At 40.5% G+C, this 115,343-nt stretch carries 86 protein-coding genes and 1 pseudogene (1 of these 87 cut by a window edge); 57 read left to right on the top strand and 30 right to left on the bottom strand.

The genetic code is table 11. The annotated features are described in order from the left end of the window. The 3 genes from AB5443_RS03150 to AB5443_RS03140 form a co-directional block, all read right to left on the bottom strand. On the bottom strand, positions 1 to 39 hold the 5' end (the start) of the coding sequence (locus tag AB5443_RS03150) for a DedA family protein (protein WP_022136862.1). 597 nt of this gene lie to the left of the window's left edge; 39 of the gene's 636 nt are visible here — the first part of the coding sequence; it begins with the start codon at positions 37 to 39; its stop codon lies beyond the left edge, outside the window. A gap of 95 nt (positions 40 to 134) precedes the next feature. Then, a complete protein-coding gene (locus tag AB5443_RS03145; protein ID WP_022136861.1) occupies positions 135 to 572 on the bottom strand; it encodes a hypothetical protein in 438 nt (145 codons plus the stop codon). A gap of 97 nt (positions 573 to 669) precedes the next feature. Beyond that, positions 670 to 1,491, bottom strand: coding sequence for a GNAT family N-acetyltransferase (locus AB5443_RS03140; RefSeq protein ID WP_022136860.1), 822 nt, complete (start codon positions 1,489 to 1,491; stop codon positions 670 to 672). A gap of 157 nt (positions 1,492 to 1,648) precedes the next feature. Between AB5443_RS03140 and AB5443_RS03135 the strand changes: the two genes are divergently transcribed. The 10 genes from AB5443_RS03135 to AB5443_RS03090 all read left to right on the top strand — a co-directional run bounded on the left by AB5443_RS03135 (position 1,649) and on the right by AB5443_RS03090 (position 12,313). After that, complete coding sequence (locus tag AB5443_RS03135; RefSeq protein WP_307995832.1) at positions 1,649 to 2,908, top strand: carboxypeptidase-like regulatory domain-containing protein; 1,260 nt, start codon at positions 1,649 to 1,651, stop codon at positions 2,906 to 2,908. A gap of 55 nt (positions 2,909 to 2,963) precedes the next feature. Continuing rightward, positions 2,964 to 3,515 carry an RNA polymerase sigma-70 factor gene (locus AB5443_RS03130; RefSeq protein ID WP_022136858.1) on the top strand — a complete coding sequence of 184 codons (552 nt, stop codon included), beginning with the start codon at positions 2,964 to 2,966 and terminating at the stop codon, positions 3,513 to 3,515. After that, a complete protein-coding gene (locus AB5443_RS03125; protein WP_052662093.1) occupies positions 3,515 to 4,366 on the top strand; it encodes a FecR family protein in 852 nt (283 codons plus the stop codon). The genes AB5443_RS03130 and AB5443_RS03125 overlap by 1 nt, the downstream gene beginning before the upstream one ends. A 21-nt stretch (positions 4,367 to 4,387) precedes the next feature. Further along, entirely contained in the window at positions 4,388 to 5,935 is a 1,548-nt protein-coding gene (locus tag AB5443_RS03120) for a carboxypeptidase-like regulatory domain-containing protein (RefSeq protein ID WP_368113237.1), read from the top strand. Positions 5,936 to 5,996: 61 nt separating this feature from the next. Then, entirely contained in the window at positions 5,997 to 6,173 is a 177-nt protein-coding gene (locus AB5443_RS03115) for a DUF4250 domain-containing protein (RefSeq protein WP_368113236.1), read from the top strand. Positions 6,174 to 6,372: 199 nt separating this feature from the next. Further along, complete coding sequence (locus AB5443_RS03110; RefSeq protein ID WP_073348052.1) at positions 6,373 to 6,912, top strand: RNA polymerase sigma factor; 540 nt, start codon at positions 6,373 to 6,375, stop codon at positions 6,910 to 6,912. Positions 6,913 to 6,916: 4 nt separating this feature from the next. Next, on the top strand, positions 6,917 to 7,267 hold the full coding sequence (locus AB5443_RS03105; protein WP_022136853.1) for a hypothetical protein: 351 nt from the start codon (positions 6,917 to 6,919) through the stop codon (positions 7,265 to 7,267). 33 nt (positions 7,268 to 7,300) lie between these two features. Next, the gene (locus AB5443_RS03100) at positions 7,301 to 7,861 is read left to right on the top strand and encodes a hypothetical protein (protein WP_368113235.1); all 561 of its coding nucleotides are present in this window, start codon (positions 7,301 to 7,303) and stop codon (positions 7,859 to 7,861) included. Between the two features lie 54 nt (positions 7,862 to 7,915). Next, positions 7,916 to 10,660, top strand: a complete 2,745-nt coding sequence (locus tag AB5443_RS03095; RefSeq protein WP_368113234.1) for a TonB-dependent receptor — start codon at positions 7,916 to 7,918, stop codon at positions 10,658 to 10,660. Between the two features lie 81 nt (positions 10,661 to 10,741). After that, a complete protein-coding gene (locus AB5443_RS03090; protein WP_195661865.1) occupies positions 10,742 to 12,313 on the top strand; it encodes a ClC family H(+)/Cl(-) exchange transporter in 1,572 nt (523 codons plus the stop codon). A gap of 192 nt (positions 12,314 to 12,505) precedes the next feature. Here AB5443_RS03090 and AB5443_RS03085 read toward each other — a convergent pair whose 3' ends face one another. Then, complete coding sequence (locus tag AB5443_RS03085; RefSeq protein WP_368113233.1) at positions 12,506 to 14,431, bottom strand: LruC domain-containing protein; 1,926 nt, start codon at positions 14,429 to 14,431, stop codon at positions 12,506 to 12,508. A 178-nt stretch (positions 14,432 to 14,609) separates the two neighbouring features. Next, positions 14,610 to 15,443, bottom strand: a complete 834-nt coding sequence (gene nfo / locus AB5443_RS03080; protein ID WP_368113232.1) for a deoxyribonuclease IV — start codon at positions 15,441 to 15,443, stop codon at positions 14,610 to 14,612. 1,155 nt (positions 15,444 to 16,598) lie between these two features. Here nfo and AB5443_RS03075 point away from each other — a divergent pair. The 9 genes from AB5443_RS03075 to AB5443_RS03035 all read left to right on the top strand — a co-directional run bounded on the left by AB5443_RS03075 (position 16,599) and on the right by AB5443_RS03035 (position 24,148). Beyond that, entirely contained in the window at positions 16,599 to 18,845 is a 2,247-nt protein-coding gene (locus tag AB5443_RS03075) for a caspase family protein (protein WP_303005063.1), read from the top strand. A 20-nt stretch (positions 18,846 to 18,865) separates the two neighbouring features. Beyond that, entirely contained in the window at positions 18,866 to 19,552 is a 687-nt protein-coding gene (locus AB5443_RS03070) for an outer membrane beta-barrel protein (protein WP_368113231.1), read from the top strand. A gap of 10 nt (positions 19,553 to 19,562) precedes the next feature. After that, entirely contained in the window at positions 19,563 to 20,588 is a 1,026-nt protein-coding gene (locus tag AB5443_RS03065) for a hypothetical protein (RefSeq protein ID WP_368113230.1), read from the top strand. Continuing rightward, positions 20,585 to 21,061, top strand: coding sequence for a hypothetical protein (locus tag AB5443_RS03060; protein WP_368113229.1), 477 nt, complete (start codon positions 20,585 to 20,587; stop codon positions 21,059 to 21,061). Before AB5443_RS03065 ends, AB5443_RS03060 begins: the two co-directional genes overlap by 4 nt. Before the next feature lie 59 nt (positions 21,062 to 21,120). After that, positions 21,121 to 21,477 (top strand): hypothetical protein, encoded by a 357-nt coding sequence (locus AB5443_RS03055; protein WP_368113228.1) that lies wholly within the window; start codon positions 21,121 to 21,123, stop codon positions 21,475 to 21,477. A 15-nt stretch (positions 21,478 to 21,492) separates the two neighbouring features. Next, positions 21,493 to 22,134: a hypothetical protein gene (locus tag AB5443_RS03050; protein WP_368113227.1), complete on the top strand. Its 642-nt coding sequence runs from the start codon at positions 21,493 to 21,495 to the stop codon at positions 22,132 to 22,134. An 11-nt stretch (positions 22,135 to 22,145) separates the two neighbouring features. After that, positions 22,146 to 23,621, top strand: a complete 1,476-nt coding sequence (locus AB5443_RS03045) for a hypothetical protein (RefSeq protein WP_368113226.1) — start codon at positions 22,146 to 22,148, stop codon at positions 23,619 to 23,621. A 63-nt stretch (positions 23,622 to 23,684) separates the two neighbouring features. Next, positions 23,685 to 23,879, top strand: coding sequence for a transcriptional regulator (locus AB5443_RS03040; protein WP_368113225.1), 195 nt, complete (start codon positions 23,685 to 23,687; stop codon positions 23,877 to 23,879). Continuing rightward, the gene (locus AB5443_RS03035; RefSeq protein ID WP_167963578.1) at positions 23,867 to 24,148 is read left to right on the top strand and encodes a virulence protein; all 282 of its coding nucleotides are present in this window, start codon (positions 23,867 to 23,869) and stop codon (positions 24,146 to 24,148) included. The genes AB5443_RS03040 and AB5443_RS03035 overlap by 13 nt, the downstream gene beginning before the upstream one ends. A gap of 92 nt (positions 24,149 to 24,240) precedes the next feature. On the opposite strand, the gene AB5443_RS03030 is transcribed toward AB5443_RS03035, so the two are convergent. The 15 genes from AB5443_RS03030 to AB5443_RS02960 form a co-directional block, all read right to left on the bottom strand. Next, the gene (locus AB5443_RS03030) at positions 24,241 to 26,859 is read right to left on the bottom strand and encodes a DUF4962 domain-containing protein (protein WP_368113224.1); all 2,619 of its coding nucleotides are present in this window, start codon (positions 26,857 to 26,859) and stop codon (positions 24,241 to 24,243) included. Between the two features lie 2 nt (positions 26,860 to 26,861). Further along, complete coding sequence (locus tag AB5443_RS03025) at positions 26,862 to 28,130, bottom strand: sugar MFS transporter (protein ID WP_195407968.1); 1,269 nt, start codon at positions 28,128 to 28,130, stop codon at positions 26,862 to 26,864. Further along, on the bottom strand, positions 28,127 to 29,098 hold the full coding sequence (locus AB5443_RS03020) for an ROK family protein (RefSeq protein ID WP_368113223.1): 972 nt from the start codon (positions 29,096 to 29,098) through the stop codon (positions 28,127 to 28,129). Before AB5443_RS03020 ends, AB5443_RS03025 begins: the two co-directional genes overlap by 4 nt. 29 nt (positions 29,099 to 29,127) lie before the next feature. Then, positions 29,128 to 30,756: a Tat pathway signal sequence gene (locus AB5443_RS03015; protein WP_368113222.1), complete on the bottom strand. Its 1,629-nt coding sequence runs from the start codon at positions 30,754 to 30,756 to the stop codon at positions 29,128 to 29,130. Between the two features lie 16 nt (positions 30,757 to 30,772). Then, a complete protein-coding gene (locus AB5443_RS03010) occupies positions 30,773 to 32,383 on the bottom strand; it encodes a sulfatase (RefSeq protein WP_277134830.1) in 1,611 nt (536 codons plus the stop codon). 162 nt (positions 32,384 to 32,545) lie between these two features. After that, the gene (gene hepC / locus AB5443_RS03005; RefSeq protein ID WP_368113221.1) at positions 32,546 to 34,546 is read right to left on the bottom strand and encodes a heparin-sulfate lyase HepC; all 2,001 of its coding nucleotides are present in this window, start codon (positions 34,544 to 34,546) and stop codon (positions 32,546 to 32,548) included. A gap of 28 nt (positions 34,547 to 34,574) precedes the next feature. Then, on the bottom strand, positions 34,575 to 35,861 hold the full coding sequence (locus tag AB5443_RS03000; RefSeq protein WP_368113220.1) for a DUF4995 domain-containing protein: 1,287 nt from the start codon (positions 35,859 to 35,861) through the stop codon (positions 34,575 to 34,577). 204 nt (positions 35,862 to 36,065) lie between these two features. Beyond that, a complete protein-coding gene (locus AB5443_RS02995) occupies positions 36,066 to 37,730 on the bottom strand; it encodes a RagB/SusD family nutrient uptake outer membrane protein (RefSeq protein WP_022139622.1) in 1,665 nt (554 codons plus the stop codon). 15 nt (positions 37,731 to 37,745) lie between these two features. Next, positions 37,746 to 40,889: a TonB-dependent receptor gene (locus tag AB5443_RS02990; protein WP_022139621.1), complete on the bottom strand. Its 3,144-nt coding sequence runs from the start codon at positions 40,887 to 40,889 to the stop codon at positions 37,746 to 37,748. 26 nt (positions 40,890 to 40,915) lie between these two features. After that, positions 40,916 to 43,165 carry a surface glycan-binding family protein gene (locus AB5443_RS02985; RefSeq protein WP_195407962.1) on the bottom strand — a complete coding sequence of 750 codons (2,250 nt, stop codon included), beginning with the start codon at positions 43,163 to 43,165 and terminating at the stop codon, positions 40,916 to 40,918. Between the two features lie 25 nt (positions 43,166 to 43,190). Beyond that, complete coding sequence (gene hepC, locus AB5443_RS02980) at positions 43,191 to 45,332, bottom strand: heparin-sulfate lyase HepC (RefSeq protein ID WP_368113219.1); 2,142 nt, start codon at positions 45,330 to 45,332, stop codon at positions 43,191 to 43,193. A gap of 250 nt (positions 45,333 to 45,582) precedes the next feature. Then, positions 45,583 to 47,844 (bottom strand): glycoside hydrolase family 95-like protein, encoded by a 2,262-nt coding sequence (locus AB5443_RS02975; RefSeq protein ID WP_368113218.1) that lies wholly within the window; start codon positions 47,842 to 47,844, stop codon positions 45,583 to 45,585. A 15-nt stretch (positions 47,845 to 47,859) separates the two neighbouring features. After that, positions 47,860 to 49,995 carry a heparin-sulfate lyase HepC gene (hepC, locus tag AB5443_RS02970; RefSeq protein ID WP_368113217.1) on the bottom strand — a complete coding sequence of 712 codons (2,136 nt, stop codon included), beginning with the start codon at positions 49,993 to 49,995 and terminating at the stop codon, positions 47,860 to 47,862. Positions 49,996 to 50,586: 591 nt separating this feature from the next. Next, positions 50,587 to 54,648, bottom strand: coding sequence for a two-component regulator propeller domain-containing protein (locus AB5443_RS02965; protein ID WP_368113216.1), 4,062 nt, complete (start codon positions 54,646 to 54,648; stop codon positions 50,587 to 50,589). Between the two features lie 134 nt (positions 54,649 to 54,782). Then, positions 54,783 to 56,153, bottom strand: coding sequence for a TrpB-like pyridoxal phosphate-dependent enzyme (locus AB5443_RS02960; protein ID WP_368113215.1), 1,371 nt, complete (start codon positions 56,151 to 56,153; stop codon positions 54,783 to 54,785). A 134-nt stretch (positions 56,154 to 56,287) separates the two neighbouring features. Between AB5443_RS02960 and AB5443_RS02955 the strand changes: the two genes are divergently transcribed. Then, positions 56,288 to 58,117 (top strand): TrkH family potassium uptake protein, encoded by a 1,830-nt coding sequence (locus AB5443_RS02955; RefSeq protein ID WP_288360010.1) that lies wholly within the window; start codon positions 56,288 to 56,290, stop codon positions 58,115 to 58,117. A 4-nt stretch (positions 58,118 to 58,121) separates the two neighbouring features. Beyond that, the gene (locus tag AB5443_RS02950) at positions 58,122 to 58,808 is read left to right on the top strand and encodes a TrkA family potassium uptake protein (protein WP_022139612.1); all 687 of its coding nucleotides are present in this window, start codon (positions 58,122 to 58,124) and stop codon (positions 58,806 to 58,808) included. A gap of 143 nt (positions 58,809 to 58,951) precedes the next feature. On the opposite strand, the gene galB is transcribed toward AB5443_RS02950, so the two are convergent. From galB to AB5443_RS02915, 7 genes are all read right to left on the bottom strand, one after another. Continuing rightward, positions 58,952 to 61,399: a beta-galactosidase GalB gene (gene galB, locus AB5443_RS02945; RefSeq protein ID WP_368113214.1), complete on the bottom strand. Its 2,448-nt coding sequence runs from the start codon at positions 61,397 to 61,399 to the stop codon at positions 58,952 to 58,954. A gap of 65 nt (positions 61,400 to 61,464) precedes the next feature. Continuing rightward, complete coding sequence (locus AB5443_RS02940; RefSeq protein ID WP_368113213.1) at positions 61,465 to 62,559, bottom strand: arabinogalactan endo-beta-1,4-galactanase; 1,095 nt, start codon at positions 62,557 to 62,559, stop codon at positions 61,465 to 61,467. An 11-nt stretch (positions 62,560 to 62,570) separates the two neighbouring features. Further along, on the bottom strand, positions 62,571 to 64,322 hold the full coding sequence (locus AB5443_RS02935; protein WP_368113212.1) for a DUF5114 domain-containing protein: 1,752 nt from the start codon (positions 64,320 to 64,322) through the stop codon (positions 62,571 to 62,573). 23 nt (positions 64,323 to 64,345) lie between these two features. Continuing rightward, positions 64,346 to 65,929: a RagB/SusD family nutrient uptake outer membrane protein gene (locus AB5443_RS02930; RefSeq protein WP_368113211.1), complete on the bottom strand. Its 1,584-nt coding sequence runs from the start codon at positions 65,927 to 65,929 to the stop codon at positions 64,346 to 64,348. A 23-nt stretch (positions 65,930 to 65,952) separates the two neighbouring features. Next, positions 65,953 to 68,928, bottom strand: coding sequence for a SusC/RagA family TonB-linked outer membrane protein (locus tag AB5443_RS02925; RefSeq protein ID WP_368113210.1), 2,976 nt, complete (start codon positions 68,926 to 68,928; stop codon positions 65,953 to 65,955). Between the two features lie 305 nt (positions 68,929 to 69,233). Next, positions 69,234 to 71,843, bottom strand: a complete 2,610-nt coding sequence (locus AB5443_RS02920) for a hypothetical protein (RefSeq protein ID WP_368113209.1) — start codon at positions 71,841 to 71,843, stop codon at positions 69,234 to 69,236. 115 nt (positions 71,844 to 71,958) lie between these two features. Next, positions 71,959 to 75,480 (bottom strand): two-component regulator propeller domain-containing protein, encoded by a 3,522-nt coding sequence (locus AB5443_RS02915; RefSeq protein ID WP_368113208.1) that lies wholly within the window; start codon positions 75,478 to 75,480, stop codon positions 71,959 to 71,961. A gap of 114 nt (positions 75,481 to 75,594) precedes the next feature. On the opposite strand from AB5443_RS02915, the gene AB5443_RS02910 reads away from it, so the two are divergent. The 36 genes and pseudogenes from AB5443_RS02910 (at position 75,595) to AB5443_RS02735 (ending at position 111,729) form a co-directional block, all read left to right on the top strand. Then, entirely contained in the window at positions 75,595 to 76,146 is a 552-nt protein-coding gene (locus AB5443_RS02910; protein WP_368113207.1) for a DUF4738 domain-containing protein, read from the top strand. Between the two features lie 123 nt (positions 76,147 to 76,269). Beyond that, on the top strand, positions 76,270 to 77,448 hold the full coding sequence (locus AB5443_RS02905) for a heparin lyase I family protein (protein ID WP_368113206.1): 1,179 nt from the start codon (positions 76,270 to 76,272) through the stop codon (positions 77,446 to 77,448). Positions 77,449 to 77,648: 200 nt separating this feature from the next. Continuing rightward, complete coding sequence (locus tag AB5443_RS02900; RefSeq protein WP_368113205.1) at positions 77,649 to 78,596, top strand: tyrosine-type DNA invertase cluster 3b; 948 nt, start codon at positions 77,649 to 77,651, stop codon at positions 78,594 to 78,596. A 342-nt stretch (positions 78,597 to 78,938) separates the two neighbouring features. Next, a complete protein-coding gene (locus AB5443_RS02895; protein WP_279187417.1) occupies positions 78,939 to 79,517 on the top strand; it encodes a UpxY family transcription antiterminator in 579 nt (192 codons plus the stop codon). Between the two features lie 39 nt (positions 79,518 to 79,556). Beyond that, positions 79,557 to 80,357 (top strand): polysaccharide biosynthesis/export family protein, encoded by an 801-nt coding sequence (locus AB5443_RS02890; protein ID WP_175629952.1) that lies wholly within the window; start codon positions 79,557 to 79,559, stop codon positions 80,355 to 80,357. 4 nt (positions 80,358 to 80,361) lie between these two features. Further along, positions 80,362 to 82,686 carry a GumC family protein gene (locus tag AB5443_RS02885; RefSeq protein WP_368113204.1) on the top strand — a complete coding sequence of 775 codons (2,325 nt, stop codon included), beginning with the start codon at positions 80,362 to 80,364 and terminating at the stop codon, positions 82,684 to 82,686. 5 nt (positions 82,687 to 82,691) lie between these two features. Beyond that, a complete protein-coding gene (locus tag AB5443_RS02880) occupies positions 82,692 to 84,623 on the top strand; it encodes a polysaccharide biosynthesis protein (RefSeq protein WP_368113203.1) in 1,932 nt (643 codons plus the stop codon). 43 nt (positions 84,624 to 84,666) lie between these two features. Continuing rightward, positions 84,667 to 85,758, top strand: a complete 1,092-nt coding sequence (locus AB5443_RS02875; RefSeq protein WP_368113202.1) for a glycosyltransferase family 4 protein — start codon at positions 84,667 to 84,669, stop codon at positions 85,756 to 85,758. 3 nt (positions 85,759 to 85,761) lie between these two features. Further along, entirely contained in the window at positions 85,762 to 86,856 is a 1,095-nt protein-coding gene (locus tag AB5443_RS02870; protein ID WP_368113201.1) for an EpsG family protein, read from the top strand. 1 nt (position 86,857) lies between these two features. Then, positions 86,858 to 87,979, top strand: coding sequence for a glycosyltransferase (locus tag AB5443_RS02865; protein ID WP_368113200.1), 1,122 nt, complete (start codon positions 86,858 to 86,860; stop codon positions 87,977 to 87,979). After that, positions 87,967 to 88,542, top strand: a complete 576-nt coding sequence (locus AB5443_RS02860; protein ID WP_368113199.1) for a serine O-acetyltransferase — start codon at positions 87,967 to 87,969, stop codon at positions 88,540 to 88,542. The genes AB5443_RS02865 and AB5443_RS02860 overlap by 13 nt, the downstream gene beginning before the upstream one ends. Before the next feature lie 2 nt (positions 88,543 to 88,544). Next, positions 88,545 to 89,537: a glycosyltransferase family 2 protein gene (locus AB5443_RS02855; protein WP_368113198.1), complete on the top strand. Its 993-nt coding sequence runs from the start codon at positions 88,545 to 88,547 to the stop codon at positions 89,535 to 89,537. Positions 89,538 to 89,558: 21 nt separating this feature from the next. Beyond that, positions 89,559 to 90,731: a polysaccharide pyruvyl transferase family protein gene (locus tag AB5443_RS02850; RefSeq protein WP_368113197.1), complete on the top strand. Its 1,173-nt coding sequence runs from the start codon at positions 89,559 to 89,561 to the stop codon at positions 90,729 to 90,731. After that, complete coding sequence (locus tag AB5443_RS02845) at positions 90,728 to 92,248, top strand: oligosaccharide flippase family protein (RefSeq protein WP_368113196.1); 1,521 nt, start codon at positions 90,728 to 90,730, stop codon at positions 92,246 to 92,248. Before AB5443_RS02850 ends, AB5443_RS02845 begins: the two co-directional genes overlap by 4 nt. 6 nt (positions 92,249 to 92,254) lie before the next feature. Further along, positions 92,255 to 92,923: a DapH/DapD/GlmU-related protein gene (locus tag AB5443_RS02840; protein WP_368113195.1), complete on the top strand. Its 669-nt coding sequence runs from the start codon at positions 92,255 to 92,257 to the stop codon at positions 92,921 to 92,923. A 7-nt stretch (positions 92,924 to 92,930) separates the two neighbouring features. Then, the gene (locus AB5443_RS02835; RefSeq protein WP_368113194.1) at positions 92,931 to 93,986 is read left to right on the top strand and encodes an acyltransferase; all 1,056 of its coding nucleotides are present in this window, start codon (positions 92,931 to 92,933) and stop codon (positions 93,984 to 93,986) included. An 11-nt stretch (positions 93,987 to 93,997) separates the two neighbouring features. After that, the gene (locus AB5443_RS02830; protein WP_368113193.1) at positions 93,998 to 95,179 is read left to right on the top strand and encodes a Coenzyme F420 hydrogenase/dehydrogenase, beta subunit C-terminal domain; all 1,182 of its coding nucleotides are present in this window, start codon (positions 93,998 to 94,000) and stop codon (positions 95,177 to 95,179) included. After that, a complete protein-coding gene (locus AB5443_RS02825; protein WP_368113192.1) occupies positions 95,166 to 96,149 on the top strand; it encodes a glycosyltransferase family 2 protein in 984 nt (327 codons plus the stop codon). The genes AB5443_RS02830 and AB5443_RS02825 overlap by 14 nt, the downstream gene beginning before the upstream one ends. 6 nt (positions 96,150 to 96,155) lie before the next feature. Beyond that, positions 96,156 to 96,710, top strand: a complete 555-nt coding sequence (locus AB5443_RS02820; protein ID WP_368113191.1) for a serine acetyltransferase — start codon at positions 96,156 to 96,158, stop codon at positions 96,708 to 96,710. A gap of 16 nt (positions 96,711 to 96,726) precedes the next feature. Then, on the top strand, positions 96,727 to 98,298 hold the full coding sequence (locus AB5443_RS02815; RefSeq protein ID WP_368113190.1) for a DUF1919 domain-containing protein: 1,572 nt from the start codon (positions 96,727 to 96,729) through the stop codon (positions 98,296 to 98,298). Between the two features lie 5 nt (positions 98,299 to 98,303). Next, positions 98,304 to 99,473, top strand: a complete 1,170-nt coding sequence (locus AB5443_RS02810; RefSeq protein ID WP_368113189.1) for a Coenzyme F420 hydrogenase/dehydrogenase, beta subunit C-terminal domain — start codon at positions 98,304 to 98,306, stop codon at positions 99,471 to 99,473. 5 nt (positions 99,474 to 99,478) lie between these two features. After that, a complete protein-coding gene (locus AB5443_RS02805; protein ID WP_368113188.1) occupies positions 99,479 to 100,606 on the top strand; it encodes a polysaccharide pyruvyl transferase family protein in 1,128 nt (375 codons plus the stop codon). A 12-nt stretch (positions 100,607 to 100,618) separates the two neighbouring features. Next, positions 100,619 to 101,584, top strand: coding sequence for a glycosyltransferase family 2 protein (locus tag AB5443_RS02800; protein ID WP_368113187.1), 966 nt, complete (start codon positions 100,619 to 100,621; stop codon positions 101,582 to 101,584). A 12-nt stretch (positions 101,585 to 101,596) separates the two neighbouring features. Further along, on the top strand, positions 101,597 to 102,709 hold the full coding sequence (locus AB5443_RS02795) for a glycosyltransferase family 2 protein (protein WP_368113186.1): 1,113 nt from the start codon (positions 101,597 to 101,599) through the stop codon (positions 102,707 to 102,709). A gap of 128 nt (positions 102,710 to 102,837) precedes the next feature. Continuing rightward, positions 102,838 to 103,728, top strand: coding sequence for a glycosyltransferase family 2 protein (locus AB5443_RS02790; protein WP_368113185.1), 891 nt, complete (start codon positions 102,838 to 102,840; stop codon positions 103,726 to 103,728). Next, positions 103,725 to 104,816 carry a glycosyltransferase gene (locus tag AB5443_RS02785; RefSeq protein WP_368119586.1) on the top strand — a complete coding sequence of 364 codons (1,092 nt, stop codon included), beginning with the start codon at positions 103,725 to 103,727 and terminating at the stop codon, positions 104,814 to 104,816. The genes AB5443_RS02790 and AB5443_RS02785 overlap by 4 nt, the downstream gene beginning before the upstream one ends. A 15-nt stretch (positions 104,817 to 104,831) precedes the next feature. Next, positions 104,832 to 105,152, top strand: a pseudogene (locus AB5443_RS02780) (transposase); the annotation flags it as partial. A 90-nt stretch (positions 105,153 to 105,242) separates the two neighbouring features. After that, on the top strand, positions 105,243 to 105,845 hold the full coding sequence (locus AB5443_RS02775) for an acyltransferase family protein (RefSeq protein ID WP_368113183.1): 603 nt from the start codon (positions 105,243 to 105,245) through the stop codon (positions 105,843 to 105,845). A 663-nt stretch (positions 105,846 to 106,508) separates the two neighbouring features. Then, positions 106,509 to 107,498, top strand: coding sequence for a glycosyltransferase family 4 protein (locus tag AB5443_RS02770; RefSeq protein WP_368113182.1), 990 nt, complete (start codon positions 106,509 to 106,511; stop codon positions 107,496 to 107,498). Next, on the top strand, positions 107,488 to 107,883 hold the full coding sequence (locus AB5443_RS02765; RefSeq protein ID WP_368113276.1) for a WbuC family cupin fold metalloprotein: 396 nt from the start codon (positions 107,488 to 107,490) through the stop codon (positions 107,881 to 107,883). Before AB5443_RS02770 ends, AB5443_RS02765 begins: the two co-directional genes overlap by 11 nt. Before the next feature lie 111 nt (positions 107,884 to 107,994). Continuing rightward, a complete protein-coding gene (locus AB5443_RS02760; RefSeq protein ID WP_368113181.1) occupies positions 107,995 to 108,165 on the top strand; it encodes a hypothetical protein in 171 nt (56 codons plus the stop codon). Continuing rightward, the gene (locus AB5443_RS02755; RefSeq protein WP_368113180.1) at positions 108,138 to 108,485 is read left to right on the top strand and encodes an N-acetylmuramoyl-L-alanine amidase; all 348 of its coding nucleotides are present in this window, start codon (positions 108,138 to 108,140) and stop codon (positions 108,483 to 108,485) included. Before AB5443_RS02760 ends, AB5443_RS02755 begins: the two co-directional genes overlap by 28 nt. Before the next feature lie 255 nt (positions 108,486 to 108,740). Then, positions 108,741 to 109,304 (top strand): Crp/Fnr family transcriptional regulator, encoded by a 564-nt coding sequence (locus AB5443_RS02750; RefSeq protein ID WP_044656370.1) that lies wholly within the window; start codon positions 108,741 to 108,743, stop codon positions 109,302 to 109,304. Positions 109,305 to 109,401: 97 nt separating this feature from the next. Continuing rightward, positions 109,402 to 110,574 (top strand): acyltransferase, encoded by a 1,173-nt coding sequence (locus AB5443_RS02745; RefSeq protein ID WP_277135427.1) that lies wholly within the window; start codon positions 109,402 to 109,404, stop codon positions 110,572 to 110,574. 157 nt (positions 110,575 to 110,731) lie between these two features. Next, positions 110,732 to 111,178 carry a PepSY-like domain-containing protein gene (locus tag AB5443_RS02740; protein WP_195407911.1) on the top strand — a complete coding sequence of 149 codons (447 nt, stop codon included), beginning with the start codon at positions 110,732 to 110,734 and terminating at the stop codon, positions 111,176 to 111,178. Positions 111,179 to 111,219: 41 nt separating this feature from the next. Further along, complete coding sequence (locus tag AB5443_RS02735; RefSeq protein ID WP_277135429.1) at positions 111,220 to 111,729, top strand: PepSY-like domain-containing protein; 510 nt, start codon at positions 111,220 to 111,222, stop codon at positions 111,727 to 111,729. Positions 111,730 to 111,837: 108 nt separating this feature from the next. Here AB5443_RS02735 and AB5443_RS02730 read toward each other — a convergent pair whose 3' ends face one another. From AB5443_RS02730 to AB5443_RS02720, 3 genes are all read right to left on the bottom strand, one after another. Next, complete coding sequence (locus tag AB5443_RS02730) at positions 111,838 to 113,046, bottom strand: L-serine ammonia-lyase (protein WP_022139571.1); 1,209 nt, start codon at positions 113,044 to 113,046, stop codon at positions 111,838 to 111,840. A 19-nt stretch (positions 113,047 to 113,065) separates the two neighbouring features. Then, entirely contained in the window at positions 113,066 to 114,118 is a 1,053-nt protein-coding gene (gene corA / locus AB5443_RS02725) for a magnesium/cobalt transporter CorA (RefSeq protein WP_195407910.1), read from the bottom strand. 86 nt (positions 114,119 to 114,204) lie between these two features. Further along, positions 114,205 to 115,343, bottom strand: a 1,139-nt coding sequence (locus AB5443_RS02720) for a Smr/MutS family protein (protein ID WP_368119585.1), incomplete at its 5' end; no start/stop codon positions are given.

Raw genomic sequence — 115,343 nt, 5'->3', positions numbered from 1 at the left:
CTGGTCGATATGGAGTATAAAATCCAGTAAAAAGTCCATTTTATATACTTTGGTTGTTATTAAAAGAAAAAATGAAAACAAAAAGTGAGACATAGAAAAGATGAATCTCTATGTCGGAAAAGTATATAAAATCGCTAAATGAGTATGTGCCCTAATGTATAGATGTGATATCTATCAGAATATTTGATAAAATTAGTGTAATATGAGAAACCTGTCCATTGGTTCTTGGGAAGTTGAATCTTTAAAGAACTTAATATCCGGATAGTGCCGGAAGGGATATTGAACCTGAGTAACTTGGAAAGAGAGAAATGCCGGAAAGAGAATGGATTTAAGACACCGTCACTGTCATTATAGTCTTGTTTTCCTGTATTTTCTTTTGCTTTGATGAGCTTTTTCTCTTTTCCGAGTTGTTTTATACTAGTCTTGGCTTTGGAATAATATGAATTGGTGCAAGTTCGTATGCCGGTGCTACCGGTTTCTAACCGATATGCTTCCTGTTCTTCGTTGGAAATCAGATGGAATCCCCAACTAAGAAACATACCTAATAATATACAGAATATGTACTTCATCATAACGGTCGCAAATGTAGAAACTATTTTTATATGAAATACATATTCACAAGCATAATTAACAATTATATCTGCGGCTCTTGGAAGTTATTCTTTGCTACTATGTTAATTTCTGTTGTTTACAGTGAATGCAGTAGTCATGATGCACTGTTCGCAGTTTTCCACACTTAGGGCAGGTATATTTATGATTTTGCCATATTAAGAAGTTTTCTTCTCCCTTTTCTTTTATGAAAGTAAGATTCATAATCATACTCATGTTATATTTAGTTCGGTATCTGGCATCTAGTGTTTTTAATCGTTTGCAAGGGAAAGTACTACATTCAAAACAATAATACTTTTTCTTATCGCATGAAAGAATGATACAGTTTTGGCAACTTTTCCGAACTTCTCCTGACTGGCTTCTACAACCGGGGCAAGGCTTTTTCGCATTTTGAAAAGCGTGACATAATGCGCAGTCCATTCCACAAGGTGCAATAGAACTGATTCTGGTTGTCCTCTTGAATATCATCGGCGTATAAATTATCCCGTTAGTACATTGTTTCTCATTGGTTTTCTCGAATCCCAAGCTTTGATAAAAACGGATGGCGTACGTGGATGAGTTTACAGACATTTCATCTACCGGACAATCACTGATAGCGAAACAGAATAATTGCTTGCCAATACCTTTGCATTGATACTCTTTTCGGATAAAGAATAAAGAAAGATGTTTTCCTTCATGCTTTGTTCCCATGATACCGACTAGGTTTTTATCTTCAAAAGCCCCGTAGATAACCAGTTCATTCATTAGTTGCTCGCTAAAGATAAAACTTTTAAAAGATTTCACTCCTTCTTCATTAAAGTCCTCTGCTCCACATTGTATGTAGACATTCAGGGCTAATGATGCTGCCTGTTCGTATTCAGTCTTGCTTAATTTACGTATCATGGCGATAATTCTTATCATTAATTTGCCGGGAATTTACAATTAATTCCCGGATATTGTATGGGAGTCTGATTTTTTTTGTAAAAACCATAGGGTATTTCTCGTCTGAACGCTCTTATATATAGAAACGCAAATTATTTACCTTTAAAAAAGAACCGATATGAGGAATTTAGAAAAGTACTTGGTTGGATGGCTGGCAGTATGTTTGATGCTTTGCAACTCTCCTGTATGGGCGCAGGGAGATGCCGGAGATTATCTTACCATCGTTGGTCAAGTGAAGGATAAGCAAAATAAAAAAGCTCTGGAGAATGTGAATGTATCCGTATATGGAAGTAATATCGGTACAGTGACGAATGCAGAAGGAGAATTTGCTTTGAAGATCAAAAAGACGGAAGCGCCGCGCGAACTGGAAATTTCTCATATCGGCTATGCCAATAGTCATATCTCTATAGAGAAAGAAGCTCCTGCTAAATTGACGGTATGGATGACACCCCATGCCAACCTGTTGAATGAAGTCGTAGTGTATGCCAGTGATCCTCGCCTGATTGTGGAGAAAGCTATCAGTAAGATTCCGCAGAATTACAGTGATAAACGTGATATGCTTACAGGATTCTACCGGGAAACTGTGCAGAAAGGACGGCGCTATATCGGTATATCGGAAGCTGTGCTTGATGTTTCAAAGACTGCATATACCAATAGGAATATCAATTATGATAAAGTACGCGTAATGAAAGGACGTCGTCTGCTTAGCCAGAAGGCAAGTGATACGCTGGCTGTAAAAGTAGTAGGAGGCCCTAACCTGAGTGTAACGCTGGATGTGGTGAAAAACAATGAAGCATTGCTCGATTTTGAGGAATTGAACAACTATGAGTTTTGGATGGCGGAATCCGTTCTTATAGATAATCGTATGCAGTACGTCATTAATTTCCGTCCGAAAGTGATTCTAATGTATGCTTTATTGTATGGCAAGCTGTATATCGACCGTGAACGACTGTCATTCACCCGTGTCGAAATGAGCCTGGATATGCAGAATAAGTCGAAGGCAACCACAGCCATTCTTTATAAGAAACCTCTCGGATTAAGATTTAAGCCGCAGGAACTCTCTTATCTGATTACCTATAAAAATGTAGACGGAAGAACTTACCTGAACTATATCCGTAACACGATCCGTTTTAAATGCGATTGGAAACGAAAACTCTTTTCCACAAGTTATGCGATAACTTCGGAAATGGTGGTGACCGATAGAAAAGAAGGTTCATCGGAGACTATACCGAACAAGGAAGCTTTCAGCCTGAACCAAATATTCTACGATAAAGTGGATGAATACTGGAGCGAAGGCTTTTGGGGGAATTATAATATAATCGAACCTACGGAATCTTTGGAACACGCAGTAGATAAATTGAAAAAGCAAGCTGACTAGAATGAAATAGGGATAGTTTTCTTATATTTGAGGTCAATCATAAAGAGAAGCAAGTATGCTGAATGAACTGCTCATATTAAAAAAGATAAAGGAAGGTGACATAAAAGCGTTTGAAGACCTCTTCCGCTCTTATTATTTCCCTCTTTGTTGCTATGCGGCAGGTATCACCGGGCAAATGGCAGTGGCGGAAGAAATAGTCGAAGAACTCTTTTACGTGCTTTGGAAGGAAAAGGAACACTTGCAGATTTTCCAGTCCGTCAAAAGCTATCTGTACAGGGCGACGCGTAATCAGGCCCTTCAGTATTGTGAACATGAGGAAGTGCGAAGCCGCTATCGCGAAGCGGTATTAGCTGCTTCCAGTCCGGAGCAGTCAACAGATCCTCATCAGCAAATGGAATATGAGGAATTACAGAAAATCATAAATAATATCCTTGAAAAATTGCCTGCCCGCAGGCGGCAGATTTTTGAAATGCATCGTATGGAAGGACGGAAGTATATGGATATAGCCGCGCAGCTTTCCCTCTCGGTCAAAACAGTGGAAGCCGAAATGACCAAAGCCCTTCGGACGTTGAGAAAAGAAGTTGAAAATTATATTCACATGGAGTGATGAAAACAGATATTTATAAAATAAAGACAGATAAAGCCTGGAACCGGTTGTACGACCGGTTGGACAAAGACCATTTACTTGCGAAAGTTGATGAAGGTCATCATATGCGTAAACTTTCGCCGTGGATGCGTCATGGAGCAGTTGCCGCAGTATTGATTGGCATTGTTTGTGGGGCGTTATATTGGGTGTCGGGTTTCAAAGAACCTGTACCGGATCTGCTCACGCAGGAAAATCAAAGTGCCTTTATATTGGCAACCACCCTTGAAGACGGTTCCGTTGTGCTTTTGGGCGGAGAAACTTCGTTATTGTATCCGGAACATTTTGTTGCGGATAAACGGGAAGTAAGTCTGGAAGGAAATGCTTTCTTTGATATAGCGAAGAAGCAGGGGCAACCTTTTTGGATAAATACTGAACAAGCCAAAATCGAAGTTTTGGGAACGGCTTTCAGTGTGCAAAGTGATGGGAATGCTCCCTTCCGTTTGTCCGTGCAGAGAGGCACAGTGAGAGTCTCTCTTAAAAAAGGGAATCGGGAATGTTATGTGAAAGCCGGTGAAACGGTAACTGTACAATCACAGAAACTGATAGTACAACGTACTGATGAAGAAGCCGAAGACTGGAGTCGCTTCTTTAAGCATATACGTTTTAAGGACGAACCTTTGTCCAATATTCTGAAAGTAATGAATTTGAGTACGGACAGTTTGCAGATTCAGGTTGATTCACCGGCATTGGCAGAGCGCAAATTGACTGTTGAATTCTCAGATGAATCTCCGGAAATGGTTGCCAACCTGATAGCCGGTGCACTCAATTTAAAATGTATCCGGCAGGGAAATATTTATAATCTGTCGGAATAACGCTCTTTAAAATTCAAAAAAATGAAACCGGCTTATTACTATCTCCCCATTCTGTTTATGCTCTTTTTCGGATTTGATACGATGAGAGCAGATGGAGGAGATGTGTTGCAGCAAATAGTCCGGTTGCCTAAAACGAAAGCAACGGTATATTCACTGTTGGGGGATGTTTCCCGACAATCAGGATATATGTTTATTTATGATAGCAGAGTCGTAGACAATGACGCAATAGTGAGAGTAAAAGAAGGAAAGCGTACTATCCGCCAGGCTGTCTACGATATAATAGGAGATACTGACCTTGAATTTAAGGTTATCGGTACTCATATTCTGATAACTTCCCCTTCCATCAGAAATCTCCGAATATCACAAGATTCTCTTCCGCTTCAACAAACCGTGAATTTAATCATTGCCGGCACTTTACTGGACAAGGAAACGGGAGTACCCATACCTTCCGCTACTGTCGGAGTCCGCGGAACATCCGTAGGTAGTATCACCAATCAGGACGGAGAATTCAAACTGTCCTTGCCGGATTCTTTAAGGCAAGCACCGGTTGCTTTTTCACATATAGGTTATATTTCACAGGATATAGAACTCTCTGCGCTACTAGGTCGGCACAATGTACTTAGCCTCGAACCGAAAGTAGTCCCTTTGCAGGAAGTCGTCATCCGTAGAAGTGATCCCAGGAAGCTGCTGCGGGAAATGATAGAACGCAGGGAACGAAATTATTCGCATTCCCCCGTATATCTGACAACTTTCTACCGTGAAGGCGTCCAGCTGAAGAATAAATTCCAGAATCTGTCTGAAGGCGTCTTTAAGGTCTATAAGACATTCTCTTCCTCTTTGCTACCTGATCAGGTGAAGTTATTGAAGATGAGCCGGCTTAGTAATGTAGAAGTGAAGGACAGCCTGCTTGTGAAGGTAAAATCCGGAATCCAGGCTTGCCTGCAAATGGATTTGATTAAAGATATGCCCGCATTTATGATTCCCGATATAGAGAATAACGTATATGTCTATACTTCGGAAGGAATGACATTTCTGGATAACCGCTTTGTGAATATTGTGCATTTTGAGCAAAGGAAAGGCATCACCGAACCTCTATTCTGTGGCGAACTGTATCTTGATTCTGAAACGTGCGCTTTATTGCAAGCCCGTCTGGAAGTTCATCCTAAATATGTAAAAGATGCCGCAGGTATGTTCGTAGAAAGGCGTACGCGCAATATCCGGATGAATCCTCAAAAAGTAGTATATACTATTTCTTATAAACCGTGGCAGGGAACTTATTATATCCATCATATCCGCGGAGACCTTTATTTTAAGGTGAAACATAGGGGGATGCTGTTTGGTAGCCGTGACCTGCATATTTGGTTCGAGATGATTACCTGTAAAGTGGATACGGAACAAGTGACAGCCTTCCCCCGTATTGACAGGCTGTCCACCCGTACTATCTTCTCCGATACGAACTTCAAGTATGACGAGAATTTCTGGAAAGAGTTCAACGTCATTCCTTTGGAAGCTGAAATCAGCAAGCTGATAGAAAAAGTCTCTTTAAAGATAGAAGAAATAGGTGATTGATTTGTTTTGCCATTCAATGAGATTGCTGTAACTTTGCGTCCGGTTTAAAAGATTGTATGTTATGGAATTGCCCAAAGACCCGATGATGCTGTTCAGCGTCGTCAATATGAAATTGAGAGACTGTTATTCTTCGCTTGATGAACTTTGTGAAGATATGGACGTGAATAAGAACGAACTGGTGAATCAGTTGAAAGCCGTAGGTTTTGAATATAGCGCGGAACATAATAAGTTCTGGTAAACGCTTTTTTGTACGTAGCTTATAAATAAACAATTTAAAGCGCTTCCGTGGTCTTTGATGAGGCTATGGGAGCGCTTTCTCCATTCATATATACTCTCTCTTTTCTCCTTTTCACGTTAATAAAAGCAAAAAGCGGAATCCCCTATTTAACTTCCCCACCTTTCTGCGTTCTAATAATCAAAGCTCAGAAAAAGAACAGATGATAAATGAGAATAAAATCCGGGAAGCTTGTACCTCGAATCGCGAACGGGGATTCAAGATGTTGATGGACGCTTTTCAGGAACCGATATATAATTATATCCGTAGACTGGTCGTATCTCATGAAGATGCGGAAGACGTACTTCAGGAAGTATTTATTCGCGTGTTCCGACATTTGGAGCAGTTTCGCAGTGAAAGTTCTTTGAGTACCTGGATTTACCGGATTGCGACCAATGAAAGCCTGCGTCTGCTGAATGGGAGAAAAGAAGAAGGCACCATCGCTTCGGAAGAGATTCAGGAAGAACTGATGAGCAAATTGCAGGCTTCTGATTATATTGATTATGAAAACGGACTGGCAGTGAAGTTTCAGGAAGCCATTTTGAGTCTGCCGGAGAAGCAGCGGCTTGTGTTCAACTTACGCTATTACGATGAACTCGAATACGAAGAGATAGCACGGATACTGGACAGTAAAGTGGATACACTGAAAGTGAACTACCATTATGCAAAAGATAAGATAAAGGAATATATATTAAATAGATAGGACGATGAAAAAGGATTTTGATTTCGACGATATTGGTAAACGGACACCTTACCGCACTCCTGACGGATTTTTCGAGGATGTGCAACGAAAGGTGATGGAACGTGCCGGAGTCAAACAGCAGCGTAAATCTCATATGAAGCTGATTGTTTCTACGGTAATTGCTTTAGCGGCCATGTTGACAGGACTTTTATTTGTTCCGTCTTTGCATCAGACAGATGAGACCAAATCACCTTCGAATGTACTGGCTGCCGACAGGAGCAATGGTACAGATGCGGACAAATGGATTAAGGAATTATCGGATGAGGAGTTGGAAGAGCTCGTCAGCTTCTCTGAAAACGATATATTTTTGAATTAAGTAACTCAATCAATTATTAAAAACGTGAAGATTATGAAGATGAAGTTTATTTATGTAATTTTGGCTGCCCTTTTGATGGGAAGCCAGATGACCCTTTCTGCCCAAAATAAGGACAATAAAGAGAGAAAACAACGTCCTACGCAGGAACAGATGATGCAGATGCAAACCAGTCAGATGGTGAAAACACTGATGCTGGATGATGCAACAGCCGCCAAGTTTACTCCGGTTTACGAGAAATATCTGAAAGAACTGCGTGAATGTCGTATGATGAACCGTAAACCAAGAACTGAAAAGGCGCAGGGTACAGAAATGGAAGCAAAGAAGGAAGGTCAAAGACCGTCCATGACTGATGCGGAAATTGTAACGATGCTGAAAAATCAGTTTGCTCAAAGCCGTAAGATGCTGGATGTCCGTGAAAAGTATTACAATGAATTCAGCAAGATACTGTCCCAGAAGCAGATAATGAAGATTTATCAGCAGGAGAAAAGCAATGCGAATAAATTCAAAAAAGAATTTGACCGTAGAAAAGGACAGAAACCCGGACAAGGACACCATCATCAGGGACAGAAACCTCGTGCTCCGCGTCAAGGCTAAAAACAGAGATTAGGTTTATTTTATTAGAGTTTTATTTTACTAAATCAACACAATTTGAACATAGGCAGTCATAAGTATTCTTTTCAGTACCGTTTGATTAGTTGTTATGTCTTCTTACTGATTAGTTTGGCTGTTTATGCGCAGTCCGGTGGAGAGCGTTTTGCCGGACGTGTTGTTGACTCAGAAACTTATGAGCCGGTACCGTTTGCTACGGTCCGGCTTTTGGCTCTACCGGATAGTGCAATGTTGGCGGGCGGGGCAACCGATGCACAGGGAAAATTCCAGTTAGCCGCCACTGCTCCTAAGAATAAGTCTTTGCTACTTCATGTCTCTTTTATCGGATACACTCCGGTTTATCGCGCTGTTTCACCTGTGGCAAATGGCAATAAGAATGCTTTAGGTGATATTTCTTTAAGCTCAGAAACAATCGCTTTGGATGAAACAGTTGTGGTAGGTCAGGCTCCTATGGCTGTGACCGAAGGAGATACAACCGTTTTTAATGCGTCTGCATATCGCACTCCCGAAGGTTCGATGCTGGAAGATTTAGTGAAACAACTTCCCGGTGGCGAGATTGATGCAGATGGAAAACTGCTGATTCACGGAAAAGAAGTGAAGAAGATACTGGTAGATGGGAAAGAGTTCTTTTCCGATGACCCGAAAGCGGCGCTCAAGAATCTTCCTGTAGAAATGATAGAGAAGCTGAAAGCATACGAACGTCAATCTGACTTGGCACGCCTTACCGGTATTGACGATGGGGAAGAAGAAATGATTCTCGACCTGTCGGTAAAGAAAAATATGAAATTAGGTTGGATGGAGAACTTTATGGGCGGATATGGTAGTAAAGCCCGTTATGAACTAGCCAATACCCTGAACCGCTTTCGGGACAACTCCCAACTGACAATTATCGGAAACCTGAACAATACGAATAATCAAGGCTTTTCCGAGATGCAGAGAGAATCCGCCAGTTCCAGCGGCAATCTGCGCACGCAAAAAGGGCTGACCACTTCCCGTTCCTTGGGTGTGAATGCTACTTATGACTGGCAGCGGGTCAAGTTCCGTTCGAATATCCAGTATGTAGGAACAGATCGTCTGGAAGACAGCTATACAACGGTCGATAATTTTCTTCGTCAAGACAAGTCCATCACTCAGAGCACCGGGCGCAACCGGCTGAGAAATGATAATCTGATAGCGAACGCATCTCTGGAATGGAAAATGGACTCTGTAACTACATTGATTTTCCGTCCCCAATACCGTACGGCAGTCAACGACAGAAGGAATGAAAGTTTTCAGCAAGGGTGGGGGAATGATGTCTTGCTCAATGAAAAAGAATCATCAGGAACGAATCATAACTCTTCCTATAATATGACGATGATGCTGCAACTTAGCCGGAAACTCAGCCGGATGGGAAGAAACGTAGCATTGAAAGTAGATTATGGCACGAATGCTTCTTCAATAGACAGACAGAATCTTTCTACTACACACTATTTTAAGAATAATACGGAAAAAGTCCAAAACCAAAGGATAGAAGACGACGTAGACGGTTACAACTATCGTTTACAGTTAGTCTATGTAGAACCATTACCCTGGTTGCACTTTCTTCAGTTCCGTTATAGCTATCAATATCGGGTGAACAACTCCGATCATTTTGTCTACAACTGGGATAAGGAACTGGAAGAATTTACTCCCGGCTATGATGAAGAAGCAAGCAATCAATTTGAAAATCAGTATAGCAACCACCTGTTTAACCTTGCTGTCCGCACTTCCCGGAAGAAATACAATTATAATATCGGTGCCGACTTCGAACCTCAGAAATCCGTGAGTCATTCCGTTCTGAAAAATGACCCGGAGAACCAGTTGAAAAGGACAGTCTTTAATTTTTCACCTACTGTCAACTTCCGCTATAAGTTCTCCAAACGTACTCGTTTGCAGATTGTATATCGGGGAAAGAGCCGCCAACCCAATATACGCGACCTTCAGCCCGTGACCGACCGTACCAACCCATTGAATATCCGTGTGGGGAATCCTTCTCTGAAGCCTTCTTATATCAATACGTTTACATTGAATTTCAATTCCTATAATACGAAACATCAACGGAATATAGTTGCTACCGCACTGGTAGAAAACACCATTAACAGTGTGACCAATCAAGTGACTTATGACAGCGAAACAGGAGTGCGGACCACTACTCCGCTCAATCTGAACGGTAACTGGCGGGCTTTGGGTTCTTTTTCTCTCAATACTCCTTTCAAAAACCGTAGCTGGATATTCCGCACGTATTCATACCTGCAATACAGAAATCAGAACGGATATAGCACAATAAACAAGGAAGACCCTGTAAAGAGTACTGTAAAGCATCTCACGGCGCGTCAACGCCTGCAATTAACATACCGCACGAAACAAATCGAAATCAGTGCCCGTGCAGAATTGCTTTACAACAATTCCCATAATAATGTGAAAGAGACACGTACCGAAACGTACGACTACCGTTTCGGCACGGAAATGCAATATTACTTCCCGTGGAGGATAGAGCTATTCAGCGACCTTACTTATTTCCAACGTTCCGGCTATGGATACAGTGGCTATGCCCGCGAGAACTTTATGTGGAACTGCCAGTTGTCAAAAGCCTTCCTGAAACGGAAACAATTACTGCTCCGTTTCAAAATATATGATATCCTTCATCAGGACGTTTCGATGATACGTACGATTACTGCCACCGCCATTCGTGATACCGACTACAACGCGCTGGGTTCCTATTTCATGGTGCACGCTATTCTTCGTCTGAATATGATGGGACGATAATTTAAATTCCTGTTTGTTTGAAAACCACAACAGGGTTTTGATTGTTGTTGTCCTACGTGAAAACAATGAAAGCCTTGCCGAATGTTTGATTTTGTCAATAAATTGAAGGATAAGGGCCGTTGGCGAATCTTTAAGTTGAAGTTGATTGATGCGCGGCTTTACTTTGTCAGTATCTTTGTGGGACTGCTGACAGGGCTTATTGCCGTGCCCTACCATTATCTATTACAGTTTTTCTTTAATCTTCGTCACGATTTCTTTGATGCCCATTTGGAGTGGTATTGGTATATTCCCCTTTTTCTGTTGATGTGGGGGATTCTTATATTCGTCTCTTGGATGGTAAAGAAAATGCCTCTCATTACGGGCGGCGGGATTCCGCAGACGCGTGGAGTCATTAACGGACGGGTTGATTATAAACATCCTTTTCGGGAATTGATTGCCAAGTTCGTGGGGGGAATACTCGCATTAAGTACAGGATTATCTTTGGGGCGTGAAGGTCCTTCCGTACAGATAGGCTCGTATGTGGGATACTTGGTATCTAAATGGGGACGGGTACTTAGTGGTGAGCGGAAACAATTATTGGCTGCCGGTGCGGGTGCGGGATTGGCGGCTGCTTTTGCTGCGCCGTTGGCTTCGTCGCTGTTGGTTATCGAATCCATCGAACGGTTCGACGCGCCTAAAACGGCTATTACCACGCTTTTGGCAGGAGTAGTCGCCGGTGGGGTAGCTAGTTGGATTTTTCCCATGAATCCTTATTTTCATATAGATGCCATTGTACCGGGAATGACTTTTTGGGGACAGGTGAAACTGTTTCTTCTATTGGCTGCTGTGGTTTCTATTTTTGGGAAGTTTTTTTCTATCACCACCCTTCAGGTCAAACGTATCTATCCTGCCATTAAACATCCGGAATATGTGAAGATGCTCTATTTGCTTTTTATAGCCTTCCTTATTTCTATGGCAGAATTCAACCTGACCGGTGGGGGGGAACAATTCTTGCTTTCGCAGGCAATGCATCCGGATACACATATTCTCTGGATTGTCGGTATGATGCTATTACACTTGGTTTTTAGCATATTCTCTTTTTCTTCGGGCTTGCCGGGCGGTAATTTTATTCCTACATTGGTGACAGGAGGGCTTCTCGGACAAATCATAGCATTGATTATGGTGCAACAGGGACTTATCGCTCACGAGAATATCAGTTATATCATGTTGATTTGTATGTCCGCCTTTCTGGTGGCGGTAGTCCGTACCCCATTGACAGCTATCGTACTGATAACCGAGATAACAGGACATTTGGAAGTTTTCTATCCTTCTATAGTAGTTGGGGGATTAACTTATTATTTCACGGAAATGCTTCAAATAAAACCTCTCAATGTGACTTTATACGAGGACATGATTCATTCGCCCGCATTCAAAGAAGAAGCACGCTACACATTGTCGGTTGAAGTCATGAGCGGTTCTTATCTGGACGGGAAGATTGTAGACGAACTTCGTCTGCCGGAGCGATGCATAATCATCAATGTCCACCGTGACCGGAAAGACTGGATTCCTAAAGGACAGAAACTAATGCCCGGCGACCAGGTACAAATAGAAATGGATTCGCAAGATATAGAAAAATTGTATGAACCTTTAGTCAGTATGGCGAATATTTATTAAGTATCTATCTGATATCACTTATCTTCCTTTCGGGAGTGGCAGTGAAGGAGACTTGTAAATATTTGTGGGAAGGGAATCTGGATATGCATGGGAAATAAGTAGGATTCTAAAGCTTGGTGATTGTGATATAAAAAAATGGCTGAAAGTGCAAACTACTTTCAGCCATTTTTTATATTGAGAGGATAAGAGTGGTTATTTCTTGTACCAATCCTTATTTGTGTTATTATTCTTTGCCCAGCCTATGAATTTCGGATAAAGTTCACTAATGGCAATACCTTCATTTTCTTTTGTTAGAAGCTTTTCCACATCACTCAGGTTGGCACCTTGCAGGAAAAATGCAAATGGATAGATTTTATCTTTATCGGATACATAGTAAATACCTTTAGCCGGATCCGAGCGATCATCCTCTGTATTGAAATATGTCATATCTGCTTTTGCAGTTGGTGCTTGCATAGGTATATGTATTTCTAAGCGAGTTCCGTTATTGCTAGGACGGAAAATGAAAGCATCTATTGAAGTTTCAGATGTTTTCTGACCTTTTTTATATTCAATGGTTACTTTGTACTGCGTTTTTGAGTTATCTTTCACTTTTTCTGTCAGTATGACAACATTGTTTTCGTGTACGAAATTAGTTAACTTAAACTTTGTATCATTACTTGTCTTGATAGAGTCTGTTATATTCTGATAGCTACCTAAGTCTTTTAAAGTAAATGCCAGTCCGTTGTTCAACATTGCCTGCCAATCGGCTGTATGGGGTTCTAGGGTGAATGATTCCTTTAGAATTTCATTATAAATATTGAATGTTTTTTCATAGGTATAAAGTACAACTACGTCATTCATGTCGTAATCATACGCCTTAGGCCAGTAATCCTCGAATGAATACACACCTGTCTTTTTGATGGTGGTGTTTGATTCCGGATCTACAGTCGGAACATTAGTAATTTTTGGATTTGCTTTTAGGGCAAACAGGACATCAGTGAAATTCTGGTCGTCTTTGTAATCCTCAAAGGTAATGGCAATGTTGCCTTTGCTATCTTTGAACATAGCAGTGCGAACTTTTCCAATACCTTCTGTTGAACAAGCATAATAAGGAAAGTCGAATTTGAAAGCAGAGAAGTACCTGTCCCAAGCATTTGTAGCGAGGACAAAGCCTATTTTATAGCCTTTCGGGAAATACTCTGTTCCTTCCGGGTAATCTTTATCGAAGTATTTCAACTGAACGGATTCTCCCTCGTTAATACCTCTTGGGTATGAATACACTCCGTATCCATTATTCCAACTGGTTTGAGTATTTGGGAATATTGTGTATATAGTTACATCATTTAGATTAGTTGGAACCTTGTCAGCTCTATAGTAATAGTATCCCAATGAACTATTCCAACAAGTCCATCCGGATAATGCGGTTAGTGCTACGGCTGTTTGGTCTTTTTCAATATATAAATCAGCTCCTGTACGGTATGCTTGCGGGCAGACAAAACTAGTAGAATTTTTCAAAACACTATTTATGGTAGTCTTCAGCTCTTTCATTTCTGATTTGCTTAATTTTAAGTCACCATTATATAGGTAGTTTATTTTCCCTGTTTCTGTGTCAAAAGAGCCTAGAGCATTATTCCATCCTAATGATTTAAATCGGTTGGCATTATATTGGGTGTTTTTTTTGCCTTGTGGCTCTGAAGCCCTTGTTTCAATTTGTTCATCAGTTTCGGAAAACTTTAATATTCCATTCTCTACTTTACCTTCTATTACAGGTTTTGTTGCAAATGGCGATGTGGAGACAATATATACTTCTGATACATAGGCAGGAAGGGACATTTTACCACTATACTTGCCTTGTTCATCTGTCCAAGCACCATCCAGTGGCTCGATGTTTTCGTCAATGGTTATAGTGTTGGATTCAGCTTCCTGTGGTTTTATCGGATTCTTGTCATATATATAAAAAGGAACGTGCGAATCGGCGTTCGAATAGTCTGCTTCTACTTGTACTACCTGTTTTGTAGAGAAATCTGATAGATTTGTTTCTTTTTCCGGAGCTTCCTGGTATAAGTCTTTATCACTGTCTACACAACCGCTTATACCCACTGCGATGACCATTGTGCATGCTAACCAAAACTTTTTCATATGCGTTGCTTTTTTGTTTATGCGATTATTAAAATGTTTGTTTTGCAATAAAAATACCCGTAAGCACTTTGAAGTCCAAAGGTTTACGGGTGCAAAAATACATATAATATTCAATATTATAACATAAAGTTGAATATATTTTCGTAAATGTGTTCTATAACTTGTATTTTCCGGTCTTTTACTCGACGCTTCTTAACCAGGCAATCTCTTCCGCCCACTTACTCTCATCCGGAGTTTCGAGTATTAGCGGCATATTGTCGAATCTTGAATCCTGCATTAATCTTTCAAAAAATGCTTTTCCAATCAGTCCTTCGCCGATACTGTCATGGCGGTCTACATGGGTGCCTAATGCTTTCTTTGAGTCATTCAAGTGCATGCCGCGTAGATAGTTGAATCCCACTTCCTTATCGAATTCGTCGAATACCTTATCGTAATCGTTCACTATATCATAACCTGCTGTATATGTATGGCAAGTATCAAGACAAACACCTACCCGGCTTTTGTCGTCCACCCGGTCAATAATATATTTAAGTTGCCAGAATTCGCTTCCCAGATTACTGCCTTGTCCGGCGGTATTCTCGATAACGGCTGTCACTCCTTTCGTCTTTTCCAAAGTGATGTTGATACTTTCTGCTATAAGTGCCAGGCAATCTTCTATTGATATTTTATTGAGAGAACTGCCGGGGTGGAAATTTAGAAGTTTCAATCCGAGTTGTTCGCAACGTTGCATTTCATCCAGAAAAGCGGCACGGCTTTTATTAAGACCTTCTTCTTCGGGGTGTCCCAAATTAATAAGGTAACTGTCATGGGGCAGGATATATTCCGGCTGGAAACCGAACTTCTCACAATTCTCTTTGAAAAGACTGATACTTTCTTCTGTTAACGGTTTGCTTACCCATTGGCGTTGGTTCTTGGTGAATAGTGCAAAAGCATTTGCTCCTATTTCATGTGCATTGGTGGGGGCGTATTCTACGCCACCGGATGCGCTTACGTGTGCTCCGATATACTTCATCTGTTGTTCCTTTTTATTCTTAGTCTGCAAATATAACATTTTTATATGAACTAATGTTTGAATAAGCCATTGAGGTAGGATATTAAAAATCACTTTTTACCTTTCACAAATTTCACAGACTCGTAAGTTGTAGTATGACAGATGTTTACTGTGATTAAAAGTCCTCTTTTTAATCTTTCACATCTTTCACACTGTTCACACTCACAAAGAAAGAAGCCCAGCTAAAACCAAAGCTTTGGTGTTCCGTGATATGTGAGGGTACAAGAAAACGAATATGACTGAGTATCGGATTGAAATAGTCAGCATGATATTGGCCGAATGCAGTTGACCGTTCAGCCAACTGGTGTCGTCTAAGTAGCCAACTGTATTTGACCAAATAGCCAACTCTAGTCGTCCATTAACGAAACTTCAAAATCACCGTATAGAGCCGGCATTATGTAGTATTGAACTATATACTTCATTTGCGGTTGCGGTTAGGACCGTTCTTTGACACCGGTTATTTCGTAATTAAGGTTATTTTTCCTTGAAAGCGCTTCACTGTTTATTCAGTCTTAAAGAAAAGATAGACAACAGAAAAAGAAGTAAGATAATTAAAATAAAGTTTGTCAGTCTTAATTTAACTTTCTATATTTGCAGCATCCAGCTAGCCCCGGAGGGGGTGGCGGGGGATTTTTATTAAGAAAAGGCGTTTACTGAACGTTATCTTCTGCATTCGAATCTCGCAAATTTGTAATCTGTAAGAAGGTACGGCAACGGGAACGTCCACTTAGGATGTCTTATCAAACATTATGCATCGCATGGTGTTCTGTATATCTCATCTTGGCGTGGGCTAGCTGCGTTGCTTATCCTTACAGATGGGCAATGCGAGAGCCTGAATGCGGGATAAGCAAAAGTACAGACTCCCATGCCTTTTTTATTTATTGCCCAATCCGGGGAGGCTATAAGCAGACAAAACAGAAGCATATAAATGAAGCAGTGTATTTTGTTTATAGATTTATTTTCATTAATATCAGGTATGTATCGCTTGTTATATACCTCTAGTCTTAAACCCACTAATCAATTTAATTTTTTAGTTCGCTGAAGTACTGTTAGATACTCATACTAATACGTAATGAAAAGTTTTATTTCAAAGTTTCATTTAATAATAAATTACTAATGAAGAACAATTGTAAGAAGAACTGTAGTGTGATGGCAGTTATGTGCTGTACTTTCATGCTGGTATGTAATGTGGATGCTTACGGTCAGAAGTCTTCATCCGTTAATCCAATCAAGACATCAACTTTGCCCAATGTGGGATGGAGAGATGTGAAATCGGAGATGGAAAAGCCTTTTGATGTAAATGATCCTAATTGGCCTCAACTTGACACAAACGTCAGGTATAAAGATTTGATTTCTGTTTGCCCGAACAGTTTCTGTGTGGTATCAGATTTTAGTAGGAAGTCTAATCGGGGAATGATGACTTTCACTTTGGAAATTAAACTTCAAAAGGGGAGTAGTTTGGTATTTAATGCGGATGAAGCTGTCCGATTGACGTTGGACGGAGCGACTTACAAAGCTTTGCCTTCTTCTAAAATGACTTTGGGAACGGGCAATAGTCTGAAAGGAGAGGTGAATATACCTATTAGAAAGGCGTTAAAGGGACGACGTGCAGCTACTTTATTTGTACAGATTGGTGAGGATTTGCATCGTTTCGAACTCACGGGGAAAAGTATGGTACGCACACAGGAATTGGCATTAGTACCATATAATCCGTTATGGATGGCATCCGAAAAGAAGAAGGATGAGAAACTTGAAACACAGCAGAAGGTGGAAGAAGTGAAAAAGGCTGTAAAAAAAGCGGAAGATGTGACGAAAGATATCAAGGATGACTTGAAGCAAATGCTGGCTACGGCAATTGCGTTATTGCGTGCCAATAATCAGTTGACGGAAAATACCAAGGTAGACGTTAACGCTGAAGTAATGCCGGAGGTGAGAAAAGATGGGGCAGTAGAGTATAATATGAAAGTTCGTTATGATGTACAAGTAGTTTCAGACTTTGTTAAGAAAATGAATATTTCGCAGGCTACAGAAGATTGGCCGGCAGGAAAATATCGTTTAAAGGATTCTCAGGCTGCTCTTCAAACAGCAGGCATAATTAAGACTACTGTTGAGTCAAAATTGGAAGAATATATTGTGCCGGGAACCAAAGTTACAGTGAAGATTATTGGGGGAACAGATGCTGCTCCATTCAGAAATGCTGTTGCATATGATGGTAGTTTCGGTGATATTAAAGATGCGGAATGTTTTGTGAACGGAGCATATAGTTATGTTTCGGTCAACGAGGACAAAGGTATTAATTCCAATGAACAACTCGCTTACTTACGTACATTGGATATTAAAGATTTTATGATACACCATGTCGGTCCTTTCAGGGCGGCAGATATGCGGTATGAGCATTTTGCAGAAATAGCCAAAGAAGTGGGACCTCAATATCGACGTGTTGCTGTAGAAATTACAATACATAATGCCTTTCAGAAGAAATATCCCGAGATTGCTTCTTATCAGGAAAATGTGTATGACCGAAAATCGGATGTAGATACTGATATTCCGGTATCGCAGGTAAAATCGAATGCTGTGGCGGTGATTATTGGTAATACTGATTATCAGGTTGCTACCGGCAAGCAGGGGACAACTAAGGTTGGTCCGGTAAAATATGCTGTTAATGATGCGGCAACAATGCGTGATTATCTGATAAAAACATTGGGACTGGAAGAAAAGAATATATTGTTTAAGACCAATGCCGACAAGAAAGATTTTGATGATATTTTGGGAGTAGATGGGCAGGAAGGTAACTTGGCTAAGTTGGTAACTGCCACAGGAGCGAAGGAGGTTTACTTCTTTTATTCAGGTCACGGATATCCGTTTATGGGGCAACCTTATTTGTTGGGAGTTCGCTCGAATCCAAAAAGTTGTAAAGAACAGGCTACTTCTTTACAGAGTATCTATAAAGTATTGGGAGCATTACCAGTTGATAAAGTGAACGTGATTACCGATGCTTGTTTTTCAGGACAGGAAATAGCTATGGAGGCATCTGCTACGGAATTTGTTCGTCGTCCTAAACCTGACAAGTTAGCGAAATTTGTCATATTGTCGGCTGCGAAAGAAGACCAGTATGCCAATTGGTATAAGGATAAGAAACATGGATTGTTCTCATACGTTCTGTTCAAGGCTATGCAAGATAAGGCTAAATCGGATCTGAATGGTGACGGAATATTGACATTTGACGAATTGTATAAGTATTTGTCAGATGAACAAGCGACGGGTGTACCATATTTGGTGAAAGAACTGGAAGGTGAACAGGTGCGTCAGAACCCTGTATTTCAGGTCAGTGCCCGATCAAAAGATGTATTTGTGGAATATTAAACTAATAAACAAATTTGTGAATGATGAAGACAATAATAAAAACGGTAGGGTTACTGTGTGTTTTATTGGCATGCTCGGTTAATGGTAATGCGCAGTGGCGTTTTGGATTCGAAGGAGGTCCCGGATTTACTTCTGCCTATGAATATGATAATGAAGGACATTTTCTGAATGAAGACAAAACAGGGCGTCTTTTTGGACAGGCGAATTTTATGATGGATTATCTTTTACCTCGTAATTGGACTCCCAATTATCTTGCTTTGTCGTTGCGGGCAGGATTAGGATTTATGTGGGTGGAAGATTGTAGTACTTTTAGTGGTTATGATACTTATACGCAATCTATGGGTGTGGATATTCCTTTAGAGGTGGAGGTGAAGTATCTGTTGACCAATCGTTCGCGTGTATATTTAAATGGTGGTGTTACACCCTATGTGAATGTTTCTTCTAGTGACTCATGGTATAAAAGTCCGATGGATGATCCGGAAGTTTGGGAAGATACCGGTGCCCGGTCATTTATTCTCGGCTATCAGTTTGGAGTCGGAATTGAGTTCGGTAACTGTCGTATCGGATATAAACATTTCTGCATGAGTAAAACGATTGATAAGGCAGGATTGGGAAATAAAGCCAAACCGGTTCATGTTTTGTCGGTGGGATTCTGGTTTGGCGGCAGCCGTTTTTTAAAGAAACATTCTGCTCTGAAAGCCTATTAAGAGAAGAAAAATGAATGTAAAAGGAAAGATATGCCTGATAGCGGGAGTCTTGTTTTGGACTGTGTCCGGTCGTTCTCAAGTTTTTCATGGCACTCCTTCCTCGGATTGGGTCTTGGTGGAAGGTTGTACTTCCATTAAGATTCCCCGGGGGGAACAACTTGATCGTGAAGGACTTCTGAATATGGCACAGCAAGAGGCCATAGAGAAGAAGTTTGGTACTTCCATAGTTTATGGCAATTTTATGAAGTCTTATGAAAGTGAACTTCGGCATTCTGAATTCTATATAGATTTGACTTCCCAGTTTCCTCAAGGAGTTTGGAAAGCTGATCTTATAGAACCGGAATGGAGTTCAGGAGAAGCAGAAATCATAAAAGCAAACCGTCGTGGGGAACTGAAGAAGAAAGTGCCTGCTATAGAATGGACGTGTAAGGTGAAAGGCTATGCACAACCTTTAAAGCAAATTTTGCCACAGTTTGAGTTTCAGGTATTGAATGGAAGGAAACAGGTCATTGTAGAACAAACGGTTCAAAAGGCAGGAGCTAAATTGTCTGTCGGTGTTGATTCGGTATTCCGACAAGGGGATTTGTTCATAACGCGCTTTCGTTGTACTAAGTCTGGACATTTGGTTTTGTTTATGGACAATGGAGAGAATGCGTTCCGAATGCTTCCTTATGCTGCTTTCGATCATCAGGATGATGTCATGTTGGAGCCCAACCGTTGGTACTCGTTTTTTGATTTATCTGCTGTTCCGGTTAAAGAACGAGAGTATGTGGATGAACTTGAACTATTGACAGACAGGGAATATGATGCTATTCGCGTTTATTATCTCTTTTCGGAAACTCCTTTTACAAAAGATTTCTTTTTTACAATGGGAGATGCCGGAAGAAATGATCTTCCTAAAGGATATAGTGAGTTACCTTCGATAACTTCGCGTCAGTTTGCTTTGTGGCTACAACAGAATCGGATTCGGAAACCGGATTTGCAGGTGAGTGTAGTCGACTTGATTGTAGATAACTTAAATAGGAAAGTAGAATGAAGTGCTTTTTATTATTCGTGTTTTGGAGTGTGGCGTATAATTCATATGTGTTAAAAGGTTTGGAAGATAAGGCGTATTTTACAGCCATTCAAAGTGCTACTACTTCTTCTGTACTTTCAGCCCGTCAGAAAGCGTTGATTTTTGCTAAAAATACATTGGCAACGATGGTGAACGGTAAAGTGAAAAATGTAACGAAGGGTTATATTGAGCACAATAGTGAAACGGGAAAGTCTGTTGATGAATTTATGACGGAGACAAGAATGACCGTTGGCATGCTGTTGCAGAATGTTGAGATTGCTGACGAAAATGTTGTTCAGGAAAAAAAGGGGAAATATACGGTATATATAACCTTGAAACTGAAGAAGGATGAAGTATTGCAAGCTCTTTGTAAACGATTGAATGAAAATAAGGAGACGAAAGGCATTTTCCGAAAAGATGTATTTACAGACTTGTGGGATAAAGAAAATAAATAATTTGATATTAAAAAACTATGATTATGTGTAAGAAATATATTAGACTATTATTGTTTGTTTTGGCTTCTATAATTTATGTAGGATGCTCGGAAAAACCGTTCGATTGGAGTGGGGATAGTGAAAGACCTGTTCCGATTCCGGTGGATTTAAGTGTGGAGTTTAATGATGGAATTTTTTGGGCTTCATGTAGAGTGGAACAGCATGAAGATGATTTACCTATCCTGGAAGCCGGTTTCTTTTATGGATATAATGAGAGTGTAACATATCATACTGGAGAACGGGTAAAGTCGGAAGTGGTCGATGGTTGGATGAATGGTGGTCAAGATGGAATAGAGAAAAATTATTGTTATGTTGGTGCGTATATTACTACGTCGCAAGGTACTGTAACGGTAGGTCCCAAATATGTTAAATATTAGAAGAATGACAGAATTATGAAAAAGATTATTGCGTTTTTGTTGACACTATTAGTAATAGTATCAGCAACTGAGCTTCATGCTCAGAATAAAGCATTGGAAAAAGCTTTAAAGAAAGAATTTAAAGCAAAACAGAAAGAGTTGAAACAAGGAAACTGGAAAATTTATGGCTCATCCCGAAGTGCAGACGTGGTGCTGTTGAAACATTTCGACAGACTTTCTACGATGGGAGATGATGCGGTAGAAGTTCTTGGGGTAGCATCAAAGTTCAAATCCAAGAACGTAGGTGTGCAGATGGCATATAATAATGCCGTAATTACTTATGCACAAAAAGCCGGCAGTCATGTAAAGGGGCGCGTCGTTTCAGACATTTCCGGTGACGGGACAGAAGGGACTAGTGAATTTGAACACTTTTATGCTGCTTACGAACGTGAAGTAGAAAAGGAAATAAAAGGTGAGCTGGAACCGAGCTTTACTGTTATCCGTGAAAATGGGGATGGGACATTTGAAATGCAAAGTTATTTTGTTGCCAGTGAAAGTGCGGCAACAAAAGCACGTATACGTGCATATGAAAATGCAATGAAAGAATCTGTGGCTGCACAAAAGTATGCAGGTAAAATAAGTGACTTTATTAAAGAGGGATTTAAGGCACAGGAATAAATAAGTTTGTAATGAAAGGAAAACGGATTTTAGTGGGACTTACTTTATCCATTTATATGATTACAGCAGGTGCTCAACAGGGAAAAAAGCAGTCATTTGAAGAGTATCGTAAAGAAGTCCTAACGCATTATGATATTCATCGAAATAGTGTGCTTGACGAGTATTCGGACTACTTGAAAGGTGTGTGGAAATCATTTCAGAGTTTTAAAGGAGAAATATCTACTGTGGCTCCTAAACCTGAATGGATGCCACAGGTGGACTTTTCTTGGAAATCAGTATCGCCTGTTATTTGGCAGCCTTACGTTGCTCCTGCTGCGGACGCTGTTTCATTGGATGATACAGTTGTTCCACTAAAATCGTTTTCTCATTTGCCTTTGAATAAGAGAAAGGTATACATCTTTTATGATCTGGAAATTGAATTGCCACAATTGGAGAAGGCGGAAGTGTTGGGTTCCTGCTCTCCATCGGATGTTGCTTCTTATTGGAAGCGGTTACAAAAAAAGCATTTTGGATCCGAATGGATGTCTGAAGTGCAATCCGTTACATCTATTTATGGTTTTAATGATTGGTTAAAGATTGATTTTGTGCGGTATTGTGTGAGACAGGATTTTGGTGAGACTACGGTAGAAACACGTATGGCACTTATCCATTTCTTATTAGTTCATTTGGGATATAATGTACGTTTGGGCATTACTGATGCAAAGCAGTTTGTTTTATTGATACCTTTTAATCAAATGGTGTATGGATGTCCGTTTATTAAGATAAATGGTGAAAAGTATTATATCTATTTTGATTTGCAAAAAGGACAGAAAGAAGAGACACCTATTGTTTCGACTTGTGAAATACCGGAGAATATTAATAATGGTAGAGTGGTAGATTTGATATTTAGAAATCCTGTCGCTTTGCCTGTAAATGAAACGAAGGAATTTAGTATCACGGATGGAAGGTTGACTATCGACGGTGCAGTATCTGAAACATTGATGAAAATGTTGTCTGATTATCCTCAAATGTCCGTTGTTTGTTATGCAAAGTCTGTTCTCCAACCGGGATTGCGCAACCGGATTGTCGGACAACTCAAATTGCAGGTAAGTGATATGAATGAACTGGATGCCGTCAATGCTATTTTGAGATTTGTTCAATACGGATTTCGATATGCTACAGATAGGCAACAGTTTGGTTATGAGAAACCTTTCTTTATGGAAGAACTACTTTATTATCCTCAATGTGATTGTGAAGACCGTGCTGTTTTTTATGCTTACTTGCTAAGACATGTACTGGGGCTTGATTGTCATTTAATTAAATATCCCGGGCATGAATGTGTTGCTGTCAAACTATCTCATCCGGTTGGAGGAAGTGGTTATATGTATAAAGGGGCATATTATTCAATTTCAGATCCCACCTATATGGGAGCAACTACCGGTATGTGTATGCCTGATTATTTGCATGAACAGCCGATTGTTGAATGTTGGTTGGGTAATAATCCATAAAATACTTGTTTGTGCAAATTTAAGTACTTATCTTTGTTCTTATAAATTAAATGGTAACTCGTTATGAAAGTAGGAGACAAAGTATTAGTATCACCCGATTTGACTATGCTTGCCGACTGGACGCCGGCAACGGTGATAGAGGTTGAAAACAATCCCTTTATTGGCATTGTCATCTCTGCAAAGACAGATGAGGGAGTTATCTTTTTCGGGCAGGAAGATTTGTTTAAACCACTAAAAGAAGAGGAATGTTTGCAATAAGTTTCGATATGGTCATTTCGAATCTCAAAAAGCATTATGGTGAACCTTACAATAATGCTTATTTTGAAATAAAGGAAGTTTTAAGACGAAATGGCTTTAACTGGGTGCAAGGTAGTACTTATCTAACCGAAAGTGATGATTTGGGAAATGTAATTAAAGCGATCATGGACTTGTCTAAAATAGATTGGTTTAAAAAATCTGTCCGTGATATTAGAGGTTACAAAGTAGAAAACTGGTCTGATTTTACGGATATAGTGAAGAATGCGTAGCCATTGAATTGAAGGAACTTTGAAAAAGGAAAGAATAGGAAAAACAGGAGAGTGATAATAAGCTCTCCTGTTTTCATTTGAATACTATTATCTTATATCTCAAAATCAGGTAAATAGTCCGTCAGAATTTTGCTGACTTGTTTACCTTCCACCTGGTCAGTTACAATCGTCGCACCTTCCTTTTTACCTGCGTCATAATTTAAGGAAACCTTTTCAGCCTTATTGGTGACACTGATAGCGGCCTTTCCTTTATCTGTCAGATTACAAGTGATAACCCAATTGCCTACCTGTACGGTATTGCATTTACGAATCACTTCCATGTCCGAACGGTTGTTCCCGTGTGTGTCCATAACCGTTAAGAAGCGGGCGGTTTTGCAAGGAACAGTTGTAGAGGAGAAATGCCAATGATTAGGATATTTCAGGGCTTTTCCCTGAGCATTCGTCACATTCTTCCAGTTGGTAGGAGCACAGAAGAAAGTATCTACAATAGCTTGTTCTGTCTTGGCTGAACTGAACAGATGAGCAACGGATATACCGCCGGCCTTATTCTTTCCGGTAACTTTTACCTCATCAGGTAGTTCCTGCATTTCCATAGGAAGTTCTACCGTATGCAGAAGATAACTCCATGTCACAGCTTCTTTTCCTTCCAGTTCATCATAGATTACGTACACTCCGGTAGTCCCCAATTGGATGATGTGGCGGCGGAACATGTCTACTTTGTTCTCGTCCCAACCTTTTTCAGGCGTGTACTGAGTGCCGGACAGTTCACCGCGTTTCAGCCATAGGGGAGAAGTCACTTTGCCATAAGCGTTGGAAGCATCTCCGACCATATATGAAATCTTTTCCCCTTCATACCAGCGTGGAATCCATCCGTATCCTTCTGTCCCGATTTTCTGTGTCATTCCGTTGACCAGGATACTATTGTGCGCACGTGTGTTACGATAGGAATACATACAATGATCGTCCGTGAATCCGGTACGGTGTCCGCTGCTGTAGAAGATTGCTTTTCCATCATAGAATGTGTTGAAAGCATTCTGATTGGCAAGCGCATGAGAAGTAGAGCCGTAAGGACTGGAGCGGAATGAAAGCATTGCGTTCTTGGCTATATCTCCCAGAGAAGTATGCATTGTTGCAATTCCCGTTTCGTTGAATACTTTTGCCATGGGAAGTTCTGCCAATGAGTGTTCCTCTTCAGGCAAAGACTTTTTGGTAGTACAGCGATACCAGGTAAGGTCACCGGATTTTCCTAAGAATGTTTTCTTCATAATATCCGGTTCTTTTTCCAATATCGTGCGTGCATAAGCGGCTGCCCAAGGGTTGTTACATTCACGCGCCAATGCGTCTGCGTAACCTACTCGTGTACCATTCGGTTTCATCTTCGTTTCATGTGAGTTACCTTGTCCGGCAGATTTCGAGAAAGGCGGTTGCTGGTAAATAACATAAAGTGCGTTATTATTATACCAAGGGTCGGCAAAAAAATCGAATCCGCTGATACGTGAGTAGAAAGCGGGAACTTCAATTAATGTACGGAGATTGACATGGAAATAAGAATCACCGTTGTGCCATCCACCGTCGGTGTTAAGTCCCGGCAGACGGGATACCCATTCATTGTAGCAATAATCTACCCAGGTAGAAGACATCGGGAGTTCTCCGTACGTAGCAAAGGCCGCCATATTCAGAATACGGAAAGTCATTTGCCAGACATGATTGTCCGCAATACGATTTTCAAGATGGTTGACGTATTCGTGATAGAACTTCTTGCCGTTGTCGCGGATAGTTCCTAAAAGTAGCTTTTTTTCTTCCGGTGTCAGCAGGTTATACCATGCGTCATAAGCCGAAGTACTCATAGACAGGATAGTGGAACGGTTGAAGTCCCCTGCAAAGTATTTACTGTTTTTCCATGAAAGGATTTCGGAAAGGCGTTTGACACCCTCTTTATAATACACCTCATCTTTAGTCAGCAAATAAGCACGTACCATTGCTTCGATATTCGCTTCTTCGCGGTCTACAATCTTCCGGCTTTCACGAATCAGGGCAGAACGATACTGCACAATATTTGTCAGTTTGACAACCTGTGTCGTATCAATCTCTTCTTCCAAATGTTTCAGCGGATGATTCAGGCATTTGTTTGCCTTCGTGATATACGCCTGTGCTTCCGGATTATTCTTATTCCGTTCGATAATGTTATCCCAGTCGTTGGCATCGAGCAGAATACGGGGGTGGTTTTGGGGTAATTTAGTCAATACTTCTTGTAGTGAAGGCGGGTTGAAAGTACGTGTCTGGTCATCTACATAGAAATGATAAACAGGCGACCACTCTTCTTTGCCGTTTTTATCTACATAGGCATGTTGCCAATACCATTTCCCTTTCTCGAACAATTTGAAAGGATTGAAGAAAGCCCACTTCCTTTCGGCAGTAATCACCTCAGACTTAAATTCCGGATCGCGTGCAATACGGATGCGGTAAGTCACTTCCGGTTTGAAGTCCTCTTCTTCTACACCGTCAAGTACGGCACCAAGGTGAGGAAATTTGTCCGGCCACATAAAGCGTGGGGGATTGACTGCAATATGCTGTCCATCCAGTGGGGAAGGCGTTTCGCGGACTTCGTGCATCAGTGTCTGTTGACTTGGATGCATGATGCCCTTTTGCGCATATCCGTTTGCAGACAGCAAGAGAGAGAACAATAGGAGAATATAGGTTCGTTGTTTCATAATCATACTTTTTTAAACAGCTCTTTCAGTTTCACTGTCTTATTGTTGATCAACGGGCGAGCCCAAAAACCGATAAAGGTAATGTATCCTGCAAAAACGAGGATGAACAGCATACCTGTACGAAGGGAAGTAGCATCCGCTATCGTACTGACAATCATCGGGCCGCCTGCTCCGCCTACGATTGCCGAACACAGGATACCGGCAAAGGAACCGTGATGTTGCGATGCTGAGTTCAATGCCAGTGAGAATACGATAGAAAACATCATCGAAATGCTGAACCCGATAGCAGGAAAAGCAATTAATGATACTTCCTTGCTTCCGAACAGCGCAGAGAGCAACAATACAATAGTCAATACTCCGGAGAGTTGTAACAATCGCTTGCTGTCAATCAGTTTCAGTAACACCATACCTACCAGGCATCCGGCAGTCATCAAGCCCCAAAAATAGCTCACTGCCTGTGCGCCGTCAGTTTGAGGATTTACCCCGTGATATTGTTCGAGAAACGTACTCATAAAGATAGAAGTTCCCTGTTCCGTGCTCACATAGCAGAAGATTCCCAGAAAGAACAGCCATACATATTTCTGCTTGAATAATGCCAGATATGAATCTTTTGAACCGCTTTTCTCGTCTTCTTTCAATTCGATTTTCGGGAAGCGGGATACGCTGACAGCAATCAACATGACTAGCAGAATCAAGGCAAACAACCAGTAAAGAGATACCCAGGGCATTTCTCTCGGAGTGACATCGGCCAGCAAATCAATAAAGAAACCTTTTCCGGCCGTATAAGTCACAGGATCGAGTTCCCGAATCAGGTATGTATATACCAATGGGCTCAGGAAGGAAGCGATTCCAAACATGAATTGTGCCAGTTCGGCGACGAATGCGTAGTTTTCCTCTCCGCCTACGGTGCGTTGAAGCGGATTCAATACGGTTTGCAACATAGCCATTCCCAGTCCGATGATAAAAGAAGAAGCCAGTAATATCGGATATGTGTGCATGCAGGCAAAGAGGATAGTTCCGATAAACGGCATCAGGAATCCGCCGAATAGTACGGGCTTTTCACCGAAACGGTCGATCAGCAGTCCGGCAGGGATGGACATGATGGCGTAAGCCAGGAAAAAAGAAGTCGGGATAAATCCCGCCATCGCCAGATCGCTCAGGTTGAAATTGTGAATAATGTCCGGAATGAGTGGTCCCAGGATATTAGTAATAAATGAGATGGTGAACCAGAACGCCATAATCAGCGCCAGCATTCCTAAATTTCTTTTCATAATTTAATTAGATTGGGAGCGGAAAATTGAGTAAATACAAGTGAGGCGGCTCCGATACTTCCGGCTTTGTTGCCTAAGCCGGCAGCCATGATTTCCGTATTCACGGCACAGTCGGAGATGGCATAGCGGTGAGCTTTCTCACTGACTTTCCGGATATAGAAGTCTCCGGCTTCAGAAAGTCCGCCGCCGATTACAACCTTTTGCGGGCTGAAGATATTGATAAATCCGGCAATTCCATGTCCCAGAAAATCACAATGTTCTTCCAGTGATTCGGTGGCAATGCTGTCGCCCTCTTTGTAAAGGCGGACAATCAGTTCTCCGTTGATTTCGTCATTCGGATAAGAGATACCCGCTTCCGCTATTCGCTGGCTGAAACGGCGTACCAAAGCCGAAGTCGAAGCATAATGTTCCAGACAGCCGACAGAACCACAGGCACAAGGTTCACCATTGGCAATTAAAGGCACATGTCCCAATTCCGTTCCCCGATTGGCATAACCATTGAACAGTTTACCGTCGATAACCACTGCGCCACCGATACCCGTTCCTACGGTTAGGAAAACAACATGAGTGGCGCCCTGACCGGCTCCGTACATGGTTTCGCCCAATCCCATCAGATTGGCATCATTTCCCAATAAAGCAGGGATTCCGGTTTCTGTTTCAATGCGGTCTGCCAAATGCAGATTCTCCCATCCTTTGATGTTTTCCGCTCCACCCAAAACGATGCGGTTCGTACAATCCACGATACCCGGTGTCCCGATTCCTATACCGTCAATCTTGAACTCTTGCTTTGATGCAAAAGCTTTCACTTCATTGATGGCGGCAACCAACTGCCCGATGACAGCTTCGGCTGATACATCGGCTTTCGACGGTAACTTCCCTTGAAAATGAAATACGCCTTCATTATCAATAAGGGCGTATTTCACAGAAGTTCCGCCAAGGTCAATTCCTATAGCGTATTCTTTTTCCATATCACTAAGTAATATTTAATACTTGAAAATCACACTCTTTCTGCCCAAATCGGTGAACTCCAAGCCCATTGTCCGTCACGTTGGCGGGCGCGTACATAGTAATAATCCGTATCGCGTTGAGGCTCTTTGTCTTCCATATAGTGTTCTACTGTAAAGCAGCTTTCCGGCATGGCACGGTTGAAGAGGATTGCTTCGCTCAACCAGCCTATCATAAAGTGTGAACGTGAACCTTCAAGCAGTTCGCCCAATGTATGTTCAAACTTCTTGCCGTTGAACTCTGCGATAATCTTACCGTCTTTCGGCATCTCCACGTCAAGAATTACAGCTTGCATAGCCGCAGTTGTCGTATTCGGATTCTTGCTGCTATACATATCCAGTTCGGTTTCCTTGTCGCCAACAGACAATATACGGTTGACGTGTGTGTGGAATTCAGTCTCACCTTCCTGAGGAGAAGTGAAGGCTGCGCCACGGAAACAAGGAGTCACGCTATGGAGCTGTCCTTTGTCTAATGACAATTTGCCTTGCCAATGTACGTATTGCTCTTCACGGTTCCAACCGAAATCCACTTTAACCTTGCAACGTACCGTATCGCCTTCCGGGGCAACCGGAGTCAACGGGCCGTTCATGCGAGCCAGAATCTGGCCGTTCTTAACAATATCTACATAGTCGATACAGCTTTCACCTGTTACGTTCAGATAGATGCGACGGCTGTTGCCACGGACTACATCTCCCATAAGAGCATCGTTCAGACGGAAATCTATAAGGATCTTATCACCTGTCGCAGCGCATACGTGACGGGTGCGGAGTGCTTCCCAGATAGCGTCACGGGTCAGTGACGGAGCCAGTACGCCGATACGTCCGTCGCCATAACTTCCCGGATAACCGGAGTGCTGGTCGGTGGAAGCCATAATACCGAATTTGTTACCTAGTTCAAGACCGTACTGGATAGTTCCTTCCCATTGACGGGGGCCCATATCATGCAGATAAGGATAGTCTCCCTGGTCGCTTTCTGCCAGACCGTGGCGGGAATACATTTCTACGAAGGGAGTAATGTCACCTTCAGTAAAGCAATTCCAGTTGTAACCGCGATAACCGCCCTGATAACCCATGTGGTGCGGAGTAACGAATACTTTGTGTCCTTTAGCTTTTTCTTTCCAGTCTTCGATAGAAGTACATTCTACAAGCGGCGCATCCAGGTCGTAGTTCAGTGCGACATGGTCGCCATGTTCCATGCTATGAGCTTCGTATCCTACGAAAGTCAGGAATTCACCTTCCTTGTTGTACTCATTCGTCATTTTTACATATTTCTCGTAACCGCCTTCACGCAGACGTTTGAAAGCCCCCGTGTGGTAGTCGATTACCCATTTCAGACGAGGGTCATCTGCTCCGGGAATATCCGGCCACATGGCATGAGGGGTTACACTTACAAAATCCAATTGTCCTTTCGCTGCTTCAAAAGCATCGCGCATGTCGCCGTGTCCGTATGTGATGTTACAGTGGTTGTGTAAGTCACCCCAATACATTTTGAGGTTGCTTGCCGATGGCATGATTTTCTTGGCATCCTTGCTTCCTGGTGCACAAGAACCTAGTAAACTGCCTGAAGCTGCCAATCCGAGGAAAGACCAGCCTGTGTTTTTTAAAAACTTTCTTCTATCCATGGTTTTAGTAATTAGTTTATCTGTTTTTCATTTGTCGACGGTCTCCTTTGAAAAGGACTTTCTCTTTTTCATCGGGGTCGCTGTCGTTATATTGTTTTTGGGTATCCTGAAGGAGTTGCATCAATTCTTTTTGTTTTTCTGCATATTCCGGTTTACCGAAGACGTTGTTCATTTCTCTCGGGTCGGCTTTCATGTCGTACATTTCCCATTCATCTATATCGTTGTAGAAATGGATAAGTTTGAAATCCTGGGTACGGATACCGTAATGACGTTTTACGGAATGTTCAGCCGGATATTCGTAGTAATGGTAATAAGCAGCCTTTCGCCAGTCGGAGGGAGTTTTGCCTTCGTTTGCCAATATCGGTTTCAAGGATGCGCCTTGGATATCAGACGGGATTTCCACTCCGGCAAAGTCGAGGAAAGTAGGGGCAAAGTCTACGTTCATGCTGATGGCGTTGCTTGTGCTTCCTGCCTTGATAGCCTTCGGATAGCGGATGATAAGCGGCATACGCTGACATTCTTCATACATGAAGCGTTTGTCAAACCAGCCGTGTTCGCCGAGGAAGAAACCCTGGTCGGAAGTGTAGACAATGATTGTGTTGTCCAGTTCACCGATTTTTTCAAGATAATTCATCAGTCGGCCGATATTTTCATCTACTGCTAATGTAGTAGCCAGATAGTCGCGCATATACTGTTGATATTTCCAACTGATTAATGCTTTGCCTTTCAGGTCGCCTTTGCGATATTCTGCGATACGTTGTGCATATACAGAATCCCATTTGTCCTGTACTTCGGCAGGCATACGCTTATATACGCTGTAAAGACGGTTTGTCGTATCTTTCAACATCTCTTCGCGGGTCAGTAGCTTGAGATCCCAATCATCGGTCAGCGTGTGCTCGATGGACATATCCTGTTCGCGCGCTGCCCTTCCGCGTCCTTCGTAATCGTCGAATAGGTTGGCGGGCTCGGGGAAAGTAGTATTGTTGAAGATACCCAGGTAACGGGGAGCAGGCATCCAGTTACGATGCGGAGCTTTCTGGTGATACATCATACAGAACGGTTTGTTCTTATCCCGGCCTTCGAGAAATTCAATGGCTTTATCAGTGATAATATCCGTCGCATATCCTTTTTCTACGATATGCTTGCCGTCTTCCCAAAAGTCAGGGTCGTAGTAATCTCCCTGTTCATGCTGACCGCTAAGGATGCTCCAATGATCGAACCCTTGCGGTTCACTGATAAGATGCCATTTACCAATCATGGCAGTCTGGTATCCGGCTTGTTGGAGAAGCTTGGGGAATGTCTGCTGGTCACCGTTGAATGTACTTGCGTTATCGGTGAAACCATTTTCATGACTGAATTTACCGGTAAGGATACAAGCACGTGAAGGGCCGGAGAGGGCGTTGACTGCATAACAGTTGTCGAAACGGATACCTTCGTTGGCAATCCGATCCATGTTGGGAGTCTGAATCAAGTTTCCGCCATAGCAGGACATGGCTTGGGTGGTATGGTCGTCCGTCATCATAAAGATGATGTTCGGTCGTTTAGTTTCTTCTTTCTTCTGATTGCCGCAGGAAGCAAGGCTTAATGCAGCCAATGGAAGGAGTAGGGTAGAGGGATAGTTTCTCATAATAAAGAGTCTTTTTGAGGAGAATGTGATACTAATAAACGAATAATAGCCGGATATGACTGTCATTCAGGGGATGCGTAGTGACGAAAAATCTCCTCTCTTTATAACGTAGAGAGGAGATTCTTCGCTACGCTCTGATGGACATTGATCAATGTCTTTTTATCAGAGTTTATATTTTAGTGACTGTTTCTTTCCATTTACTTTCACTTCTACTTCCAATCCGTTTTCATCGAACGCTTTGTTCTTGAATTTAGCAGCAAATTTAGGGGCATCTGCGCTTTTCTTAACAGGATAGATGACAGTGATATAACGTACAGCTTCTTCTCCGTCTTTTCTTACGTTGAATGATACGTTCATACGTTTGTAACGTTTGCGGTAAGCAGTTGAACACCATCCCGGTTCTTTCTTCATGCTCATACCGTCAGGACCGAAACATTGCAGTTTCATGTTGCTTCCATCCTCAAACTGAGTAAGGAATGTCATGTCTTCGCGGCTGTTGGCGATTTCGCCTTTCGGCATTTGGTAATGAAGATTGATAGAACCTTTGGCGCTGCCTGCCATTTCGTCCACAATTACAAAGTAAGTGTTATCAACGAAGAATACGGAACGACGATGCTTCAAGTTCTTGTAACTCGGGTTTTCGGTAACCAAAGTCTGGATGGCACCTTCCGGCTGCCACAGTTTGGTAACTGATTCTGTTGTATCCAGATTCTTGTTGTTCAGGGTTACAGTGTTGTGTACACAAGTCTGACGATGCCAGTTGCGTTGTTCCATCACTTCGCCTTCGCCTGCATATACATACGAACCGGAATCCGGGAACAAGTTCTTGCCATTGAACCAAAGTTCGAATGTACCGTTGTCCGGCTGACAGTGCCAGAATGCTTTCGGACCTGCTTTTACTACCATTTGAGTAGCATCCATTCCCCAGGAATTACGGAATACGAAGAAACCTGATTTCAGGAATCCCTTAGACATATAATCCGGCAATGCGCCCTCTTTACCTTCTGTTGCAAAGTACTTGATAGCCTGGTTTTTCGGGAACAGTTTACTCCACGCTTTGTAGTTCTTCACCATTTCTTTCTTAGTTGTCAACTTGGCGTCGCTGAAACATGGGTTTGTGTAATCCGGGAAAGAAATGTTTGCATAGAACATAATCATGCTTTCGATTGTATCCAGATAATCTTGCGGGAATTCCTTGCGGAATCCGTTTACATCTGCAATTCCTAATGCTTTGCAGAAAATATTGATAGCAGCAAGGTGATAGTGAGGGTCGAGCTCAAACTGACCGCCGTCTTCATATACCTGTACGTGAATTTCACGGTTCAGGATATCGATACCACTCTTTCTCCAAGCCGGAGCATCTTTGAATTCCGGGAAGAAAGCGCCTGCATAAATCATACGCTGAGCTTCAAACAACAGGTGATTACCCTTGTCGGAGTAGTTACCTAAGATATGTACGGCATGTTTGTGGTAGTTCACTAGGAATTCAGTCAGGAAGTCCGGAGTGAAAGAAGGAGAAGGCAGGAACAACTGGAACTGTGAAGTCTGGTCTTGCAGACGGTTGCTCACTTCCAGTGGACGCCATGCGAAACGTACATTTTCTACTTCACCTTTGATTTTTCCGTTGCTTACCATTTCATATTCTTTCTTGTCCATCTTCACCAACGGATTCTTTTTAATCCAGTCGATGTATTGGTGTGCCCATTCTTTGGCGTATTTCTCGTCACCGGATACACGGTAAGCCTTACCCATCGGAGTGAACCATTTGTGACGGTGAAGCTGCCAGCGAAGTTCGTTGTCTTTTACCGGCCAGTATTGCCAGTTGATGTCTTCTCCGTAATTGTAAGAAGGCTGATAACCTTTGTGAACGAAGAAGGTATGCTTCAGTGCGTCGTCTGCCCACTGCTGTTCTTCTTTGCCGATAGTAACTTTTTTCAGGTTAATATCCGGAGTTTTCACGTTGGTGCGTGCACGGTAGTAGTCGAGCAATGCTTTTGCGGCATCTTCGTCTTTACCTTCCTGATGCAAGGCTTTTACTTTTTCCAGTCCCGGGTAATCGAGGTTGAGAAGTGAAAATACTTCGCTTTTCAACTCCTGGGCGCTAACTTTACCTGCAAAACAAGCAATTGCCAGCAAAAGGATATACTTTAAAATTTTATTCATGATAGATTCGGTATTATGATTTTATGTCTTAGATATTTTTGTAGTTGATGCCTTTCAAGTCCATGAATCTCTTCAATGCTTCCAAATAGTAGTAGTCAGCATAATTCAGCGGAGTGTCAATTTCAGAACCGTTAGGCAGTGAACCTACAGAGTGCATCAGGATGAATCCCTGGTTGTCGCCGACTTTTGCCAGGTATGCATCACTTGACAAACTCTTCAGAATTTTTTCAGCATAATCCAGGTATTTCTTACCATCAGGAACCATTGTGCTTAGTTCAATCAAGGCAGAAGCGGTGACAGAAGCGGCAGATGCATCACGCGGAGTTTCTTCAGTCACAGGAGCATCGTAATCCCAGTAGGGGATAGCATCGTCTGTTTTTACGCGATCCATAATCATATCAGCTACTTTGATAGCGAAGTTCAGGAAAGTGCTGTCGTTTGTTTCACGGTAACAAGCTGTGTAGCCATATACAGCCCATGCTTGACCGCGTGCCCATGAAGAATCATCGTTCTTACCTTGGTGAGTTTGCTTGCGTTCAACAGTTCCGTCGTTGTTGTAGCTCACTACATGCCAGCAGGTATAGTCGGGACGGAAGTGATTGTGCATGGTAGTCATGGCATGTTTGATGGCAACATCTTTATATCTGCTGTCACCCGTTGCTTTGGCTACGTTGAACAGCAGGTCAAGATTCATCATATTGTCAATGATAACCGGGAAGTTCCATGTACCGAAATCCCAAGAACGGATAGCACCGATAGAATCGTTGAAACGTCCGCACAGATTGTCGGCTGTTTCTCTCATCACTGCTGCGATAGTGTCATTGGGTGCAAGACGCTCTGCGTTACCATAACTACAGTTAATCATAAACCCTAAATCGTGTGTACCTTTATAATAGCGTACCGGATTCAGAAGATTAGTATATTGAATAGCTTCCGCTTTCAGTGTGTCGTTTCCTGTCAGCTCGTATGCGTACCACAAAGAGCCGGGGAAGAAACCGCTTGTCCAGTCATGAACGCCACAAAGACGGCGTTTGCCCAATTGTTCTGCGGTCGGTTGTGCGCGAAGTGAATCTTTAAATGTCAGTGAATCTCTTTCCAACTGGCGGCAAAGGAAATTCATGTCATAACCAGTACGGATGGAACGTGGGAGCTGACCTGTACCGTCAACTTCTTCTGCTGAAAGTTGTAATTGTGCAGAAGCTACATCCAGTCCTTTTTTAATCCAACTGTAGTCTTCCTTTGGAGCTGTCTGGCACGATGCGAGTGCGATAGTAACCGAAGCAAAGAGAACAAGTTTCTTTTTCATGTTATTCATTTTAAGTGATTGTTTTTAGAAGTTTTGTAACTGATACAAAAGTAGCGGAAAGGCTTGACTTTGCGTTGCAGGATTGTCCAAAAGGTGTTTGAACCCTGCTCTTCCAGTTTCGATTTTGTTGAAAAAGGTTTTAATATTCTCCAATACGCCTTGGTTAGGGGCATATTGGAGAGGATTAAACCTTTTATTTTAAAGAGAAATTACTTATTTTCCCCAGCCTGGATTTTGATCAAACTGTTTGAGCAATGACATGTCACGCAGTGGGATAGGAAGTAACTCATGTTTATTCTTTTGTGTATATTGTGAACAAATATAAAGGGTTCCTAATGATTGACACCAACTGGATAACTCTGATTGTGTGTTTTGAATAGCATCATAGTAGATTCCCCAACGGATCAAATCTTGACGGCGATGTCCTTCGAATGCTAATTCATAAGCACGCTCGTCACGTACTGCTTTTCGGAATGCAGTTCCATCCAATCCTGATAAATCAGCTTGGCTATTTGGGGTATTGACATCTGTACCGAAACCACGTCGACGTACCATATTAATAGCAGTATAGGCTTCGGGAGTGGGGCTACCTTTCCATTCGTTCAATGCTTCAGCGTAAAGTAACAATACGTCTGCGTATCTCAGTACATACCAATTGATATTGGAATAATTTTGATCAATTAAGTAGTTTTCGTCACTAACATATAATTCTGTGTCCCATTTAGCAGGGAACATTCCATCAACATAAGTTTTTCTTTGGCTATCTTTGGCATCATCTTTGATTATATCTTCAAAAGTTATGTTAGGTTGGTCTTTGATAACCCCTCTTTTGCTTCCTCCGGTATAATTGTAGTCTGCCACAGAAATATATGCTCTTAGATCTTTATCACGGTCTTTCCAGTCGCGTAGGAAAGTCGGTATAACTCTCCAGTTTCCTGCATTTCGCCCGCTTCTAATTCCTGTGGCAGATACGCCATTCCATTTTCCAATACGACCATATGAGTTTACTGATGAGTTTGGAGCATAGAAGCTAATTTCAATTAAACTTTCTGCAGGATCCCAAATTCCATTACAAGTGTTTTTCCAGAGTTGATCATATTCGCTTAAAAGATGATGTTTTCCTGATTCAATTAAAACTTTCGCAGTTTGAGCTGCTTTTTCCCATTTAGTATCATCTTCGCTTGCCCATGTTGCATACACTTTGGTTAACAATCCTAGTGCTGAACCTTTTGAAAGGCGGAAGCTGCTGTTTGAACGTAAATTGTCGTCTACTGCATAGGGCAGATTGTCGATTGCATATAGCAGATCTTCTTCAATGTATTTATATACATCTATCGGATTTGCTTGAGTATATTCAGAAGGTGGCAAGTAGGATTGGCTTGTATTTGTTATTAAAGCTATATTTCTGAACCAACGTACTAATTCAAAATAATGAAGGGCGCGTAAGGCACGTGCTTCTGCCATATATATTACTGCTAACTTATAGTTCTTTTCATCATAAGTTTGTATTTTCTGCTGTAATGCTTCAAGGAAGTCGTTTGCACAATAGACCCCGGCATATAGGCTTGCCCACGTTAATTGTACGTCACTTTGATTGCTACCATATGCATTTGCTGGTACTAAACGAAGACCATCTGTTGAATTCCCCGGTCCTTTCGCTATATCAGTAGGAATTGTAAATAATAGTGATAAATTGTACTTGTACATTCCTTCATCTATCATATTACGATATATTCCCAGAAGTACATTTTGTGCTTCTGATGCATCCTTCATATAATTATCTTTTCCTACTTCTGTATAATTGGTTTCATCTAAAGAACAAGATGTAAAACCTAATATACAAGCTAATGTGAGAATATAATATTTAAGATTTTTCATTGTCTTTGCTTTTATTTAAAATTGAACTTCGACACCAAATGTAAAAGCTTTGCTCTTAGGATAAGCTCCCCAGTCGAATCCGGGCATTAACGGACTGTTTTTCATGTTGACTTCCGGATCGTATCCTGTATATTTGGTGATACAGAATAGGTTTTGTGCGGTAGTATAAACACGTACACGGTTGATATATGCTTTTTTCGTCCATTTCGCAGGTAAAGTATATCCTAATGTTATGTTTTTTAATCGCAGGAATGAACCATCTTCTATGAAGCGTGAATACAGTTCATACTTAACATATCCATCAAGGGCAGGTACGCGGTTAGAAGCATGTGTCGGAGTCCATCGGTCTGCTACTTCTTTCAGTTGGTTGGCACGTTCGTCTTGTGATTGAGTACTGAACATACGTGTTGCGTTATACACATCGTTACCATAACTGAATTGGAATAAGAAGCTAAAATCGACTCCTTTATATTTGAAAGTGTTGGTAATACCACCATACCATTTAGGTTGACCATTACCGATAACCGTACGGTCATTCTCTGTTATCACACCATCACCATCTATATCCTTATATTTTACCATTCCGGGGCGAACGGCTTCACCTGCATGATTACTGATATCCGTGATTCCAGGTTTCAATACCATTCCACTTGGTGTTTGGTTAAAATCAGAATTCTGATACACTCCGTCAAATACATATCCATACATCTGACCTAATGATTGACCTACATATGAGACATAGTCGTATCCTTTGAAGTTTGTATTAAATTTCGTTGCAGAAAGTATCTCTGATGCTCCTTCCTGCAAAGACTTAACTTTATTTCTTACAAAAGAAATATTGAAGTCTGTTTGCCAGTTGAAATCACGGGTCTGTATGTTGGTAGTATTTAAACTTAATTCAATACCTTTATTTTGAACTTTACCGACATTTTTCCATTGTTGACCAAATCCACTAACATAAGCTAATTCCTGTGCCAGTAATAAGTCTTTTGTGTTTTTTATAAAAAAGTCGGCAGTTACACTAACACGGTTATTGAAAAGGCCTAAATCAATACCTAAATTCGTGGTTGTTGAGCCTTCCCATCTCAAATCTTTATTTGCGAGTTGTTTAGGATAAAGTACAGTCGTTTGTTTATTGCCTATACCATATTTCCCCATGGTATATAAATCCATAGAAAGATAGTTGGCAATACGGTCGTTACCTACTGTACCCCATCCGAGACGCAATTTCAGATTGGAAACAGGCGTGATGTTCTTCATAAATTTCTCTTCAGATATACGCCATGCAGCAGAGAATGCAGGAAATACACCCCATTTGTTGTTTGTTGAGAATACAGTCGAACCATCTGCACGGATAGTAGCAGTTAATAAATAGCGATTGTTCAGATTGTATTGTCCACGGGCAAAGAAAGACAATCGTTTGTTTTCTTCTTTATATGTTGTTACTATACTAGGCGTAGCTCCCATTCCTAAATTGTCATTTCCTAAATTGACCGGGAAATCTCTGGCTTCACCTTTTAAATACTCGTTACTTCTATATGAGAACTCATGTCCAAGCATGACATCAAGGGCATGGATTTTATTAATTTTCTTTTTGTATGTCAGTGTATTACTACTTTGCCAACGAAGGTCTTTTTGCATTTGAGTATTTCCATAAACTCCACCTGTTCTGTAAGCTTGACTTGAATCTTCACCGTAGAATACATCTCTTCGGGTATTGGTTGTATTATAAGTAGCGGAGGTTTTGAATACGAGATCTTTTGTTAGTTTTATATTAACAGCTGCGTTTGCACCCCATAACTCAACTAATCTATGATCAGTTACTGCTTCTGATTGTTTGATAGGGTTGATTTGGCTACTTGACGGGTCTAATTCTATTTCAAGTGGGTCAAATGCTGAATTTAAAAGTTGCTCATTGGTATATTTATTACCACCGGTAGGGCGTGCACGTAACAAATTGGCAAGTACATTAAGAGAACCGGAAGTACCTGAGGTACCAATACCATCTCTGACCATGTTGGAATAGTTGATTGTGGCATTGAACGAAATAGCTTTTGTCAGTGTTTGGTCAATGCGTAATTTTCCAGTTGTTTTCTTAAAACCACTATTAGAGAAAATACCATTTTCATTGTAATGAGAGAAAGATGCAGCATATTTGCTCTCTTTTGTTCCACCCATAATACTTATACTATGGTCTTGTGACCATGTAGGCTTGAATGCTTCATCTTGCCAGTCTATTCCAGGCTCGGTTAAATAGTCTTCAATTGTTTGGTAACGATAAGGTTCTCCTGTTGCAGGATCAGTACCTGCTTGATAGTAAGTCTTTTCGTATCTTTCTTTATTTTTATCGACCTGTAATTGCACGAATTCGTATGGACTGATCAAATCTAATTGTTTGGCAATAACACGATAACTAGCAGAACCGTTGTAAGTAATTACAGGTTTTCCTTCTTTTCCAGACTTAGTTGTTACCAATACGACACCATTAGCGGCACGTGCACCATAGATGGCTGCGGCTGATGCATCTTTCAATACATCGATTTTTTCAATGTCGGAGTTAGCTAGATAGTCAATATTGGCTACTTCAAAACCGTCTACAATAAATAATGGGGCAGAGTCTCCATTTACAGTTCCGACACCACGAATTTTAATATCAAAGCTGGAACCCGGGGTACCATCTGATTGAGTGATTTGAACACCTGCAATCTGACCTCCTAATGTTTCTACTACAGAACCGGTTTTGAAGCCTTCGATTGCTTTAGCTGCAACAGAAGAAACAGATCCTGTCAAGTCGCCTTTCTTCATGCTTCCATAACCTACTACCACTACTTCGTCCAGTGTTTTATTGTCTGGCACTAGTTTAATGGAAATTTGCGTTTTTCCTTGTAGCTTTACTTCTTGTGTCAAATAACCGATATAACTAATAGTAAGTACTGAATTTTTAGCAGCTTTAATAGTAAAGTTACCATCTAAGTCAGTTGCAGCTCCTGCTTGTCCACCTTTTACTTGGACGGTCGCACCAATAAGGGGCATATTTGTTTCATCGTAAACTACTCCCTTTACAGTCACATTTTGAGCAAATGTGATTATTGAGATTAGGAGAGCTAAGAGGGTAGTGTACCCTCTTTTGCTCAGTGTATGATTTGTTGATTTATACATAATTGTTTATTTTCTATTTTATTAGATTAAAAGTTCTCGTCAAGCCAGATGAATACAGGAAAGACTCCAATACCAGCATTAAGTTCTGCGTCACCAGTGTTTCCATCAGTTCTATATTTGATTTGAGCCATTACAGCTCCATTTGCATACTCCTCGTCATTACCTATCCATTTATTGGGATTAACTGTTATTTGGCGGGTAGTAGGATTAATGTATGCTGGTTTGGATGCAATCTTTTCTTGTTCTGTATAATAAGACATTGGTGCTCTTGAACCTAACCCTATATTATTTTGGTACTTTTTCCATATTTGATACATTAATAATTTAGGATTATCTGCAACTTTTCCACTACCATGATTGGGATTATCGCTAAAATTGTAGAATGCTTGGTCTGCTCTATAATCTAAAACTAAGTTTGTTATATCCTTGTAACCTAAGAACTTTTTACTATTCCAGCCTATAACTTTACACTCTGCTGAACTACTTATTCCTGTACGTGGGTTAGCTTTTACGACAATTGGAGTGTAAATCATGGTTTCATTACTTGCATCTTTTTTAGGAGTACTGAAAAATACAGGGATTTTTTTAGATATTGTAGGAGCTCCTTGACCCGATGCTGTTACTTTTATCAAAAGAATACCTCCTTCGTATGTACTTTTAGTAAAAGGATCACTCCCTAGTGTAATGGTACCATTATTGGGATTTATTTCTGTATTTGCAAACTTACCTACATTCTCCGGATATTTTTTAATTATTTCAAATGTTTTAGTTGCATTTTCAGGTAAATCATGATACATAACTTCTAATGTGTTTTGGAAGTTCGTTCTATTGATAAATCTGAACTGGTTTCGGTTGTCTGCGTTTGTCTCTTGAACCTGTTTGGTATTTATTTCTTGACCTTCTTCAGGCATTGGATGTTCAATATTTGTTCCATAGCTAACAACGCTAAAGTCATTCGGGTTAGGAACTATAGTAAGTTTGAATATTGTAGTAGCTACTACTGGTTTACTATTTGTTACTTTTATGTTAATATCATATGTTTCAGGTTTTAGAGTATTCTTCGAACTGATAGTAATAGCACCTGTTTCATTATCAATAGTAATGTTTTCCTTTTGTATTTGATATTGTATTTCTTCGCTATTGTTTTCGTCAAAATCAAAATGTGGGCTACCACCAACAAAACCATCTTTTATATTTTGAGTTTCTTCTCCTCCTTTATAGATACTGAGTGTATTATAAGCAAATGTTTCAGGTTTTATAGGTTCTGTGTATTTAACGATTTTTACATTGTATGCTTTGGGGAATTCAGTACTTCCATAAGCGTTGCTGACAGTAATGTCAATAACGAATGGCGTCTCACTTATTTCTAAATTATTGTTTTCAGACAATCGAATTTTACCAGTTGTTTCATCAATTGTAAATGCATTGGTAACTGGAGTTACAGCCGTGATGCTATATTTCAAATCTTCCATTGAACCTTGAATGGTAGGAAGTTCTGATTCGTGCGCAAACCCTTTATCTACTTCTACGGTTTTAGGTGAATATGATAAGTTACGTGGTTTGGATATTACTTTAAAAGTTACAGCATCTGGATAGAGATGCTCACCAGCATTGGTAGTCAGTTTCAAACTCAAAGTATATTCTTGTCCTGGAATTAGTTTATCTTGATGTTTGGAGTTAATTGTTATCTTACCTGTTCCTGAAATGCTGAAGTATTCTAAGTATTCTTTGCTTTCATCCTGTGCGATTGAATAACCTGTGATGGATACATGTTCTGCTCCAGTAGTTGTAACTTGTGCGTTTGCTGCTCCAATCCAATTTGCTTCATCTAAGTTGACAACAACTTCTTCTGGTGTGACGACAACTCCTTCTGGAACGGCTAATAGCATATTGATTTGTACTGCATTCTTGAATTCATAGTATTTTCCATTAGAATAACAAGATATATTTAATTTGTATGTTCCAGTTGCTAAGTTTGCTGTGTTTTTAATACTAATAGCACCTGTTGTTTCGTTAATAATAAAGCTTTCAGTGGAACAGGCTTCATCGTTTAATGTGATATTAGTGATGGCAAAATCATAAGGTGCACCACCAATATAACTAGGCTCTTTTAATTCGAAATTCATGGAAGGGCCAATATCTGTGACTCCATAATAGTATAGCGCGAAATTGGACGAATCGGTTTCTTCCGTATCCGTACAAGATACTGCCAAATGTCCTAGCAAGCTTATTGCAAGGAACATCAAACATTTGGTAAATAAATCTTTAAGGTTCATTTCTGTTTTATTTTAGAATTAAAATTTATTTTATTGTGTAAGATAGTTCATACGGTGTACCATCTATGTTTACAGTAATATTTGATACTCCGTTAGGATTATATGCCTTATCCATACTACCTGTGATATTTATATTTTCAGTAGGGTTTGATGTCGGATAAATAACGGTAAGGAAGCGGGCAGCGTTTCTATCACCTTTCGCCATGGAAAGATGGTAAGCCGGACGTGAGAATGTATATTCAGCTACAGTATTATAAGACACGGCTCCGTAAGTGTCTTTGGTAATTGTTGTATTAGCATCATCGTTGGTATATACAGTACGAACAAGTATATTTTTATTGTCGCTAAAATTAGTGCGTGCACCTTTTTTATCTGTTTCTATAATCACTTCGTTGTCACTGCCATCGCATAAATTGAAATGAAGTTGTACATCTTCTTCTTTTGTGCCTTCACCTATTCCTTCATCTACTATAACAAAGAATTTCTGTTCGACAAAAAAGACATATCTGCGATGTGTCAGGTTTGAATATCCTGCATTTTCGAATACTACAACTTCAGCATTATTTGTTTTACCTGAACTAATGTATTGTCCTTTAGTGGTAGTGAAATTTTTTCCGGCTAAAGTCAATGTGTTGTGCATTTTACTTTGGCGGAAAGTTGCGCGTCTTTTATTAGGCTCTGCCGCACTCCAACTATAATAGTCACGTACACCGGAATCCGGGAAGAAGTTACGTTCGTTGTAATATAGTTCGAATGTGCCATTGTCCGGTTGGTTATGTGACCATGCTTGAAGCTTGGCATCTCCTGAATTGTTATTACTTAAGATCATCATAGTTGAACCTTTAGTCCAACCATTACGGAAAATGTAATAACCAGAGTTGCTAAAGATTTTTGTTTCAATGTCAGGACAGGTTCCACCCGATTTCCCATAACCTGCCATGTATTTAAATTCTTCATTATTGGGGAAAAGGTCATAGAAAGTGTTGAAGTTTCTATTTAGTACACTTCTATTCCATGAAGTCTGACGTGTGTCATTGAATCCGGGGACATAAAAATTTCTATAGGTATAATCAGAAGTACTGAAATTTTTGCCTTCAAAATAATTAGGATATGTGAATTGTACAATTACATTTCCTGCTTTTTCTAATGAACTCTTAATATTTGATGCAAATTGATTATTTAGATTATTGGCATCTATAAGTTTGATGAGGTCACAGCATGTGTTGACAACGTCGATATGATAGCTTAAGTCTAACTCTTCATGCATACCATCATCTAAGAATTGATTGCCAATATAACTGAAACCTGTTTCTGCCCATTTCTGAGAGTTCTTAAACTCCGGATATAAAGTTCCTGCAAATACTAATGCCCTGCCTTGAGTTGCCAGAACATTTCCCCCTTCACTATATCGGTATTGAGTAAGGTAGTCACAATGATCTGCAAAACTACTCAAAAATATAGATAACCAGTCTGGAGTGAAGTTTTTTGAGTTTTTATAGTATTCAAACAGTTCTACTTGATCTGCCAGACGAGAAGCGGTTTGTAATTGCCACCAAGGTTTGATGTCTTTAACTTCCTCCTCTGGTTTGGGATTTTGAAGTATCCAATCGCTATATACTTCTATCCATGACTGAACATATTTCTCATCATTTGAAGTACGATAAAGTTTTGCTTGTGGAATAAACCATTGATGGCGATGGAGTTGTTTTGGATATTCATCACTTACTCCGGAAGGGCGGTTATCCCAGTTTAATTTACCATCCTGTTTATTTAATTTATAAGGAAGTCCATCTGTGTCAGTGAAGTTTCTTACGTAAAAACGATATTCTAAAGCTTGATCGGCTTTCTTTTTATCATCCTCTGTTGAGGTGACATTCATTAGATTCAGAAGTGGGTTGGTAGGGACATTTGTCCTCGTTTGATAGTATTTGAGCAAGGCGTCTGCTGCATAATACAAATTTCCATCTTCATAATGAGCTTTGACTTTTTCCAATCCTGGATAATCGAGGTTGATTACATCAAAAAGTCTTTCGTTGATAAGACTGTTAGGCTTTTGCTGTGGATATACATAATCCCCACCATCGCCAATAGTGAGATCATTCTCGTCATCCGAGCAAGCCCCAAGTGTAAATAGAGCGAGTGAACAAATAAAGAAGATGTTCTTCATACTTTATTAGGTTTTAATTATTAAAAGTTATATTTTACTGTTTGCAAATGTAATCTGTTTATTTCTAATCGCTAAGCTGTGTTGTTCAAGCTTTGTTCAAAAATGATTTTTTTGATATTAAATTTGTTGAATCATATATTACTTCTGTTTAAAAAGCCTGCTATAACTCTGATAACAGGCTTATTATGTGCCATAATGTAATTTATGCCTATTATACTTACAAGATTGCTATTGTACATTTTTAGATGTCTTATTGGATGATTTTTAATCCAAAATAGTTTTTGGAAGTATGGGGAATTGGGGAGATGACAAACTCCGGTTCTTCTCCTTTTGGGGAAATGAACACCTCTTCTCCTTTCTTTAAATCAATCTGGTAAGTATTGTTTTCGAGTGCCTGTATTGTGAAGTCTCTTTCTCCTTTAAAAATAGGATTAACTATATCAGTCGTTATAATACAAGGCTCTCCTGCTAGGCTTTTGATATGGATAAATTGTGTCTTTCCCTTTTTTCTGCTGGCAGATACTTTGAACGCCCCTTCCGTACGCAGACCGGAATATGCTATGTCTTTCCATGCATCCGGAATAGCTGGGAAAATACGTATTTTCCCACCCCAGCTTTGAAGTAACATATCATGAATACTTTGAGCACCGGATAGAGGCGTTTCAATAACAGGGCCGCTTTCCTTGTACATGGTAGTAGGGCTAAGGAACTTGCCGAATAATTTGTTCAAATATGCTAGTGCGTCATTTCCTTTTCCAATAGCAGAAGATATGGAAGAAGCACCTGTACATGAGTAGCCTAGGAGAGCCTTGGGCTTACTTTGCCAAAAAGCGAGTGATCTCTCAATCGTTTCAATATCGCCCGGCTGCTCTTTATTGATAAGATATAAGGGATAGATGGCAAGTAAGTGTGAATAATGCCTGTGCGAGAAGGCATATGGCATGTCCTTCCCAATAAGCAATCCATTTGCATCCATAGGGTAAGGAGTGAGATTCTGAAGAACGTCTTCCCAAGTTTTAGCCAATGGGTCTTGAATATTCAAGCGTTGGGCTGATTCCAGTAATGTTTGGCATCCCCAACGTAAGAGTGCAAGGTCAAAATTACAATCTTCCGTAGTGTCGTACTCGGGAGAATAGGTTGCCGGAAGATGAAATTTTCCATCTTTTCCTTTTTTAAGGAAGTGCAGGTAGTAGTTGATTGACTCTTTCAATAGAGGGAATAATTTATTCCGTAGAATATCATCGTCCATTTTATGGCGATAAATAAGCCAGAGATTATGGCAAGCCCAAGGTAACAGACCTACCTGTGCTTTACCTTTTCCGGGAATACCGACCTCTGTAGTCATACATTCCAAATTGGATGCGACTCCTATTCCTAATGAATTATGGCGATAGCTAGGATGAATATTGAGACGTAACTGGTCTATATGATTGTAAAGCGCATTTTCTAAAGAGGCTGCGAGGTCTAAATGGTCGGAAGCGTTCAGTGCCCAGTAGGTGAGTTGTACATTGAGATTCCACCAGGCATTTGGCCAGGGAGTCTCAGTCAGCCACGGACCAGTATTGTCTATTAGGGCACGGTCGCCACGGGTAGCAGAAGCCAGTTTGTACATTTGAATCCAATAAAAGTTTTCTTTTTGTGCTTCCGGCAATGTAATGAAACTGCTAGGATAAAAAGAGTTCCACCATTTGCGATGTGTCCTTTGCATGGATGGATAGCCTTCACGTATAGCTTTTCGGATTTCAGCTTTACATATTTCATCCGAATTGTTTTGGGGATATGTATGTGTGAGGTTTATCCATAAAGTACGCTCTTTTTTAGCCGACTGAGTTTCTTTCCAGCCTACTGTTGTCTCACCGCCTGCCGATAACTTCTGAATTGATAAATTGATATCTCCTTTTCGGTTGATTACCGGTGCGGGATTGAGTGTATAGTCTTTAGGGATTTTATTGATTTGTCCCCGCCTTTTAAATAGAAGATAGCGTGGACTGTTAGCTTCTGCGGCTATCCATTCCCATTTGAAATCATGTTCTTCTCCTTCTGTTGTTGCTTTGACTACTATTACCATATCGTCAGCGTGGACAAAAGTTTGTAGATGTATAACCCCTTTGGTGGTGATAATATCTGTTGATGCCTCGGCATTCCAAAGGTCAAGGCGCATTTTGCCGCTGATAATTTCTCCTTTGGGCTGCAGGGCAAAGTGTCCCGTAAGTAGTCGGGGAATTCCGAATACATCTCTTTTGGCACGATGGTCATGTACATCACAATTGCCGGTTTCCAGGCGCAAATAATTTTCTCCGGGTTCTTTATAAATCATTAATCCTAATCTGCCGTTACCCAGATAAGCCGATTCATACCAGTATTCAGGTAGTTTCTCCCATATCATATCTTGTCGGCTCATAAACTCAGCCCACATAATATCTTGTTTAAGGGTTATCGGATGAGCATCTATACTGAAAGAATAGATTAAAAATAAAAGGAGGCAATTAAAATATCTGTATCGAACGTTCATAATGTTGTTTTTATATTAATTTTTGAGTTGGTAATCCAGATTATATGTTTCATTATCAATAGTCACCTCAATGGAGACATTATCTGAATTTGAAGGATTATCTGTAAATGTAGCATTAATCTTGTGATTGGAAGCAGTAGTTACCGGATATAATATAGTTATATATCGTACGGGAGCATTTTTCTTCTTCTCCATGATGAGCGAATAGGCTTTTCTGACAGAGTATTTTCTATCTGTCTGATAAGAGATTCGTCCTTCAAAAGGTTTTAATGTAATGTCCTGATTTCCAAAACTGCGGATAATCAGGTTGTTGTTATCTTCAAAAGTGGTGTGCGCACCTGCCTCTTGAATATCCAGATTCACGTTGTTGGTTGATGTTTCATCACAAAGGTGGAAATATAACTTGGAATATCCCGTAGCTGTCCCGAAACCTTCATCTATGAAAGCGAAGAACTCGACAGGTCTTTTCACATAGAAGATGGCACGGCGATGCTTGAAGTTGCCATATCCTTGATTTTCCGTTACTATCAGTTGTTGGTTATCGTTTTCTTCCGATAATACTAATTTGCCTTGTGCCTTGTTGATGTTTTCGCTTCCGGTGGCTTCATGCTCTTCTGATTGTCCCAGAACCATCGTGTTGTGTGCCTTGGTTTGGCGGAACCATCTGCGTAGTTCCATTACTTCCGTATCATTTTCTTTCATATACGAGCAAACACCGGAATCCGGAAAGAAATTACGGCCGTTGTGGTATAATTCGAATGTTCCGTTATCGAGCTGGTTGTGGCTTGAGTCTTCTAACTTGGAAGATATATTGTTGCTGTGTACCAACATCGTAGATTGGGGAGTCCAGCCATTGCGCAGTACATAAAATCCTGAATATTCGAATGTTTTGATTTTGCTGTCGGGCGGAGTTCCTTTTCCATATGTCTTCATGTAGTTAAGTTCTGAATCATCCGGGTACATTTCAGCGTATTTTACGAAATTCTTATTCAAGACACTTCGTGTTTTTATCCACGAATCATTGAATGCGGGACTGCAATTCTTACTTCCTTTTGTGAAGTAACTGGGGTACGTAAAATGCATGACGACTTTCGTTGCTTTCAGCAGGACGTTGTCAAGTTCTGGAGAAAGCAGATTATCCGGTAGCTTGTTCAATTGGATGAGTCTTTTTAAATCGTATAGGCCGTCCACTATGCCTATATGATAATGGAGTGAGAGGTCATTCGTCATTCCATCTTTTAAAAATAGCTTTGTGGTCTGTTCATTTATGATGTCGCATCCTGTTTTTTGCCACTGCGGGGCATTTTTAAGTTCGGGAAACAGAGTCCCTGCGAATACTAATGCTACTGCCTGGCTCAGTAGAATATTGTTTTCTCCGGCATATTTGTATAAGGACAAATAGTCAGCGTGTTCTGCAAAGTGTATGAGGAAAAAAGAAAGCCATTCCGAAGTGAAGTTGGGAGAGGACTTGAAATACTCGAATGACTCTGTTTGCCCCATGATACGTGTAGATACCTGAAGTTGATACCATTTGAATTTGTCCGGTTTTCCATCCGGTTTGGGGTTCCTGGTAATCCAGTCGGTATACACTTCTTTCCAAGAGAGAACATACTTCTCATCATGTGAGTTTTGGTAAGCTTTCCCTTGAAGAGGCATCCAATTGTGACGATGCAATTGTTTCTGATATTCGTTATCAGCACCTTTTGGAGCGAATTCCCAATTGATTGTTTTATCATTGTTCTGCAATGAATAAGGAATCTTTCTGGTTTTATCTTCCAGATAATTGTCATTGACATAAAAACGATATTCGTTTATCGCGTAGTCGGCATAACCCTGTTCCGTTTCATTAAGGGTGGCAGATAGATTCGGATTTAGAATCTCAGTTCGGTTTTGGTAATAGACAAGCAGTTTTTGCATGGCTGCATCGTTATCACCGGCTTTATACAAAGCCTTCACTTCTTCTAATCCGGAATAATCAAGATTGAGAATATCAAATAAAGATTCTTCAGCATCTTCTTTTGGGGGTGTCGGTTCCTCTTTCGGCGGAATGTCATTATTTTCTTTTTGTGGAATATCATTATCTGTACATCCTGCGAATGTAATGATAAGAAACAGCCATATATTAATTCGGAATCTGTTTTTGCAATTCATAGTATAAACTTTAGTTTGGATGGATTTTGATTTTATATTTGAGATGGTTACTAACTCTATGCAAATATATGGGAGAAAGTAGCCTTGTTGTTAATAGTTTTATCGAATAGTATATCAAATTTGTGTAATGATACTGTTTGATATGTATAAAGGACTGTATTCTTTCTCCAAATTATGCGGAAGTTTTAATGACTTCATCTAATTGAATTGTACAAATCATGCTATCCTTTTATTGATTTCTCCTAATAGAGCTAATCTGTTGCAGTTGAGTAACTCATGAGTTGCACTTGTATATCTACTCGGAAGGACAAGTGCAACTTGGTGATTGCACAACTGCAATTCACTAATGGTAAAAAATAGACGGTAATTGTAGGTAATATGTTGACAAATAGGATATTATGATAAAAGTGCAGTTTTTCGTCAGAAAAAAGCAAAATCATCCTATTGTTTTTTGTAAACTAATCTTGATTTAGTACTGTTTTTAGTCTTAAAGTGTTGATTATGAACTCTGCGACATTTTTGTATTTCCCCCTATAAAACTTAGAATAAATACAAAAATGTCACAGGGAATGGAATTATTAGTTCTTGGAATTATCCTTTAGCCTTCTTGATATATTCCGTAGGCAGGCATCCGAAATACTTCTTGAAACTTGTAGCGAAGTAAGACGGCGTATTGAATCCTACCATCGTACTTACTTCCGCTACTGTATAACGTCCGTCCTTCAGTAATTTGGCAGCCTCATTAAAGCGAATCTTACGTATAAAGTCGATAGTAGATTCACCTGTGATGGCTTTTAACTTCAGGTGCAGATTGGAACGGCTCATATTCATTTCTCTGGCAAACTCGTCGGTAGAGAATTCTATATTGTCCATATTCTTTTCTACAATAGCTACGGCACGTTTCAGCAGCGCTTCATCCATAGCGTTGAACGTAATCTTCTCCGGTTCCACTTCCAACGATTTGGAGTAACGTTCAAGCATACGTCTGCGGGTACGCATCATGTTCTGAATCTTCGTAGTCAGTATGGCAAGAGAGAACGGTTTGGGGATATAATCATCCGCGCCCATTTGCAGACCTTCCATCTGATCCTTGATTTCGCTTTTGGCTGACAGGATAATAACCGGAATATGACAGGTACGGATATTCTGCTTCACGTTCTTACATAGTTTGATACCATCCATAACAGGCATCATCACATCAGTAACAACAATATCGACTTCATTATCTTTCAGTTTCTCCAGAGCTTCCTCACCGTTTCCGGCTTCCAGTGTATTAAACAGCTCGGAAAGTCCGCTGCTGAGGTAATGGCGGATTTCATTATTGTCTTCTACGATAAGAATTGTCCCCCGTTTCTTGTCACCTGATTCTATAGCTTCATTTTCCACTTTTTCCGTATCAATGAAATACATCTCCTTGGAATTAGTGGAATATACCTGTTCTTCTTCATTCTTGCTATCATTGGAAGCTAATTCAGATGGCTTGTAGGTGTTTATATCCTGCGGAAGATATACAGAGAACGTGCTGCCTTTACCCTCTTCGCTATCCAGTTCAATGCGACCGTGATGTAATTCTACCAGACGTTGTACCAATGAAAGACCGATACCGCTTCCCACATGCTCGCTTTCAACCTGATAAAACCGTTCGAATATCTTCCCCTGCTTGTTGATGGGAATACCGATACCTGTATCACTGACTTGCAGTACCAGCCAATTATTTTCCTCTTTCAGGGTTACAGTGATGCTTTGCCCGCTTTCCGTATATTTGAAAGCATTTGAAAGCAGGTTGTTGACAATCAGTTCCAGATAATTAGGATCGAAAAGTACCTCTTTGTCTTCCAGTTCGGAATGGAGAGTATAGGTTATCTTCTTGTGACGTGCCAGCTTGTCATAGAACAGGAAATTGTCCTGTATCAATTGATGGGCATTTTCTTTCTTGACTTTCAATTCGAATACTCCAAGCTCGGCACGGCGGTAATCCATCAACTGATTGACAAGATGCAACAGACGATTGGCATTTCGTTGGATATATTCCAGTTGATTGCGTGTCCAGCGGTCGCTTATCTTATTGATGATTTCCTGTAAAGGAGCTAAGATGAGAGTCAGTGGAGTACGCAACTCATGAGAAATATTGATAAAGAAGCGCATCTTCATCTGGTTGATTTCTTCCTGATGCTCCTTGTCCCTGCGTTCTATTTCCAGTTCCGCTTCCATGCTTTTACGCATCCAGAAGAAACGGAAAACAAAAGTGATAAAGCCGATGAAGGTAGCGAGGAAAAGAAGTATAGCCCACCAAGTTTTGTACCATATGGGAAGAACGATGATTTCGAGGGCGGTAGGAGTCATGTTCCATTTCCCGTCACTATTGGCGGCTTTTACTAAGAAATGATACGTTCCTTGTGGTAGGTTGGAGTAGGAGACAGAGCGTTTGTCTGTCAGATAATACCATTCTTTATCATATCCTTCCAGTTTGTAAGCAAACGTATTGTGTTGTCCTGAAATATAGTTGGATACAACGAACTCGATAGTAAAAGCGGTTTGCCATGATTTCAGAGTGATGCTTTCCGTTTCATTGATATTTTTGGTCAAAATACCAGTCTCGTCATCCGGACGAACTGTTTTGTTGAACAGTTGCAGTTTGGTTATTACTACTGGCGGAGTATAAGGATTGTCAAGTAGTAATTCCGGTCGGAAAGTTGTGATACCGTTGATACCGCCGAAGTACATTTGTCCGCTGGAAGTGCGGCAGTACGAGGAAGTATTAAACTGATTGCTTTGCAAACCATCTGATTCCGTAAAGTTACGGAACTTTTCAGTCTCCGGGTTGAAGCAGGAAATTCCCCGGTTCGTACTTAGCCAAAGTCGTCCGAAAGTATCTTCCAGAATACCATAGACTACATTATTAGGCAAACCATTGGCAGTAGTATATCTTTTGATTTTCTTTTCTTTCTCATTAAAGCAATAAACTCCTTCGCGTGTACCTACCCAAACAATACCGTTATTCGCTTCATAAATACAGTTGGTGAACATCTTGGTGACAGGAGACGCGGGAAGGATAGAGGCTCTTTGTATATCCAATCCTTGTTGTTGAAAGACTGATACTCCTTCTTCACCACCAATCCAGAGCCGTTTGCGTGAGTCTCTGAATAAAGTCGTGATTTGCTGTGAAGTGAATGGAGTACCATCTTTTTCTTTATCTATGGTAGTAAAACTTTGTTTTTCAGGATTGAAACTGACTAAAGCGCTCAGTGTTCCTAAGAGAAGATTACCCCCTTCGTCGGGAAGAATGGCATATACGTTCTCATTAACCAGTTGGCTGTTAATTTGGTTGAAACTTTCCATTCGTCCACTGTTGCGGTGGAGGACAGACAATCCGCCGGCATGCGTACCTATGTAAACAAGTGATTTCCGCTCGTCTACATACACCGCCTTGATGTTATTGGAGCCGATTCCTATTTCCCGTTCATTTTCCTGTAACGCATAATGTGTAAACTGCTGCGTTTTAGTGTTGTATAGATTCAGACCACCGTCATTTGTTCCTATCCACAGGTTCTTGTCCTTGTCTTCTACAATGCAACTTACCACATTGTCACTTAATGAGTTCTTATAAGGAATGCGTTGAATATTCTTGAACCGGTTCCGGATGGGATGATAATAGTTCAGTCCGCCGAAGTAAGTCCCGAGCCACATACCTCCTTGGGAATCCATAAAGATACTACGTACCGAACGTTGCGACAGGCTGCCTCTCTCTACCGGGCTGCTACTATATGAAATAAACGAATCACTTGCCTCGCGATAAATATTCAAATCATTGAATGTGCCTATCCACAAACGATTTTGCGAGTCCAGTGCCAAAGAGCGGATATAATTGGAACTGATACTTTTAGGATTGGAAGAAGAATGGAGATAGGTCTTGACTTCTTTAGTTTTCGGGTTGAGCAGAAGCAGGCCGGCTCCTTCGGTAGCTATCCATATACGGGTAGGGGATTGTTGCAGAATAGACTGGATTCGTTTAGTATCCAATATAGGAGTTACCTTTTCCAGGCTCTTTTGGGGGATGGAGTAGCTATAAAGCCCGTTCTCCATTGTACCGATATAGATTACATCGCCATGTCTGTAAAGGGCGGTAGCTATAATCTTATGCATGGCCGTACTAAAAGAATCCTCCACAAATTTGGATTCTTTTATGTCGAACATAATCAGACCTTCCTGTGTACTGATGAGCAATTGTTCCGGTGATATTTCAGCGATACCATTAATCTGTTGTCGCTTGCCTTTCTTCTCGTAGAAAAAGTTTTTGAATTGGTCTTTTTCTTCATCATACCATGACAATCCGTCCCGCGTACCTATCCAGACCCGTCCCTGACTATCTGTCTTTACGATTCGTGAGATGTCATTGGCGATACTGTTAGGATCGTCTTCATTATGCTGGTAAACCGTAAATGCATATCCGTCATATTTGTTCACTCCATCGTAGGTGGCAAACCACATATTGCCACGCTTGTCCTGATCAATGGCGAATACGGTACTTTGCGACAATCCTTCATTGATGGAAATATAGGAGAAGTTAATTTGTTCCGGAATCTCGGAAAAAGCGGAATTCGTTCCTATGCATAGAAAGAACAGACAGATTATTATATATTTTAGATAGCTCATTATTAGGTCATAAGATTAATAACGGCATCAAAGATAATAAAATCTTTTCTATACAGTATTATGAGGTATGGAAAAAATAAGCCCGGAACTGCTTCCGGGCTCTCTTGTATAGTTTGATTTCGAAATCGGGAGGATTATTTGGCCAAGTCGCCTATTTCATCCAAATTCTTCTGAATATCTTCATCTGTCAATGAATAGTTGACCAAGTCACCCGCCAGGTATTTATCGTAAGAAGCCATATCAATCAAACCATGGCCGGACAGGTTGAACAGGATAACTTTTTCTTCTCCTGTCTCTTTGCATTTGTTTGCTTCGCGGATAGCTGCCGCAATAGCGTGGCTGGATTCGGGAGCCGGAATAATACCTTCAGACTGTGCAAACAGGCAACCGGCTTCGAAAGATTCCAATTGCTGTATATCTACCGCTTCCATCAGGTTGTCTTTGAGCAACTGGGAAACGATAACACCGGCACCATGATAGCGAAGTCCGCCGGCATGGATGTGAGCCGGAGCAAAGTTGTGTCCTAATGTAAACATAGGCAACAACGGAGTATATCCTGCTTCGTCACCGAAGTCATATTGGAATTTGCCGCGTGTCAGTTTCGGACAAGAAGCAGGTTCGGCAGCAACGAAGCGGGTTTTCTTTCCTTCCAGTATATTATGGCGCATGAAAGGGAAGGAGATACCACCGAAGTTGGAACCACCACCGAAACATCCGATAACTACATCCGGATATTCACCGGCCATTTCCATTTGCTTTTCAGCTTCCAAGCCGATAATTGTCTGGTGCAGAGTCACGTGGCTAAGTACCGAGCCGAGTGTGTATTTACAGTTGGGAGTCATTTGTGCCAGTTCGATAGCTTCCGAGATAGCTGTACCCAGTGAACCTTGATAAGTGGGGTGCTTGGTCAGAATATCTTTACCGGCACGGGTAGACATGGATGGAGAAGGAGTGACCTGTGCTCCGAAGGTCTGCATGATGCTACGGCGGTAAGGTTTCTGCTCATAGCTGATTTTTACCTGATAAACGGCAGCTTCCAGACCGAATACTTTTGCTGCGTAAGAAAGGGCCGCTCCCCATTGTCCGGCACCGGTTTCAGTAGTGATATTGGTTACACCTTCCTGCTTGCAGTAATAAGCTTGTGCCAAAGCTGAATTCAGCTTATGAGAACCGATAGGACTCACACTTTCATTCTTGAAATAAATATGCGCCGGAGTGCCGAGGGCTTTCTCCAGTCCGTAGGCACGTACCAACGGAGTACTGCGGTAATATTTATACATTTCGCGAACTTCTTCCGGTATTTCAATCCATGCGTCAGTCTGGTTCAGTTCCTGGCGGGATAGTTCTTCCGCGAAGATAGGAAACAGGTCTTCCGCTTTCAGCGGTTGTTTGGTTCCCGGATGCAACGGCGGCATCGGTTTGTTGACCATATCGGCCTGAATGTTGTACCAGTAGTGTGGAATTTCTTCTTCCGGTAGGACATACCGTTTTCTTTTGTCACTCATAATATATTGTGGTTTTTAGTTTTCTGCTGCCAAAAGTAGACAATTTTTTTAATATTCGGATAATTTTGTCAACAAAGAATCGCATTTGATTGTTATTTTAGTTAAGTTTGCACGACCCTGTTAAAAAAGATGATATGAAGATTTATCATAAGTTTCTATTGTATCAGAATAAACTACTAAAACCCTATATACGCATTGTATTGGGATTGTTGGAAGCACTAACTTATTTAGCGTCTCTTACACTTATTATCGGAGTGATTTATGAACATGGCTTCCCCTTATCGGTAGATGAAGTGGCAAAAATACAGACGTTGTATAAAGCGGTATGGATTATTTTCCTGATTGATGTCACCTTGCATATTTTATTGGAATATAGAAGTACGAAAAAGCAATACCGGCGACTGGCATGGATCTTGAGCGTCTTGCTATATCTCACTTTGATACCGGTCATTTTCCATCGGCCTGAAGAAGAAGGGGCTATTTTACAACTTTGGGAATTTCTGCATGGCAAGTTTTATCATTTGGTATTACTGCTGATTTTCTCTTTGTTGAACCTGTCCAACGGACTGGTACGACTGTTGGGGCGCCGCACCAATCCGTCTTTGATACTGGCGGTCAGTTTTCTCGCTATTATCCTGATTGGTACAGGGTTGTTGATGCTGCCGCGATGTACGGTGAACGGCATCACTTGGGTGGATTCCTTATTTACGGCTACGAGTGCGGTATGTGTCACGGGATTGGTTCCAGTGGACGTCTCGACTACATTTACTACCGGTGGTCTTGTTGTCATCATCTTATTGATTCAGATAGGCGGTTTGGGAGTAATGACGTTAACCAGTTTCTTTGCCATGTTCTTTATGGGAAATACTTCCCTTTACAATCAGTTGGTTGTCCGTGACATGGTCAGTTCCAATTCATTAGGCTCGTTGTTGTCCACTTTATTATATATACTGGGATTTACCTTGGTGATTGAAGGTATCGGCATGATTTCTATCTGGTTCAGTATTCACGGTACGCTTGGAATGAACTTTGAAGATGAATTGGCTTTTTCAGCTTTCCATTCTATTTCCGCTTTTTGCAATGCAGGATTCTCCACACTTTCCGGAAATTTAGGAAACTCAATGGTAATGACTAATCATAACGGGCTGTTTATCTCCGTTTCCTTGCTGATTATTCTGGGCGGTATCGGCTTTCCTATCCTTGTTAATTTCAAGGATATAGTATTGTATCATTTGCGTCATTTTTGGAAATTTGTACGCACCCGCAAACTGGAAAAACACAGAATGCTCCATCTTTATAATCTGAATACGAAGATTGTACTGATAATGACTTTCCTGTTGCTGGTTATCGGTACATTGGCGATTGCTGCTTTTGAATGGAACGCTTCTTTTGCCGGAATGCCCGTCGCGGATAAATGGACGCAGGCTTTCTTTAATGCTACTTGTCCCAGAACAGCCGGCTTCAGCAGTGTCGACCTGGCTTCTTTGAGTGTACAGACTTTATTGGTTTATCTGTTGTTGATGTGGATTGGTGGCGGGGCACAGTCTACTGCCGGTGGTGTCAAGGTAAATGCTTTTGCGGTGGTCGTCTTGAATCTTGTGGCCGTACTGCGTGGAACAGAACGGGTGGAAGTATTCGGTAGAGAACTCTCTCACGATTCTATCCGACGCTCCAATGCGACGGTAGTCATGTCATTGGGAGTACTATTCCTCTTTATCTTTATATTGAGCATCCTTGAACCTCAGGCTTCGTTGATGGCATTGACATTCGAATGTGTTTCGGCGCTTAGTACGGTAGGTTCCAGTCTGAACCTGACTCCCGTGTTATGTGACGCAAGTAAGTTATTAGTGGCATTATTAATGTTTATCGGGCGTGTAGGCTTGATTACGTTGATGCTTGGAATTGTGAAGCAGAAAAAGAATACAAAATACCGTTATCCGAGTGATAACATAATCATAAACTAAAGATATGAAGTATATTATTATCGGTTTAGGAAATTACGGTCATGTGTTGGCCGAAGAATTATCAGCACTGGGACACGAGATTATTGGCGCGGATATAAGTGAAAGCCGTGTGGACAGTATCAAAGATAAGATTGCCACTGCATTTGTGATTGACGCAACGGATGAACAATCTTTATCGGTACTTCCGTTGAATAGTGTGGACGTGGTCATTGTCGCGATTGGTGAGAATTTCGGTGCGTCCGTGAGAGTGGTGGCTCTGCTAAAGCAGAAGAAGGTGACTCATATCTATGCCCGTGCCATTGATGGAGTGCACAAATCCGTGCTCGAAGCGTTCAGCCTGGAGAGGATATTGACACCGGAAGAAGATGCAGCCCGTAGTTTGGTGCAACTACTTGATTTTGGAACGAATATGGAAGCCTTCCGCATTGATTCGGAATATTATGTCGTGAAGTTTACTGTGCCGAAGAAATTTGTGGGATACTTCGTCAATGAACTGAATTTGGATGAAGAATTTCACTTGAAGCTCATAGGACTGAAACGGGCGGATAAGATAACCAATAGTCTGGGTATCTCTCTGACGGAACTACATGTGAAAAACGAACTGTCGGAGAACGAGAAAGTAGAAGAGGGGGATGAGTTGGTTTGCTATGGTAAGTATCGTGACTTCCAGTCCTTCTGGAAAGCTATTTGATACTTATTCATATTAAATAAACATCAAAGTCATATATTCTTAGACTCCAAACGATAAATGAAAAAGCCGGATAATCAATCGGACTCTGGAAAGACTTCCGATGATTATCCGGTTTTCTTATGACGTTTAAGAAGCAGCGTTGATTATTTCGTCTGGATACGAATATTTCCTGCTTTTACACCGTTTGCCTTTGCAGTAAGCACAATTTCACCTGTTGTTTCACCCGATTGTACAATGGCTGTCAACATTCCGTTGAAAGCATGCATTTTCGGAAGATGGAACTGTTCAAGGTTGGTAGGGTCACCGTTGGCGGCAGCACGATATTTACCGGCTCCTTTGACGGAGAAGTTAATCTGGCGATTGTCGGCAGGGCACAGGTTTCCGTCTTTATCTACTACTTTTACAGTGATATAAGCCAGATCTTTTCCGTCTGCTGTCAGCTCGTTCCGGTTACTTACCAGTTCGATGTGATGAGGCTTTCCGGCAGTGCGAACCACTTTTTCCGCTACTGCTTTTCCGTCTTTGTTATAAGCTACTACTTTAACTTCGCCCGGTTCATATACGGCATCCATCCACATCAAGCGGTAACGGCTCTTCAAGGAACTGTTGTTTTTGCTTTGTTTGCCGTAGCTTTTTCCGTTGATAAACAGTTCGGCTGTCGGGTAGTTTGTATATACGAATACCGGAGTTACTTCACCTTCACGTCCCGGCCAAGTCCAATGAGGAAGAATATGCAGCGTCTCTGCATTTTTGTTCCATACGCTACGATAGAGATAATAACGGTCTTTGGGCAGGCTGGCAAGGTCTATAATACCAAACATGGAACTATGATTCGGCCATGAATCGACATCATAAGGTGAGGGTTCGCCCAGATAATCGAATCCTGTCCATACGAATTGTCCCATAGTCCAGTGATTATCATCCGCCAAAGCAAAATCTTCATCGGGAATATTCGACCACGGGCAGACTTCCACGTCATACGAAGAACATTGATGGTCTTCATATTTGGCGCCTTTCTTGTCCTCAACCGGGAATTTATAGACTCCGCGCGAGCTGACGGTAGAAGCTGTTTCGCTACCCAGAATCAGGTTCTGCGGAAGTTGGTCGTAAGACTCTTTATAACGCTGGGTGCGATAGTTAAGCCCCGGTATGTCAATCATAGCCGCAAAGCCATTGGCAAGTACGCAAGTCACCTGATCCATTCCGCAAGTTACGGGACGGGTAGGATCTTCACGGTGGCAAATATCCTGCAGGAATTTTGCTACCTTATAGCCGACAGGACTACATTGGGTAGGTACCTCATTACCGATGCTCCACATTACTACACAAGGATTATTGCGATAATTGTGAAGCATATTCACCATATCGCGTTCCGCCCATTCATCGAAATAACGGTGATAACCGTTTGTGCATTTGGCAATATCCCATTCATCGAACGGTTCAATCATCATCATAAATCCCATTTCGTCACATAGTTCAACAAGTTCCGGAGTCGGCATATTATGCGATGTACGAACAGCGTCACACCCCATATCTTTCAAAAGAGTAAGTTGGTGGCGAAGAGCAGCTACGTTGATAGCAGCTCCCAACGGGCCTAAATCGTGATGATTACATACTCCCTGGAATTTACGGTGTTCGCCGTTCAGGTAGAATCCTTTATCGGCTATGTATTCAATACTACGGATACCGAAACGGGTAGTATATGTATCTACCAACTTATCATCCGCATAAATCTTTGAAACAGCTTTGTAGAGCGACGGACTTTCCGGTGACCAAAGTTCGGGTGCGTCTATGATGAAATTCTGTTCAAACGGTTGTCCGTGATTGATTCGGCTTGTATTCTCTTTACGGGTAACGACCTTTCCTTCCGGAGAAAGAATATCTGTCTCTACACGGATTTGCGTTTTCTCACCGGCATTCTCAATTTTCGTCTGCAGGCGCACGGCTGCAAATTCCTTGCTCACGTGAGGAGTTGTAATCTGTGTTCCCCATACAGGCACATGTACTTTCTCCGTCACAATCAAGTGTACATTGCGGTATAAGCCCGCTCCCGGATACCAGCGCGAAGACTGCGGACGGTTTTCCAAACGAACGGCTAATGTATTGCTCTTACCGTCTTTATTAAGGAAAGGGGTTACATTGCAATGGAAAGAATTGTAGCCGAAAGGCCAGAAACAAGCTTCTTTCCCATTCACATAGACACGCACTTCACTCATAGCGCCATCAAAGAGTAATGTCACTTCTTTGTCTGCGGGAGTGTCAAAACTGGTGCGATACCAACCGGAACCTACATAAGGCAGTCCCCCGGTTCGTCCTGTCTTTAAAGATGCCTTTTTCTCGAAGTTCTGCGTAACAGCAACATTCTGGAGATCGTTGTTCATGTCGAAAGGGCCGAAAATAGCCCAATCGTGCGGAATAACGACCGATTCCCATTTTGTGTCATTGAACTCCGGCTGGCTGGCCTCTTTAAAATCTCCTTTACTGAACTTCCAGTTCTTCTCGAGCAGCGTCTCGCTGCGCTGCGCTTGCAGGCTGCAAGCGGCTCCCATCAAAAGTACAGTTATCAACTGTTTTTGGTGTTTCATGTTCATTTTCACTTTTCAGGTATAAATAATTTTGGATTCGGGGTAAAGATATAAAAAATGAACCAATAATATTATCTTTTAAAGGCATTAAATGAATTGGTGGGCTTACCGCTGTCGTCAAACATCCCTTTACTATAACCTTTCCAATTTCCGTAACATTGAGGTTCCCAGGTAAATACTCCCAGACATTGGTCTACTTGTTTCGCTTTGGTAACAAAATCTGTATAGAAGGCTTCCGCTTCTTCGTAATCCCAACTGATACCGATTTCGCACATCATTACCGGAGTATTGTATTTGGTTATTAACGCTTTCATATTGGCAATGCAAGCATCGTTCATCGCTTCCCAGTCATCCGGCGTATGTCCGTCTTCGGCCGATATGTCCGGATAAAGTGACATACCGATAATGTCCCATTTGGCATTGTTCTCGTGCAGGTAGCCAAAGATTCTATTGTACAGGCCGGCATCATTTCCCTGGTCGAGATGAACGATAACTTTGGCTTCCGGGTAGACCTCTTTTACAGCATCGTAACCTGCTGTGACAAAGGCTGCGAAATTCACTCTTCCCGCTTCACTTGTGGTTTGCCCGGTAGGGAATAGCATCCCTTGATGAGTTTCATTGCCTACCTGTACCCATTCTACGTCAATGCCTTTCTCTTTCAATGTGCTGAGCACATCTTTCGTGTGGTCGGCGATAGCCTGTTTCAATTGCTCTACGGAGTAATCTGCCCATGCCTTGGGCTTGGCCTGCTGTCCGGGGTCGGCCCAACGGTCGCTGTAATGGAAATCAATCATGATGCGGTAGCCCAGGTTATGCGCTCTCCATGCTTTGAGTAATACGTCTCCTTTGTTGCACCACCCTCTTACATCATCCGTGTCATTCTCCGGATTTACCCATACACGCAGGCGGACGGCATTCATTCCCAAATCACGTAACAGGGACATGCATTCCTGTTCTTTTTCTCCGGCAGTATAGAATTTGTATCCGGAGCTTTCCATTTCCGTCAACCAACTGACGTCGGCTCCCCTGGCGAAACCTGACATGTCATAAGTAACTTCTTCCTTTTCGGGGAAAGTCGGCGTGTCGTTATCATCGCTGCAAGCGGTGAAGAGGCTTCCGCCAAGCAGGGCGGAAGCTATAAATAGAATCTGTTTGAATCGTTTCATTGTCATTTTTATTATTGATTGCTAATGGTGTAAGTTCCGTTTATCAGGTCGACTGTAACATTGTATGTGCCTGCCTCTACCGGTTTGATTCCGTCATTGGCATCATAGTACAGCGTTCCGTCATAGCCACCGTAAGAGCCTGTCCAATCATTTATCACAAATTTGAGTCCCCATTGGCTGTTCTGTCCCAATGTAATGCTTCCGGTATATGTTCCTGCTGTTTCGCCGGCTTGTAGAGCGACCAAACCTTCACCGTCTATGCCAAGATAACAATATACATTGTTGACTGCATAACTCTTGTAACTCATAGGTTCTTTTAATGACACTTCAAATAGATATAATCCGTCCGCCGGAGCTGGGATATTTTTTCCGTTTCCTTGGAAAAGGACTCCGTTCTCGGCTGTACTTGTCGCATCGTCACTGACCAAGGTGTACAGTTGACTCTCATCCCAGTAGTCTGTAGTACTTATTGCATAATCTCCCCATTCAGAGTCTACATTAACAACCCCTGCATACTTGAGTTCGTCTTCGTTATAGATTACAATTTTGTGGTCATAAGCCCAAGCGCCGTTGACGGCAGGCCCGATGCCGGGGAAGTAGATGTATGGTGCCGCTTCCGGTTCCGGCTCTGCTGCTCCGGCTTCCACGCTGACCGTCCATTGCTCCGGATTATTAAGGTCGATAACTAACGTACATTCTCCTGTAGCCGGAACGCTTACCGTTATATTTCCTGCTGTTGCAGCTTCTCCGGTGCTGAATGTCAGTTGTCCGGCAGTTCCACCGAAAGCAAATGGAGTGTCTTTGGCTTTCGTATCGTCAATCGCATTATCGGAACCGCTGACACTGGTATTGTTGTAAAACTTGCCTGTTCCTTGAAGCTGAATGTTGATATTCGTACCTTCCGTTCCCGTAAATACACCTTTCCATTGATTGTCCGCACGACTGTATTGCATGTTGATACCTTCTATGCCGCTTACATTCAGTTCGGGCATCAACAAGGCGTTCCATTGTTTCTGAGCCGTATTTACATTCACGAAATAACATCCCGACTGACCGGGGAACCACATATCCCATGTTCCTTCCGCTGCGTCTGTTGTCAGCAAGAATGGAGTTCCTACTCCGCCGGATTGGGCTGTATGCCAGGTTGTTCCGTCAGCTTCCTGCACGTAAATGCCTTCCCAGGCTGCCGCTCCGAAGAATCCGCTATACTGTCCGTCGGCATTTGCAGAATAGAAATCCTGACCGGAATCCTGACCGCTGCTCTTGTTGATAATGCTGGCGTAATGCATGTCAATATGATAAGGAGTCACCGTGACTGCCACCGTATTGCTATACACAGGAGCGATGTTGCTACCATTGCTTCCTGCCAGTCGGAAATAGAGAGGAGCGGCTTCTTCAGCCGGTGCATCCAGCTTGTAGGCAATGATATTCAAGGCGGCGACTGTATAGCTTTTGGAAACTCCATTTTCCGTAGATTCGATAATGCTGCCTGAAAAATCTTCAGACCGGGATACTTGTACGGTAGTTTGAATACCGCCGGTCACTTGATACCTCGGGTCGCTGATTTGCAGTGTCTGGTCGCTCCAGGCAAGGGACAATGCATAGAGTTTAGCGGTAGCTTCCGTCAGTACAACGGCATTGGTAGAAGCAATCAAGTCACTTTCCACCGGACTGGAGAGATAGAATTTGTCTCCGTCTTTCTCACACGCTCCTAATAGAAGGAGTGCGGAAAGTAAAGCCGACAGGATATTTATTTTTTTCATATTGTTGTATCGAATAAGCATGATTAATAGTTTTCATTGTATAGATTCGGGTTGGCGGTCAACTCGGTAGTCGGTATCGGGTAAATGTTGTACCGACTGTTTACTGCTGTTCCCTCTTTTACGCCGCCTTTCCATTGCCACTTATATGTAGATGTGGTGAATAATCCGAAACGAATCAAGTCTGTACGGCGGTGTCCTTCCCAATAAAGTTCGCGGGCACGTTCGTTCAGAATAAATTCTTCTTTCAGGTCGGAATCAGCTTTTTTATTATTATCATCGAGATAGCCGTATGCCCTTTCTTGCAGTTCGTTGATATATCCCAAAACCGTACCTCTATCGCTTCCGCTTCCACCCCGTACTACGGCTTCTGCCATCATCAGATACACATCTGCCAGGCGGAAAAGAGGGTAATCCGTATTGACACCACCGTCCGCCGTGTTCGAAGCCGTTTCTCCCGCGTCAGTCAGGTTTGTCCACTTCTCTACAAAATAACCGTTGCTCTGGTCATCTATCTTATCCAGATTCAGCGTTTGCCCGTCGGTGAAGAACATTGCCCGTTTATCTTCTTCTCCCGTGAACAGGGAAGGGATTTCTCCACGTACACGGAACATGCCCCAACCGCTTTTCACTCCGTAATCTTCCGGTTTCTGCAAGTCCGAAGTATTACTTACCGCACCACAGATAATATACGTGGAAGAGCCCCATGACACGGTATGCGTAGCGTCTACCGGCAAGGTAAAGATAATTTCGTTAGCAGTGCGTTTGTCATTATCAGCGTTGAATAGCTTGCTGTAATCACCTTCCAATGAATATCCCTGTTTGATGACTTCTTTGCAAGCGCTGATACATTCGGTATATTTCGGTGTGTTGATGTAAACTTCCGCATTCAGATACAGTTTAGCCAATAAGGTGTAAGCAGCTCCTTGGGAAGCCCGTCCGTAAGGACAGTCGGCTTTATCAAGCATATCGCCTGTGATACTGGTCAGTTCCGATTCAATATAGCTGAAAATCTGTGCAGCCGTATATCGCGGTGGCAGATAGCCGACAGTCGGGTCGTTCTCCGTTACAAACGGGATATTGCGGAACAAATCCATTGCATGATAGTAGAACAAGGCGCGCATAAAACGGGCTTCGGCACGGTAGTGACGAATTTCAGCCTGTTCCTGTTCCGTGAATCGGGCAATTCTCTCATCCGTAGCATTGCGGAGAAATTCGTTGCACAATGCAATGTTGTAATAAATACGATAGTACATATCCGACACCCAAGGGTCGTTGGCGTCCCAACTCAAGTAAGTCAGACCGGTAACATTATCGCCCGACAGCCAGGTAGAAGCCACTTCGTCCGTTCCACATTCCTGTAGATTGAAGAAGCAACGCATATAATCCTGCCCACTGTTACTGTTCAAATCCGGGTCACCGCTTTTTTCCTGACCTGTGGTCACCATGGCAGCGTATATTTTCCCTAAAACGGCTTTATAATTATCAGCACTTGTATAAATCGTAGAAGATGTTTCGTCTTCATGCGGATATTGATCCAAGTCGCCTATACAGGAACCCAACAGCAATGCGCTGCAAAAATAGAAGGCTGTATATAATATATTTTTCATGATTCGCTTGTTTTTAAAAGTAATTAGAAGTTGAAACCTACGTTAAGTGAGAATGTACGCGGACGGGGGTAGAAGGAATTATCCACTCCGTCGGGCACTTCCGGGTCTACGCCGCTGTACTTCGTGATGCAGAATACATTCTGAACCATTGCGCTGACATTCAGGCTGCATCCCTTGCAAATCTGTCCGAAGTTGTAGTTCAGTGACAAGTTATCCATTTTCAGGAAAGAAGCATTCTCTACATAATAATCGGACAAGTATTGGCGGGACTTGAATCCGGTTTCCAGATAACTGGTCGACAGGTTGTTCAACTGATAAGAGTTGTAGCTCACTGTTTCCCAAGCTCCGGCATTCATAGCCATGGCATTGTAGACATAGTTACCGATATTGGCTCGCAGACTGGTGCTCAACGTCCATTTCTTCCAACGTAGGGAAGTGCTGAAACCGAGGATATAATCGGGGGCGGGAGAATGGTAACGGTATAAATCTTCCGTATTGATTTCCCCGTCTCCATTAAGGTCTACGTAAGCGCCTTCTACGGGCTTTCCGGTTTTCTCGTCATAGAGTTGGTGATACACGTAGAACATATAAGGAGCGTATCCTTCGGTCAACGTCTGCACTTGATAACTGTCGATGTATGGGCCGACCGAAGTATTGGTTGCGGCAGCACCGGCAACGAGCGACAGGTTCTTTACTTTCATCTTCTGCCATGTCATATTGAAACTGACATCCCAGTTCCAGTCTTTTGTCTGAACGGGCGTAGCGTTTATGCTGAATTCAATTCCCTGACTGTCCACATTTCCCACGTTCGTAGTGATATTACGGTCGAAAGTCGTTCCGGCAGCGGCGGGAACCGTGGCGATCAAGTCCTTGGTCTGGCGGGTGTAATAGTCGAAGCTACCTGTAATCCGGTCTTTCAGGAAGCCGAAATCGAATCCGACGTTCCAGGAAGTAGTCGTTTCCCATTTCAAGTCGGGAACGTAAGAACTCGGACGATAGGTATGAATGTATCCGTTGCCCATACTGGCTTCCGCCCCATTTTGGCTGCCGGTATAGATAGGCAGGTAATTATAGTTTCCGATACCATCCTGCTGTCCGGTCACACCGTAGCTTGCACGGATTTTCAAATTGCTCAATACTTTATTTTCTTTCAGGAAAGATTCTTCCGTCACTCTCCAACCCAAAGCTACCGAAGGGAAAGTACCCCAACGTACATTCTTTGCGAAACGTGAAGTGGCATCCCGGCGGACAGTCGTTGTCAGCATATAACGTGAATCGAGCGAATAATTCAGACGACCGTAGTAGGAGAGCAGCACATGGCGTTCATCCTTCGCTTTGGATGTCTTCTGTATTTCTCCCAGCGTGTTCATTTCGCTATAAAGCGGAGTGGTCGATTTCCAGTACTGATAATCGTAACCGGCTGTCACGTCAAAACTGCTCTTGATAGATTCGACGAGCTTGTTGTAATTGGCGTATAAGGTGAGCAGGCGGTTCTCTTTCTTTTCGGGGCCGTAGCTGTAATCCAGACCGGAAGTATTATAGTTCTGTGCCGCTTCTGCCGGAACATATACGCTGCCTTTACCTTGCGCGTAATCATAACCCAGCGTAGCGTGCAGTTTCAGGTCGGGGAAAAAATGAACACGGTAATCCGCATCGACATTTCCTATAAAACGCCTAACGTTACTTTGAGAATCATTCATCTTGATAAGTCCTACGGGGTTCATCACGGCTCCGTTGACAGGAGCGCCCGTGTTGTCCGTCGCTTCCGTATATCCGCCGAAGGTATCCAGTCCTGAATAAACGGGAATGGTCGGGTTCATGGTAGCCGCAGCCCAAATGGCGGATGTATTGCCGAATGTATTGTTATTGATAGAACCTTTGGCGTTGATGTTCAACTTCAGGTGGTCTTTGAAGAAAGAAGGGGTCAGCATGATGCTTCCCGTATAACGTTCCGCGTTATCGGTACGTAACAGACCGCTTTGGTTATAATAACCCACCGACACACGGAACGGCCAGTTCTTGGCAATCTTTCCGGAAACACTCAGGTTATTGTCCGTACCGAAAGCATTCTGATAAATTTCATCATTCCAGTCTGTGCGGACATTTCCTAACAAAGCCTGTTGTGCTGCACTTCCCTGTGATTGGATAGTGTTGACAAACTGATTGTAGCTCAACATATCCGCCAGTTTGGTACGTGTCTGAATGGAGTTGGTAGTGCTGAATGTGATTTGCAGTTTGTCCGAAGTCCCTTTCTTGGTAGTGATAAGGATTACACCGTTGGATGCACGCGAACCATAGATGGCGGTGGAAGAAGCATCTTTCAGGATAGTCATGCTTTCAATGTCGTTCGGGTTGATGAGGCTCAGGAAGTTTCCGTCGTTACCGCTGATACCGCCCTGTTCCAAAGGAACACCGTCCAATACAATCAACGGGTCGTTGCTGGCATTCAGTGAGGCACCGCCACGAACACGGATAGTGCTTCCCGCCGTAGGCGAACCACTGTTGGACATAATCTGTACACCGGAGATTTTACCGTTAATCAGTTGCTCGGGAGAACTGACCAGTCCCATGTTGAAGTCTTTGCTGCTGACGTTCGTAACCGAACCGGTCAGGTCACTCTTGCGTTGCGTACCATATCCGATAACGACTACGTCACTCAATACTTGAGAATCGCTTTTCATCTGTACGTTCAGTACGGAGCCGCTTGCAGGGAGAGGAACAATTTTTGTTTCGTATCCTACATAAGAGAATTGCAACTCTTTGTTGCCTTGCGGTACGTCCAATGTGTAATTACCGTCAAAGTCGGTAACCGTACCGGTAGAAGTTCCCACGATGAGGATACTTACTCCGATCATCGGCTCTTTATTTTCATCAATCACTTGTCCGGTGATTTTCTTGCCTGCCTGTTGGGCAAAGGCAGGAATCGTGCCCCCTAGAAAGGCTGTACACAACATTAGTAGTACAGTCAGATGGCGTAGATTTAAGATGTTCCTGTTCATAATTACTTTGTTATTGATAATAGGTTTATTATATTGATTCTTATTTATCTCTCCTCTTGCTTTTCACTAATATATTTCGTATCTTTAAGAATTTTCCGCCTTTTGGAAACAGGTAGTCACATTGCATAGTGATAAATGTCATGTTATAGAGTGACGTTTGTCTCTTTATAAGGTGACTATTGTCACCTTGCAACGGGATGACTACCCGAGTGCATAAAAGATTATAGTTTACTGCACTCAAAATCCTTATTCTCTGCACTGAAAACTCTTGTTCTCTGTATTAAATAAAAAACTCTTGGATACGTTTATTCCAGCCATACGTCGCCGAGTTCAACCTCTATGGTTGGTTTGCCGGCTCCCGGCATCGACAGTTCCAGTTTCTCTATCTTTTCCGGTCGGAAGGGAATTTCTGTTTCCGGATGGAAATATTGTTTCAGGAATGTCGGATAAGCTATGGGCAATAACGCTGTGTCCGTTTGGCGCAACTCTTTCAGAGCTATCCGTATAATACCATCTACAGCCGGAACAGGGCATAAGCTTTTGTAAGTATATCCGTCCGAAGTGACGAAACCTGCGCTGAATCCTTGTGGAAGGGGCTTGTCGCGATTTACGCGGATGCAGAGCGTAGTGCAGCTTTTCACCTTATCTTTTCTTCCTTCGATTTCATCTTTCACGAATGCGCGGAGAAAGTGTTGCGGATTCTCTCCTTCCGGTGTGAACCGGAATCGGAGCAGCGGCTTCTCAACTGGAGAAGAATCAAGTAAAGTACGTTGCAGGTCATTCCATTCGGGAAGTGTATATGCTTCTATCCGGCTATCTGTATCTGTTACTTTCAGCAGTTGTATCGCACTACCGGATGTGACAACACGGGTAGTCCAGTATGAATCGGAAGTGTAGTTCCAGTCCAATGGAGTTCCTTTGATTCCCGAAGGATTTCCGGTGACGGAGTTTCCTGCGGGATAAGTACGGGTGCTGTCGCCCCGGCAGACGATGATGTTATACCTGAAACAACCTTCCTTTATTTCTGTGGCAGGCAGGATTGCCTGATATGTATAGCCGCTTGTACGTTTCATCTTTATGTACGGATTATGCTCGTTCCAGAAAGAAACTTTGTCCGTGTAGATAATGACGGAATCCGGAAGAACGTTTCCTGCTACTTGTGCATTAATAGTCAACGCTTTGCCTGCTTCAACAGTTGTTGCCGGAGTATGAGTGACTTTATAATCCATCGTGCGGGGAGCGGGAGCAACAAACTCTCCGATACGAATCGAATTCCATTGGGAATCAGCTTTCCAACTCTGCTTCGGGGTGCAACCATTACGTTTCAACAGATAAACACCCGGACGAAGGCTGCGAATCACCCCATCCGTTATCTTTTCTTCTTTCCGCTCATTCTCCCTATTTAGGGCAGTAAGAGTAAATGTCTTGCCCAAATCAGGAATTTGTAAAGCCATATCCCACGCACCGTAGATGATGCTGACTACTTCTTTTTCGAGTGAAGGTTTGGCAAAAGGGTCATTGACCACTATCGCGTCCGGCATTACTTCGAGTCGCCATACTCCCGTCTCGAGACAATCAATGAAATAAGCTCCCGTGCCCTCATAGCCCACTACTGGCGAACTGCCGCATCCGGTGATCGAAACCAACTTTGATGCATCCCTGGGTTGTGTATTTGTCTGATTGGAGTAATAAAATTTCTTCCCATTGTCCAACTCACTCAGATCTTCCGTATAACTGACGCGAAAGCCGTCACCAAACAAAGTATCCTGCGGATAACTGCCATAAGATTCTCCTCTTTTCAAACTTCGTGCAGCTTCGGCAGCAATCTTCATGCTGATAGCTTTGTTGGGGGTATAGGCAAGATTCAGAAAGTGAGTCTGATATTCCGTATTGGCATAGGCAATATCCATCGGATCATAGGCAAACTGCGTGATCCATTGGAAACCGGCTGTGCGGAAAGTGCGTACCATAGCCGGATACATATAGGAATACATAATATCCGCCGGGTCAAATTCATAAATCATCCGTGCTTTCTTATTGAATCCTTTCACCTTATCAGCGAAAGGAATGTCATAACGGTCTACGTAAGGGAGAAAATTCCCTTGTTGCGTCTGTCCGGATACCAGTCCGATGGGATACCACTGATAGGTAGTTCCCTGAATGGCAGTCTCATAGTAAGCATCCACCACATATCCGTTGTGACTTACATTATAGAACACAGGCTTGCGGTTTCCTGTCTTATCGATTGCTTTCAGCATCCGGTTGATGTATGCCTTTACATCCTCTTTCGTGCCGGAGTGGCAAGGTTCGTTGTTAATCTCAAAACCTACGATAGAAGGGTCGTCCTTATAAGCCAGTCCCGTATAAGGATTGGTATGTTTCACCAGGTCACGGAGATACGTTTCCTGTGCGGCGATGGCTTCCGGGTTGGAGTGTATATCACATTTATCATATTTGTAAGAGAAGCCACCGGTGGGTATATTCCGTTCCGGGTAACCATTACCAAAGTTAGTCTGTGCGGTAACAACAATATGTATATTGCGCTCTTTGAGTTTGGCAATCAGGTAGTCCATCAAGTCAAGATGCTCGTTTTCAAGGAGATTTCCTTGTCCGTCTGTCAGTTCCACGTCCCATAAATGAATACGGTAAGCGTTCAGTCCCAGACGGGCGATATGATATACATCATTATCTATGGCAGCTTTGCGGTCAAGTCCCAAATAACCGAGTGCGCGGTAGGCATGGGCAAAAGGCAGGGTATAGTTCACTCCGAAGAAAGAAGCTTCCTCGCGGGTATCGCTCCAACGCATCACTCCGTTTCCGTCTATATATATAATAGGTGTGGAAGTTGATTTCGCCTGCGTACTGCCAAAGGAGAATAACAAACTAATGAAGGTAAGGATTAACAGTCTTTTCATGCTATCAAATTTATCGGTTTATTGATAGCGACAAAGGTAAATTATTGGCAAATCCACAGAAAGCACAGATTGGACATATAAGGATAAAAATAGGACGAAACGCGTCAGAATGCCCCTACGACTCCTCATTTAGATATTGGCGGGGTGTTTTTCCGAACTCTGACTGAAAACATTTGGAGAAATAAGAGTGATTGGAAAAACCTACCATATACATCACTTCAGCAATGGTGAATTTTTTTTGTTGCAGCAACATCGCCGCCTTTTTCATCCGGATGGATTTGATATATTCCACCGGAGACATTCCTGTCAGTTGTTTAATCTTCCGGTAAATCTGTTTGTTGCTGAAGCCGGACAGTTCGCACAAGGCATTAACGTTCAGGTCTGCATCGGAGAGATGGTCTTCAATCAGACGGATAATATTCGACAGGAATTTCTCATCCTGTGATTCTGCCTCGATAGGTTTGAGTACAGGCAATGTTTCCAGTGATTTCTTCGTCTGGCTAGCCGGCATTTCTTCCTCTTCGATGGCAGTGACAGGAATGCTCAGTCCTACACTTGTCCCTTGATTCTCTTCGGAAGTGACTCCGTTGATATGTCCACCATGCAGTTCCGTATACGTTTTCACCAGATAAAGCCCGATACCCGTACCCGCCTTATGTCCCGAACGGGGAGACTGGTAAAAACGCTGAAAGATATATGGAATATCCTGCTGCGGAATTCCGGTTCCGGTATCCGATACGCAGATATCCAGTTGCCCGGTCTCCTGCGAATAGAAAAGGGAAAGCCGCACACTTCCGCCATCCGGGGTAAACTTCACGGCGTTTGAAAGTAAGTTGTCCAGTATCACCCCCAGTTTGATGGCATCCATATCCGCGTAAATCTTGGCTTTGTTCGCTTCGAAATGAAAAGTGAGACGGGGATTTTCCTCATAAACGGAGAACAGGCTGCGGCTGAAAGATACCAGCTCGATGCGTGACAGAATAAGCAGTGAATCTGCATTATCCTCTATCCGGTTGAAGTTAAGCACTTGATGAATCAATGAATTTATCTTCATAGCATTGCGCTGTACCTCTTCCAGTGTCTGCTTTTCGTGTGCGGCTTCTGTGGCAGGCAATAATTGGCTGACAGGAGCGATTATCCGGCTGAGAGGTGTCTTCAACTCGTTGGACAGATTGGTAAAGAATGCCATTTTCTGACGTGATTGTTCTAAAATCTTTTCCTTCTCCAAGCGCTCCATCTTCAACCGGTTTTTAACCCGGAAAAAGTTGATAGTCCAGGCAATAAGGCTCAGAAGTAAAAGACCATAGAGCATTTTCGCCCAAAGCGTATAATACCACGGTGGCAGAATCTTTATATCCAATATGTAAGGATGTTCGGAAGGATTTCCGTTCTTTTCCACTTTGCTGATAAATAGCTGATAATCCCCATAACTCAAGTTGCTGTAAGTAATACGGTTCGTATTGGATTTCAGAAAGTTCCATTCCTTATCCATACCTTCCAGGCGGTAAACGAACTTATTCTTTTCTTCGAGGGAATAGGGGAGATCGGACAATTCGAAAGCCAGATTATTCTGGTCGTATTTCAATTCGATGGCATTGGTATAGCGGATATTGGGAATATCCGTAGTACGCGGATTCATCAACTGGTTGTTGATGTACAGAGCCGTCAGAAAGATAGGATGCTCAGGATGATTCAAACCTTGTATCTCTGGGCGGGATATGGCAAAACCGTCAGCGCCGCCCAAATAGATATTCCCGTCTTTCGAATCAAACAGCAAACTGGTGAATCGCTTGTCCGTCATATTCTGCTGACGTGCATCCATCGTTTGCCGGTCGATAATCCAAAGCCCGTTCGTGGTGGAAACCCAAATGTGCTCTTTCACCGATGTCATGGACAGAATTTCGTTATTATTGAAACTTCCGAAAGAAATGCTTTGGTGACTGGAATCTTTGGGATTAATGCGCATCACTCCCCCGTGAAACCCTACCCACAGCATACCGTCTGCGTCACATAGCAGATAATTCGGACTCTTTTCACCACTCAACTCGTCGGCAAAAAGCTTGGTGACCTGCTGTGTGTGCGGGTTGATTCTGTCCAATCCTTTACTGTTATATAGCAATACCCATACATTCCCTTCTTTATCAGGCATAATCTGATTGATAAACATACCCGATAATCCGTTGTGAATAGAGTAATTTTGTTCGGCTACATATTGTTCGCTGTTAGATTGCATTAATTTATGCTTGTCTACTACAAAGATTCCGCCTAAACAGGTGGCAATCCATAGATGTCCGGAATCATCTTCGAAGAGGTAATAAGCCCAGTTTGTATTGTAAGTCCCTGTGCTGTCAATAATATTATAGTGTACAAACTGCTGTGTGGCATAGTCATAACGGTTAATGCTGCCATCCGTAGCTATCCATAATTGCTGTTCTTTATCTTCGTAAATGTGACGGACGCGATTGTGGGACAAAGGATACGTTTTATCTCCCATCCTGTACCAGGCGGCTTCATGCCTGCTCCCGGTGGGATGAATAAAACGGAGCAGCCCGTTCGTACCGCCAAACCAGTAAAATCCCTTTGAATCCCGGAACAATGAGTAGAATTGATTCCCGTCTCCCGTGCCCGTAATCCGGGAAATAGGAACGAATTGCAGGGCGCTGTTATAGCGTGACAAGGAAATTCCATAGTCAGTTCCCAGCCAAATATTATGTTCCTGATCGGAAAAAATATTCCAGACAATATTGTTTGTCAATGACTGGATATTGCGTGAATCATGGATGATGTGCTGTAAAGGCTCTTTATTATTCTGATATACATAAAGCCCGTTATCCGTACCTGCCAATAAATTCCCGTCACCGTCCAATGCCAGTGATTTGATGGAGTTGTTATGGAAAACTTCTATCGCATTCATCTTTCCCGTCGCAGGAATGTATTGGAAGAGATAACCTTCCATGCCGATCCAAATGCACTGCCGGGTGGTATCTTCCAGTAAGGAGTTGACAAACAAATTGCTTATCCCCCGGTTGACAGGCAGGAATATGCTTTCAAACTTTCCACTTTCCGGCAGGTAACGGCATAAACCATTATAAGTACCCACATAAATCTGATTCTCTTTCGTATGGATGATGGAATAGATTGTATTATGGGACAAACCACTATGCTTGCCGTCAAAATGGGTCAGTTTGCGGTCTTTTAGTTGATATGTATAGAGCCCGTTCAATGAACCTATCCATAACGTATCCCCCTGAATGACCATCGTGCGAACATCGGTGGGAAAATCCGTCTCCGGCTGTTCGTATTTGTCCGTACGGTAGTTGTAAACAAGTATTCCGTTATCCGTTCCCAGGTACAGATGCGTATTGTCTGCGATAATACCACAGTAAATACGTGTGTTATTACGTTCGCCGTACGTGAAATGCTGTTGGGTGGAATAACCGTCATAACTGAATAACCCTTTGTTTGAACCGATCCATATCAGTCCCTCGCTATCTTGCAGAAAACAACTGATAACCGAAGCCTCGGCGCCAAGATAAATATTATCGAATTGCTGATAATTCACTTTTTGTCCATATGCACCACAATGGATACAGCCTATGAGAATGAGTAAAAGAATTGCTCTAATTCGTCGGTACATGGTATCAGGTTTGCAGGATTTATTCCGCAAATGTAGGAAAAATGTCGGTTACACTTGTAAATATCCCGCTCTTTTTGTTCCTTTGTTACCTATTTATAAACAGAAAACTTACGTATGAGAAAACTAATTTATTTGCTTTTGTTACCATTGGCAGTGGCTGTGACTGCCTGTGGCGGTAAAAAAGGAACTTCAAATAATGAATCGATGTTGGCGACGATGGACAGTGTGGATGCTCATGGGCTGCAACGTATGCAGACTTCCAAAAGCGAAACGGACTTCAAGTTTAAAGGAAAAGACTATCATTCCATGGTTTCGCGTACGCCGGACGAAAGCCTGCCCCATGTCACCAATGAAATGGGGGATACCTATGTCGACAATAAAATCGTGTTGCGACTGACACGTGGCAACGAAAAGGTATTTGATAAGACATTCACCAAGAATGATTTTTCATCCGTAGTAGATGCCAAGTTCCTGTCGAATTCCGTCCTGGAAGGAATCGTATATGATAAGACCACTCCGCAGGGAATAGTGTATGCCGCAAGCGTATGTTATCCGCAGACAGACCTGTATATGCCGCTTTCCATCATCATCACTGCTGATGGAAAGATGAGCATCCAAAAAGTCGATATGCTCGAAGAAGAATATGATGACGAACCGTCCAATTAAGCCTGTGAGTGGCTATTAACGGTAGAATTACACAAATGTGAAAACATTTGAGACAAAAGAAAGGCAGCCGAAGAGGTTGCCTTTCGTATTTTTGCACCGTCAACAAACTTAATACCAAATAGAATGAAGAAAAACATTTTAGCTATCTGTGTGGTAGCGGCAGGATGTACGGCAATGACCGCCCAGACCAAAAATACACAAACACTGGTTCCGCTTACCGAACGTGTAAACGTACAGGGAGATTCGGCACGCGTCGATCAGATAATAGACGGTTGTTGGGTTGCAGTCGGTTCTAAAAAACCGCATGCCATTCAACGTGACTTCACCCGTATGTTCAACGGAAAGCCTTCTTATCGTTTTGAACTGAAAGAAGATGATAACACGTTGTCCGGATATGCCAAAGGAGAAACAAAAGGACGTGCGGAATTTTCCTATTGCTATGCAACTTCCGCTGATTTCAAAGGCGAGCCTGCCGATACCTACAAGAAGGCACAGATTATGAAAACCGTATATCACCATGGTAAAGGAGCTTGCCCGCAAGGTTCTTCCCGATATTATGAGTTTTCGGTATATATCCCTTCTACATTGGGCAGTGATGTTTCGACAATTTTCGCCCAATGGCATGGAATGCCTGACCGCACTTTGGTACAGACACCGCAGGGGGAAGTGAAGACACTGACTGTTGACGAATTCATGGAACTGGAAAAGACTACTATCTTCAAGAAAAACGCAGGACACGAGAAAAAAGCCAAGCTGGACAAGCAAGGTAATCCGGTGAAAGACAAACAGGGCAATCCTGTGTACGTAGCCGGTAAAGCCAACGGATGGTTGGTTGAACAGGGCGGATACCCGCCACTGGCATTCGGATTTTCCGGCGGCTGGTTCTATATCAAAGCCAACTCCGACCGTAAATGGTTGACAGACAAAGATGACCGTTGCAACGCAAATGTAGAGAAAGCGCAAATTATGAAACCTGTGACATCTGAATATAAGGCATCCACCATTGCTTACAAAATGCCTTTCGCTGACTTCCCGAAAGATTGCTGGATTACATTCCGCATCCATATCGACTGGACGGTCTATGGAAAAGAAGCCGAAACAATCGTGAAGCCGGGTATGCTCGATGTGCAGATGGACTATCAGGACAAAGGAAAAAAGGTTAGTAAACATATCGTGGACAATGAGAAAATCCTGATTGGACGTAACGACAAAGACGGCTACTATTTCAAATTCGGTATTTACCGTGTAGGTAATAGCACGAAGCCGGTATGTTACAATCTGGCAAATTATTCGGAAAGGTAAATTAGTTAAAAAGGTAAAGAGAGGGTAATATCCGGATGTTCTTCAGTGGGCATCCGGATTTTTTATTTATGTGAATCTGGTAATATTAAAAAATGTCAATAATCATATGCCGTTTGGCATATACGTTCCAGTTATGCAAAAAGATTCGTTCTTTTGCCGCCTGCCAATATGGTATATGTATAAAATAATTAGTGATGTAAATGATGAGTAAAAATGGATTTAGCCGGTGTGGAGAGCTCTACATCGGTCGTTTGCGAGAGGAGGGGCGCCATTCCACGGCGCATGTTTACAAGAATGCCCTTTTTTCTTTCAGCAAGTTTTGCGGCATATCCGATGTGTCGTTCAGGCAAGTCACCCGTGAGCGTTTACGACGCTACGGGCAGTATCTTAACGAATGTGGTCTGAAGCCCAATACGATTTCTACGTATATGCGTATGCTTCGTAGTATTTACAATCGGGGAGTGGAAGCGGGGAATGCTTCTTATGTGCCGCGATTGTTCAGTGATGTTTATACGGGTGTGGATGTCCGTCAGAAAAAAGCCTTGCCTGCTGCCGAACTTCACAAGCTCTTGTATGAAGACCCGAAGTCGGAGCGTTTGCGCCGTACACAATCTATTGCCGCCTTGATGTTTCTGTTTTGCGGAATGTCATTCGCTGATTTGGCTCATCTGGAGAAATCGGCTTTGGAAAGCAATGTTCTGCGTTATAACCGTGTCAAGACCAAGACTCCCATGAGTGTGGAAGTGTTGGACAGCGCAAGGGAAATGATTGAGCAACTACGGAACAAGCAGGACTCTCTGCCCGATTGTCCGGATTATCTGTTTGATATTCTCCGTGGTGACAAGAGACGGAAAGATGAGCGTGCTTACCGGGAATACCAGTCCGCTCTCCGTCGGTTTAATAATAGCCTGAAAGATTTGGCAAGGGCATTGCGTCTGAAATCTCCGGTTTCTTCCTACACGTTCCGTCATTCTTGGGCCACTACTGCCAAATACCGGGGAGTTTCAATTGAAATGATTAGTGAATCATTGGGGCACAAATCTATAAAAACCACACAAATCTATTTGAAAGGCTTCGGGCTTAAAGAACGTACGGAAGTAAATAAAGGGAATTTATCTTACGTAAGAAACTACTGTGTAGGTCGGTGATTTTAGTGTAATGTGTTAATAATCAGTAAGAGTAATCGCCCGTTACTTCTTAGGTAACGGATTTAAATTCGGGACAAAGATAGACAAAAACATAGATAGCACACAAATATTTCTTCACTTTTTTTAGTTTTATCTGAAACAAAGCGCAAAAAACTATCCGAACATGAAATAATAGATTTTTCATGCTCTAACTTTTTATTGCCTAAAATCAAGAACTTCCTCGTTGATTATTAGGCAATTTCCTTTTTTGTGCCCTGTCTATGTGTATAATTTCCCTTTTCATTGTTGTGTGTGCTCAGTCCGTTACCTAAGAAGTAACGGACAAATATGGGGTAAAAAAACATGATTTTAACAAAGAGAAAATCAGTAATTGCTGGGCCTAGTAATGGGACAGGGGAAGGCGTAGCACACTCTAAACGCTGGTATGTAGCTTTGGTTCGCATGCATCACGAAAAGAAGGTTGCAGAGCGTTTGGATAGAATGGGGATTGAGAATTTTGTTCCTGTCCAACAAGAAATTCATCAATGGAGTGACCGCCGTAAGATGGTCGAGTCAGTCCTGCTCCCAATGATGGTTTTTGTTCATGTTGATCCGAAAGAGCGCATGGAAGTTTTGAGCTTTTCTACAGTGAGCCGCTATATGGTGATGCGTGGTGAGAGTACACCGGCGGTGATTCCTGATGATCAGATGGCTCGTTTCCGTTTTATGCTTGATTATTCCGAAGAAGCAATCTGTATGAACAGTTCTCCTTTGGCACGTGGTGAAAAAGTCCGTGTTGTCAAAGGCCCTTTGACCGGACTTGTCGGTGAGTTGGTCAATGTTGACGGTAAAAGTAAGATTGCCGTTCGCTTGAATATGCTTGGTTGTGCTTGTGTTGATATGCCTATTGGTTATGTAGAGGCAATCAGCGCGAAAAACTAATTCCCCTCTCTTTAATTTTATCTTCAATTTGTGATGAATATGAAAAGCTGTAAAGTTTCTTTTCTTTTTATGCTGTTGGCATGTGTTTTGGGTGGGATGACTTCTTGTGTGTCATCCAAAAAAATGCTTTATCTGCAAGGCGCTGATAAGTTGCATGAGAATCCACAGAAAATAGAAAGTAATTATGAATTGCGTATCAAACCGGATGATCAGCTTCTGATTACGATTAATAGTAAGGCTCCTGAGTTATTGACTCCTTTCGCGAACAGTCAGGTATTAGGCTCAAGTTCATCTACGAATATACAGGAGGCAACAGGTCTTTTAGTCAGCCAGAGTGGTAAAATAGAAATTCCTGTTTTGGGCGAGATGCAGGCGGCCGGGTTGACACGCCAGGAATTGGCGGATGCGATTAAAAACAAACTTATTGAAGGTGAGTATATCAAGGATCCTACCGTATCAGTACGCTTTAAAGGTGCAAAGATAGTGGTGCTCGGTGAAGTGGGCATTCCCGGAGTAAAAGACTTGCCCGGTGAACGTGTTACCATACTCGAAGCTATCGGCTTGGCAGGTGATTTACCGCCGACAGCCCATCGGGAGAATATTCTGGTTATCCGGGAGGAAAATGGTGAACGTAAGAGTTATAGCGTCAATCTTACTTCCGGAGAAGATATCCTGAACTCACCGGTTTTTTATCTTCAGCAGAATGATGTGGTCTATGTGGAACCCAATAAGGCTATAAATGTGAAAGGAAGTTCCGCACTTACCTACCTGTCTGCCGGTAGTAGTATTATTGGCGTATTAGCTTCTATATTATCATTAGTATTTATTCTTACGAAATAATAAGATGGAATATACACAGGAAAATAATGAGAAAACAGTCAAGGAAAGCGGATTCAATATTAATTTGCGTGATATTGTAGAATTGATCATTGCTAATTGGTACTGGTTTGCTCTTTCAGTGTTTATTTGTGTAAGTGCGGCTTATCTATATACCCGTACCTTAGTCCCTGTTTACCAACGTCAGGCTGTAATGCTGGTAAAGACGGGAGGAAAGAATGCGAATTCCGACATCTCAGCTATGTTGGAGTTGCAAGGCGGGATTACCGGTAGTGGCGTTGAAAATGAAATGTTCATACTCCGTTCCCATCAACTGGTACGAGAGGTTGTCAATCGGCTGCATTTGGATGTGTCATATGAGAAAGAAGGCTTTTTCCGTAATACATCTTTATATGCGGAATCTCCGGTTGAAGTGAATTTCATAGATCCGTATCATGATTATTATTGTACGAAGGTTACTCCGTTGGACGTAAAGAATTACACCATTTCAGATAAAAGATATGCTTATGGGGATACTGTTCAGACAGAAGCGGGAAGAATAGTTGTGAATTTGAAACCGGAAAATTTAAGTGCTTATATAGGTAAGCCTGTTTCAGTGACACGAATAAGCCCCGAAACGGCGGCAGCTATATATAAAGGTGGTATCTCGACTTCACTTGCAGGCAAAGGTACTACTATGGTGCAGATTACTTGCACCGGAGATAATGTATCTCGTGCCGATGCAATTTTGAATGCCTTGATTAATGTTTATAATGAAACCATCATCGAAGACAAGAACCGTATAGCGGTAAACACCGCCAAGTTTATAGATGAACGTATTGCGGTAATCGGTAAAGAATTGGGCGATGTAGAAGAAGAACTGACAGACTTCAAGCAGCGTAACCGGATTGTAGGCTCGGAAGGAAACGGGACGCAATTTCTTGCGGAAAGCAGCCGCATGAAGACAGAAAACCTTCAAATGGAAACGGAATTATCCATTGCCCAATCCATTAAAAGCTATTTATTGGATGTTACCCGAAACAATCAGTTAATACCTAATGTATCCGGTGTCGGAGACGCAAGCGTACAAAGCCAGATAACTGCATACAACGAACTGATGCTTCAGCGTAACCATCTGTTGGCTGAATCCGGTGCAAAGAATCCCGTTGTACAGACTGCAGATAAGAACCTGGCAGAGATGCGTACGGTAATTTCCGGTTCCATGGATAACTATATCAAGAACCTTCGTCTGCGACTGGAAAAGACTCGTGCGGTAGAACGTCAGATTAACTCTGAAATCCAAGCTGTTCCGAAGCAGGAGAAGATGGCATTAAGCATTATCCGTCAGCAATCCATCAAAGAAGCGTTATATACTTTCCTGTTAAACAAACGTGAAGAAAACGCACTGCAACTGGCAGTAACGGAAGCAAATATCCGTGTGGTGGAGTCACCGTTCGGCTTCAATGCACCTATCGCGCCTCATTCTACAACTTTTCTGCTGGCAGCTATTGTAGTAGGACTGGCTATCCCGTTGGGAGTCCAAATACTAATCATGTTATGGAATACGTCCGTCCGCGGTAGAAAGGATATTGAAGATTATACAACAATTCCACTTTTAGGTGAGATCCCTTCCCGCAAAGAAGATATGGCAGACGATGCCATTGTGGTAGACGATAAGAAGAATGACCTCATTTCCGAATCGTTTCGTCTGCTTCGTGCCAATATAAACTTTGTGGCGAAAGATGCGCGTGTTCTTATGTTCACTTCCACTATGCCGGGAGAAGGAAAGTCGTTCGTATCCCGCAATCTGGCAGTGGCAATCGCAATTGCCGGGAAAAAAGTGGTATTGGTTGATACTGATATGCGTAAGAGAACGCAAAGTAAATTGGCGGGAATTAAACATAAAGACGGGCTGAGCACATACCTGTCTGGACAACATAATGATGTTGGCAGCATCTTGGATAAAGGACTGATTCATCCGTCTGTCGACTCTCTGTTTGTTGGTCCTATTCCGCCTAATCCTTCCGAACTATTGATGAGTGACCGGTTGGAGAAATTAATAGAGGAACTGAAGAAATGCTATGACTATATCATATTGGATAATGTTCCGGCGCAAGTCGTGGCAGATGCCGCCATTGTGAATCGTGTAGCGGAACTGACTTTATATGTCATTCGTGATGGACAACTTGACCGACGCTATCTTCCGGAATTGGAACGACTGCACAAGGAAGGTAAGTTTAATCACTTGTGTATTGTATTGAACGACAGCCATATTGAAAAGAAAAAATATGGGTACGGTTACGGATATGGTTATGGCTACGGGTATGGTTATAAATATGGGGAATATAAATAATAGAGATGAAACAAAATTTGGAAAAATTTATCCGGTATATAAGCAGGACTTATTTTAGTTACTGGATAATATGGGGAATTGACTTAGTCATTTCGGTGACTTCCACCTGTTTCACTTATTGGTGGATACATTATCTTACGGGTACATTACTGAATGGTTGGGGAATGATTCAGGTCGGAGTTCTAGCGGCAGTTGCTACTACGATAGCTTCCTATCTGTTTCACACATACCGTAACACGGTTCGTTATTCTCAACTGCGTTGCTTATGGCCGCTCATCTGTAGTTCATTATTTAAGATGGCATGTATGGCAATTGCTGTCTTTACATTCTTGACTTCTGTCGGCTTATCGGCCAATCAGAAACTTCTGTTTATCCTGTTTGACGGAATGTTGACTATCATTGCATTCGCTACATCTCGAATGGTAATGGTTATCATCTACGAGGCCTTGATAGATATGATGAACAAGGAGAATATGCGTATCTTGATTTATGGAACGGACGATAAGAGCGTAGCCTTAAAGACTCGTTTGCTGCATAGCTCTCATTATAAAGTAGTAGGTTTTTATTGTTATGGCACTATCTATAAGCATCGTCGTCTGGCAGAATTGCCTATCTATTATTTTACGAACGAGCAGACTTTCCAGCAATTAGTCCATAAACGCCATATTCAAGGTATCCTGTTTGCTCACAATGAGTCAACCCGTGCGGAAGAGACCCGTTTGCTTCAATACTGCAAGGATAACCATATAAAGACACTCATTGCTCCTTCTATCAGTGAGGCTGATGAAGACGGGAATTTTCATCAATGGGTACGTCCGGTAAAGATTGAAGACTTGTTGGGACGCCCTGAGATTAATATCAATATGGGTGAAGTCGCTGATGAATTCAGTGGGAAGGTGGTCATGGTTACAGGAGCTGCCGGTAGTATCGGTAGTGAACTTTGTCGTCAACTGGCGCAGATGAATATCAGTAAACTGGTTATGTTCGATTCAGCCGAGACTCCTTTGCATAACATTCGTCTTGAATGCGAGCGGAAGTACCCTAACCTTGATTTTGTTCCGGTGATAGGAGATGTCCGTGTGATAGACCGTCTGCGTATGGTATTTGAAATTTATCATCCTCAAATCATATTTCATGCAGCAGCCTATAAGCATGTTCCGCTGATGGAAGAAAATCCTTGTGAAGCTGTCTTAGTGAATGTCACAGGTAGCCGCCAGGTAGCTGATATGGCAGTGAAGTATGGTGCGGAGAAGATGGTAATGGTTTCCACGGACAAGGCTGTCAATCCTACCAATGTGATGGGATGCTCCAAACGGTTGGCGGAAATCTATGTGCAGAGTTTGAGTTATGCCATTAAAGAAGGTAAGATAGAGGGTAAGACCAAATTTATCACCACCCGTTTCGGCAACGTCCTAGGCAGTAATGGTTCGGTGATTCCCCGTTTCAAGGAACAAATAGAAAATGGCGGTCCCGTCACCGTGACACATCCTGATATCATACGCTATTTCATGACTATCCCCGAGGCGTGTCGCTTGGTGATGGAGGCCGCTACTATGGGAGAAGGAAATGAAATCTTTGTATTCGAGATGGGTAAACCGGTGAAGATTGTGGACTTGGCTACCCGTATGATAGAACTGGCGGGATATAAGCCGGGAGCGGATATTAAGATTCAATTTATGGGTCTTCGTCCGGGAGAGAAATTGTATGAGGAAGTGTTGAGTAACGAAGAGAATACGATTCCTACTCATCATAAGAAGATAAAGATAGCTAAGGTTCGGAGATATGAGTATGAGGATATTGTAGGAACATACGATGAATTTGAGAAACTCTCCCGTTCAGTGAAAATTTGGGATACGGTGAAGTTGATGAAACGGACGGTGCCGGAGTTTAAGTCGAAGAATTCGAGGTTTGAGGAGTTGGATACCAATTCTTTATGAGAACATCTATATTCCCCAAAGAGGGTTAATTTACAGTAATAGCATGAAAAAGAAATTTTTGATTGTCACCAATCATTCATATATGTTATGGCAATTTCGCCGAGAATTGATTGTAGAACTACTTAAACAGGGAGAGGTTGTTATCAGTACTCCTTTTGTGGGGCATGAAGATGACTTCATTGCTATGGGGTGTCGTTGTATCCCTACAGAGATTGATAGAAGAGGAATTAATCCGTTAAAGGATTTTAAATTGTATTGGTTCTATCGAAAGTTGCTGAAGAGAGAATGTCCCGATATGGTCATAACCTATTCTATTAAACCCAATATCTATGCAGGGTATGCATGCCGCTTTCTTAACATTCCATATGTGGTGAATGTGCAGGGATTAGGGACCGCTTTTCAAAAAAGTGTGATATCTCAAGTTGTTACGTTTATGTATAAAATAGCTTTGGATGGGGCAAGAACATGCTTATTTGAGAATGACGCAAATGCAGATGAATTTGTCAATCGTAAGATAATCAAGAAAAAAAACAAGACGGTCCTTCATGGTGCAGGAGTTAATTTAGACTATTATCCAATACAACCATATCCTAAGGAAGAGAATGGAATTCATTTTCTATTTTTGGGACGTATCATGAAAGAGAAAGGGGTAGATGAATTATTTGCTGTGGCTCGAATCATGAAAGAAAAATATGGTAATAAGGTGGTTTTTGATTTGGTTGGCTTCTTTGAAGATGAGTATAAGGGAAAAGTTGAAGAATTAATTGCGGACAATGTTGTCTGTTTTCATGGTTTTCAAGTTGATCCACGACCTTATTATGCATCTGCTCATTGTGTGGTAGTGCCAAGTTATCATGAAGGTATGTGTAATGTGTTGTTGGAAGGGGCAGCTACTGGACGTGCTTTGATAGCTAGTGATATTCCGGGGTGTAGGGAAGCTATAGATAATGGCGTAAATGGCTTTTTATGCAAAAAAATGGATGTAGAAAGCTTGTTATACTGTATGGAATGTTTTGTGGCTCTTGATGCTGGCAAACGGGAGAAAATGGGTAAAACAGGAAGATATAAGATGCAGCGTGAGTTTGATAAAGGAGTGGTGGTGAACGAAACCCTTATGACTTTAGGACTTAAGTAAGAAATGTTGCAATATATATTCATTTTGGTGTGGCTTGGCTTTATGGGGGGGATTGCCTCTCAAATACAGCTTAAACGTTTAGAATTCGTTTGTGGAGAGCGTGTGATGCGATATCCATGGTGGTTTTCTTTGTTTGTCTTTTTTCCTATTATTTGGATGGCGGCTACACGAGGGTATTTTGGTGATACATTTATGTATCAGATTACTTATTTGAAAATGCCAGATAGTTTTTTGGAATTTGCTGAATACTTAAAGTCAGTGGAAAAAGATAAAGGGTATTCGGTCTTTGCTTTTTTTGTGAAACAGATAGTGGGTAATAATACAGTGTGTTATTTTGCAGTGGTTGCATTTGTTCAAGCTGTCTTATTGATAACAGTGTTTAGAAAATATACTCCTTATTATATAATGGTTGTTTTTTTGTTTGTAGCATCTACCGACTATCTTTCATGGATGTTTAATGGAATACGGCAGTTTATGGCTGTAACAATAGTGTTTTCAGCTACGATATTTATGCTAAAAAAAAAGTATTTACCTTTATTGGGAGTCATTTTATTAGCTTCTTCTTTTCATAAAACAGCTCTTTTAATGATACCTTGTGTATTGATAGCTCAAGGAAATGCATGGAATAAGAAAACACTAGTGTTTATAGCTGTTATATTATTGTCTGTAGCTTTTATTGGTACATTTACAAGTTTGCTGGATAGTGCGTTGAAAGAGACTCAATACGTTAATGTAGTAAGTGATTATAAATCATGGAATGATGATGGTACTTCTTTTTTAAGGGTTGTCTTTTATTCTATTCCTGCTATTCTTTCTTTTATTTGGCGGAAGAAGATTCAGAAAGTGCGGAACCCGTTAGTTAATTTTTGTACAAATATGTCTATTATTTCAATGGGATTATATGTCATTTCGATGTTTACTAGTGGAGTTTTTATAGGAAGGCTACCAATTTATGTAAGTTTATATGGATATATCCTGTTGGCATGGGAAATACATCATTGTTTTAGAAAAGAGATGATACAGTTTGCTATTGGAGGCTTGATAGTTGTATATTCATTGTTTTATTATGTTCAGATGAAAGTATGGGAGATGTTTTAGGATGGGAATAAAAAAGAAAATTTTGTTTTTAATTCATGATTTAGGACAAGGTGGTGCGGAAAAGGTTTTGGTCAATCTTGTTAACAATATGGATGATACAAAGTTTGATATTACAGTGATGACTTTATTTGATGTGGGAATAAACCGTCAATTCCTTAGTAAGAGAATAAGATATCGTTCTATTTTTAGTAGAGTATTTAAGGGTAATTCTCATGTAATGAAGCTGTTTTCTCCCAAGATGTTACATAGGCTTTTTATAAAGGAACATTATGATATTGAGGTAGCATATTTGGAGGGACCATGTGCGAGAATTATTAGTGGATGTCATGATATGGATACAAAATTAGTATCATGGGTTCATATAGAACAATCTACTTCTGAAAGAGCAGCGGCGTCTTTCAGAAATATAGAAGAGGCTCAAAAATGTTATAATCGCTTTCATCAGATAGTTTGTGTATCGGCTGCGGTGAAAAATGATTTTACGTCAGTATTTTCGATATCAGTCCCTGTCTGTGTTTTATATAATACAAATGAAACTCAGAAAATAGTCTGTACATCAAAAGAATCTGTTGATGATGTTTTGTTTTTGGAGAATGAAATAAAGTTAGTAGGCGTAGGTAAGTTGTTGTCTAGTAAGGGATTTGATCGTATTTTAAGAATAACGAAACGATTGCGTGAAGAGGGCTTTTCTGTACATACATATATATTGGGTATTGGACCAGAAGAACAGAACCTGAAGAAATATGTTACTTTGAATGGTTTGGACAAATATGTGGATTTGTTAGGATATCAGACGAATCCATATAAATATGTGGCAAAATGCGATTTATTTGTTTGTGCCAGTTTTGCAGAAGGTTTTTCTACAGCGACTACCGAAGCTTTGATTGTTGGTGTACCAGTATGTACTGTCAATGTGTCAGGTATGAATGAAATGCTTGGTTGTCGGAATGAATATGGTATTGTGACAGACAATGATGAAGAGGCTTTGTATCAAGGTATTTTACATATGATAGGTGACTCTGAAGTATTAGCTTATTATAAAAAGAAGGCAATAGAACGTGGTAAGTTTTTTAATATGAAGACTACGGTTAATGCTGTTGAAGAAATGTTATGGAAATTATAAGATATATATTCTTTTTAATACGTTCATTTCCATGTTTTTTGATTTATTGGTCATTGAATGAGGATACAAAATTATTGATACAAGGAGATATCAACAGATATGGGAAGAAAGATACTATCCTTTCTCTTCATGAATTACTTTTGAATAATCCGGTTTTTCGTAGGTTGTTTTATGTGAGAATAATTACAGAATCGGTTATAAAGTATCATATGGCAAGATGGTGTTATCGTCCCTTGGATAGTTTGGAAATTAGTTCGACTACCGGGTTGATAGGTAGGGGACTAATGGTGATGCACGGGTATTCTACGATTATTTTTTGCCATTCTATGGGGAAAAATTGTACGGTATATCAAAATGTAACCATTGGACGTGGAAAAAAAATTAATGGTATTGATGTCCCTATTATTGGCGATAATGTGACGATTTATGCAGGAGCAATTGTGATAGGTGGGGTGCATATTGGCGATAATGTAAAAATAGGTGCTGGTGCAGTTGTTGTCAAGGATGTACCGGAAAATACAACTGTTGTAGGGAGTACAATTCGGATGATTAAACAAGAATAAAAATGAATGAAAAGTTTAAAATATCAATAGTTATACCTATATATAACCTGCAAGATGAGTTACTGCGTTGTGTAGATAGTATAAAAAAACAGACTCACAAAAATATAGAAATAATTTTAGTAGATGATGGGTCAAATGATAATACTTGTGAGGTAATCCGTCGGTTGGTAGAGAGTGATAAGAGAATCATATCGATCTATAAAAAAAATGGAGGAGTTACATCTGCTCGTATGGAGGGAATTAAACAAGCGACAGGGGATTATATTGGCTTTGTTGATGGCGATGATGAAATAGAAGCAAATATGTATGAAGTATTATTGGCGAATGCCATTAAATATCAGGCAGATATTTCTCATTGTGGTTACCAGATGGTTTTTGCTGATGGTCGTGTTCACTATTTTTATAATACGGGACGTTTTGTGGAGCAAGACAAGTTGACTGGAGTAAAAGACCTGTTGAGTGGGGTTGTAGTTGAACCTGGTTTATGTAATAAATTATATAGGAGGGAATTGTTTGACTGTTTGTTAGATACAGGCGTGATGGATATGTCTATTAAAATAAATGAAGATTTGTTGATGAATTTTCATCTATTTAGACGAGCAAATAAATCTGTTTTTGAAGATCGTTGTCCTTATCATTATATCGTACGTGCAACTTCTGCATCACGTCAAAAACTCAATGAACATAAGATATATGATCCGATTCGGGTTAAACAAATCATTTTAGCTTACTGTGATGCTAATATGAAGGAAGCTGCAGTAAAAGCATTGTTAACTACATGTGTTTATGGGTATTGCACACTTGTTTTAGAAAAAAAAGGCTATATAAAAGAACAAAGTGATATTAGGGGGTTGATTGAAAAATATTTTTCTTATGTTGAAAGACTGCCAAAAAGAACGAGAGTCCTTGCGCAATGTATAGTAAAGATACCACGACTTTTTGACATATTATATCCGATTTATGTAGTATGTCTGCAAAAGAAAAAATATAATTGATTTACAAAATAGAAAAGAGGTATGAAGAAGGTTTTATATATGCATACTGGTAGTGGCAATCATGGTTGCGAAGCTATAGTGCGAACTTCTGCAAAGATATTGGGAGGTCCTGAGAATGTACTTTTGTGGTCATTAACTAAATCGGAAGATTTGAAATATGGAACTGCCAAGTCTGTTGAAGCAGTGCTGGAGTCAGAACAGCTAAAGAAATATAGCATAGATTATTTTGAGGCTCTTCTTAAAAGGCGATTGTTGCATAACCAGCAAGCAAATATGCAAGTGTTTCTGAGAAAAATTTTTAAAGATAGAGTCGCTATTTCAATTGGTGGTGATAATTATTGTTATGAGTGGTCTGCAAAGCAGGCAGTTGAACTGAATAAAGAAATTCGAAAATATTGTAAATATTCTGTATTGTGGGGATGTTCGATTGATCCAGAAGCAATCACTTCCGCAGTTGCAGAAGATTTGGCTAAATATGACTTAATCACTGCTCGTGAACCGATAACCTACAAATTGCTGAAGAGTATAAATCCATATACGGTAAAAGTTGCGGATCCGGCGTTTTTGCTAGATAGAAAAGAACTACCATTACCTAAAAATTTTGTAGAAGGTAATACAGTTGGAATAAATGTCAGTCCTTTGATTATGAAATATGGACCGGATGGTGATATTATTTTGCGCAATTATGAGAAAATGATTCAGTATATTCTGGATGAAACAGATATGAATATTTGTTTCATTCCTCATGTTGTTTGGAATTATAATGATGATCTGAAACCTATCAATATCCTTTATGAATTGTTCGAGAACACTAATCGTGTTTGTAAGATAGAGGATGCTAATTGTATGGAGTTGAAAGGGTATATTGCTAGATGTAGATTTTTTGTTGGTGCTAGAACTCATGCGACGATTGCGGCATATTCCAGTTTTGTGCCGACGTTGGTAGTTGGTTATTCGGTAAAGTCTCGAGGTATTGCCCAAGATTTATTCGGAACGGAAGAAAATTATGTGTTGCCTGTGCAAGATTTGAAAACAGAAAATGAGTTAATGTCACGTTTTGTTTGGTTAATGAACTATGAACAGGAGCAAAATGAAATATTGAAACGTAGAATTCCTGACTATTTGAATGAGGCAAAAAGTGGGGAAGTGGAATTGATGCAGTTAATGAATAATGATATAAGAGGACGTAAATGAATCAAAGAAAAGCGGGTGCAATATTGTCTAATATATATGTGGTTGTCATTAATGTAATTGCATTAGTCTATACACCATATATGCTTCGCATGATGGGGCAAAGTCAGTATGGGCTTTATGGAACGGCAAATTCATTTATATCATATCTTTCTATATTAAGTTTAGGTATAGGTGGAGCTTATATCCGTTTTAATTTCCAATGTAGAGCTAAACATGATAGAGAGGCGGAAAAAAAACTCAACGGTATGTTTTTGACTATTTTTTCAGTGTTATCATTATTGGTTTTTATTGGAGGTTTGATTTTTATAGCTTTGTCAGAAAAGTTGGTGGAGAGTACCTTTACTTTACAAGAATCGTCTGATTTGCGTATTATAATGTTTATTCTCACATTGAACATGATGGTTTCTTTTATTTTTAATGTGGTCATGATGTCTTTACAGGCATATGAACGTTTCTTTTTTATACGAATTGTTTTATTGATAGCAGGTATCATTACTCCTATAGCTAATGTGATTGCGTTAAATATGGGAGGACGTGCTGTTGTTATTTCTGAAATATCTTTTTTTATTAGTTTACTTTCATATATTATTTTTTATATTTATGCCAGAAGGGTAATAGCTTTACAATTTTCGTTTAAGGGATTTGATAAACAAGTAATGAAAGAACTATTTGTTTTTTCAGGTTTTTTGTTTTTGAATTCGATAACTGACCAAATAACTTTTTCAACAGATAATTTGGTGTTAAGTGCTGTTGGAGGAACGACGGTTGTTGCTGTTTACACTATCGGTTCAAGTTTTAAAGGCTATTTCCAGCAAATCTCATCTTCTATTGCAAATGTATTTGCTCCGCAAATTAATGATATAGTTGCAAATAATGGTAATATATCAGAACTTGATATGATATTTATTCGTATTGGTCGTATTCAATTTTATATAGTTTCACTCGTGTTGATTGAATATATTTTTGTTGGATATGATTTTGTTTGTATTTGGGCAGGATATGATTATAAAGATGCATTTTATATTGGACTTTTATTGATTCTTGCTGTATTTGTTCCGGCTATTCAAAATATAGGGCTTGAAATACAAAAAGCAAAAAATATGCATAAAGCACGGAGTATAGTTTATTTTCTGATAGCTTTGGTTAATGTGATTATTACAATTCCTTGCAGTATTAAGTGGGGAGGGATTGGAGCTGCATTTGCAACAACAGTTTGTATGTTTTTGGGTACAGTTCTTTTTATGAATTTCTACTATGCTAAATATATTCATTTGGATATTAGAGGTTTTTGGAAGTCTATATATAGTATATTGCCGGGATATGTTCTTCCTGTTTTTGGTGGGATAATAATTAATAGATTTTGGAGATTGGATTCTTATTTTGAAATTTTGGGAGCAGCAGTTATTATTTTGGTTGTTTTTGGTATTTCAATATGGAATTTCAGTATGAATTCTTATGAAAAACAATTGTTGGGAAAACCGATTGGACAGATAAAAGAGAAGATGTTAAAAAAATAACAAACGATGAGAGAACTTGTAAATTATTTGCGAGCACTTTATAATGATTTGATAGTTTGTGGAACTTTAAAGTATATACAAATAAATTGGTTACGAAAAGAAAATCAATTTGTATCATATCAAAGTAGAATTCGTAATCTGTTTTCACCTGCTGTTTTTATTGATAAATCTGCGGTTATAAAACTTGAAGGAACGATGACTTTAAATGAGGGATATCCAAGAAATTCTGGTAAAAAGTCGGTGTTTATTTTGGAAAAAAATTCAAAGCTATCATTAGTTGGACATTTCAAAGTCTATTATGGAGCAGAGGTTTGTGTTTATCAAAATGCAAAGTTGGAATTGGGATATGGATATATAAATGCAGGGGCACAGATTCGTTGTATGAATCATATTTCAATTGGAAATCAATGTGCCATAGGACGTAATGTTATAATTATGGATTATGATGCCCATGAACTGTTTTATAATGATGGAAAAAAAAACACGATAACTTCACCTGTCATAATAGGCAATCATGTATGGATTGGAGCTAATGCTATAATATTGAAAGGAGTATCAATTGGAGATAATGCAGTAATTGGAGCAGGGGCTGTTGTGACTAAAGATGTACCATCAAATACAGTTGTGGCTGGTGTGCCGGCAATAGTACTTAAAGAGGGTATTCATTGGAAGTAAAAAAAGTATGAAAAGGTATATAGAATATGATTTAATGCGAATTGTCGCATGTTTGGGTGTTATAATGATTCATGTGGCTGTGTTTGACCAAGGAAAATTATGGTCACATACTACTTTTGAGTTTCAAGCTATAAACTTTTGGGGAGTAATGTCCAGATGGGCAGTTCCAACATTTGTAATGCTAAGTGGAATGATGATTTTGCCTCATGGCGATGAAATTTCAATTTCAAAATTGTTAAAACATCGTGTATTGCGGATGTTAGGGGCATATATTGCCTGGTCATGTGTATATTCATTTTATAATGTTTATTTTTTAGATATTGTTTATGCACCAACAAAATTGAAGACATTTATAGACGGATGTTTTAGTGGGGAATTGCATATGTGGTATCTTTTAATGTTGTCAGGACTTTATCTTGCATCGCCATTGTTGGCTATTGTGATCAAGAAAGCGGATAAAAAGTGGATTGTTTATTGGTTGAATGTGTTATTTCTATTTACCTCTATTATACCTTTTATCGTGAAATTGAATATTAAATTTATTTCTACGATTGTTGAAAGTATTTATAGCTATATGGATTTGCAATTTTTTGGTGGGTGGACACTTTATTTCATATTAGGATTTTATATTCAACAATGTGATTGCTTGTCGAAGAGAAAGAAAATTATATATTTTAGCTCAATTTTGAGCTTTATATTTACTCTTTATGGAACAATTGTTTATAGTTGGCAGCATGGGACTTCATTGGGGGTGTTACCATATGAATATCCAAACATCGTGTTAATGAGTGTTGGCGTTCTTTTCTTTTTTAAAGAGAAAATTTCAAAAATGCCTTTCATTTTTAGATATGAAAAATTTATAGTCAACTTGTCTAAGCTTACTTTTGGTATTTATTTAATTCACGTTTTATTATTAAAGGTGTTGTACTCATTGGGAATTAATATACAATTGACGCATCCAATCATATCAGTGCCAGTAGTGGCGATACTTGTATTTGTGATTGGGGCAGGAATTGTTTGGTTGTTAAGAAAAGTGCCTGTGGTTGGAACGTATTGGGCGTAAGAGAAATTGATATGATAGATAAAAAAATAGGAAGTCATTGTACCGGTTGTACAGCTTGTAAATATGTGTGTCCAAGATCTGTGATAAGTATGGAAGCAGATAATGAAGGTTTTTCTTATCCGGTTGTTGATTATGCACAGTGTATACAGTGTGGAAAATGCATAAAGGTTTGTCCTGTGCTTTCTGAGGGAAAAATAAATTTATATAATAATCCGGTTGTTTACTCTGCATGGAATCTTGATCAAAAAGTAAGAATTGATAGTACTTCCGGAGGTATATTTTCTGCATTGGCGGAAACTTTCCTTAAACATGGAGGAGTTGTTGTAGGAGCGGAATATGGTGACGATTTTGAGATTCGTCATGTGATAATTAATGAAGAACGGGATATTGTACGACTAAGGCAGTCTAAGTATGCACAAAGTAACTTGGATAATATATTTAGAAGAATAAAAGATATTTTGCGAACTGGAAAAAAAGTGTTGTTCTGTGGAACTCCTTGTCAATCGTCCGGATTACAAAATTATTTAGGTAATCAATATGAGAATCTTTATTGTTGTGATTTTATTTGCCGAGGAGTTATAAGTCCAAAAGTTTATCGCAAATTTTTGAAAGATATGGCTGAGATAAATGGAACATCAGTGGTTAAAGTGCATTTTAAAAATAAAACTTACGGCTGGAACCGATTTAGTACACACCTTTTGTTCGCTAATGGAAATATGTATCAGAAAGATCGCTATGATGATTATTATATGCGAGGTTATTTAAAACATAATCTGTATTTGCGACCTTCATGTCATGAATGTCATTTTAAGAAAATTCCACGTTTATCAGATATATCCTTAGGGGATTTCTGGGGAATTGGAAATTATAAAAAAGAACTTGATAATGATATGGGGACATCTGTTTTATTGGTAAATTCGAATAAAGGTAGAGAGCTGCTTAGTTGGATGTCTGATAAACTCTATATAGAACAAAGAGAGTTGAAAGAGGTGTTGAAAGGGAATCATTGCTTGATGAATTCTGCTGAAATAGGCGAATTTAGATCCTATTTTTTTAAACATTTAGAACATATGCCTTTTGATAAATTGATTGAAAAGATAGATCGTAGGGCATTACATCTTTCTATTGGAGAAAGAATGTTGGAATTTATGCACAATGTGAAAATATTTATTTTGAAGTATGCAGGAAAATAAAATAATTTCAATTATAGTACCTGTATATAATATTGAGCGATATTTACCACAATGTTTGGAAAGTATATTAGAACAAACATATAGAGATTTAGAGATTATTCTGATTGATGACGGATCAACAGATGCTTCCGGTGACATTTGTGAACAATATGCTCAATATGACAATCGTATTATAGTCATTCATCAGAAAAATAGTGGAGCTGCAAGTGCTAAGAATGCAGGGTTGCGGTTAGCAAGTGGGAAGTATCTCACATTTGTAGATAGTGATGATTATCTTGAACCGGATGCATATGCATATATGGTTTCGCAGTTAGAAAGCTGTGATGCAGATGTTATTCAGTGTAATTTTCGAAATGTTTATGTTGGATTTTCTGAAATACCTAATAATGACTCTAACCGGGGGATATATTCTACAGTAGAATATCTTAGAAGATTTACAATAGATTGGACTTGCGGTTTGCTATGGAACAAACTTTATGAACGTAGATTGTTTAATAATATTTTATTTGAGGAAGGACATAAAATAGATGATGAGTATTTTACTTATCAAGGAATGATGAACGCTCATAGGATTGTAGTTTCTCCAAAAGTTGTGTATAACTATCGTAAAAGAAAATCCAGTGTTATGCTTGCGGAGAGTTCACAACAACAGATTGTGCTGGATAAATTGGATTATTTGCAAAAACGCAGAACGAAGATTATAGCTAAGTTTCCGGAATTAAAGCATGATTTTGATTTTCATTTTTTAAATATGTTGATTATTCTTTCTAAAGATCATTCAGCTACGTATGAAAGTATAGAGTATACTAAATATTTGTTACGAGAGTATTTTCGAAAAGGAAAGAAATGCAAGATAGGATTGAATTTATGGATTCAATTGATTGGTTTGATGTATAAGAAATCTAAGAAGATATTGAAGAAAAAGCAGATGGATATATCAGATAAAGATTATGAGTATTATTTTGAGTGATTATTGATGAAAAAGATAAAATTGTTTTTTTGTGCAATAAGAATATTACCTATTTTACCAATAGTAAAATGGTCGGATAAACTTTTTATGGCCGATTTAAAAAGATGGAAATATATTTGTCATATCGATGGAAGTGATTGGATAGTTTTAGCTCAATTATTAGGTGAATGGCAAGAGTATAGAAATCTTTTTATTTATCGAAATAGATTTAGACGTATATTTTGTATTTGGGTGATGCTATGGTATCGTCCTGTTGATACATTGTACATTCAAGCAAAGGAAATAGGGGGTGGATTGTATATTCAGCATGGTTTTTCAACGATGATTTCAGCAGAGTCTATAGGAGAAAACTGTTGGATAAATCAGCAAGTTACAATAGGTTTTAATGGAAGTGGCCGACCGCCTATTATAGGCGATAATGTAATGATTACTTGTGGAGCTAAAGTTTTGGGAAGTATTAAGGTTGGCAATAATGTAGTAATAGCAGCCAATGCTGTTGTGATTAGAGATGTAGAAAATGGAGCTGTTGTAGGGGGTGTGCCAGCTCGTAAATTGAAGTGAGATAAATAAAATTGTGATGAATAGCTTGATTAGTATTGTCATTCCTGTGTATAATGCAGAGAAAACGATTGTAAGATGTGTTGAATCAATCCTTTATGGAGCTTTGGATAATATAAATATTATCTTGGTTGATGATTGCTCAAGAGATAATAGTTGGAATGTGTGTCAAAAACTTTCTCGGAAATATGAAAATGTTCGTAGTTTCCGGAATAAGGAAAATTCTGGAGTCTCTTTTACAAGGAATCGCGGAATCGCAGAAATAGAAAGCAAATATGTAATGTTTGTAGATAGCGATGATTGGGTATCAAAAGAATATGTGACAAAGTTATTGTATATTGCTGAGAAGTATCCGGAAGCATTGACAATATGCGGATTACAATTTCGTGATGAAGTGAATAATTGTCGTAAGGATTATTTATGGAATGTGGAGGAAGGTCAGATTTCTTTTGTTGATGGAGAATCTTTTTTTGAATTGCTCAAAAAGTTCCATCTACAACAACTTTGGAATAAGATTTTTCGTAGAGATATAATAGAGAAAAATCAGCTTCGTTTTGACGAAAAACAGAGTATGGGAGAGGACTTCCAGTTTGTACTGGATTATATGGAGGCTATGGAATGTAAACAGTGTGTAGTTATAAATGAACCGCTTTATTATTACATTCGAGCAAATAACATATCATTGATGAGTAATTTTGGTGCCTCACAGGAGGGGTATGAATATAAACGTTTTGAAAAACTATTGAAGATAAGCGGAGAAAATAAATTACGGGTTTGTGAACAATATAAAAATACTGTACAAGCTACTAAAAATAATTTTGTATATCAAGTATGTCATAATACGAATATAGGTGTTGCGGAGAAAATCAGGAGGATTGAATATGTAATGCAGGATGGGAAAGCGAAACTGTATTATAGGAAACAACAAATAACATTGTTTAAAGAACGAGTGATAGAAACGAAACGTAAATGGGGGCAACTGCTTCCACGTTTGAGAGGTAGATTGCAACGGATGGGATTGGAACGTAATATACAGTCATTGCGTAAGAAATGTCGTGCTAAAAATATCACGATTATATCACAGAATTGTATTGGTGGTACTTTTTATCATGACATGAATATGGAATTTCTTTCTCCAACCATTAATTTGTTTATACGTCAACCGGATTTTGTTAAGTTAGTGTTGAATTTGGAGAAATATATGGCTGCGGAATTGGTAATGTCATGGGGAGAAGAATATCCAATTGGAATTTTAGGAGGAGATATCCGGATTGATTTTATGCATTATCGTTCATGTAGTGAAGCTAAAGAGGCATGGAATAGACGTAAAGCTCGGATAAATTATGATAGAGTCTTGGTACTTTCTACAGATCGAAATGGTTTTGATGATTCCGTGTTTGAAGCTTGGAAAACAATACCTTATCCTAAGGTGCTGTTTACTGTTCATAAAAAATATGATGATATCAGCGGAACAGTTGTGTATTCACAATATGCAGCTGATGGTTGTGTACCGGATTTAATACCTCAAAGAGAGATATATAAGGATGGAGTATTGTTGTCTGCTGCTAATAGTTTTTCCGAAATAAAATAAACAGTATGGAGTTGGTGGATAAATTAAATTGCACAGGATGTATGGCATGTGTATCTGCTTGTCCTCGGCAATGTATTGATATTGTCAAAGGAAAATTGGGACATTTGTATCCGAAGATTATTGGGGAACAATGTATCGAGTGTGGAAAATGTAGACGAATATGTCCAGAAATTGTACCGTTAACATTTCATTCTGTTAGTAAATCCTATGCAGCGTGGAGTCTGGATAGGGAAAATCATAAATCTAGTGCGTCAGGTGGGGCGGCAGCTGAATTTTATTATCAAGCTTTACATGATGATTTTTGGATTTGTGGTGTTGAATATCGTGAGAATTTTCACGTAGTCCATACATTGACGGATTCGATGGAGACTGTTAGTCGTTTTAAGCAGTCTAAGTATGTGTATTCTGAGATGGGGACGGTTTATGTTGAAATTGAAAAACTCTTAAAGCGTAACAAGAAAGTTCTTTTTATTTCTTTACCTTGTAAAGTGGCTGGATTATTGGGATTTTTGGGAAAGCATTATTGTAATCTGCTTACGGTGGATATTGTTTGTCACGGTACCCCTTCGCATGAGAATTTGCGAAATCATATTTTTAACATGGATAAGGAGAAGAAAGCCTCAAAGTTAAAATTTAGGATGGAAAATGAGTTTTTGTTTGATTTGAGTGATGCTGCAGGGACTGATATTTATCGGAGGATAGGGCGTGAGGATACTTATTTAGCTGCTTTTTTAGAGGGATTAAACTATCGTGATTCATGTTATTATTGTAGTTATGCGAAGCCGGAAAGAGTGTCGGATATTACAATTTGTGACTTTTGGGGATTGGGATTGGAATTACCTTTCGATCATCCTTATATGGGAGCTGTATCAGCAGTATTGGTAAATACAGAGTATGGAAGAAGTTTTGTAGAGAAGTGTAAAAGGCGATTGTTTATGGAAGAGCGTCCTGTATGGGAGGCTGTTAAAGGAAATGCGCAATTGAAGGCTCCTACAGAGATTCATCCTAAAAGGAAGGCGTTTGAAAGTCTCTATAAAACACATGGCTTTGAGGTGGCAGTGAAAAGATGTTTGAATGAAGAAATAACGAAAGAGAGTAGGAGGTTGCTAAAAAGGCGGTTAAGAAGAATGGTACGAGGCGTTGTTGGAATATTCATTAAAAAATATAGAAGATAGGAATTATGAAAATAGGAATTATGTCGATGCAGCGGGTTGTGAATTATGGTTCATTTCTTCAAGCATATGCATTAAAGCGACAAATTGAGGATGTTTTGCAAGGAGAGAACCGGCAGGTTGAATTTGTTGATTATGAGATAGAGCCTTCATTGATTAAAGATGATGAAAAAAAGATGGATTTTAATGTAAAAATGTATTTACTTAAAATTTTAAAGATGTTATCTCCTAAGTACAGCCGATATCGTAATCAACAAAAGTTACTTAACCGAACATTTTCAGAATTTAGTAAGGCTTATAATGAAACTTTTTTGCCTACTATCGGAGTAAAAAAGGCAAAAGTATATTGTCCTGAATTGGACGTGTTGGTTATTGGTAGCGATGAGGTTTTTAACTGTACCCAGAAAGGGACGCTGGTAGGGTATAGCAGACAATTGTTTGGCAAAGACAATCGTGCAAAAAAACTTATAAGTTATGCAGCTTCGTTTGGTACAACAACGTTGGAGAAATTGGAAAAATATCATATTATTAATGATATTGCGGGATATCTCTCATGTTTTGATGCTTTGTCTGTAAGAGATACAAATTCACAAAACGTGGTAGCAGCTTTATGTGGACAAATACCTTGTCGTCATATTGATCCGGTGTTGTTATATGACTTTGGGGAAGTGGATACAATGGTTGTGAATCGAAAAGATTACCTTATTGTATATGCATATGCAGATCGTATAACCAAAGAAGAGGCTAAGGAAATTCGTGCTTTTGCGAAGAGTAAGAATTTGAAAGTGATAGCATTGGGATTTTATCAGCCCTTTTGTGACGAATACATATTAGCTAAACCTTTGGAAGTGTTGGCTTATGTGAAAAATGCAGCTTATGTAGTGACTGATACGTTTCATGGAACGGTATTTTCCATTAAATATCAGATACCTTTTGCTACTATAATTAGAGAAAGTAATAAACAGAAATTAGGTGATTTGTTAGAACTTTTTCATTTGACAGGAAGAAAGGTGACATGTTTGAGTAAGTTGCCTGAAATATTGGAAGCTAAAATGGATCTAACAAATATTCGGGATATATTGGCGAAAGAAAGAGAATCTTCTTTGTCATATTTGTATAATCATCTACTTGGATAATATAGAATAGGAATGGTAATAATTAGCGTTATTGTGCCTATATATAAGGTAGAAAAGTATTTGCGACGATGTGTAGATTCGATATTGTCTCAGACTTATAAGAATTTAGAGGTGATTTTGGTGGACGATGGATCGCCAGATCGATGTGGAGAAATTTGTGATGAATATAAGAAGTGCGATAGTCGTGTTCGAGTGGTACACAAACAGAATGGGGGACTTTCTGATGCAAGAAATGCAGGATTGCAAATTGCGACAGGGGAATATATTGCCTTTGTGGATAGTGATGATTGGGTGGCAAAAGATTATTTAGAAAAATTGTATCTTGCATTGATAAATACTGGAAGCGATATTTGCGAATGTGAGATTATTCGAACTACTGGAAATGTTGAAATTTGCGAATGCGAAAATACGACTATATGTTATCATACACAAGAAGCACTGGGATTATTGATTCAAGATAAGGTGTTTCATCAATATGTATGGAATAAACTTTATAAACGAAATTGCATATCTGATATTTATTTTGAAAAAGGGAGAACCAATGAAGATGAGTTTTGGACTTATCAAGTATTTGGGCAGGCAAAACATATTACAAAACTTGGGGTTGCTTTGTACTTCTATTTCCAAAGAAAAAGTAGTATTATGGGAGTAGGATATAATATTAAACGGTTGGATGCATTGGAGGCGAAACAACAGAGGCAACTTTACATCCAACTGAATTTTCCAGTTTTATCTTTCATAGCAAAAAAAAATCTATTTGCTTCTTGTATATATAATGGACAAATGACTTTGAGATTTTTATTTGGTGATGAAAGGAAAAGGGCGAAAGAAAATATTTATAAAGTAGTAACATCTAACAAACTGTCAAATAAAGAAATCAAGTTGTTGTCTGGCAATGAAAGGTTGTGGTTTATTTTAAGTAATTGGAACTTTTGGCTGATCTGCAAGATAAGGAATTGGTTGGGAAGAGGGTTTTAATTAAAAAGATATATGAGTAAACAAGTGACTTTTTCTATTATTATACCTGTGTATAATGCCGAAGGGTATTTGAAGAAAGCGATAGAAAGTATTATAGGACAAAGTTATGAGTCATGGCAATTGGTACTGGTTGATGATGGGTCTTCGGATAATTCAGGAGTGTTGTGTGATATTTATAGTACTCAGGATGCTCGTATTCAAACTATTCATCAAGAAAACAGAGGCGTAGCCGCTGCTAGAAATGTTGGCATTCATTATGCAACTGGAGAATATCTTCTATTTTGTGATTCAGACGATTTTTATGAGAGAGGTGCCTTGTCTCTGCTAAAGTGTCAAATTGAAACAGTTTCAGGAGGAGTAGATGTTATTTGTTATGGTTTGTATAGTGGAACAGGACATTCTTGGTGGCCGGTTGGACATCCACAATATATAGTATTGGACGAAAACTATATAGAAAAAGAAATTTTCCCGGAAATGTTGAATTTGTGTCCTAAAAGTAATAAAGACATTTTGCCGTTTTTGTGGAATAAACTTTATAAACGGGAGATAATAGAAAAGTATGGTATTCATCTTAATGAGAAATATAAAAAATGGGAAGATAAAGATTTTTTGATGCGATATATGAGCAAGGCAAGAAATATTATGTTTATACATACTCCATTATATCATTATGTGAATGCAGAAAAAGAACGTTTATCGACTAAATATATAGCTGAAACTATGTTGATAGTTCCTCAAATATATAGGGCAATGGAAGATTGCTTTGGCGAGAAATTTGAATTGAGTTCATTTTATTCCAATCGGTATTATTTTGATATAATCTGTCGGTTGATTTTTGAAGCAATAGAGCAAGAGGGGGAGGCTTGCCGGAATGTGGTTGGCCGGGCATTAAATGATTCGGTAATAGTAGGGTGGATTAAGGGTATTACACCAAAGAATATTTATGAAAAGAGGATACAAAAGGGGTGTATGATGTATAAAGGAGAGGAAATTTATGCTGCTTTTGATGATTATTATAAATATATATTAAGAAAGAAAAATAATATACCTTGTTGGAAAAAACTGTTTGGAAGGATAAGGGCTATAACAAGACTATTATATGAAAAATTGACAGTTAAGAAATAAAAGAACGGATTTTAGTGTAATTCGGTCTTGGCACAATTGGAAGTGTGTAAAAGAAGATGAATGGCAGAAATGGGTAAAAAATAAACTATTTCGTTGGCTTTTGATAATTGTATAACAGTAAATAATGAATGAAAACGGTCACTTTAACAATATTTACTCCTGCTTATAATCGTGCACATACCATTGGACGCACGTATGAAAGTTTGTGTAGACAGACGTCAAGGGATTTTTGTTGGTTGATAATTGATGATGGTTCAACAGATAATACCTGTGAATTGGTGGAAGGATGGATAAAAGAAAATAAAATATCTATCCGTTATATTTACCAACAGAATCAAGGTATGCATGGAGCACACAATACTGCATATCGAAATATGAATACTGAATTGAATACATGCATAGATTCGGATGATTATATGCCAAATGACGCAGTGGAAAAGATTGTTGCTTTTTGGAGGAAATATGGTTCGGATGAATATGCTGGGATTATAGGACTAGATAAGGCAGATAAGGGAGGAATTATCGGAACGAGTTTTCCCGTAGATATGAAAACGGTTACTCTTTCAGACTTTTATCAGTTGGGAGGAAAGGGGGATAAAAAGTTGGTATATCGTACGGAAGTGATAAAGAACTACCCGGAATATCCGATTTTTGAGGGGGAAAAGTATGTCGGATTGGCTTACAAATACATGTTAATAGATTTAGACTATAAATTGCTGACAATGAATGAAGCTTTAGTTATAGTGGATTATCAAAACGATGGTTCTAGTGCTAACATGTATAAGCATTACTGGCATAATCCCAAAGGATTTTCTTTTTTTAGAAAAACTGAAATGCGGGTAACACATAGCTTAAAGAGAAAGTTTGTAGTATGTGTGCATTATGTATCTAGTTCTATAATTAGTAAAAATAGAAATTTTATAAAAGAAAGTCCAATACCGTGGATGACTATATTGGCTATTCCATTTGGGTATTTATTATATAGAATAATAAAAAGAAAAGTAAGTTTAGATAAATGAAGATACTTCAGGTTATAACTTCCATGCATATTGGAGGGGCGGAAAAATTGATAATAGAAATTACTCCCTTATTGAAAAAGAAAGGTCACCAAGTAGATGTACTCTTGTTTGATGGGGTAGAAACTGTTTTTAAACAGAATTTGTTGGATAATGGAATATGTGTATATGAATTTGGTAGAGGTAATTCGGTGTATAATCCATTGCATATATTAAGATTGGTTCCTTTTCTGAAGAAATATGATATTGTTCATACGCATAATACTGCACCGCAATTATTTGCAGCGATAGGAAGTGTGTTATGTTCGGTGGTGCTTGTCACCACCGAACATAACACCTCCAATCGCAGGCGCGATTGGAGGTGGTATCGATTAGTAGACCGTTGGATGTATAATCGGTATCGGACAGTTATCTGTATTTCTGATGCGGCGGAAAATAATTTGAAGAAGTATTTAGAATATTATCGCACTAATATAACTACTGTTTATAATGGAGTTAATATCCGTAATTTTATGGATGCAAAGCCAGAATTTGCTTTGAAACAACAATCTGACGGAAAGTTTGTAGTAGTAATGGTGGCTGGATTTCGTTATCAAAAAGATCAAGATACTTTGATCAAATCTTTTCAATATCTGCCCAAAGATACATATGAATTATGGCTGGTGGGAGATGGGGAGCGAAGACAAATTTTGGAACAGTTGGTTGAAGAAAAGAATTTGAAGGATAATGTTCGTTTTTTAGGACTGAGAAACGACATTCCTCAAATTTTAAAAACGGCAGATATAGTTGTTATGTCTTCTCATTTTGAAGGTCTATCTTTATCTAGTATTGAAGGAATGGCTGTCGGAAGACCTTTTATAGCTAGTAATGTAGATGGGCTGAGAGAAATAGTAGATGGTGCTGGAGTTTTATTTTCACATGGAAATGCACAACAGTTGGCAAAAGAAATTAAAGACTTGATGGAAAATAAGAGTTACTATAATCAAATAGCAGGGCGATGTATGGAACGAGCAAAAAAATATGATATACTCAATATGGTGGATGGGTATGAAAGGATTTATAAGAGTCTCATTAAAAATAATATGATGTAAGTAGTAAGCAGTCAAAAAAAGGCTCTTAATTATCTGAATCGGTTCTGGAAAGAGATCTTTGCTTACTTGGAGGACGGTGAATTCCCGATAGACAATAATTTGGCAGAGCGAACCATTCGAAAGCTGACTACCCAGCGTAACAATTCACTTCATTATGGCAGTGATGCCGGTGCTGAGATGGTTGCAACATATCACAGTGTGATAGGAACGGTAAAGCTTCAAGGCAGTTCTATCTGGAACTTCATCGGAACTTTTTTCAAAAATATCTTTAACGGGTGCAGGGATTATGTTAACATGGTTCCTGGCAAAATCATTTTGGCTACCAGCCAATGTTAAATTCAAAACTAATTAATTAACAAAATTCGGTTTAGAGCACAGTAATGTACCCTTTCAAAGGGAATGCCCTAAATTGAGTGCTTACAAGTTATGTCTGTTCGTGATACAACTATTTTGAAAGGTATTGCTATTCTATTTATGCTTTACCTGCATTTATTTAATCAAATAGGCAATGTGGAGTTGTGTGTTACCCATTTATCTGTAGGAAATACTCCTTTAGTCTATTTGTTTACCCGTTGCACTAATCCAGTCGCTTTTTTCTTATTGTTGAGTGGCTACGGACTCTATGCATCATATAAATTAGGGAAACGTGATTCTATGAGAAGAATTGGGAAGTTGTATGTACATTATTGGCTTACTTTGCTCATTTTCGTTCCCTTGGGTTGGTGGATACGTGGAAGCGAGGTGTACCCAGGTAGTTGGAAACAAATTTTAGAGAATGTATCAGGATGGTATACTGGGTATAATGGGGAGATTTGGTTTCTTTTTCCTTATATGTTGTTGGTATTGACTTCTGTTCAATTATTTCGTTGGATGGATAAAGTGAAATTGATTCCATTCTTTTTATTAGCAGGAAGTCTTACTTTTTTACCTATGTATTGGTCTATTTTTGGGGGGATTCTTATTTGTACACACATCAAGGGGTCTATATATTGGTGCTTTATTTCAATCTTCTTTTTCCTTTTTTGTTAGGTGGAATAATGATGAAATATAATATTGTCAACAAATGTAAAATAAAAAAAGAGGTGGCATTGGCTCTCATTGTATTGCTCATGTTGATGCGCATGTGCATTGCGACTAGTTTTTTCCATGTATTTTTTGCAGCTATCTTTATCATATTATTTATGAGGGTAGGTAGAGGTAAATGGTTGGATTGCTTTTTGTATGAAATGGGAAGACGGTCAACGAGTATGTGGTTTGTACATACTTATTTCTGTTATTATTTATTTCATGATTTTATTTATAATTTTAAAAATCCGTTACTCATTTTTACAGTCTTATTGGTTTTTAGTTATATTTCCGCTCTTGTAATTGATTATTTAAATAATAAAATTCAGAAACTTATAAATCTCAAATCTTAGAGATATGGAATGCTTTTAGAATATGTGGGTGTTTTCTGTATTTTGTGGATAATCGATTTGTGTTTTAGAATTAATGCATTGAGGACTTGTTAGCTTGAGTCTTATATCATTTTTATTATTATTTTCTTTTCGCTAAATACATTACTTTGGTAAAAGAACTAATGTTGACTTCAAAACTAATTTTTTAACATAACTCGATTTGAGATGCAGTATAGTGCCATAACCTTTAACTATAGGGAATTCCTTAAATTGAGTGCTTATTGTAAATATAAATATGGTTGTATATCTGTTGATAGCAGTATTGCTGCTTGTCCTTGAAATGGCGTACTTCAAGGTTGCCGATAAGTGTAACATTGTAGATAAACCCAACTTACGTTCGTCACACAGTTCTATAGTGTTGCGTGGCGGTGGTATTATTTTCTTGTTTGGAGCCTGGCTTTATGCCGTCTTTTATGGTTTCACATGTCCGTGGTTCCTGTTGGGGCTCACCATGTTGGGTGGCATCAGCTTTGCCGATGATATTCATTCGGTACCCAATAAATTTCGACTGATTGTACATTTCGCCGCTATGACGCTTATGTTTTATCAGTGGGGTATTTTACTGCCTGAGTATTGGTGGGTGGTTATCATTGCACTTATAGTATGCACCGGCATTATCAATGCATATAACTTCATGGACGGTATAAATGGTATCACCGGTGGTTATTCATTGGTGGTATTGATTCCCTTGTTACTCTTGAATATGCAGGACGAATACACCGATAATAATTTCATTATTGTGACTTTGTTGAGTGTATTGGTGTTCTGCCTGTTCAACTTCCGTACCAGGGCAAAATGCTTTGCCGGTGATGTGGGTAGTGTCTCCATCGCATTTATTCTGCTCTATTTCCTGGGCTCTTATATTTTACGGAGCGGAAACTATTGGGCTATAGTGCTGTTGATGGTATATGGTGTGGACAGTGTGCTTACTATCTGTCACCGCATCATGCTACACGAGAATATTGGTAAATCCCATCGCAAGCATGCTTATCAACTGATGGCTAATGAGCTGCACATTAAGCATGTGACAGTGTCCACCATTTACATGGCTTTGCAGTTGGTAATTTCTTTGGGTGCCATCTATCTGCCGGTAAACAAGTATTTGTATCTCGTAGTGGTATTGGCATTGCTGTGTGTAGCCTATATATTGTTCAAAAAGAAGTATTATCATTTGCACGAAGAGTATCTGTGTGCTAAAGCTGACGAAAGGAATGATGGAAATTAATGACCAATTGCTTGATGAGTTGCTGTCTCAGGCTGAGACTAATGAGAGACGTCGTGTCAATCAGGATTTGCGTAATGGCGATGGAGACACTTCACAACGTATGCTCAATGCCTTGCAACCGGGAACGCATGTTCCCATTCATCGTCACACAACGACTAGTGAAACTGTAATTCTGCTTAGAGGGCATGTCACTGAACTTTTCTATAACGAAAAAGGGGTTGAATGCGGTCGTTATGATTTGAATCCTGCGAAAGGTGTTTATGGTGTTCAGGTACCGGTCGGAATGTGGCACACTCTTGTTGTGCATGAACCTTCTGTTATTATAGAAATGAAAGATGGTGCTTATGCGCCCATTACCATGGATGATATTTGGCAATACGAATAAGCTAATATTGGAGATAAAGTAAATAATCATTTACACATGAAAATATTAATGGATAACGGATATGGAAATAAACTCTCGGTAAATGTTCGTCTGACAGTCGTTTGAAAGAGAATGCATGCATATACTTGTGATATCGCAGATAGAGTGGTAGCTGAATTACAAAATGAAGGTATTGATGCTATACGTATTGTACCGGAAGAAAATGATGTGGCGTTATCTGAGCGTGTGAAGCGTATCAATGCATTCGGCAAAGAATGCTATATTGGTATCAATCTACTGTAATGCGATGGGGGAGTGGTGCTGAGTGGATGTCTGCAAACGGATGGAGCGTATTTGTAGGTAACAATGCTTCAATGAATAGCAGACGGTTTGTCTGGCAACTGGTGCCAGCTGCCTTGAACAGGAAGGTGAAAGTGCGTCGTTCGTCTCCACAGAAGCTGTATTGGAGTGTCAATTTTTATATCTGTCAGAAAACGAATTATCCTGCAGTGCTGGTTGAGAATTTCTTTCAGGACTATAAGGATGATGTTGAATTCCTTTTCTCGGACAAGGGAAGCAGTGTGTCACGAATATATTGCTGGAAGGTATTACGAACTATTTAAAGGAATATCAAAGAAATATGTAGGTCCCTGAACTCATGATATATTCATGAATTCCCTGCATTATATGAGTTGGGAAGAATACAGCGGTATATTCCTGACTTATCCCCTCATATTGGTGTAACACCGATATGTGTTTGTATGTGAAATATATCAACTGTCTGTGAAGATAGTTGATATATTAGTTTTAGGGGGTATATCGTGGAATTCGATATTTTTTCGTAGCTTTGTGGCAACTAATATATGGACTTCTCTTCAATGAAAAACATCATTAGCAAAATCAGGCAAATTTATCCGGTTTCTGACGAAGCGCTTCAGGCATTGCAGGAGAATATGCAGCTTCGTTATTACCCCAAAAACACTTATATCGTTCAATCGGGCATAACAGACCGTTTGGTTTATTTTATAGAAGAAGGTGTTGCCCGTTCCGTGTTTCATCATAACGGGCAGGACACTACTACCTGGTTCAGCCAGGAAGGTGACGTTACTTTCGGTATGGATTCGTTGTACTACAAACAGCCGTCGATAGAGAGTATTGAAACTCTAACGGATTGCCAAATCTATGTTATTCATATTGATAAACTGAATGCCCTTTACGAAACATATATTGATATAGCCAACTGGGGAAGAATTTTGCATCAGGATGTAAACAAGGAATTGAGTCATATGTTTGTGGAAAGGCTTCAGCTTTCGCCCAGGGAGCGATACGAACAGTTTAACCGGCGATATCCCGGACTGATAAATAGGGTAAAGTTGAAGTATGTGGCTGCTTTTCTTGGTATTTCCATTTATACGCTCAGCCGGGTACGTGCAATAAAATAGATATTCTCCAGTCTTTTTTGCTTTTAAGCAAAAGAACTTCGCTTGCCAAGCTGTATCTTTGCCATCTGAAAATATTAATTAAACAATAAAAAAACAGATGTCGAACATTTCTTCCTCAGCTTTTGCAGACACTAAAGCACATTATGATCTTCTTGACGGACTTCGTGGCGTGGCAGCTCTCATGGTTATATGGTATCATATATTTGAAGGCTACGCTTTTGCGGAAGTCAGTAATTCCGCTGGTAGTGGTATGATTGAAACCTTCAATCACGGATATTTGGCCGTCGATTTTTTCTTTATCCTTTCGGGTTTTGTTATCGGTTATGCGTATGACGACCGTTGGGGTAAGAGCATGACAATGAAAAATTTCTTCAAACGCCGTTTGATACGTCTTCATCCTATGGTAATCATGGGTGCTGTTCTGGGTGCTGTCACATTCTATCTTCAGGGGTGTGTGCAATGGGATGGAACGCACGTTGCCATATCCATGGTGATGCTGTCACTTCTCTGTACGATATTCTTTATTCCTGCGATGCCGGGTGTGGGTTATGAAGTTCGCGGAAATGGTGAAATGTTCCCGTTGAACGGGCCTTGCTGGTCATTGTTCTTTGAATATATAGGTAATATCCTTTATGCCTTGTTTATTCGTCGCTTGTCAAACAAGGCATTGACGATACTTGTAGTTTTGTTGGGAATTGCGTTGGCATCATTTGCAGTATTCAATGTTTCCGGTTATGGGAATATTGGGGTAGGTTGGACATTGGATGGTGTCAACTTTTTAGGCGGATCATTGAGGATGCTTTTCCCTTTCTCTTTGGGTATGCTTCTGTCGCGTAACTTCAAGCCCGTTAAAATAAGAGGTGCATTTTGGATATGTACAATTATATTGCTCGCTTTATTTTCAGTGCCTTATCTGGAAGGTACAGAGCAGTTTTGTACAAATGGTGCTTATGAAGCATTTTGTGTGATCGTAGCTTTCCCCATTCTTGTCTGGCTGGGAGCATCGGGAACCACTACGGATAAGAAGTCAACTGTGATATGTAAGTTCCTGGGCGATATATCATATCCGGTTTATGTGATACATTATCCAATTATGTATTTGTTCTATGCATGGTTGATTAAGAATCAGCTCTACACTTTGGGAGAAACTTGGGAAGTAGCTTTATTCGTTTACGTATTGAGTGTTGTATTGGCTTATCTGTGCCTGAAACTGTACGATGAACCCATACGAAAATATCTGGCTAAACGCTTTCTGCATAAGAAACAATAATTTATAACCCGGCTTTTGACAAGACAAAGTAAAGGGAACGGTTAAAGAATATGAAAAATGAGCAAACTCATAGTATTCCTAAATCTTTCCGGAATCTGTATCGTTATTTGCAGTATAAAAACTAAGTATAGTATTAATGCTAAAAAGAATAACGATTATGAAGAAAATTCTATCTTTACTTGTGTTGGCTATTGTAGCCGTACAGTTTTCATTCGCAACTGATGTGATAACGAAAGACATGAATCAATTGCCGCTTCCTGCACGCAATTTTATCAATCGTCATTTCACGAAGCCTGAAGTTGCTCAGATTAAGATTGATAAAGATTTGATGGAGTCTACCAAATACGAAGTATTACTGGTGGATGGTACGGAGATTGATTTTGATAGCAAAGGAAACTGGGAAGAAGTAAGTGCTAAGAAAGGAGAGTCTGTTCCCGCAAGTATAATTCCGGGATTTGCTGTCGATTATCTGAAAGCGCACAATTTTGTAAGTGAGGGCGTGACGAAAGTCGAACGTGACCGTAAAGGATATGAAGTGGAATTATCTACGGGAGTTTCTTTCAAATTTGATAAAAAAGGAAAGTTTCTGAAGGCTGACGATTGATTGAACAATAGTAATAGATAAACCTAAACAAGAAGAAAGCTATGTGGAAATTTAAGTTTGGCGCGTGGGCGGTATTGCTGATGATGACCGCCCTTTCTTTCAGCGCATGTAGTGACGATGATGATGATCCTGCCTTGGTGCCGCCCAGTAATATTACTGAGGCTTTGAAGCAACTGTATCCGGCTGCACAGAATATAGAATGGGAAATGAAAGGAGACTATTATGTGGCCGACTGCTGGGTGACCGGTGATGAATTGGATGTTTGGTTTGATGCCAACGCAAATTGGGTGATGACTGAGAATGAACTGGATAGCATCGACCAGTTGGTACCGGCTGTTTATACGGCTTTCCAAAATTCGGATTATAGTGCGTGGGTAGTGACGGATGTCTATGTATTGACGTATCCGCAGAATATGACGGAATCCGTGATTCAAGTGAAACTGGGCAGTCAGCGATATTCGCTTTATTTCTCACAGGAAGGCGGACTACTGTATAAAAAAGATATCAGTAACGGGGATGATACCAATTGGCCGCCTACTGAGAATAATTAAAATTAGGCACGGATTACGCGGATTTCACGGTTTTAGTTAATCAGAACCGTGTTATCCGCGTAATCCGTGCCTGAATAATTCTAAAGGTATTTAAACTCCCCTTTATAATTACATCTGTTGGTAATCTTTAGCCAATCCGCCTTCACTTGTTTCTTTGTAGAGTGACGGCAGGTCGTGTCCGGTCTGTTTCATTACTTGCACTACTTTGTCGAATGAGACGCGGTGCATACCATCCGTAAAGGATGAATAAATGTTGGCGTCCAACGCACGGGCGGCAGCATAAGCGTTGCGTTCGATACAGGGAATTTGTACCAAGCCGCAGACAGGGTCGCAAGTCATACCCAAATGGTGCTCAAGTCCCATTTCGGCAGCGTATTCGATTTGTGCCGGACTACCACCGAATAACTGATTGGCAGCAGCCGAAGCCATGGCGCAGGCAACGCCTACTTCTCCCTGACAGCCTACTTCCGCGCCGGAAATAGAAGCGTTGAATTTGACAATGTTTCCGATTAATCCGGCAGTGGCCAATGCACGTAAAATACGCATATCGCTGAACTCGCGGCTTTTTTGTAAATGATAAAGCACGGCAGGCATCACACCACAAGAACCACAGGTAGGGGCAGTCACAATCTTTCCGCCGGAAGCATTCTCTTCACTTACTGCCAGGGCATATGAAAAGACAAGTCCTCTGGATTGGAGAGATTGCTTATAGCCGGTGGCACGTATATAATAGGTGGAAGCTTTACGTCTCAGGTTTAGTGGGCCGGGCAATACGCCTTCCGCTTCCAGTCCGCGGTGGATGGCATCTTTCATGGTAGTCCATACCTCTGCCAGATAATCCCATATATCTTCATTCTCACATTCCTTCACATATTCCCAATAACTTTTCCCGGTACGCTCGCACCATTGGAGTATTTCGGTCATATTGTTCATGCCGTACACTTCCGGGCTTTCGATAGTCGGGGTATCATTGTTTTCTGCCAATGCACCGCCGCCTATACTGTAGACTGTCCAGTTTTCGGTAACTTTATTATTGGCATCAAGGGCGGCAAATGTCATCCCATTCGGATGGAAAGGCAGGAATACTTTGGGTTGCCATACGATTTCCACCGGAGCAACGGGTTGCAGAGTATCTATGATAGCTACATCCGTCATGTGCCCTTTGCCCGTAGCGGCCAAACTGCCATAAAGAGTAACTTTGAAAGAAGCGGCATCCGGATGGCGTTCCAGAAACATTTCAGCAGCTTTACGTGGTCCCATTGTGTGGCTACTGGAAGGACCTGTGCCTATCCTATATAGCTCTTTGATTGATTTCATGACTGAAGGTGTGTTTTTATTAATACCAATTTTTCTTTTTGAAGAACAAATATACGATAATACCGATAATCCCCATCACAAACCAGGCAAATAAATAACCATAGCGCCAATCCAGTTCGGGCATCCATTTATAGTTCATCCCCCATACTCCGGCTAAAAAGGTCAGAGGAATGAAAATGGTGGACACGATGGTCAGCCGTTTCATGATGTTGTTCATCCGTAAGTCATTGTTGGAGATATAAAGGTCTACCAATGAAGAAAGCGTTTCCCGGCAGATTTCAATGGTTTGCAGGACGAACTGCAAATGGTCGTTCACATCGTTGAAGAAAGCGCGGTTCACCTTATGAATGAGCAGGTTTTCTGCACGTAACAGTTTTATATATTGCTCTTTCAATGGAAGAATAGATTTCTTCATCAGCATATATTGGCGTCGGAGTGCCTGAATCTGGACACCAATGTCGTTTCCTTCGGTGATAGTGAGCAGTTCCTCTTCCAGGTCTTCGAGCGCATCATCAATAGAGGAGATAGTCGAGATATAGTTTGCCATTACACTGTTCAGTAATACGCTAAGCAGGTAATCCGTCTGGCGGCTACGTATTTTCAGGACATCGTTGCGCAGAGCAGAATTGACGTCATCGAAGAAATCGGTTTCCTTTTCAAGGAAGGTAAGCACATAATTGCTTCCGAGGATAATACATACCTGTTGTTGGAGCAATTCGTCCAGTTCGTCTTCCTCTTTATGCGTATTGGGGTAGAATAATTTTAGAATCAGGACAATATACTTGTCATGTTCTTCGATTTTGGTAGGGTGGTCAGAGTTCAGAATGTCTTGTAATACAAGGAAATCTATTTCAAAATGACTGCAAATTTCGCGGATGGTTTCCGTATCTTTCAATCCGTGCACTTGCAACCAATTGATTCTTGCATTGTCCAATGTATCTTTGACGGATTGGAATGTATTGCCGGAATTTTCCTGCATCTCGGTAGTATTGTACGTACAAAGATGGATGTGGGTAGGAGTCTGGCTGTCTCCGGTGTAAATAAGCTTTTCGCTTAACAGGTTATTTTTCATGCTTTATTCTCGTTTTAGAAAACCACCGCGGCAAAGGTAGTGGTTTTCTAAATGAGAACAAGTTCTTTAGACGTTTTGTTTACAGGTTAGTCAAAATCGACTACCGTGATTCCGGCACCACCGAACTGTACATGTTCGTCGGCATAATGGCTGACTCCGGGCACGGTGGACAGATATTGGCGGATAAGGGTACGGAGTATTCCGGTTCCTGTGCCGTGAAGGATACGTACACGGTTCATGCCGACTAATATAGCGTCATCAACAAAATAAGTGACAGCTTGCAGTGCTTCATCCCCACGCATTCCCCGAACATCGATGTCCTGTTTGAAACTAAGTTTCTTCTCATACATCTGGTCATGCGTCTGGCTGCTGACAAAGGTGCTTTTGGCAATACCTTCCGTTTTTTGAACAGCATTGCTGCGTTCGAGACGGTCTAATTTTACGGTCGTCTTAATGCTTCCGAAAGCGACAGTCGCGTTTTTGCCGTTGATTTCCATCACCTGTCCGACACTGGTCTGCCCCTTGATTTTTACATTATCACCGACTGCAATAGGAGTGACTTTGGGAGTGCTTGAAGGAGTGGCGGCAGCGACTTTCGGTTCGTTTCTCTTGTTCTTCTTCCGTTCCTGCTTCTCTTTCAGTTTTTCCATTTTGCGTGCCATCTTCTCTTCCTGCTCTTTGGAAGCCAACGTATCCAGGGAAGCGCGGAAGTCGGTCAGTTCCTGACGTGCCAGGCGCGTCTTTTCCTTTTCGGCCTGTGCTTCCTTGATGGTACGAATCGTATTTTCAATGCGGGCATTCGATTCCTGCAACATTCGTTCCGCTTCTTCTTTTGCCTGCTTGATAATCTCTTTCCGTGATTTCTGCAACTCTTCTATTTCCGTCTGATAGCGGGTGATAGTCTCTTCCATATGCTTTTCCCGTTGGCGGATGGTTTGGCGTTTGCCTTCCCAGTAGCGCTTGTCGCGCACAATGTCCTGAAGATATTTGTCGGCGTTGATATATTCACTTCCTACAATTTCAGAAGCATCGGCAATGACATCTTCCGGCAGACCGATTTTACGGGCAATTTCTACGGCGAATGAACTTCCCGGATTTCCGATTTGCAGTTGGAAAAGCGCTTGCATCAGATGGCGGTCATAAAGCATAGCTCCATTCACTACTCCTTCATGGTCTTCGGCAAAATGCTTCAGATTCTGATAGTGAGTGGTGATGACTCCGAATG

This window comes from Bacteroides sp. RTP21281st1_H5_RTP21281_210402, from assembly GCF_040918965.1.
GTDB lineage: Bacteria > Bacteroidota > Bacteroidia > Bacteroidales > Bacteroidaceae > Bacteroides > Bacteroides congonensis.
The sequence above is the reverse complement of the archived record's forward strand: the minus strand, read 5'-3'. Positions and strand labels throughout refer to the sequence as shown.

Excerpts from the sequence above, each read along its gene's own strand:
- AB5443_RS02830 (WP_368113193.1), top strand. The coding sequence starts at position 93,998 with ATGATAGATAAAAAAATAGGAAGTCATTGTACCGGTTGTACAGCTTGT.
- AB5443_RS03010 (WP_277134830.1), bottom strand. The coding sequence starts at position 32,383 with ATGAGAAACTATCCCTCTACCCTACTCCTTCCATTGGCTGCATTAAGC.
- AB5443_RS03105 (WP_022136853.1), top strand. The coding sequence starts at position 6,917 with ATGAAAAAGGATTTTGATTTCGACGATATTGGTAAACGGACACCTTAC.
- AB5443_RS02845 (WP_368113196.1), top strand. The coding sequence starts at position 90,728 with ATGAATCAAAGAAAAGCGGGTGCAATATTGTCTAATATATATGTGGTT.
- AB5443_RS02800 (WP_368113187.1), top strand. The coding sequence starts at position 100,619 with ATGGTAATAATTAGCGTTATTGTGCCTATATATAAGGTAGAAAAGTAT.
- AB5443_RS03020 (WP_368113223.1), bottom strand. The coding sequence starts at position 29,098 with ATGGAAAAAGAATACGCTATAGGAATTGACCTTGGCGGAACTTCTGTG.
- nfo (WP_368113232.1), bottom strand. The coding sequence starts at position 15,443 with ATGAAGTATATCGGAGCACACGTAAGCGCATCCGGTGGCGTAGAATAC.
- AB5443_RS02955 (WP_288360010.1), top strand. The coding sequence starts at position 56,288 with ATGAAGATTTATCATAAGTTTCTATTGTATCAGAATAAACTACTAAAA.
- AB5443_RS02765 (WP_368113276.1), top strand. The coding sequence starts at position 107,488 with ATGGAAATTAATGACCAATTGCTTGATGAGTTGCTGTCTCAGGCTGAG.
- AB5443_RS02810 (WP_368113189.1), top strand. The coding sequence starts at position 98,304 with ATGGAGTTGGTGGATAAATTAAATTGCACAGGATGTATGGCATGTGTA.
- AB5443_RS02855 (WP_368113198.1), top strand. The coding sequence starts at position 88,545 with ATGAATGAAAAGTTTAAAATATCAATAGTTATACCTATATATAACCTG.
- AB5443_RS03120 (WP_368113237.1), top strand. The coding sequence starts at position 4,388 with ATGAAACCGGCTTATTACTATCTCCCCATTCTGTTTATGCTCTTTTTC.
- AB5443_RS03035 (WP_167963578.1), top strand. The coding sequence starts at position 23,867 with ATGTTTGCAATAAGTTTCGATATGGTCATTTCGAATCTCAAAAAGCAT.
- AB5443_RS02755 (WP_368113180.1), top strand. The coding sequence starts at position 108,138 with ATGCTATATTGGTATCAATCTACTGTAATGCGATGGGGGAGTGGTGCT.
- hepC (WP_368113221.1), bottom strand. The coding sequence starts at position 34,546 with ATGAATAAAATTTTAAAGTATATCCTTTTGCTGGCAATTGCTTGTTTT.
- AB5443_RS03065 (WP_368113230.1), top strand. The coding sequence starts at position 19,563 with ATGAATGTAAAAGGAAAGATATGCCTGATAGCGGGAGTCTTGTTTTGG.
- AB5443_RS03090 (WP_195661865.1), top strand. The coding sequence starts at position 10,742 with ATGTTTGATTTTGTCAATAAATTGAAGGATAAGGGCCGTTGGCGAATC.
- AB5443_RS02790 (WP_368113185.1), top strand. The coding sequence starts at position 102,838 with ATGAAAACGGTCACTTTAACAATATTTACTCCTGCTTATAATCGTGCA.
- AB5443_RS02740 (WP_195407911.1), top strand. The coding sequence starts at position 110,732 with ATGAAGAAAATTCTATCTTTACTTGTGTTGGCTATTGTAGCCGTACAG.
- AB5443_RS03145 (WP_022136861.1), bottom strand. The coding sequence starts at position 572 with ATGATGAAGTACATATTCTGTATATTATTAGGTATGTTTCTTAGTTGG.
- AB5443_RS03135 (WP_307995832.1), top strand. The coding sequence starts at position 1,649 with ATGAGGAATTTAGAAAAGTACTTGGTTGGATGGCTGGCAGTATGTTTG.
- AB5443_RS02840 (WP_368113195.1), top strand. The coding sequence starts at position 92,255 with ATGAGAGAACTTGTAAATTATTTGCGAGCACTTTATAATGATTTGATA.
- hepC (WP_368113219.1), bottom strand. The coding sequence starts at position 45,332 with ATGAAGAACATCTTCTTTATTTGTTCACTCGCTCTATTTACACTTGGG.
- AB5443_RS02985 (WP_195407962.1), bottom strand. The coding sequence starts at position 43,165 with ATGAACCTTAAAGATTTATTTACCAAATGTTTGATGTTCCTTGCAATA.
- AB5443_RS03125 (WP_052662093.1), top strand. The coding sequence starts at position 3,515 with ATGAAAACAGATATTTATAAAATAAAGACAGATAAAGCCTGGAACCGG.
- AB5443_RS02870 (WP_368113201.1), top strand. The coding sequence starts at position 85,762 with ATGTTGCAATATATATTCATTTTGGTGTGGCTTGGCTTTATGGGGGGG.
- AB5443_RS03025 (WP_195407968.1), bottom strand. The coding sequence starts at position 28,130 with ATGAAAAGAAATTTAGGAATGCTGGCGCTGATTATGGCGTTCTGGTTC.
- AB5443_RS02950 (WP_022139612.1), top strand. The coding sequence starts at position 58,122 with ATGAAGTATATTATTATCGGTTTAGGAAATTACGGTCATGTGTTGGCC.
- AB5443_RS02990 (WP_022139621.1), bottom strand. The coding sequence starts at position 40,889 with ATGTATAAATCAACAAATCATACACTGAGCAAAAGAGGGTACACTACC.
- AB5443_RS02760 (WP_368113181.1), top strand. The coding sequence starts at position 107,995 with ATGCATGCATATACTTGTGATATCGCAGATAGAGTGGTAGCTGAATTA.
- AB5443_RS03070 (WP_368113231.1), top strand. The coding sequence starts at position 18,866 with ATGATGAAGACAATAATAAAAACGGTAGGGTTACTGTGTGTTTTATTG.
- AB5443_RS02795 (WP_368113186.1), top strand. The coding sequence starts at position 101,597 with ATGAGTAAACAAGTGACTTTTTCTATTATTATACCTGTGTATAATGCC.
- AB5443_RS02890 (WP_175629952.1), top strand. The coding sequence starts at position 79,557 with ATGAAAAGCTGTAAAGTTTCTTTTCTTTTTATGCTGTTGGCATGTGTT.
- AB5443_RS02925 (WP_368113210.1), bottom strand. The coding sequence starts at position 68,928 with ATGAACAGGAACATCTTAAATCTACGCCATCTGACTGTACTACTAATG.
- AB5443_RS02905 (WP_368113206.1), top strand. The coding sequence starts at position 76,270 with ATGAAGAAAAACATTTTAGCTATCTGTGTGGTAGCGGCAGGATGTACG.
- corA (WP_195407910.1), bottom strand. The coding sequence starts at position 114,118 with ATGAAAAATAACCTGTTAAGCGAAAAGCTTATTTACACCGGAGACAGC.
- AB5443_RS03015 (WP_368113222.1), bottom strand. The coding sequence starts at position 30,756 with ATGGATAGAAGAAAGTTTTTAAAAAACACAGGCTGGTCTTTCCTCGGA.
- AB5443_RS02910 (WP_368113207.1), top strand. The coding sequence starts at position 75,595 with ATGAGAAAACTAATTTATTTGCTTTTGTTACCATTGGCAGTGGCTGTG.
- AB5443_RS02915 (WP_368113208.1), bottom strand. The coding sequence starts at position 75,480 with ATGTACCGACGAATTAGAGCAATTCTTTTACTCATTCTCATAGGCTGT.
- AB5443_RS02750 (WP_044656370.1), top strand. The coding sequence starts at position 108,741 with ATGAAAAACATCATTAGCAAAATCAGGCAAATTTATCCGGTTTCTGAC.
- AB5443_RS03110 (WP_073348052.1), top strand. The coding sequence starts at position 6,373 with ATGATAAATGAGAATAAAATCCGGGAAGCTTGTACCTCGAATCGCGAA.
- AB5443_RS02835 (WP_368113194.1), top strand. The coding sequence starts at position 92,931 with ATGAAAAGGTATATAGAATATGATTTAATGCGAATTGTCGCATGTTTG.
- AB5443_RS02735 (WP_277135429.1), top strand. The coding sequence starts at position 111,220 with ATGTGGAAATTTAAGTTTGGCGCGTGGGCGGTATTGCTGATGATGACC.
- AB5443_RS02920 (WP_368113209.1), bottom strand. The coding sequence starts at position 71,843 with ATGAAAAGACTGTTAATCCTTACCTTCATTAGTTTGTTATTCTCCTTT.
- hepC (WP_368113217.1), bottom strand. The coding sequence starts at position 49,995 with ATGAATTGCAAAAACAGATTCCGAATTAATATATGGCTGTTTCTTATC.
- galB (WP_368113214.1), bottom strand. The coding sequence starts at position 61,399 with ATGAACATGAAACACCAAAAACAGTTGATAACTGTACTTTTGATGGGA.
- AB5443_RS02960 (WP_368113215.1), bottom strand. The coding sequence starts at position 56,153 with ATGAGTGACAAAAGAAAACGGTATGTCCTACCGGAAGAAGAAATTCCA.
- AB5443_RS02860 (WP_368113199.1), top strand. The coding sequence starts at position 87,967 with ATGGAAATTATAAGATATATATTCTTTTTAATACGTTCATTTCCATGT.
- AB5443_RS02815 (WP_368113190.1), top strand. The coding sequence starts at position 96,727 with ATGAATAGCTTGATTAGTATTGTCATTCCTGTGTATAATGCAGAGAAA.
- AB5443_RS02930 (WP_368113211.1), bottom strand. The coding sequence starts at position 65,929 with ATGAAAAATATATTATATACAGCCTTCTATTTTTGCAGCGCATTGCTG.
- AB5443_RS03050 (WP_368113227.1), top strand. The coding sequence starts at position 21,493 with ATGAAAAAGATTATTGCGTTTTTGTTGACACTATTAGTAATAGTATCA.
- AB5443_RS03060 (WP_368113229.1), top strand. The coding sequence starts at position 20,585 with ATGAAGTGCTTTTTATTATTCGTGTTTTGGAGTGTGGCGTATAATTCA.
- AB5443_RS02880 (WP_368113203.1), top strand. The coding sequence starts at position 82,692 with ATGAAACAAAATTTGGAAAAATTTATCCGGTATATAAGCAGGACTTAT.
- AB5443_RS02775 (WP_368113183.1), top strand. The coding sequence starts at position 105,243 with ATGTCTGTTCGTGATACAACTATTTTGAAAGGTATTGCTATTCTATTT.
- AB5443_RS02745 (WP_277135427.1), top strand. The coding sequence starts at position 109,402 with ATGTCGAACATTTCTTCCTCAGCTTTTGCAGACACTAAAGCACATTAT.
- AB5443_RS03100 (WP_368113235.1), top strand. The coding sequence starts at position 7,301 with ATGAAGATGAAGTTTATTTATGTAATTTTGGCTGCCCTTTTGATGGGA.
- AB5443_RS02805 (WP_368113188.1), top strand. The coding sequence starts at position 99,479 with ATGAAAATAGGAATTATGTCGATGCAGCGGGTTGTGAATTATGGTTCA.
- AB5443_RS02785 (WP_368119586.1), top strand. The coding sequence starts at position 103,725 with ATGAAGATACTTCAGGTTATAACTTCCATGCATATTGGAGGGGCGGAA.
- AB5443_RS02935 (WP_368113212.1), bottom strand. The coding sequence starts at position 64,322 with ATGAAAAAAATAAATATCCTGTCGGCTTTACTTTCCGCACTCCTTCTA.
- AB5443_RS03115 (WP_368113236.1), top strand. The coding sequence starts at position 5,997 with ATGGAATTGCCCAAAGACCCGATGATGCTGTTCAGCGTCGTCAATATG.
- AB5443_RS03000 (WP_368113220.1), bottom strand. The coding sequence starts at position 35,861 with ATGAATAACATGAAAAAGAAACTTGTTCTCTTTGCTTCGGTTACTATC.
- AB5443_RS03075 (WP_303005063.1), top strand. The coding sequence starts at position 16,599 with ATGAAGAACAATTGTAAGAAGAACTGTAGTGTGATGGCAGTTATGTGC.
- AB5443_RS03085 (WP_368113233.1), bottom strand. The coding sequence starts at position 14,431 with ATGAAAAAGTTTTGGTTAGCATGCACAATGGTCATCGCAGTGGGTATA.
- AB5443_RS03030 (WP_368113224.1), bottom strand. The coding sequence starts at position 26,859 with ATGAAACAACGAACCTATATTCTCCTATTGTTCTCTCTCTTGCTGTCT.
- AB5443_RS02975 (WP_368113218.1), bottom strand. The coding sequence starts at position 47,844 with ATGAACGTTCGATACAGATATTTTAATTGCCTCCTTTTATTTTTAATC.
- AB5443_RS02995 (WP_022139622.1), bottom strand. The coding sequence starts at position 37,730 with ATGAAAAATCTTAAATATTATATTCTCACATTAGCTTGTATATTAGGT.
- AB5443_RS02825 (WP_368113192.1), top strand. The coding sequence starts at position 95,166 with ATGCAGGAAAATAAAATAATTTCAATTATAGTACCTGTATATAATATT.
- AB5443_RS02865 (WP_368113200.1), top strand. The coding sequence starts at position 86,858 with ATGGGAATAAAAAAGAAAATTTTGTTTTTAATTCATGATTTAGGACAA.
- AB5443_RS02965 (WP_368113216.1), bottom strand. The coding sequence starts at position 54,648 with ATGAGCTATCTAAAATATATAATAATCTGTCTGTTCTTTCTATGCATA.
- AB5443_RS02850 (WP_368113197.1), top strand. The coding sequence starts at position 89,559 with ATGAAGAAGGTTTTATATATGCATACTGGTAGTGGCAATCATGGTTGC.
- AB5443_RS03040 (WP_368113225.1), top strand. The coding sequence starts at position 23,685 with ATGAAAGTAGGAGACAAAGTATTAGTATCACCCGATTTGACTATGCTT.
- AB5443_RS02820 (WP_368113191.1), top strand. The coding sequence starts at position 96,156 with ATGAAAAAGATAAAATTGTTTTTTTGTGCAATAAGAATATTACCTATT.
- AB5443_RS02885 (WP_368113204.1), top strand. The coding sequence starts at position 80,362 with ATGGAATATACACAGGAAAATAATGAGAAAACAGTCAAGGAAAGCGGA.
- AB5443_RS02770 (WP_368113182.1), top strand. The coding sequence starts at position 106,509 with ATGGTTGTATATCTGTTGATAGCAGTATTGCTGCTTGTCCTTGAAATG.
- AB5443_RS03140 (WP_022136860.1), bottom strand. The coding sequence starts at position 1,491 with ATGATACGTAAATTAAGCAAGACTGAATACGAACAGGCAGCATCATTA.
- AB5443_RS02730 (WP_022139571.1), bottom strand. The coding sequence starts at position 113,046 with ATGAAATCAATCAAAGAGCTATATAGGATAGGCACAGGTCCTTCCAGT.
- AB5443_RS02895 (WP_279187417.1), top strand. The coding sequence starts at position 78,939 with ATGATTTTAACAAAGAGAAAATCAGTAATTGCTGGGCCTAGTAATGGG.
- AB5443_RS03130 (WP_022136858.1), top strand. The coding sequence starts at position 2,964 with ATGCTGAATGAACTGCTCATATTAAAAAAGATAAAGGAAGGTGACATA.
- AB5443_RS02940 (WP_368113213.1), bottom strand. The coding sequence starts at position 62,559 with ATGAAACGATTCAAACAGATTCTATTTATAGCTTCCGCCCTGCTTGGC.
- AB5443_RS02875 (WP_368113202.1), top strand. The coding sequence starts at position 84,667 with ATGAAAAAGAAATTTTTGATTGTCACCAATCATTCATATATGTTATGG.
- AB5443_RS02900 (WP_368113205.1), top strand. The coding sequence starts at position 77,649 with ATGATGAGTAAAAATGGATTTAGCCGGTGTGGAGAGCTCTACATCGGT.
- AB5443_RS03045 (WP_368113226.1), top strand. The coding sequence starts at position 22,146 with ATGAAAGGAAAACGGATTTTAGTGGGACTTACTTTATCCATTTATATG.